Annotated in this window: 92 protein-coding genes, 14 tRNA genes, 12 rRNA genes, 1 other RNA gene, 1 pseudogene and 2 other annotated features (1 of these 122 running past the window's edge); of the genes and pseudogenes, 6 read left to right on the top strand and 114 right to left on the bottom strand. The window is 46.8% G+C overall.

What is annotated here, in order from left to right:
* The 78 genes and pseudogenes from cysS to metG all read right to left on the bottom strand — a co-directional run.
* A protein-coding gene (gene cysS, locus QNH15_RS00600) for a cysteine--tRNA ligase (RefSeq protein WP_283891859.1) crosses the window boundary here: on the bottom strand, nt 1–751 show its 5' portion. 650 nt of this gene lie to the left of the window's left edge; 751 of the gene's 1,401 nt are visible here — the first part of the coding sequence; it begins with the start codon at nt 749–751; the stop codon falls past the left edge of the window.
* Nucleotides 748–1,398 (bottom strand): serine O-acetyltransferase EpsC, encoded by a 651-nt coding sequence (gene epsC, locus QNH15_RS00595; protein ID WP_061975634.1) that lies wholly within the window; start codon nt 1,396–1,398, stop codon nt 748–750. The genes cysS and epsC overlap by 4 nt, the downstream gene beginning before the upstream one ends.
* A 574-nt stretch (nt 1,399–1,972) precedes the next feature.
* Nucleotides 1,973–2,217, bottom strand: a binding site (T-box leader).
* A 65-nt stretch (nt 2,218–2,282) separates the two neighbouring features.
* Entirely contained in the window at nt 2,283–3,749 is a 1,467-nt protein-coding gene (gltX, locus tag QNH15_RS00590; protein ID WP_283891857.1) for a glutamate--tRNA ligase, read from the bottom strand.
* A 51-nt stretch (nt 3,750–3,800) separates the two neighbouring features.
* A complete protein-coding gene (ispF, locus tag QNH15_RS00585) occupies nt 3,801–4,277 on the bottom strand; it encodes a 2-C-methyl-D-erythritol 2,4-cyclodiphosphate synthase (RefSeq protein WP_283891855.1) in 477 nt (158 codons plus the stop codon).
* Nucleotides 4,252–4,965: a 2-C-methyl-D-erythritol 4-phosphate cytidylyltransferase gene (gene ispD / locus QNH15_RS00580; RefSeq protein WP_283891853.1), complete on the bottom strand. Its 714-nt coding sequence runs from the start codon at nt 4,963–4,965 to the stop codon at nt 4,252–4,254. Before ispD ends, ispF begins: the two co-directional genes overlap by 26 nt.
* A 60-nt stretch (nt 4,966–5,025) precedes the next feature.
* On the bottom strand, nt 5,026–6,117 hold the full coding sequence (locus QNH15_RS00575; RefSeq protein ID WP_283891851.1) for a PIN/TRAM domain-containing protein: 1,092 nt from the start codon (nt 6,115–6,117) through the stop codon (nt 5,026–5,028).
* An 84-nt stretch (nt 6,118–6,201) separates the two neighbouring features.
* On the bottom strand, nt 6,202–7,275 hold the full coding sequence (gene disA, locus QNH15_RS00570) for a DNA integrity scanning diadenylate cyclase DisA (RefSeq protein WP_061975624.1): 1,074 nt from the start codon (nt 7,273–7,275) through the stop codon (nt 6,202–6,204).
* A 3-nt stretch (nt 7,276–7,278) separates the two neighbouring features.
* Nucleotides 7,279–8,655, bottom strand: a complete 1,377-nt coding sequence (radA, locus tag QNH15_RS00565) for a DNA repair protein RadA (protein WP_283891849.1) — start codon at nt 8,653–8,655, stop codon at nt 7,279–7,281.
* Between the two features lie 195 nt (nt 8,656–8,850).
* On the bottom strand, nt 8,851–11,283 hold the full coding sequence (clpC, locus tag QNH15_RS00560) for an ATP-dependent protease ATP-binding subunit ClpC (protein WP_283891848.1): 2,433 nt from the start codon (nt 11,281–11,283) through the stop codon (nt 8,851–8,853).
* Between the two features lie 25 nt (nt 11,284–11,308).
* Nucleotides 11,309–12,376: a protein-arginine kinase McsB gene (gene mcsB / locus QNH15_RS00555; protein ID WP_283891847.1), complete on the bottom strand. Its 1,068-nt coding sequence runs from the start codon at nt 12,374–12,376 to the stop codon at nt 11,309–11,311.
* Nucleotides 12,377–12,379: 3 nt separating this feature from the next.
* Nucleotides 12,380–12,916 (bottom strand): protein-arginine kinase activator protein McsA, encoded by a 537-nt coding sequence (gene mcsA / locus QNH15_RS00550; protein WP_283891846.1) that lies wholly within the window; start codon nt 12,914–12,916, stop codon nt 12,380–12,382.
* A 37-nt stretch (nt 12,917–12,953) separates the two neighbouring features.
* The gene (locus QNH15_RS00545; protein ID WP_061975615.1) at nt 12,954–13,424 is read right to left on the bottom strand and encodes a CtsR family transcriptional regulator; all 471 of its coding nucleotides are present in this window, start codon (nt 13,422–13,424) and stop codon (nt 12,954–12,956) included.
* 208 nt (nt 13,425–13,632) lie between these two features.
* Nucleotides 13,633–14,498, bottom strand: a pseudogene (locus QNH15_RS00540) (ABC transporter substrate-binding protein).
* 264 nt (nt 14,499–14,762) lie between these two features.
* Nucleotides 14,763–14,878, bottom strand: a 5S ribosomal RNA gene (gene rrf / locus QNH15_RS00535).
* A 311-nt stretch (nt 14,879–15,189) separates the two neighbouring features.
* Nucleotides 15,190–18,128, bottom strand: a 23S ribosomal RNA gene (locus tag QNH15_RS00530).
* A gap of 189 nt (nt 18,129–18,317) precedes the next feature.
* Nucleotides 18,318–18,393 (bottom strand) — tRNA-Ala (locus QNH15_RS00525).
* Nucleotides 18,394–18,417: 24 nt separating this feature from the next.
* Nucleotides 18,418–18,494 (bottom strand) — tRNA-Ile (locus tag QNH15_RS00520).
* A gap of 90 nt (nt 18,495–18,584) precedes the next feature.
* A 16S ribosomal RNA gene (locus tag QNH15_RS00515) occupies nt 18,585–20,132 on the bottom strand.
* Nucleotides 20,133–20,302: 170 nt separating this feature from the next.
* Nucleotides 20,303–20,378, bottom strand: a tRNA-Ala gene (locus tag QNH15_RS00510).
* Between the two features lie 10 nt (nt 20,379–20,388).
* Nucleotides 20,389–20,465: transfer RNA gene (locus tag QNH15_RS00505), tRNA-Pro, on the bottom strand.
* A gap of 3 nt (nt 20,466–20,468) precedes the next feature.
* Nucleotides 20,469–20,545 (bottom strand) — tRNA-Arg (locus QNH15_RS00500).
* A gap of 17 nt (nt 20,546–20,562) precedes the next feature.
* Nucleotides 20,563–20,651: transfer RNA gene (locus tag QNH15_RS00495), tRNA-Leu, on the bottom strand.
* A gap of 13 nt (nt 20,652–20,664) precedes the next feature.
* Nucleotides 20,665–20,739 (bottom strand) — tRNA-Gly (locus QNH15_RS00490).
* Between the two features lie 7 nt (nt 20,740–20,746).
* Nucleotides 20,747–20,831: transfer RNA gene (locus QNH15_RS00485), tRNA-Leu, on the bottom strand.
* A gap of 18 nt (nt 20,832–20,849) precedes the next feature.
* A tRNA-Lys gene (locus QNH15_RS00480) sits at nt 20,850–20,925 on the bottom strand.
* 8 nt (nt 20,926–20,933) lie between these two features.
* Nucleotides 20,934–21,009, bottom strand: a tRNA-Thr gene (locus QNH15_RS00475).
* 7 nt (nt 21,010–21,016) lie between these two features.
* Nucleotides 21,017–21,092, bottom strand: a tRNA-Val gene (locus QNH15_RS00470).
* Between the two features lie 9 nt (nt 21,093–21,101).
* Nucleotides 21,102–21,217: ribosomal RNA gene (gene rrf, locus QNH15_RS00465) — 5S ribosomal RNA — on the bottom strand.
* A 311-nt stretch (nt 21,218–21,528) separates the two neighbouring features.
* Nucleotides 21,529–24,467, bottom strand: a 23S ribosomal RNA gene (locus QNH15_RS00460).
* Nucleotides 24,468–24,685: 218 nt separating this feature from the next.
* A 16S ribosomal RNA gene (locus tag QNH15_RS00455) occupies nt 24,686–26,233 on the bottom strand.
* The 16S, 23S and 5S rRNA genes sit together here with 11 tRNA genes alongside, the layout of an rRNA operon.
* 372 nt (nt 26,234–26,605) lie before the next feature.
* Nucleotides 26,606–28,099: a lysine--tRNA ligase gene (gene lysS, locus QNH15_RS00450; RefSeq protein WP_283891844.1), complete on the bottom strand. Its 1,494-nt coding sequence runs from the start codon at nt 28,097–28,099 to the stop codon at nt 26,606–26,608.
* A gap of 9 nt (nt 28,100–28,108) precedes the next feature.
* On the bottom strand, nt 28,109–28,531 hold the full coding sequence (locus QNH15_RS00445) for a GreA/GreB family elongation factor (protein WP_061975902.1): 423 nt from the start codon (nt 28,529–28,531) through the stop codon (nt 28,109–28,111).
* A 130-nt stretch (nt 28,532–28,661) separates the two neighbouring features.
* Nucleotides 28,662–29,657 (bottom strand): tRNA dihydrouridine synthase DusB, encoded by a 996-nt coding sequence (gene dusB / locus QNH15_RS00440; RefSeq protein WP_283891842.1) that lies wholly within the window; start codon nt 29,655–29,657, stop codon nt 28,662–28,664.
* A 15-nt stretch (nt 29,658–29,672) separates the two neighbouring features.
* The gene (locus QNH15_RS00435) at nt 29,673–29,888 is read right to left on the bottom strand and encodes a helix-turn-helix domain-containing protein (protein ID WP_283891840.1); all 216 of its coding nucleotides are present in this window, start codon (nt 29,886–29,888) and stop codon (nt 29,673–29,675) included.
* The gene (folK, locus tag QNH15_RS00430; protein ID WP_129478551.1) at nt 29,840–30,370 is read right to left on the bottom strand and encodes a 2-amino-4-hydroxy-6-hydroxymethyldihydropteridine diphosphokinase; all 531 of its coding nucleotides are present in this window, start codon (nt 30,368–30,370) and stop codon (nt 29,840–29,842) included. The genes QNH15_RS00435 and folK overlap by 49 nt, the downstream gene beginning before the upstream one ends.
* Nucleotides 30,367–30,729: a dihydroneopterin aldolase gene (folB, locus tag QNH15_RS00425; RefSeq protein WP_283891837.1), complete on the bottom strand. Its 363-nt coding sequence runs from the start codon at nt 30,727–30,729 to the stop codon at nt 30,367–30,369. Before folB ends, folK begins: the two co-directional genes overlap by 4 nt.
* A complete protein-coding gene (gene folP / locus QNH15_RS00420) occupies nt 30,722–31,585 on the bottom strand; it encodes a dihydropteroate synthase (protein ID WP_283891835.1) in 864 nt (287 codons plus the stop codon). The genes folB and folP overlap by 8 nt, the downstream gene beginning before the upstream one ends.
* Nucleotides 31,586–31,599: 14 nt before the next feature.
* On the bottom strand, nt 31,600–32,460 hold the full coding sequence (gene pabC / locus QNH15_RS00415) for an aminodeoxychorismate lyase (protein ID WP_283891833.1): 861 nt from the start codon (nt 32,458–32,460) through the stop codon (nt 31,600–31,602).
* Nucleotides 32,448–33,044, bottom strand: a complete 597-nt coding sequence (pabA, locus tag QNH15_RS00410) for an aminodeoxychorismate/anthranilate synthase component II (protein ID WP_061975916.1) — start codon at nt 33,042–33,044, stop codon at nt 32,448–32,450. Before pabA ends, pabC begins: the two co-directional genes overlap by 13 nt.
* Before the next feature lie 26 nt (nt 33,045–33,070).
* The gene (pabB, locus tag QNH15_RS00405) at nt 33,071–34,528 is read right to left on the bottom strand and encodes an aminodeoxychorismate synthase, component I (protein ID WP_430667114.1); all 1,458 of its coding nucleotides are present in this window, start codon (nt 34,526–34,528) and stop codon (nt 33,071–33,073) included.
* Nucleotides 34,529–34,652: 124 nt separating this feature from the next.
* The gene (gene cysK, locus QNH15_RS00400; protein ID WP_283891831.1) at nt 34,653–35,585 is read right to left on the bottom strand and encodes a cysteine synthase A; all 933 of its coding nucleotides are present in this window, start codon (nt 35,583–35,585) and stop codon (nt 34,653–34,655) included.
* Nucleotides 35,586–35,694: 109 nt separating this feature from the next.
* Nucleotides 35,695–36,576, bottom strand: coding sequence for an Hsp33 family molecular chaperone HslO (gene hslO / locus QNH15_RS00395; RefSeq protein ID WP_283891829.1), 882 nt, complete (start codon nt 36,574–36,576; stop codon nt 35,695–35,697).
* A gap of 42 nt (nt 36,577–36,618) precedes the next feature.
* On the bottom strand, nt 36,619–37,389 hold the full coding sequence (locus QNH15_RS00390) for a type III pantothenate kinase (RefSeq protein WP_283891827.1): 771 nt from the start codon (nt 37,387–37,389) through the stop codon (nt 36,619–36,621).
* A gap of 63 nt (nt 37,390–37,452) precedes the next feature.
* Nucleotides 37,453–39,360 carry an ATP-dependent zinc metalloprotease FtsH gene (gene ftsH, locus QNH15_RS00385; protein WP_283891825.1) on the bottom strand — a complete coding sequence of 636 codons (1,908 nt, stop codon included), beginning with the start codon at nt 39,358–39,360 and terminating at the stop codon, nt 37,453–37,455.
* A gap of 69 nt (nt 39,361–39,429) precedes the next feature.
* Entirely contained in the window at nt 39,430–39,969 is a 540-nt protein-coding gene (hpt, locus tag QNH15_RS00380) for a hypoxanthine phosphoribosyltransferase (RefSeq protein ID WP_061975927.1), read from the bottom strand.
* A gap of 14 nt (nt 39,970–39,983) precedes the next feature.
* A complete protein-coding gene (tilS, locus tag QNH15_RS00375) occupies nt 39,984–41,384 on the bottom strand; it encodes a tRNA lysidine(34) synthetase TilS (RefSeq protein ID WP_283891823.1) in 1,401 nt (466 codons plus the stop codon).
* Between the two features lie 113 nt (nt 41,385–41,497).
* A complete protein-coding gene (locus QNH15_RS00370) occupies nt 41,498–42,475 on the bottom strand; it encodes a serine/threonine protein kinase (RefSeq protein ID WP_283895382.1) in 978 nt (325 codons plus the stop codon).
* On the bottom strand, nt 42,441–43,187 hold the full coding sequence (locus tag QNH15_RS00365; protein ID WP_283895380.1) for a vWA domain-containing protein: 747 nt from the start codon (nt 43,185–43,187) through the stop codon (nt 42,441–42,443). The genes QNH15_RS00370 and QNH15_RS00365 overlap by 35 nt, the downstream gene beginning before the upstream one ends.
* 83 nt (nt 43,188–43,270) lie before the next feature.
* On the bottom strand, nt 43,271–45,766 hold the full coding sequence (spoIIE, locus tag QNH15_RS00360) for a stage II sporulation protein E (protein WP_283891821.1): 2,496 nt from the start codon (nt 45,764–45,766) through the stop codon (nt 43,271–43,273).
* Between the two features lie 284 nt (nt 45,767–46,050).
* Nucleotides 46,051–46,125: transfer RNA gene (locus QNH15_RS00355), tRNA-Glu, on the bottom strand.
* A 25-nt stretch (nt 46,126–46,150) separates the two neighbouring features.
* A tRNA-Met gene (locus QNH15_RS00350) sits at nt 46,151–46,227 on the bottom strand.
* A 341-nt stretch (nt 46,228–46,568) separates the two neighbouring features.
* Nucleotides 46,569–47,060: a S1 domain-containing RNA-binding protein gene (locus QNH15_RS00345; protein WP_061975935.1), complete on the bottom strand. Its 492-nt coding sequence runs from the start codon at nt 47,058–47,060 to the stop codon at nt 46,569–46,571.
* 73 nt (nt 47,061–47,133) lie between these two features.
* Entirely contained in the window at nt 47,134–47,514 is a 381-nt protein-coding gene (locus QNH15_RS00340) for an FtsB family cell division protein (protein ID WP_283891820.1), read from the bottom strand.
* A gap of 10 nt (nt 47,515–47,524) precedes the next feature.
* The gene (gene yabQ / locus QNH15_RS00335) at nt 47,525–48,127 is read right to left on the bottom strand and encodes a spore cortex biosynthesis protein YabQ (RefSeq protein WP_283891818.1); all 603 of its coding nucleotides are present in this window, start codon (nt 48,125–48,127) and stop codon (nt 47,525–47,527) included.
* Nucleotides 48,124–48,429, bottom strand: coding sequence for a sporulation protein YabP (gene yabP / locus QNH15_RS00330; protein ID WP_061975941.1), 306 nt, complete (start codon nt 48,427–48,429; stop codon nt 48,124–48,126). The genes yabQ and yabP overlap by 4 nt, the downstream gene beginning before the upstream one ends.
* A gap of 100 nt (nt 48,430–48,529) precedes the next feature.
* The gene (locus tag QNH15_RS00325) at nt 48,530–48,811 is read right to left on the bottom strand and encodes an RNA-binding S4 domain-containing protein (RefSeq protein WP_061975943.1); all 282 of its coding nucleotides are present in this window, start codon (nt 48,809–48,811) and stop codon (nt 48,530–48,532) included.
* Complete coding sequence (locus QNH15_RS00320) at nt 48,812–49,084, bottom strand: HU family DNA-binding protein (RefSeq protein WP_061975945.1); 273 nt, start codon at nt 49,082–49,084, stop codon at nt 48,812–48,814.
* 113 nt (nt 49,085–49,197) lie between these two features.
* Entirely contained in the window at nt 49,198–50,649 is a 1,452-nt protein-coding gene (gene yabN, locus QNH15_RS00315) for a bifunctional methyltransferase/pyrophosphohydrolase YabN (protein WP_283891814.1), read from the bottom strand.
* 2 nt (nt 50,650–50,651) lie between these two features.
* Entirely contained in the window at nt 50,652–52,241 is a 1,590-nt protein-coding gene (locus QNH15_RS00310; protein ID WP_283891812.1) for a putative polysaccharide biosynthesis protein, read from the bottom strand.
* A 184-nt stretch (nt 52,242–52,425) separates the two neighbouring features.
* The gene (gene spoVT / locus QNH15_RS00305; protein ID WP_283891810.1) at nt 52,426–52,962 is read right to left on the bottom strand and encodes a stage V sporulation protein T; all 537 of its coding nucleotides are present in this window, start codon (nt 52,960–52,962) and stop codon (nt 52,426–52,428) included.
* Between the two features lie 155 nt (nt 52,963–53,117).
* Nucleotides 53,118–56,651, bottom strand: coding sequence for a transcription-repair coupling factor (gene mfd, locus QNH15_RS00300; RefSeq protein WP_283891808.1), 3,534 nt, complete (start codon nt 56,649–56,651; stop codon nt 53,118–53,120).
* A gap of 163 nt (nt 56,652–56,814) precedes the next feature.
* Complete coding sequence (gene fin / locus QNH15_RS00295) at nt 56,815–57,045, bottom strand: anti-sigma-F factor Fin (protein WP_283891806.1); 231 nt, start codon at nt 57,043–57,045, stop codon at nt 56,815–56,817.
* A gap of 77 nt (nt 57,046–57,122) precedes the next feature.
* Nucleotides 57,123–57,683 (bottom strand): aminoacyl-tRNA hydrolase, encoded by a 561-nt coding sequence (gene pth, locus QNH15_RS00290; RefSeq protein ID WP_283895378.1) that lies wholly within the window; start codon nt 57,681–57,683, stop codon nt 57,123–57,125.
* Between the two features lie 147 nt (nt 57,684–57,830).
* Nucleotides 57,831–58,502, bottom strand: a complete 672-nt coding sequence (locus tag QNH15_RS00285; protein WP_283891804.1) for a 50S ribosomal protein L25/general stress protein Ctc — start codon at nt 58,500–58,502, stop codon at nt 57,831–57,833.
* 102 nt (nt 58,503–58,604) lie between these two features.
* Nucleotides 58,605–59,558 (bottom strand): ribose-phosphate diphosphokinase, encoded by a 954-nt coding sequence (locus QNH15_RS00280; protein ID WP_061975960.1) that lies wholly within the window; start codon nt 59,556–59,558, stop codon nt 58,605–58,607.
* A 51-nt stretch (nt 59,559–59,609) separates the two neighbouring features.
* Complete coding sequence (glmU, locus tag QNH15_RS00275) at nt 59,610–60,989, bottom strand: bifunctional UDP-N-acetylglucosamine diphosphorylase/glucosamine-1-phosphate N-acetyltransferase GlmU (RefSeq protein ID WP_283891802.1); 1,380 nt, start codon at nt 60,987–60,989, stop codon at nt 59,610–59,612.
* Between the two features lie 486 nt (nt 60,990–61,475).
* On the bottom strand, nt 61,476–61,766 hold the full coding sequence (gene spoVG, locus QNH15_RS00270) for a septation regulator SpoVG (RefSeq protein WP_053356264.1): 291 nt from the start codon (nt 61,764–61,766) through the stop codon (nt 61,476–61,478).
* A 166-nt stretch (nt 61,767–61,932) separates the two neighbouring features.
* A complete protein-coding gene (locus tag QNH15_RS00265) occupies nt 61,933–62,310 on the bottom strand; it encodes a RidA family protein (protein WP_061975964.1) in 378 nt (125 codons plus the stop codon).
* Nucleotides 62,307–63,143 (bottom strand): pur operon repressor, encoded by an 837-nt coding sequence (purR, locus tag QNH15_RS00260; RefSeq protein ID WP_283891797.1) that lies wholly within the window; start codon nt 63,141–63,143, stop codon nt 62,307–62,309. Before purR ends, QNH15_RS00265 begins: the two co-directional genes overlap by 4 nt.
* Nucleotides 63,144–63,267: 124 nt before the next feature.
* Nucleotides 63,268–64,167, bottom strand: coding sequence for a 4-(cytidine 5'-diphospho)-2-C-methyl-D-erythritol kinase (ispE, locus tag QNH15_RS00255; protein WP_283891795.1), 900 nt, complete (start codon nt 64,165–64,167; stop codon nt 63,268–63,270).
* Nucleotides 64,168–64,295: 128 nt separating this feature from the next.
* Nucleotides 64,296–64,472 (bottom strand): small, acid-soluble spore protein, alpha/beta type, encoded by a 177-nt coding sequence (locus tag QNH15_RS00250; RefSeq protein WP_283891793.1) that lies wholly within the window; start codon nt 64,470–64,472, stop codon nt 64,296–64,298.
* A 119-nt stretch (nt 64,473–64,591) separates the two neighbouring features.
* On the bottom strand, nt 64,592–64,852 hold the full coding sequence (veg, locus tag QNH15_RS00245; RefSeq protein ID WP_061975971.1) for a biofilm formation stimulator Veg: 261 nt from the start codon (nt 64,850–64,852) through the stop codon (nt 64,592–64,594).
* A 241-nt stretch (nt 64,853–65,093) separates the two neighbouring features.
* Nucleotides 65,094–65,969: a sporulation peptidase YabG gene (gene yabG, locus QNH15_RS00240; RefSeq protein WP_061975973.1), complete on the bottom strand. Its 876-nt coding sequence runs from the start codon at nt 65,967–65,969 to the stop codon at nt 65,094–65,096.
* 86 nt (nt 65,970–66,055) lie between these two features.
* On the bottom strand, nt 66,056–66,931 hold the full coding sequence (gene rsmA, locus QNH15_RS00235) for a 16S rRNA (adenine(1518)-N(6)/adenine(1519)-N(6))-dimethyltransferase RsmA (RefSeq protein ID WP_283895376.1): 876 nt from the start codon (nt 66,929–66,931) through the stop codon (nt 66,056–66,058).
* Entirely contained in the window at nt 66,928–67,485 is a 558-nt protein-coding gene (rnmV, locus tag QNH15_RS00230) for a ribonuclease M5 (protein ID WP_061975977.1), read from the bottom strand. The genes rsmA and rnmV overlap by 4 nt, the downstream gene beginning before the upstream one ends.
* A gap of 140 nt (nt 67,486–67,625) precedes the next feature.
* Nucleotides 67,626–68,858 (bottom strand): G5 and 3D domain-containing protein, encoded by a 1,233-nt coding sequence (locus tag QNH15_RS00225; RefSeq protein WP_129478588.1) that lies wholly within the window; start codon nt 68,856–68,858, stop codon nt 67,626–67,628.
* 198 nt (nt 68,859–69,056) lie between these two features.
* Nucleotides 69,057–69,824 carry a TatD family hydrolase gene (locus QNH15_RS00220; protein ID WP_283891787.1) on the bottom strand — a complete coding sequence of 256 codons (768 nt, stop codon included), beginning with the start codon at nt 69,822–69,824 and terminating at the stop codon, nt 69,057–69,059.
* Between the two features lie 205 nt (nt 69,825–70,029).
* Nucleotides 70,030–71,991 (bottom strand): methionine--tRNA ligase, encoded by a 1,962-nt coding sequence (gene metG / locus QNH15_RS00215; protein WP_283891786.1) that lies wholly within the window; start codon nt 71,989–71,991, stop codon nt 70,030–70,032.
* A 592-nt stretch (nt 71,992–72,583) separates the two neighbouring features.
* Here metG and abrB point away from each other — a divergent pair.
* Complete coding sequence (gene abrB, locus QNH15_RS00210) at nt 72,584–72,868, top strand: transition state genes transcriptional regulator AbrB (RefSeq protein ID WP_061975985.1); 285 nt, start codon at nt 72,584–72,586, stop codon at nt 72,866–72,868.
* Between the two features lie 35 nt (nt 72,869–72,903).
* Here abrB and rsmI read toward each other — a convergent pair whose 3' ends face one another.
* From rsmI to tadA, 20 genes are all read right to left on the bottom strand, one after another.
* Nucleotides 72,904–73,806: a 16S rRNA (cytidine(1402)-2'-O)-methyltransferase gene (gene rsmI, locus QNH15_RS00205; RefSeq protein WP_283891784.1), complete on the bottom strand. Its 903-nt coding sequence runs from the start codon at nt 73,804–73,806 to the stop codon at nt 72,904–72,906.
* Between the two features lie 20 nt (nt 73,807–73,826).
* Nucleotides 73,827–74,570 (bottom strand): tRNA1(Val) (adenine(37)-N6)-methyltransferase, encoded by a 744-nt coding sequence (locus QNH15_RS00200; RefSeq protein ID WP_283891782.1) that lies wholly within the window; start codon nt 74,568–74,570, stop codon nt 73,827–73,829.
* Nucleotides 74,571–74,634: 64 nt separating this feature from the next.
* Nucleotides 74,635–74,988 carry a DNA replication initiation control protein YabA gene (gene yabA, locus QNH15_RS00195; protein ID WP_061975991.1) on the bottom strand — a complete coding sequence of 118 codons (354 nt, stop codon included), beginning with the start codon at nt 74,986–74,988 and terminating at the stop codon, nt 74,635–74,637.
* A 15-nt stretch (nt 74,989–75,003) separates the two neighbouring features.
* On the bottom strand, nt 75,004–75,831 hold the full coding sequence (locus QNH15_RS00190; protein WP_061975993.1) for a PSP1 domain-containing protein: 828 nt from the start codon (nt 75,829–75,831) through the stop codon (nt 75,004–75,006).
* A gap of 6 nt (nt 75,832–75,837) precedes the next feature.
* On the bottom strand, nt 75,838–76,824 hold the full coding sequence (holB, locus tag QNH15_RS00185) for a DNA polymerase III subunit delta' (RefSeq protein WP_283891779.1): 987 nt from the start codon (nt 76,822–76,824) through the stop codon (nt 75,838–75,840).
* Nucleotides 76,825–76,833: 9 nt separating this feature from the next.
* The gene (locus QNH15_RS00180) at nt 76,834–77,274 is read right to left on the bottom strand and encodes a YaaR family protein (RefSeq protein ID WP_283891777.1); all 441 of its coding nucleotides are present in this window, start codon (nt 77,272–77,274) and stop codon (nt 76,834–76,836) included.
* A 17-nt stretch (nt 77,275–77,291) separates the two neighbouring features.
* A complete protein-coding gene (locus QNH15_RS00175) occupies nt 77,292–77,621 on the bottom strand; it encodes a cyclic-di-AMP receptor (RefSeq protein WP_061975998.1) in 330 nt (109 codons plus the stop codon).
* 25 nt (nt 77,622–77,646) lie between these two features.
* Nucleotides 77,647–78,288, bottom strand: coding sequence for a dTMP kinase (tmk, locus tag QNH15_RS00170; protein ID WP_283891775.1), 642 nt, complete (start codon nt 78,286–78,288; stop codon nt 77,647–77,649).
* Nucleotides 78,285–79,727 (bottom strand): aminotransferase class I/II-fold pyridoxal phosphate-dependent enzyme, encoded by a 1,443-nt coding sequence (locus tag QNH15_RS00165; protein ID WP_283891774.1) that lies wholly within the window; start codon nt 79,725–79,727, stop codon nt 78,285–78,287. Before QNH15_RS00165 ends, tmk begins: the two co-directional genes overlap by 4 nt.
* Nucleotides 79,728–79,833: 106 nt before the next feature.
* Nucleotides 79,834–80,031 (bottom strand): sigma factor G inhibitor Gin, encoded by a 198-nt coding sequence (locus tag QNH15_RS00160; RefSeq protein ID WP_283891773.1) that lies wholly within the window; start codon nt 80,029–80,031, stop codon nt 79,834–79,836.
* 546 nt (nt 80,032–80,577) lie between these two features.
* Nucleotides 80,578–80,693, bottom strand: a 5S ribosomal RNA gene (gene rrf, locus QNH15_RS00155).
* A gap of 311 nt (nt 80,694–81,004) precedes the next feature.
* A 23S ribosomal RNA gene (locus QNH15_RS00150) occupies nt 81,005–83,943 on the bottom strand.
* 218 nt (nt 83,944–84,161) lie between these two features.
* Nucleotides 84,162–85,709 (bottom strand): 16S ribosomal RNA (locus tag QNH15_RS00145).
* Nucleotides 85,710–86,024: 315 nt separating this feature from the next.
* Entirely contained in the window at nt 86,025–86,291 is a 267-nt protein-coding gene (locus tag QNH15_RS00140) for a pro-sigmaK processing inhibitor BofA family protein (RefSeq protein ID WP_061976037.1), read from the bottom strand.
* 68 nt (nt 86,292–86,359) lie between these two features.
* Complete coding sequence (locus QNH15_RS00135; RefSeq protein WP_061976035.1) at nt 86,360–86,584, bottom strand: YaaL family protein; 225 nt, start codon at nt 86,582–86,584, stop codon at nt 86,360–86,362.
* A gap of 19 nt (nt 86,585–86,603) precedes the next feature.
* Complete coding sequence (recR, locus tag QNH15_RS00130) at nt 86,604–87,200, bottom strand: recombination mediator RecR (protein ID WP_283891770.1); 597 nt, start codon at nt 87,198–87,200, stop codon at nt 86,604–86,606.
* Nucleotides 87,201–87,211: 11 nt separating this feature from the next.
* Nucleotides 87,212–87,535 carry a YbaB/EbfC family nucleoid-associated protein gene (locus QNH15_RS00125; protein WP_061976031.1) on the bottom strand — a complete coding sequence of 108 codons (324 nt, stop codon included), beginning with the start codon at nt 87,533–87,535 and terminating at the stop codon, nt 87,212–87,214.
* Between the two features lie 20 nt (nt 87,536–87,555).
* Nucleotides 87,556–89,241: a DNA polymerase III subunit gamma/tau gene (gene dnaX / locus QNH15_RS00120; protein WP_283891768.1), complete on the bottom strand. Its 1,686-nt coding sequence runs from the start codon at nt 89,239–89,241 to the stop codon at nt 87,556–87,558.
* A gap of 115 nt (nt 89,242–89,356) precedes the next feature.
* An RNA gene (ffs, locus tag QNH15_RS00115) (signal recognition particle sRNA large type) lies at nt 89,357–89,622 on the bottom strand.
* A gap of 94 nt (nt 89,623–89,716) precedes the next feature.
* Nucleotides 89,717–90,214: a tRNA adenosine(34) deaminase TadA gene (tadA, locus tag QNH15_RS00110; RefSeq protein ID WP_283891766.1), complete on the bottom strand. Its 498-nt coding sequence runs from the start codon at nt 90,212–90,214 to the stop codon at nt 89,717–89,719.
* 115 nt (nt 90,215–90,329) lie between these two features.
* On the opposite strand from tadA, the gene QNH15_RS00105 reads away from it, so the two are divergent.
* The 3 genes from QNH15_RS00105 (at nt 90,330) to QNH15_RS00095 (ending at nt 92,367) form a co-directional block, all read left to right on the top strand.
* On the top strand, nt 90,330–90,932 hold the full coding sequence (locus tag QNH15_RS00105; protein ID WP_283891764.1) for a cysteine hydrolase family protein: 603 nt from the start codon (nt 90,330–90,332) through the stop codon (nt 90,930–90,932).
* A gap of 128 nt (nt 90,933–91,060) precedes the next feature.
* On the top strand, nt 91,061–91,702 hold the full coding sequence (locus tag QNH15_RS00100) for a deoxynucleoside kinase (protein ID WP_283891762.1): 642 nt from the start codon (nt 91,061–91,063) through the stop codon (nt 91,700–91,702).
* A complete protein-coding gene (locus tag QNH15_RS00095) occupies nt 91,699–92,367 on the top strand; it encodes a deoxynucleoside kinase (protein ID WP_061976021.1) in 669 nt (222 codons plus the stop codon). Before QNH15_RS00100 ends, QNH15_RS00095 begins: the two co-directional genes overlap by 4 nt.
* Nucleotides 92,368–92,463: 96 nt before the next feature.
* Here QNH15_RS00095 and QNH15_RS00090 read toward each other — a convergent pair.
* A tRNA-Ser gene (locus tag QNH15_RS00090) sits at nt 92,464–92,556 on the bottom strand.
* A 121-nt stretch (nt 92,557–92,677) separates the two neighbouring features.
* Between QNH15_RS00090 and QNH15_RS00085 the strand changes: the two genes are divergently transcribed.
* On the top strand, nt 92,678–92,977 hold the full coding sequence (locus QNH15_RS00085; protein ID WP_283891760.1) for a hypothetical protein: 300 nt from the start codon (nt 92,678–92,680) through the stop codon (nt 92,975–92,977).
* Nucleotides 92,978–93,003: 26 nt separating this feature from the next.
* Here QNH15_RS00085 and serS read toward each other — a convergent pair whose 3' ends face one another.
* The 5 genes from serS to guaB form a co-directional block, all read right to left on the bottom strand.
* Nucleotides 93,004–94,278, bottom strand: a complete 1,275-nt coding sequence (gene serS, locus QNH15_RS00080; RefSeq protein WP_283891758.1) for a serine--tRNA ligase — start codon at nt 94,276–94,278, stop codon at nt 93,004–93,006.
* Nucleotides 94,279–94,540: 262 nt separating this feature from the next.
* Nucleotides 94,541–94,755 (bottom strand) — a binding site (T-box leader).
* A 39-nt stretch (nt 94,756–94,794) separates the two neighbouring features.
* A complete protein-coding gene (gene pdxT / locus QNH15_RS00075; RefSeq protein WP_283891757.1) occupies nt 94,795–95,379 on the bottom strand; it encodes a pyridoxal 5'-phosphate synthase glutaminase subunit PdxT in 585 nt (194 codons plus the stop codon).
* An 18-nt stretch (nt 95,380–95,397) separates the two neighbouring features.
* Nucleotides 95,398–96,282, bottom strand: a complete 885-nt coding sequence (pdxS, locus tag QNH15_RS00070) for a pyridoxal 5'-phosphate synthase lyase subunit PdxS (RefSeq protein ID WP_061976015.1) — start codon at nt 96,280–96,282, stop codon at nt 95,398–95,400.
* A gap of 145 nt (nt 96,283–96,427) precedes the next feature.
* Nucleotides 96,428–97,720, bottom strand: coding sequence for a serine hydrolase (locus QNH15_RS00065; RefSeq protein ID WP_430667152.1), 1,293 nt, complete (start codon nt 97,718–97,720; stop codon nt 96,428–96,430).
* Nucleotides 97,721–97,879: 159 nt separating this feature from the next.
* Nucleotides 97,880–99,337: an IMP dehydrogenase gene (gene guaB, locus QNH15_RS00060; RefSeq protein WP_283891749.1), complete on the bottom strand. Its 1,458-nt coding sequence runs from the start codon at nt 99,335–99,337 to the stop codon at nt 97,880–97,882.
* Between the two features lie 131 nt (nt 99,338–99,468).
* Between guaB and QNH15_RS00055 the strand changes: the two genes are divergently transcribed.
* Nucleotides 99,469–100,440, top strand: a complete 972-nt coding sequence (locus QNH15_RS00055; protein ID WP_283891747.1) for a YaaC family protein — start codon at nt 99,469–99,471, stop codon at nt 100,438–100,440.
* Nucleotides 100,441–100,770: 330 nt separating this feature from the next.
* On the opposite strand, the gene rrf (QNH15_RS00050) is transcribed toward QNH15_RS00055, so the two are convergent.
* The 10 genes from rrf (QNH15_RS00050) to dnaA form a co-directional block, all read right to left on the bottom strand.
* Nucleotides 100,771–100,886, bottom strand: a 5S ribosomal RNA gene (gene rrf / locus QNH15_RS00050).
* Nucleotides 100,887–101,196: 310 nt separating this feature from the next.
* Nucleotides 101,197–104,135: ribosomal RNA gene (locus QNH15_RS00045) — 23S ribosomal RNA — on the bottom strand.
* Nucleotides 104,136–104,353: 218 nt separating this feature from the next.
* Nucleotides 104,354–105,901 (bottom strand): 16S ribosomal RNA (locus QNH15_RS00040).
* Between the two features lie 356 nt (nt 105,902–106,257).
* On the bottom strand, nt 106,258–108,816 hold the full coding sequence (gene gyrA / locus QNH15_RS00035; RefSeq protein ID WP_283891746.1) for a DNA gyrase subunit A: 2,559 nt from the start codon (nt 108,814–108,816) through the stop codon (nt 106,258–106,260).
* A gap of 103 nt (nt 108,817–108,919) precedes the next feature.
* Nucleotides 108,920–110,842 (bottom strand): DNA topoisomerase (ATP-hydrolyzing) subunit B, encoded by a 1,923-nt coding sequence (gene gyrB, locus QNH15_RS00030; protein ID WP_283891745.1) that lies wholly within the window; start codon nt 110,840–110,842, stop codon nt 108,920–108,922.
* Nucleotides 110,843–110,896: 54 nt separating this feature from the next.
* A complete protein-coding gene (remB, locus tag QNH15_RS00025) occupies nt 110,897–111,172 on the bottom strand; it encodes an extracellular matrix regulator RemB (protein WP_090239904.1) in 276 nt (91 codons plus the stop codon).
* Between the two features lie 8 nt (nt 111,173–111,180).
* Nucleotides 111,181–112,302 carry a DNA replication/repair protein RecF gene (gene recF, locus QNH15_RS00020; RefSeq protein ID WP_283891744.1) on the bottom strand — a complete coding sequence of 374 codons (1,122 nt, stop codon included), beginning with the start codon at nt 112,300–112,302 and terminating at the stop codon, nt 111,181–111,183.
* Between the two features lie 14 nt (nt 112,303–112,316).
* Nucleotides 112,317–112,529, bottom strand: coding sequence for a S4 domain-containing protein YaaA (gene yaaA, locus QNH15_RS00015; protein WP_129478625.1), 213 nt, complete (start codon nt 112,527–112,529; stop codon nt 112,317–112,319).
* A 106-nt stretch (nt 112,530–112,635) separates the two neighbouring features.
* The gene (dnaN, locus tag QNH15_RS00010; protein WP_283891743.1) at nt 112,636–113,778 is read right to left on the bottom strand and encodes a DNA polymerase III subunit beta; all 1,143 of its coding nucleotides are present in this window, start codon (nt 113,776–113,778) and stop codon (nt 112,636–112,638) included.
* Nucleotides 113,779–113,990: 212 nt separating this feature from the next.
* Complete coding sequence (dnaA, locus tag QNH15_RS00005) at nt 113,991–115,343, bottom strand: chromosomal replication initiator protein DnaA (RefSeq protein ID WP_283891741.1); 1,353 nt, start codon at nt 115,341–115,343, stop codon at nt 113,991–113,993.

Raw genomic sequence — 115,343 nt, 5'->3', positions numbered from 1 at the left:
CCATCGGCGCTTCGTTTAGCGCTTCTGACTGGGCGATTTCATTCTCGTGGTGAGGGAAGGTTAAATCCTGGCCTCCTCCATGAATGTCAATGGAATCCCCAAGGTACTTTTTCGCCATGGCCGAGCACTCGATGTGCCAGCCCGGACGCCCTTTCCCCCATGGGCTCTCCCATGAGATTTCTCCCTCTTTGGCTGATTTCCACAGTGCAAAATCTAGAGGGTCCTTCTTGATGTCGCCTACTTCAATCCGTGCCCCGGAACGAAGATCATCAATTGATTGATGTGAAAGCTTGCCATATCCGTCAAAGGCTCGTGTTTTAAAATACACATCGCCTTTTGCTTCATAAGCGTAGCCTTTTTCAACCAGCTTGCTGATAAAATCGATAATTTCCGGCATGGTCTCGGTTACTCTTGGATGATAGTCCGCTTCCTGGACACCAAGCGCGCAAACATCTTCATGATACGAGTTAATAAAACGTTCTGCTACTGTGGGAACATCGGTGCCGAGCTCTTTAGCCGCCCTAATGAGTTTATCGTCCACATCGGTAAAATTGGAAATAAAATTCACGTCATAGCCGCGGTATTCAAGGTAGCGTCTTACCGTATCAAATACGATGGCCGGACGGGCATTTCCGATATGAATGTAGTTGTAAACGGTCGGTCCGCATACATACATTTTTACTTTCCCTTCCTCAAGGGGTTTAAATACCTCTTTTTGACGGGTTAACGTATTATAAATCACTAAGCTCATCGCACTTCACTTCCCTTTCGTAAACGTTCCATATCTTCCTGCAATCTTTCAATCTCCGCCTGCAGTTCGCGGAATTGGGCAGCCACCGGATCCGGAAGATTGCAGTGATCCAGCTCCTGGCCGACCTTCACGCCATCCTGTACAACGACCCGACCGGGAATCCCGACTACTGTCGAGTTCGGTGGCACATCCCGAAGCACAACCGAACCGGCCCCTATCTTAGAATGTTTCCCAATTGTGATGGATCCCAATACTTTAGCTCCCGAAGCAACCAAGGCATGGTCCTCAAGTGTCGGATGGCGTTTTCCTTTTTCCTTACCAGTACCACCAAGTGTTACTCCCTGATACAATGTAACATTATTTCCGATAATACACGTTTCTCCAATAACTACACCCATCCCGTGATCTATAAACAACCGGCGCCCGATCTGCGCACCCGGATGAATTTCAATTCCTGTAAAAAAGCGGCTGATCTGTGAAACCAGACGGGCGAGAAACAAGAAATTGTGCCTAAACAACTTGTGAGCCACCCGGTGGGCCCAGACCGCATGTACGCCCGAATACGTTAAAATGACCTCCAGCTTGCTGCGTGCCGCCGGATCATTATCAAAAACTGCCTGTATATCCTCCCTCATGCGCTTCCACATGGAAATCCCCCCTTAGTTAAGAAAAGCTGAAGCAGGCGTTCAGAGTCGATAGGCGATGGAGCGCTGACACAGCAACACGCTTTTTGTGTTGAAGTGCCAGTGTGAATCGACCGAGACTTTGCCTGCTGAAGCTAGATCCAGAAAAGCTGAAACGGCCGTTAAAAAGCGGCAGGCGTTGGAACTCTTGAACGGCAACACGCCTTTTGTGTTGTGGTGAAAGAGTGAAACGACCGAGCTTTTGGCCGTTGAAGCTGGATCCAGAAAAGCTGAAACGGCCGTTAAAAAGCGGCAGGCGTTGGAACTCTTGAACGGCAACACGCCTTTTGTGTTGTGGTGAAAGAGTGAAACGACCGAGCTTTTGGCCGTTGAAGCTGGATCAAGAAAAGCTGAAACGGCTAACCTTTGCCTTCTAGTTGACCATAATCCTGTTTTGGCGGGTAAATGCGCGATTTCGGCGGATAAATCCTTTGTTATGGCCAGTATTTACTTCATTTCCGCCGGTAAATCTTCCATTTCCGCTTGTAAACCCCGTGGAACCCCGCATGGGCATATAAAAAAGCGCCCTGTGCATATGCACAGAGACGCTTTTGGCGCGGTTCCACTCTGTTTAACAACAAAAATACGAAAAACAACGAGGAAATTCGGTATTTTTGCTCTTCCCTTGTACTCCGTAACGTGGAGGGCCGCTTTTATCTACTATTGGTTCGATAAAAGGCTCCGAGGTGCACTTCAGTTTCCTTTTTCATAAACCACTTTCAGCCAAGGTGGTTCTCTCTAATATGAAAATGAGAAACTTACTCTCCTCATCCTTGCTGTCGCTGTAATTAATTTCTTTTAATATATTACATTGCGAGCAAAATGTTAACTAATTTTGCCTGATAAATTTATGCAAGGTGCGCTGCCGTATGATCCAGGCGTTTCAGGATCTCTTCTTTTCCGAACAGGGAAATGGCCTGCGGAAGGTCCGGTCCGTGCGTTTGACCTGTGGTTGCTACGCGGATTGGCATAAAGAGATTTTTCCCTTTTTGCTTTGTTTCCTTTTGGGTTGCCTTGATCGCAGCCTTTACTTCTTCTGCAGAGAAATCGGTGATCGCTTCAACGTGCCCTTTGAAGGAAGCGACAACTTCAGGAACGGTTTCGCCTTTAAGCACTTCAAGTGCTTCTTCTTCATATTCAATCTTTTTCTTGAAGAACACGTCGGTCTGCTCAACGATTTCAGCGCCGTAGCTGAGTTTTTCTTGATAAAGAGCTACAAGCTTGGCTGCCCACTCACGGTCCTCTGCTGACATGTCCTCTTTTAAGCGTCCGGCTTCCACCAGATGCGGAATCGTAAGCTCAATGACCGTTTCCAGGTCTTGCTTTTTCATGTACTGGTTGTTTACCCAAAGCAGTTTCTGCTTGTCAAAAATAGCCGGAGCTTTGGAAAGGCGGGAAGCATCAAAAATTTCGATGAACTCATCCTTTGTAAAAATTTCTTCCTCTCCAACTGGAGACCAGCCAAGCAGTGCAATGAAGTTAAACAACGCTTCAGGAATATAGCCGAGCTGTTCATACTGTTCAATGAACTGAATGATCGACTCGTCACGCTTGCTGAGCTTTTTACGATTTTCGTTAAAAATCAGCGTCATGTGGCCAAACACCGGTGGTTCCCAGCCGAATGCTTCATAAACCATCAGCTGTTTTGGTGTGTTGGAGATATGATCATCCCCGCGCAGTACATGCGAAATCTTCATCAAATGATCATCGATGGCCACCGCAAAGTTATACGTTGGGATGCCATCTTTTTTCACAATGACATAATCCCCGATCCCATTGGAATCGAATGAAACATCACCTTTTACCATATCGGAAAATGCATAGGTGTGGTCTGCCGGCACAGCAAAACGAATGCTCGGCTTTCGTCCTTCCGCCTCAAGCGCCTTGCGCTGATCCTCAGTAAGATGACGGCACTTTCCGGAATAGTGCGGCGTTTCATTTCGTGCTACCTGCTCGTCGCGTGAAGCTTCAAGCTCCTCTTCTGTACAATAGCATGGATAAGCCAAACCGCGGTCAAGCAAATCCTGATAATGCTCTTTATAGATGTCCAGGCGCTCCATTTGAGTGTATGGACCGTACTCTCCACCGACATCAATGCTTTCATCCCAGTCGATGCCCAGCCATTTTAAATACGTTAACTGGCTTTCCACTCCGCCCTTGATATTTCGCTTTTGGTCTGTGTCTTCAATACGGATGATCATTTTGCCGTTATGATGACGGGCAAACAAATAATTAAACAGCGCCGTTCTTGCATTCCCTATATGTAAATGTCCTGTTGGGCTTGGCGCATACCTTACCCTTACGTCGTTTGACATTTTACGTCCACCTCGTTCATTTTTATGCTTTGTTCATTGTATCACTTTCGTCTACTTTTTTGTAATAAGGATTACTGCGTTGGCAGCAATACCCTCACTGCGGCCCGTAAAGCCCAGCTTCTCGGTTGTCGTCGCCTTTACGTTGATCTGGTCAGTTTCCGCTCCAAATATTCCGGCAATGACACTACGCATTTCCTCGATGTATGGCGCCATTTTTGGCTTTTGAGCAATGATGGTGCAATCCACATTGTTAAGTTCGTATCCCTTTTGCTTCACAATCTCCCATGACTCCTGAAGAAGTTTTTTGGAATCGGCATCTTTAAAGGCTTCATCTGTGTCCGGAAAATGCTTGCCGATGTCCCCTTCTCCTGCAGCACCGAGCAACGCGTCCGTAACGGCATGCAAAAGCACATCCGCATCAGAGTGGCCAAGCAGGCCCTTTTCAGAAGGAATCGTGATTCCCCCGATAATCAGTGGCCGCCCTTCCACCAGCTGGTGCACATCATAGCCTTGTCCCACTCGAATCATATGTTTCTCTCTCCCTTTGTTCCAAAATGGCATTGGCAAAAATAAGATCGTGTACGGTCGTTAATTTAATATTTAAATAATCTCCCTCAACGATGGAAACCGGGTACCCTGTCTGCTCCACCAGGCTGGCATCATCGGTGCCGAGATAGCCCGATTCCGCCGCTTTTTGGTGGGCCTGTAAAACGACAGGCAGACGAAAAGCTTGTGGTGTTTGGACAGCCCACAAGCTCGCACGGTCTACCGTTTCCGTCACGGTTTCGCCCTTTGCTTTTTTCACCGTATCTTTTAACGGAACCGCCAGAATAGCGGCTCCTGTTTCATTTGCTTTAACCACGAGTTCATGGATGTTGTCTTGCTGGACAAAAGGACGGGCACCATCATGAATCAACGCAAGATCCGTTTCCGCCACTGCCTTCAGTCCTTCAAATACACTGTGCTGACGCTCCGCTCCGCCACGAACAATCTTGGTGACCTTTTGAATAGAAAAACGGTCCACCAGCTCATGAAATTGATGCTGCTCCGCCTCGTTCACGACGAGGATAATTTCACGGCACCATGGATCTTCCTCAAAGACGGACAGCGTATGGGCAATCAGCGGCTTTCCCTTCAGCTCGATCCATTGTTTGTTCTTGCCTGCATTCATCCTTTTCCCCTGTCCCGCTGCAGGGATTACCATGCTATACTCCAACAACCTTCTCCACCACTCTAGACTGCATACAGAGAAATCAGCTCTCCTGTAAGCTTGTAGTTATAATGCTTTTTCCAGCAGTTTCGGCTTGGCAAAAATCATCCGTCCGGCAGATGTCTGCAACACACTGGTAACCAAGACATCAATCGTCTTGCCAATGTAATTTCTGCCTTCTTCGACTACGATCATCGTGCCGTCATCCAAATAGCCTACTCCCTGATTATGTTCCTTGCCGTCCTTGATCACCTGCACGATTAATTCTTCACCCGGAAGTACGACAGGTTTTACCGCGTTGGCAAGATCATTTATGTTCAATACTAACACATTTTGAAGCTCACAAACCTTGTTCAGGTTAAAATCATTGGTTACAACGACACCAGACAGCAGCTGGGCAAGCTTCACCAATTTGCTGTCAACCTCGCTGACCTCTTCAAAGTCTCCTTCGTAAATTTCAACCTTGATCGAAAGCTCTTTTTGGATGCGGTTCAGGATATCCAGCCCCCGCCTTCCTCTGTTTCGTTTCAGGACATCAGAGGAATCAGCAATGTGCTGAAGCTCTTCCAGTACAAAACGGGGAATAATCAGCGGACCTTCCAAAAAGCCAGTCTGGCAAATATCGGCTACCCTGCCGTCAATGATGACACTGGTATCCAGAATTTTGTACTTCCCTTTCAGCTTTTCTTCTTCAACATCCTTTTTTCGTTCTTTTCCGGCCCGGTTAATGGAAAAAAGGGCGATGAGTTCGTCCCGCTTTTTAAAGCCCACCTGAAATCCGAGATACCCGAGCAAAAGGGTAAGAAAGATAGGAAGAACAGAACTAAAGACCACGATATTGATGTTGTTAAGCGGAAGCTGCACAAAAAACGCTACTATAAGTCCAAATATAAGTCCGATTGTTCCAAAGAGTACATCCGTGACCGGTGCTTTAACGACGGTTTCTTCCACCCATCGAATCAGCCCAACGATGTAATCTGTTACCCAAAATGTAGATAAAAAGAATATAAGTGCCCCCAAGACCGCTCCCGCATAAGACGACGTTAATTCGCTGGGCAAATCACCCAAATTCAATATACGGATAATGTCAGGGACATAGATAAAACCAAGCATGCCGCCAACAACAACAAAAAATAGCTGTACAAACCTTTTTAGCATGCATTTCACCTCCCTTAACCATTATTTACAGAAAGTCTGTTTTGAAACGTGTTCGTGTGAGAATTTCCATAAAATTTTCGTCATTTAAATATGCCTGTCTACAAAAAGCTGCTCCTGAATCCGTTTCAGCCCTTCCTTAATTTTCTTGGCGCGAATTTCCCCGATGCCTTCCACTTCATCCAGTTCTTTGATGGAAGCCCGGAGAATGCTCGGAAGACTGTCGAACGTGCCGATCAAATTCTCTACAATCAGAGTTGGAAGTCTTGGAATCTTTGAAAGGATACGGTAGCCGCGCGGATGAACCGTTTCCTCCTGCACATTAGCGGAAGGCGAATGCCCCAGCAGTTTAACAATGACATTCTCGTCAAACAGTTCATCACTCGACAGTTTCTTCAGCTGCCGCAGAATATGAGCCGGGTCGTGCTTTCTGTCTTTTACATAATCCTTGATCAGAAGAACAGCCTCATCTTCAATGTTAGCGACAAGTTCTTCCATCTGCATCCGTATTAATCTTCCCTCGACGCCTAACTCATTAACATATTTTATGATTTCATTCTTTATTCTTAGAACCATTTCAATACGATGAATGACCTGGGATACTTCCTGGAACGTCACCAGTTCTTCAAATTCCAGGGCGCCGAGGTTGGTAACACTCTGGTCAAACACAACTTTGTACTTTTCAAGCGTTTGGATCGCCTGATTGGCCTTCGTTAAAATAACACCAATATCTTTCAGCGAGTAGCGGATCACACCCTGATAGAGCGTGATGACATTTCGGCGCTGCGAGATGGAAATGACAAGGTTCCCTGTCTGGCGGGCCACCCGTTCAGCCGTTCGGTGCCGAATTCCCGTTTCCGTGGAAGGAATGGAGGTATCCGGTACAAGCTGTGTATTGGCGTACAGGATGCGTGATGCATCCTCGCTCAGGATGATGGCTCCATCCATTTTGGCCAGCTCATACAGAGATGCAGGAGAATATTTACAGTTGATAGAGAACCCTCCATCAACGAGCTGAGTGACTTTATCATTATAACCGACAACAATGAGGCCGCCGGTGTTGGCACGGAGCACATTGTCTATACCCTCTCTGAGGGGCGTTCCCGGCGCAACAAGCTGCAGCATGTTGCTGATGATTGCTTCTTTTAGAATATGATCCATACGTTATCCTCCCAAAGTATAGTGCAATGTCTCTTCGACAGTAGACACACCGATAACCTCAATTCCCTTAGGGATCGTCCAGCCCCCAAGGTTTTTATCCGGAATGATGGCCCTCTCAAAACCCAGCTTGGCTGCTTCATGGATCCGCTGGTCAATCCTCGATACCCGCCGGACCTCGCCTGTTAATCCCACCTCGCCAATGATCACATCAGTCGGGCGTGTGGGCGCATCCCGAAAGCTCGAAGCGATGCTTACAGCCACCGAAAGGTCAACAGCCGGCTCATCCAGCCTTACTCCTCCAGCAACATTCAGGTAAGCATCCTGGTTTTGAAGCAAAAGGCCGACCCTTTTTTCAAGAACCGCCATCAGAAGCGAGACACGGTTGTGGTCAATGCCGGTAGCCATCCTTCTTGGATTTCCAAAACTTGTAGGAGATACTAATGCCTGTATTTCTACAAGCATGGGCCTGGTTCCTTCTAATGAGGCAACAACAGTTGATCCCGCTACGCCTTTCGAACGTTCCTCCAGGAAAATTTCCGACGGATTGAGCACCTCAGCAAGGCCCAGCTCCTTCATTTCAAATACGCCGATTTCATTAGTTGAGCCGAAGCGGTTTTTAACCGCCCGTAAGATCCGGTACGTATGATGGCGCTCTCCTTCAAAGTAAAGCACAGCATCCACCATGTGCTCAAGCATCCTCGGGCCGGCGATGGCCCCTTCTTTTGTCACATGGCCCACGATAAAAATGGCAATGCCTTTCGTTTTGGCGATCCGCATAAAATGCGAAGTACATTCTCTCACCTGGGAAACACTGCCCGGAGCACTTGTCACTTCCGGCCGGTAAACCGTCTGAATGGAGTCAATGATCACAACCGACGGATTAATTTCGTTCACCGCTTTTTCAATCAGATCCAGGTCCGTCTCTGCCAAAACAAACAGCTCTTTGGCCGCTATATCCAGGCGGTCCGAACGAAGCTTCGTCTGCTTGACGGATTCCTCTCCTGAAATATACAGCACCTTTTGCCCGTGCTCTGCCAATTTAGCAGAAGTTTGCAAAAGAAGGGTAGACTTTCCGATACCGGGATCACCGCCAACCAATACGAGGGATCCCGGTACAATGCCGCCTCCGAGTACACGGTTCAGCTCTGTTGTATGCGTATTGATCCGCGGCTCCTGCTCACTTTTTACAGAAACAATGGATTGGGGCTTTTGCTGTGTGCCGGATGAGGAAGAGGTGGATAACCCCCTGGTTGGGGTATCTTTCTTGATGACTTCTTCCACCATGGTGTTCCATTGGTGGCAGCCCGGGCATTTCCCCATCCATTTAGGTGATTCATAACCACATTCCTGGCACATAAAAACAGATTTGTTCTTGGCCATTACGTTCTCCTCTATGTTCAACTGTCGTCTGACAGCAGACAATTTCTTTCTTTTTATCTCTATGTCTTTATTTTAGCAAACATCATACCCCTCTTTCCATTGGGGGCATTTGGAATTCTGACAAATCGTAAATATCATGAAAAAAACCCGGAAGACATGTATGTCTCCCGGGTTCTGTCAAAACGATCCTGACGATTATGAAGAAGCTCCGACGGTCTCTACAACAAAGTCGTTATTGTCGACATCGATTTTGACCGTGTTGCCTTTGCTGATGTTTCCTCGTAACAGCTCTTCCGATAAGCGGTCTTCGATTTTACGCTGTAATGCACGGCGCAATGGACGTGCTCCATAATCCGGATCATAACCTTCATCCGTAATCTTATCCAATGCAGCCTCGGTAAGCTCGATTTCAATGCCCTGATCTTTAAGACGGTTGACCAAGGATTCTGCCATCAGTGTAACGATCTGCTTGAGATGTGTTTTCTCAAGGGAATGGAACACAATGATCTCATCGATACGGTTCAAGAACTCTGGGCGGAACGCCTTTTTCAGCTCAGCCATCACTTTCGTTTTCATGTCGTTGTACTGTTGATCTTCTGTATGAACAGTGAATCCGAGTGAGCTGTTGCGTTTGAGCGTGCTTGCACCGACATTGGACGTCATGATGACGACCGTGTTTCGGAAGTCCACGGTACGCCCTTTTGAGTCGGTTAAGCGGCCATCTTCAAGCACTTGCAGCAAAATGTTAAATACTTCAGGATGCGCTTTTTCAATCTCATCCAGCAGGATAACAGAGTAAGGCTTGCGGCGAACTTTTTCAGTCAGCTGTCCGCCTTCTTCGTGTCCTACGTATCCTGGAGGTGAACCGACCAATCGGGAAGTCGTGTGTTTTTCCATATACTCGGACATGTCGATGCGAATAATTGCATCTTCGTCACCAAAGAGGGATTCAGCCACGGCACGGGCCAATTCCGTCTTACCAACCCCAGTCGGTCCAAGAAAAATGAAGGAACCGATCGGACGCTTCGGATCTTTTAGGCCGGCGCGTGCACGGCGGATGGCTTTTGAAATGGATTGGACGGCTTCGTGCTGACCAATTACCCGGTTATGAAGGATTTCCTCCAATTTCAAGAGGCGCTCGGTCTCTTCCTCAGCCAGTTTGGAAACCGGTACTCCCGTCCAGCTGGACACCACTTGAGCGATGTCTTCCGGAGTCACTTCGGTGTTTTCCTGACCCTGCTTTTCTTTCCATACGTTCTTGGTTTTCTCCAGTTCTTCACGCAGACGCTGCTCTGTATCCCGGAGTGACGCTGCTTTTTCGAACTCCTGGCTTTGAACCGCGGCGTCTTTTTCCTTGCGCACTTCTTCAAGCTTAAGTTCAAGCTCTTTCAGATTTGGCGGCGCGGTATATGAACGAAGTCTCACTTTGGATGCGGCCTCGTCAATGAGATCGATCGCTTTATCAGGAAGGAAGCGGTCGGAAATGTAACGGTCGGACAAGGTGACCGCTGCTTCGATCGCATCATCCGTAATGGTCACACGGTGATGGGCTTCATAACGGTCGCGCAGACCCTGAAGAATCTGTGTGCTCTCTTCTTTCGTCGGTTCGTTCACCGTAATCGGTTGGAATCGGCGTTCAAGCGCTGCATCCTTCTCAATGTATTTACGGTACTCGTCAAGCGTGGTGGCACCGATACATTGGAGTTCACCGCGTGCAAGCGCAGGTTTTAAGATATTGGAGGCATCAATTGCGCCTTCTGCGCCGCCTGCCCCGATCAAGGTATGAAGTTCATCAATGAAAAGAATGATATTTCCTGCCTGGCGGATTTCATCCATCACCTTCTTCAGACGGTCTTCAAATTCGCCGCGGTATTTTGTTCCCGCAACCACGGTTCCCATATCCAATGTCATTACCCTTTTATCACGAAGGGTTTCAGGTACTTCATTGTTGATGATTTGCTGGGCAAGGCCTTCGGCGATCGCTGTTTTACCTACGCCGGGCTCACCGATCAGAACCGGGTTGTTTTTTGTTCTTCGGCTCAACACCTCAATGACCCTCTGGATTTCCTTGGATCGGCCGATGACCGGATCCAGGCTGCCATCCTTGGCGATTGCGGTCAAGTCTCTCGCAAGACTGTCCAGAGTCGGTGTATTTGCATTGGTGGAAGCCCCTCTGTGGTTGGAGGATGCTTCATTGCTTCCAAGGAGCTGGAGCACCTGCTGGCGGGCCTTGTTCAGGCTGACGCCCAAATTGTTAAGTACACGGGCTGCTACTCCTTCTCCCTCACGAATCAGACCCAAAAGAATATGCTCTGTTCCCACGTAAGAATGTCCGAGCTTTCTCGCTTCATCCATTGACAGTTCAATCACCTTTTTTGCCCTTGGAGTGTAATGGATGGTTTGCACGGATTCCTGACCGCGTCCAATCAGTGTTTCCACTTCTTTTTGGATCTTCTCAGGACCGAGTCCGAGGACATGGAGCGCTTTAGCAGCAATTCCTTCTCCTTCGCGGATTAAGCCAAGCAGAATGTGCTCCGTTCCAACATTATTGTGGCCAAGACGGATGGCTTCTTCCTGTGCCAGCGCAAGTACTTTTTGAGCTCGTTCTGTAAATCGACCAAACATCATAATCATTCACACTCCCATTCGGATTTTAAGCTTCTTCAAGTTCAACTCTTTCCCGGATCAGCGTGGCCCGAAGGATATCACGCTCATCTGGATTTAACATTTCATTGGCATACTGCTGTAAAAAGCCCGGTTGTGTAAGTATCATTAACTCATTTAATATCGATCGGGAAATCCCCTGGATCACTCCCAGATCTATTCCCAGCCTTACATCGGATAGGCATTGCGCCGCTTCCTTCGACTGGATGATCCGGCTGTTGGCCAAGACGCCATATGACCTGAAGATTCGGTCTTCCAGCTGAATTTTCAATCCCTGCTGGAGATTGTTTCGCGCGGCCCTTTCCTGCTGGATCAATTGGAGGACAACGCCACGCAAATCTTCAACGATATCTTCTTCCGATTTCCCAAGCGTAATTTGATTGGAAATTTGGAACACATTTCCCTGAGCTTCTGTTCCCTCTCCATATATTCCTCTCACCACCAGCCCCAGCTGGTTGATGGCCGGAATAATGCGGCTTATTTGTTTGGTAATAACCAAAGCCGGAAGATGCATCATAACAGAAGCTCTAAGCCCCGTTCCAACATTGGTCGGACAGCTTGTTAGGTAGCCTCTTTCTTCGTCGAACGCATAATCCACTTTTTCTTCAAGCCAGTCATCCAGTTCTCCGGCAAGCTTTAACGCTTCTTTCAGCTGGAAGCCTGCAAACAGGCACTGAATTCGCAAATGATCCTCTTCGTTGATCATAATGCTTACCGATTCATCCTCATTCAGCATGACCGCTCCATATTTGGACTGTTCGGCAAGATGAGGGCTGATAAGGTGCTTTTCTACCAATACCCTTTTTGCCAGGGGTTTTAGCTGATCCAGTGAAAGAATTTCAAATTCGCCCCAATTTCCGAACTCCTGGTCCCCATTTGCTTCGTGTAATTTACGAATCACGGTTTCAGATTCTTCTTTGGAAGCAAAATCAGGGAAATTATAATTTTCCAAGTTTCGGGCGAGCCGGATCCTGCTGCTTAGCACAATATCAGAATCAGGTCCTTCTTCCTTCATCCAGGGACTGATGGCTTCACTTATAAAATGTTCAAGTGACACGCTCTATTCCCCCTTTTCCTGATGCTTTTGCTTCTCTAAAAGCCGGATCTTATCACGGGTTTCAGCAGCTTTTTCGAATTCCTCACTCAGGATATACTGTTGCATCGATTTCTTTAAATTCTCCAATTCCCGTTTTTCCTGAAGTCCGCTGCCAATCCGCTTTGGAATTTTCCCCTCATGCTTTGTATTTCCTCCGTGCACCCGCTTTAAAATTGGATCAAGCTTGGAGTCAAATACTTCATAGCAATGGCTGCATCCAAAACGGCCAATTTTGGCAAACTGTTGATATGTCATGCCGCATTTCGGGCACACCAGAACTGATTGCTGAGAAAGTCCCGGAGAAGCTGTTCCCGATATCGCCGGATCTCCGTAAAGAAGTCCGGAAAGCAGCTGATGAATAGAGAATGTATTCGACCCTGGAAGGAATTCTCCTTTTTCTTTTGCACAATGCTCACAAATATGAAATTCTGTTTTCTGTCCGTTTACAATCTTTGTAAAGTGCAAAGTGGCAGGCCGTTCATGGCATTCCTGGCAAAACATTTTATTCTCCTCCCCTATTAATAAATGTGATACAACGTTATCTGGTTCTAAATTTTAGCGTCCGAATCATGCCTTTTAATAATTCGGCTCTCAATTGATCACGCTCAGGAAGGTCTAACACTTGAAGAACAGTGCGGTCAATGACACTCAGCATAATTCTCGCCTCGCGTTCCGATATGATCTGTTCATCCAGCAGCCGCAGCACCACATTTTCGGCATTCCCCTGTGAAATGCGGTCATTGATCAAAAGCAGCAGCTGGTCAATCAGGTGGACGTAATTTTCTGTTTTGACCTTAATAATGCGGATATATCCCCCGCCCCCCCGTTTGCTTTCCACAACAAATCCTTTTTCTACGGTGAATCGTGTATTAATAACATAGTTGATCTGGGAAGGGACACACTGGAATTTTTCAGCAATATCCGTCCGTTTGATTTCAATAAATTTATCATTCGAACCTGCAAGGACCTGCTTCAAATATTCTTCAATAATGTCTGAGATATTTCTCAACCTGCTACCCTCCCCTCTGACTTTGACTATCTTTGACTATATGTATATATTATAGTCCGTTTCCCAGGTTATATGCAACTAATGAATACTTTCTGCCTCATAGGGGAACAAGGTATTTCTCTCACAGTATTACCCGATATTTTTCCTGTTAATCGTTCCTTTTTGAAGGATTAAAAAAAGAAGCCCCTCAAAAATATCGCCGGGACTTCTACTGAAACAATCTATTGCTTGGAAAAGATTTTTTTGCCTGGTCCATCGCCATCTTATTGCCTATCGCCGAATAATCAAGCCACGGCTGATCGGGAATCACATAAACATGTTTGTTTTTTACTGCTTTTAACCCTTTCCAGATCGAAGAGTTTTCCATCTGCTTAAAGGCGGTTTTTGATTGATCGTCCTGATTCACTATGACAAAAATCGCATCTGCATCAAAATCAGGCAGCACCTCCTGGGAGATCACTTGATATGGCTGGCATCCACTTTTTTATCCCCATTTGCGGGAGTAAGCCCTAAATCATCAAATAGAATGCGGCCCACGGGACGAGCGGTGCCAAATACACGCAGCTCTTTGGCGGTTACACGAATCGCCATCGCCCTGCTGTTTTTTCCAAGTTCTTGTTTGATTAAGCCTTTTACTTCTTTTGTTTCCTTCTCGTAATCTTCGACCAATTCATTAGCCTGTTTTTCACGATTAACAAGTTTCCCTATTTTTTTCAAATGGTCTCTCCATGTCCCTTCATCAAGGTTAAAAACATGAACAGGCGCAATTTTTTTGAATTTGTCGAGTTCTTTTCCACCATATTCTTCGTCCATATAAATAGCTGAGGGCTTTAAAGCAAGCAGGGCTTCCATATCAGGATCAGCTGCAGGCCCAAGTTTTTTTGTGTTTTTCAACCCGTCTTTCACGTGAGGAAGAAAATCCCTTAATCCCCCGCCGACCACTGAATCTGCAGGTGTAATGCCCAGCGCCGGGAGATCATTGGTCAAGTGGATGGACAAGGGAGCAATTTTTTGATTTCCGTTTTTTTCATCGCCTGATGGTTTACTGTCATCGGTATTAAAATAAGGACTAATTGAGGGGTTTTTTGTGCGGGCAAAGCTGGAACGCGGGAGGGTTCGAGGATTTGAGGCTCTGCTGATCCCCTGGTGGCTAGGATACTTGCGGTTCGACATGATTTAGTTGCGGGTTGGCCACTCTTACTTGCGATTCGACATGATTTAGTTGCGGTGATCGGGAATTTAGTTGCGGTTCGACACAATTTACTTGCATATCACGTCATTTTCATCTTTCGACAAAACAAAAAAGCACCGCTGATTTCTCAACAGTGCTTCATTTTTGCCCGGCAACGTCCTACTCTTACAGGGGGAAGCCCCCAACTACCATCGGCGCTGAAGAGCTTAACTTCCGTGTTCGGTATGGGAACGGGTGTGACCTCTTCGCTATTGCCACCAGACATATATCGGTTTGTGATCAACGGCGATTTTCTTCGTCAGCTTCACTCCTCCTCTTCCTCATGTACGGTAAAGTACACTCCGGAGAGTCGTCGTTTTGCTTCCTCGAATCTCTTGTCGCTGACAAACCTTTTGTTTTTGAGGCATATTCCCTCAAAACTAGATAACTTCATCCAAACTTACTGATAACGTCCAGCTTCATGAACCATATCCTCGAGGTCGTTTCGTCCCTTCCGACGAACACCAAAACCGTGTTCTTGTCAGGGTCTCCAACGCTTGTCGGATATAAGCGGTTCATTCCGCTTTTGTTTTTAAGGATAAGCCCTCGACCGATTAGTATCTGTCAGCTCCACGTGTCACCACGCTTCCACACCAGACCTATCAACCTCATCATCTCTAAGGGGTCTTACTCACTTGACGTGATGGGAAATCTCATCTTGAGGGGGGCTTCATGCTTAGATGCTTTCAGCACTTATCCCGTCCACACGTAGCTACCCAGCTATGCCCCTGGCGGAACAACTGGTACACCAGCGGTGTGTCCATCCCGGTCCTCTCGTACTAAGGACAGCTCCTCTCAAATTTCCTGCGCCCGCGACGGATAGGGACCGAACTGTCTCACGACGTTCTGAACCCAGCTCGCGTACCGCTTTAATGGGCGAACAGCCCAACCCTTGGGACCTACTTCAGCCCCAGGATGCGATGAGCCGACATCGAGGTGCCAAACCTCCCCGTCGATGTGGACTCTTGGGGGAGATAAGCCTGTTATCCCCAGGGTAGCTTTTATCCGTTGAGCGATGGCCCTTCCATGCGGAACCACCGGATCACTAAGCCCGACTTTCGTCCCTGCTCGACTTGTAGGTCTCGCAGTCAAGCTCCCTTGTGCCTTTACACTCTGCGAATGATTTCCAACCATTCTGAGGGAACCTTTGGGCGCCTCCGTTACGATTTAGGAGGCGACCGCCCCAGTCAAACTGCCCACCTGACACTGTCTCCGAACCGGATCACGGTTCCAGGTTAGAATTTCAATACAGTCAGGGTAGTATCCCACCGACGCCTCCATCGAAGCTGGCGCTCCGACTTCTCAGGCTCCTACCTATCCTGTACAAACTGTACCAAAATCCAATATCAAGCTGCAGTAAAGCTCCATGGGGTCTTTCCGTCCTGTCGCGGGTAACCTGCATCTTCACAGGTACTATAATTTCACCGGGTCTCTCGTTGAGACAGTATCCAAATCGTTACACCTTTCGTGCGGGTCGGAACTTACCCGACAAGGAATTTCGCTACCTTAGGACCGTTATAGTTACGGCCGCCGTTTACTGGGGCTTCAATTCAGAGCTTCTCCCCTAAGGGATAACCCCTCCTCTTAACCTTCCAGCACCGGGCAGGTGTCAGCCCCTATACTTCGCCTTGCGGCTTCGCAGAGACCTGTGTTTTTGCTAAACAGTCGCTTGGATCTATTCACTGCGGCTCTCTCGGGCGATAAACCCTACCAGAGCACCCCTTCTCCCGAAGTTACGGGGTCATTTTGCCGAGTTCCTTAACGAGAGTTCTCCCGATCATCTTAGGATTCTCTCCTCGCCTACCTGTGTCGGTTTGCGGTACGGGCACCTCTTTCCTCACTAGAGGCTTTTCTTGGCAGTGTAGGATCAGGGACTTCGGTACTGTAATTTCCCTCGCCGTCACAGCTCAGCCTTCACGATTGCGGGATTTGCCTCACAATCAGCCTAACTGCTTAGACGCGCATTTCCATTCGCGCGCTCTCCCTACCTTCCTGCGTCCCCCCGTCGTTCAAACGGAAAGGAGGTGGTACAGGAATTTCAACCTGTTGGCCATCGCCTACGCCTTTCGGCCTCGGCTTAGGTCCCGACTAACCCTGAGCGGACGAGCCTTCCTCAGGAAACCTTAGGCTTTCGATGGACAAGATTCTCACTTGTCTTTCGCTACTCATACCGGCATTCTCACTTCAAAGCGCTCCACCAGTCCTTCCGGTCTGACTTCACCGCACTTCGAACGCTCCCCTACCACTGTACCTGACGGTACAATCCATAGCTTCGGTGATACGTTTAGCCCCGGTACATTTTCGGCGCAGAGTCACTCGACCAGTGAGCTATTACGCACTCTTTAAATGGTGGCTGCTTCTAAGCCAACATCCTGGTTGTCTGGGCAACTCCACATCCTTTCCCACTTAACGTATACTTTGGGACCTTAGCTGATGGTCTGGGCTGTTTCCCTCTTGACTACGGATCTTATCACTCGCAGTCTGACTCCCGCGGATAAGTCTCTGGCATTCGGAGTTTGACTGAATTCGGTAACCCTGTGGGGGCCCCTAGTCCAATCAGTGCTCTACCTCCAGGACTCTAGCCGCGAGGCTAGCCCTAAAGCTATTTCGGGGAGAACCAGCTATCTCCGTGTTCGATTGGCATTTCACCCCTACCCACACCTCATCCCCGCACTTTTCAACGTGCGTGGGTTCGGGCCTCCATTCAGTGTTACCTGAACTTCACCCTGGACATGGGTAGATCACACGGTTTCGGGTCTACGACAACGTACTATGGCGCCCTATTCAGACTCGCTTTCGCTGCGGCTCCGCCTTCTCGGCTTAACCTTGCACGTTATCGTAACTCGCCGGTTCATTCTACAAAAGGCACGCTGTCACCCGTTAATGGGCTCCAACTACTTGTAGGCACACGGTTTCAGGATCTCTTTCACTCCCCTTCCGGGGTGCTTTTCACCTTTCCCTCACGGTACTGGTTCACTATCGGTCACTAGGGAGTATTTAGCCTTGGGAGATGGTCCTCCCGGATTCCGACGGGGTTTCACGTGTCCCGCCGTACTCAGGATCCACTCAGGAGGGAACGAAGTTTCAACTACAGGGCTGTTACCTTCTTTGGCCGGCCTTTCCAGACCGCTTCATCTACCCCGTTCCTTTGTAACTCCATGTAGAGTGTCCTACAACCCCAGAGGGCAAGCCCTCTGGTTTGGGCTGTTTCCGTTTCGCTCGCCGCTACTCAGGAAATCGCATTTGCTTTCTCTTCCTCCGGGTACTTAGATGTTTCAGTTCCCCGGGTATGCCTTCTCATATCCTATGTATTCAGATATGGATACCATCCCATTACGGATGGTGGGTTCCCCCATTCGGAAATCCCCGGATCAACGCTTACTTACAGCTCCCCGAGGCATATCGGTGTTCGTCCCGTCCTTCTTCGGCTCCTAGTGCCAAGGCATCCACCGTGCGCCCTTTCTAGCTTAACCTTTAACACGATCGTAAGATCGTTAAAAATAGTACTAAATCAGCGCACAACTAATGAATTAGTTGGCTTGTTTGGATGTTTCGTTATCTAGTTTTCAAGGAACATGACGTGCATTTCATCGGTGTTGCCTTCAAGAGACAACTTTTATATTATACCGACTAAAAAAGAAAATGTCAACAGCATTTTCTAATGGTGGAGCCTAGCGGGATCGAACCGCTGACCTCCTGCGTGCAAGGCAGGCGCTCTCCCAGCTGAGCTAAGGCCCCATCTTGTCTTTATTAGAATGTGTATGGTGGGCCTAAATGGACTCGAACCATCGACCTCACGCTTATCAGGCGTGCGCTCTAACCAGCTGAGCTATAGGCCCATGTACCATATATAGAGAGAAGTTCTCTCAAAACCAAACAAAAGCTCAGAGTAAGATTCATGAGGCACCTGAGTGCTCATGTCTCCATAGAAAGGAGGTGATCCAGCCGCACCTTCCGATACGGCTACCTTGTTACGACTTCACCCCAATCATCTGTCCCACCTTCGGCGGCTGGCTCCAAAAGGTTACCCCACCGACTTCGGGTGTTACAAACTCTCGTGGTGTGACGGGCGGTGTGTACAAGGCCCGGGAACGTATTCACCGCGGCATGCTGATCCGCGATTACTAGCAATTCCGGCTTCATGTAGGCGAGTTGCAGCCTACAATCCGAACTGAGAGTGGCTTTTTGGGATTGGCTCGGCCTCGCGGCTTCGCAACCCTTTGTACCACCCATTGTAGCACGTGTGTAGCCCAGGTCATAAGGGGCATGATGATTTGACGTCATCCCCACCTTCCTCCGGTTTGTCACCGGCAGTCACCTTAGAGTGCCCAACTGAATGCTGGCAACTAAGGTCAAGGGTTGCGCTCGTTGCGGGACTTAACCCAACATCTCACGACACGAGCTGACGACAACCATGCACCACCTGTCACTCTGTCCCCCGAAGGGGAAAGCTTGATCTCTCAAGTGGTCAGAGGATGTCAAGACCTGGTAAGGTTCTTCGCGTTGCTTCGAATTAAACCACATGCTCCACTGCTTGTGCGGGCCCCCGTCAATTCCTTTGAGTTTCAGCCTTGCGGCCGTACTCCCCAGGCGGAGTGCTTAATGTGTTAACGTCAGCACTGAGGGTGGAACCCCCCAACACCTAGCACTCATCGTTTACGGCGTGGACTACCAGGGTATCTAATCCTGTTTGCTCCCCACGCTTTCGCGCCTCAGCGTCAGTTACAGGCCAAAAAGCCGCCTTCGCCACTGGTGTTCCTCCACATCTCTACGCATTTCACCGCTACACGTGGAATTCCACTTTTCTCTCCTGCACTCAAGTCTCCCAGTTTCCAATGACCCTCCACGGTTGAGCCGTGGGCTTTCACATCAGACTTAAAAGACCGCCTGCGCGCGCTTTACGCCCAATAATTCCGGATAACGCTTGCCACCTACGTATTACCGCGGCTGCTGGCACGTAGTTAGCCGTGGCTTTCTGGTCAGGTACCGTCAAGGTACCGGCAGTTACTCCGGTACTTGTTCTTCTCTGACAACAGAGCTTTACGACCCGAAGGCCTTCATCGCTCACGCGGCGTTGCTCGGTCAGACTTTCGTCCATTGCCGAAGATTCCCTACTGCTGCCTCCCGTAGGAGTCTGGGCCGTGTCTCAGTCCCAGTGTGGCCGATCACCCTCTCAGGTCGGCTACGCATCGTCGCCTTGGTGAGCCGTTACCTCACCAACTAGCTAATGCGCCGCGGGCCCATCTGTAAGCGTCAGCCGAAACCGACTTTCAAAAAAGAAGCAGGCGCTTCTCGTTATCATCCGGTATTAGCTCCGGTTTCCCGGAGTTATCCCCGTCTTACAGGCAGGTTACCCACGTGTTACTCACCCGTCCGCCGCTAAATCAGAGGAGCAAGCTCCTCGTCATTCGCTCGACTTGCATGTATTAGGCACGCCGCCAGCGTTCATCCTGAGCCAGGATCAAACTCTCCAATAAAGTGTTTGATATAGCTCTTAATGTTTAAAAATAAGAAATTGATGGGATTGTAAAATCCCTGACTTACTCTGGCTTTTGTTTGGTTTTCAAAGAACATCAATGCTGCTTTAAAAACAGCAACTTTCATATTGTACCCATTAAAAAAGAAAATGTCAATAGCATTTTCTAAATGGTGGAGCCTAGCGGGATCGAACCGCTGACCTCCTGCGTGCAAGGCAGGCGCTCTCCCAGCTGAGCTAAGGCCCCGAAGTGAAGATGGTCGGGAAGACAGGATTTGAACCTGCGACCCCCTGGTCCCAAACCAGGTGCTCTACCAAGCTGAGCCACTTCCCGTTATGGCGCGCCCTGAGAGATTCGAACTCCCGACCTTTTGATTCGTAGTCAAACACTCTATCCAGCTGAGCTAAGGGCGCATAAAAAAACATTCTATTGGTGCCGAGGGCCGGACTCGAACCGGCACGGTAGTCACCTACCGCAGGATTTTAAGTCCTGTGTGTCTGCCAATTCCACCACCCCGGCAGGCAGAAAAAAATGGAGCGGAAGACGGGATTCGAACCCGCGACCCCAACCTTGGCAAGGTTGTATTCTACCACTGAACTACTTCCGCATCCGTATGGTGCGGGTGAAGGGACTCGAACCCCCACGTCATAAGACACTAGATCCTAAGTCTAGCGCGTCTGCCAATTCCGCCACACCCGCAATATACAATTATAAAACTGGTGAGCCATGAAGGACTCGAACCTTCGACCCTCTGATTAAAAGTCAGATGCTCTACCAACTGAGCTAATGGCTCTCTTTAAGTGGTGCCGGCTAGAGGACTTGAACCCCCAACCTACTGATTACAAGTCAGTTGCTCTACCAATTGAGCTAAACCGGCGAAATAATGGTGGAGGATGACGGGTTCGAACCGCCGACCCCCTGCTTGTAAGGCAGGTGCTCTCCCAGCTGAGCTAATCCTCCATTATGTATGCCCGGCAACGTCCTACTCTTACAGGGGGAAGCCCCCAACTACCATCGGCGCTGAAGAGCTTAACTTCCGTGTTCGGTATGGGAACGGGTGTGACCTCTTCGCTATTGCCACCAGACATATATCGGTTTGTGATCAACGGCGATTTTCTTCGTCAGCTTCACTCCTCCTCTTCCTCATGTACGGTAAAGTACACTCCGGAGAGTCGTCGTTTTGCTTCCTCGAATCTCTTGTCGCTGACAAACCTTTTGTTTTTGAGGCATATTCCCTCAAAACTAGATAACTTCATCCAAACTTACTGATAACGTCCAGCTTCATGAACCATATCCTCGAGGTCGTTTCGTCCCTTCCGACGAACACCAAAACCGTGTTCTTGTCAGGGTCTCCAACGCTTGTCGGATATAAGCGGTTCATTCCGCTTTTGTTTTTAAGGATAAGCCCTCGACCGATTAGTATCTGTCAGCTCCACGTGTCACCACGCTTCCACACCAGACCTATCAACCTCATCATCTCTAAGGGGTCTTACTCACTTGACGTGATGGGAAATCTCATCTTGAGGGGGGCTTCATGCTTAGATGCTTTCAGCACTTATCCCGTCCACACGTAGCTACCCAGCTATGCCCCTGGCGGAACAACTGGTACACCAGCGGTGTGTCCATCCCGGTCCTCTCGTACTAAGGACAGCTCCTCTCAAATTTCCTGCGCCCGCGACGGATAGGGACCGAACTGTCTCACGACGTTCTGAACCCAGCTCGCGTACCGCTTTAATGGGCGAACAGCCCAACCCTTGGGACCTACTTCAGCCCCAGGATGCGATGAGCCGACATCGAGGTGCCAAACCTCCCCGTCGATGTGGACTCTTGGGGGAGATAAGCCTGTTATCCCCAGGGTAGCTTTTATCCGTTGAGCGATGGCCCTTCCATGCGGAACCACCGGATCACTAAGCCCGACTTTCGTCCCTGCTCGACTTGTAGGTCTCGCAGTCAAGCTCCCTTGTGCCTTTACACTCTGCGAATGATTTCCAACCATTCTGAGGGAACCTTTGGGCGCCTCCGTTACGATTTAGGAGGCGACCGCCCCAGTCAAACTGCCCACCTGACACTGTCTCCGAACCGGATCACGGTTCCAGGTTAGAATTTCAATACAGTCAGGGTAGTATCCCACCGACGCCTCCATCGAAGCTGGCGCTCCGACTTCTCAGGCTCCTACCTATCCTGTACAAACTGTACCAAAATCCAATATCAAGCTGCAGTAAAGCTCCATGGGGTCTTTCCGTCCTGTCGCGGGTAACCTGCATCTTCACAGGTACTATAATTTCACCGGGTCTCTCGTTGAGACAGTATCCAAATCGTTACACCTTTCGTGCGGGTCGGAACTTACCCGACAAGGAATTTCGCTACCTTAGGACCGTTATAGTTACGGCCGCCGTTTACTGGGGCTTCAATTCAGAGCTTCTCCCCTAAGGGATAACCCCTCCTCTTAACCTTCCAGCACCGGGCAGGTGTCAGCCCCTATACTTCGCCTTGCGGCTTCGCAGAGACCTGTGTTTTTGCTAAACAGTCGCTTGGATCTATTCACTGCGGCTCTCTCGGGCGATAAACCCTACCAGAGCACCCCTTCTCCCGAAGTTACGGGGTCATTTTGCCGAGTTCCTTAACGAGAGTTCTCCCGATCATCTTAGGATTCTCTCCTCGCCTACCTGTGTCGGTTTGCGGTACGGGCACCTCTTTCCTCACTAGAGGCTTTTCTTGGCAGTGTAGGATCAGGGACTTCGGTACTGTAATTTCCCTCGCCGTCACAGCTCAGCCTTCACGATTGCGGGATTTGCCTCACAATCAGCCTAACTGCTTAGACGCGCATTTCCATTCGCGCGCTCTCCCTACCTTCCTGCGTCCCCCCGTCGTTCAAACGGAAAGGAGGTGGTACAGGAATTTCAACCTGTTGGCCATCGCCTACGCCTTTCGGCCTCGGCTTAGGTCCCGACTAACCCTGAGCGGACGAGCCTTCCTCAGGAAACCTTAGGCTTTCGATGGACAAGATTCTCACTTGTCTTTCGCTACTCATACCGGCATTCTCACTTCAAAGCGCTCCACCAGTCCTTCCGGTCTGACTTCACCGCACTTCGAACGCTCCCCTACCACTGTACCTGACGGTACAATCCATAGCTTCGGTGATACGTTTAGCCCCGGTACATTTTCGGCGCAGAGTCACTCGACCAGTGAGCTATTACGCACTCTTTAAATGGTGGCTGCTTCTAAGCCAACATCCTGGTTGTCTGGGCAACTCCACATCCTTTCCCACTTAACGTATACTTTGGGACCTTAGCTGATGGTCTGGGCTGTTTCCCTCTTGACTACGGATCTTATCACTCGCAGTCTGACTCCCGCGGATAAGTCTCTGGCATTCGGAGTTTGACTGAATTCGGTAACCCTGTGGGGGCCCCTAGTCCAATCAGTGCTCTACCTCCAGGACTCTAGCCGCGAGGCTAGCCCTAAAGCTATTTCGGGGAGAACCAGCTATCTCCGTGTTCGATTGGCATTTCACCCCTACCCACACCTCATCCCCGCACTTTTCAACGTGCGTGGGTTCGGGCCTCCATTCAGTGTTACCTGAACTTCACCCTGGACATGGGTAGATCACACGGTTTCGGGTCTACGACAACGTACTATGGCGCCCTATTCAGACTCGCTTTCGCTGCGGCTCCGCCTTCTCGGCTTAACCTTGCACGTTATCGTAACTCGCCGGTTCATTCTACAAAAGGCACGCTGTCACCCGTTAATGGGCTCCAACTACTTGTAGGCACACGGTTTCAGGATCTCTTTCACTCCCCTTCCGGGGTGCTTTTCACCTTTCCCTCACGGTACTGGTTCACTATCGGTCACTAGGGAGTATTTAGCCTTGGGAGATGGTCCTCCCGGATTCCGACGGGGTTTCACGTGTCCCGCCGTACTCAGGATCCACTCAGGAGGGAACGAAGTTTCAACTACAGGGCTGTTACCTTCTTTGGCCGGCCTTTCCAGACCGCTTCATCTACCCCGTTCCTTTGTAACTCCATGTAGAGTGTCCTACAACCCCAGAGGGCAAGCCCTCTGGTTTGGGCTGTTTCCGTTTCGCTCGCCGCTACTCAGGAAATCGCATTTGCTTTCTCTTCCTCCGGGTACTTAGATGTTTCAGTTCCCCGGGTATGCCTTCTCATATCCTATGTATTCAGATATGGATACCATCCCATTACGGATGGTGGGTTCCCCCATTCGGAAATCCCCGGATCAACGCTTACTTACAGCTCCCCGAGGCATATCGGTGTTCGTCCCGTCCTTCTTCGGCTCCTAGTGCCAAGGCATCCACCGTGCGCCCTTTCTAGCTTAACCTTTAACACGATCGTAAGATCGTTAAAAATAGTACTAAATCAGCGCACAACTAATGAATTAGTTGGCTTGTTTGGATGTTTCGTTATCTAGTTTTCAAGGAACATGGCCACAACAAATGTGTAACCTTATTATGAATTGAAAGAAACGATGTTCTTTCAAAACCAAACAAAAGCTCAGAGTAAGATTCATGAGGCACCTGAGTGCTCATGTCTCCATAGAAAGGAGGTGATCCAGCCGCACCTTCCGATACGGCTACCTTGTTACGACTTCACCCCAATCATCTGTCCCACCTTCGGCGGCTGGCTCCAAAAGGTTACCCCACCGACTTCGGGTGTTACAAACTCTCGTGGTGTGACGGGCGGTGTGTACAAGGCCCGGGAACGTATTCACCGCGGCATGCTGATCCGCGATTACTAGCAATTCCGGCTTCATGTAGGCGAGTTGCAGCCTACAATCCGAACTGAGAGTGGCTTTTTGGGATTGGCTCGGCCTCGCGGCTTCGCAACCCTTTGTACCACCCATTGTAGCACGTGTGTAGCCCAGGTCATAAGGGGCATGATGATTTGACGTCATCCCCACCTTCCTCCGGTTTGTCACCGGCAGTCACCTTAGAGTGCCCAACTGAATGCTGGCAACTAAGGTCAAGGGTTGCGCTCGTTGCGGGACTTAACCCAACATCTCACGACACGAGCTGACGACAACCATGCACCACCTGTCACTCTGTCCCCCGAAGGGGAAAGCTTGATCTCTCAAGTGGTCAGAGGATGTCAAGACCTGGTAAGGTTCTTCGCGTTGCTTCGAATTAAACCACATGCTCCACTGCTTGTGCGGGCCCCCGTCAATTCCTTTGAGTTTCAGCCTTGCGGCCGTACTCCCCAGGCGGAGTGCTTAATGTGTTAACGTCAGCACTGAGGGTGGAACCCCCCAACACCTAGCACTCATCGTTTACGGCGTGGACTACCAGGGTATCTAATCCTGTTTGCTCCCCACGCTTTCGCGCCTCAGCGTCAGTTACAGGCCAAAAAGCCGCCTTCGCCACTGGTGTTCCTCCACATCTCTACGCATTTCACCGCTACACGTGGAATTCCACTTTTCTCTCCTGCACTCAAGTCTCCCAGTTTCCAATGACCCTCCACGGTTGAGCCGTGGGCTTTCACATCAGACTTAAAAGACCGCCTGCGCGCGCTTTACGCCCAATAATTCCGGATAACGCTTGCCACCTACGTATTACCGCGGCTGCTGGCACGTAGTTAGCCGTGGCTTTCTGGTCAGGTACCGTCAAGGTACCGGCAGTTACTCCGGTACTTGTTCTTCTCTGACAACAGAGCTTTACGACCCGAAGGCCTTCATCGCTCACGCGGCGTTGCTCGGTCAGACTTTCGTCCATTGCCGAAGATTCCCTACTGCTGCCTCCCGTAGGAGTCTGGGCCGTGTCTCAGTCCCAGTGTGGCCGATCACCCTCTCAGGTCGGCTACGCATCGTCGCCTTGGTGAGCCGTTACCTCACCAACTAGCTAATGCGCCGCGGGCCCATCTGTAAGCGTCAGCCGAAACCGACTTTCAAAAAAGAAGCAGGCGCTTCTCGTTATCATCCGGTATTAGCTCCGGTTTCCCGGAGTTATCCCCGTCTTACAGGCAGGTTACCCACGTGTTACTCACCCGTCCGCCGCTAAATCAGAGGAGCAAGCTCCTCGTCATTCGCTCGACTTGCATGTATTAGGCACGCCGCCAGCGTTCATCCTGAGCCAGGATCAAACTCTCCAATAAAGTGTTTGATATAGCTCTTAATGTTTAAAAATAAGAAATTGATGGGATTGTAAAATCCCTGACTTACTCTGGCTTTTGTTTGGTTTTCAAAGAACATTTTGCCGAACAACTTCGTTGTTAAAGCCGCTCGCCGTCGCTCATTGGCGACTTTATTATCATATCATGTCGTTCTAGGCTTGTCAACAATCTTTTTTAAAAGTTTTTTAAATCATTTTGTTGATGCTTTTTAGTAAAGCGCCTCAGCGACGAATACTAATATACCACCTATTTAATTCACTTGCAATACCTTTTTAGAAAAAAGTTTGATTTTCTTTTTAAATAAAGAAAAACAGCCCGCAAGTCCTTGCAGGCTGTTCTGATCCCGTCGTGTTTTTACTTTTCACTATGGCGCATTTGCGGGAATAACAGTACATCACGGATGGATGGTGAATTGGTCAAAAGCATGATCAGACGGTCGATCCCGATCCCGAGACCCCCGGTAGGAGGCATACCGTACTCAAGTGCTTCTACAAAATCTTCATCCATCATATGGGCTTCGTCATTTCCTGCCGCCCGCTCTTGAAGCTGTGCCTCAAAACGTTCTCTTTGATCGATTGGATCATTCAGCTCAGAGAAGGCATTAGCATGCTCACGGCCAACGATAAACAGTTCAAATCGGTCAGTGAACCGCTCATCCTCAGGGTTTTTCTTGGCAAGCGGCGAGATTTCTACAGGATGTCCGTAGACAAAGGTAGGCTGAATCAACGTTTCTTCAACAAAGTGTTCAAAGAACTCGTTGACAATGTGCCCGTAGGACATATTTTCTGTTACAGGAACCTTGTGCTCTTTTGCAAGAGCAAGAGCTTCTTCCCTGCTCATCTGAGGCCAGAAATCGACGCCTGTCGCTTCTTTAACCGCATCAACCATATGGATTCTTTTCCAGCGTGGTTCAAGGTTTACTTCATGCTCGCCGTATTTTACGGTTGTGCTTCCGTGAACATCCTTTGCAATGTGTGCGATCAGATTTTCTGTAAGCTCCATGATGTCGTGATAATCCGCATACGCTTCATATAGCTCGATCATTGTAAATTCAGGGTTATGGCGTGTAGATACACCCTCGTTGCGGAATACACGGCCAATTTCATAAACCTTTTCCAGGCCACCCACAATGAGCCGCTTCAAGTGAAGCTCAATAGCAATACGCATATAAAGTTCCATATCAAGCGCGTTGTGGTGGGTAATGAACGGACGTGCCGAAGCTCCGCCCGGGATTGAGTGCATGGTTGGAGTTTCCACTTCCAAATAGCCATGGTCATCCAGGTAGCGTCTCATGGAACGAATAATTTTACTTCGCGCAATAAAGGTATCCTTTACTTCAGGATTCATGATCAAGTCAACGTAACGCTGTCGGTATCGCTGCTCGACGTCCTTCAGGCCATGGAATTTGTCAGGAAGCGGACGAAGCGACTTTGTAAGAAGCTGAAAATCTTTTGCTTTTACGGAAAGCTCGCCTACTTTGGTTTTAAAAACAGTACCTGTAATCCCGACAATGTCCCCGATATCAATGGTATTGAACAGTTCATACTGTTCTTCCCCAACCGCATCGGTTCTTACGTAGATTTGGATTTGTCCTGTAAGGTCCTGAACGTGAGCAAAACCTGCTTTTCCTTTTCCGCGCTTGGTCATGATGCGTCCGGCGATTGTCACTTCAATACTTTTCTCATCCAATTCTTCTTTTGAGAGGTCCTGGTACTGCTCGAGTATGTCCTTGGCACTATGCGTACGGACATACTTTGTACCAAATGGATCTTTACCGCTTTCGCGGAGGTTGTTCATTTTTTCTCTGCGTACCCGCAGCAAATCATTTAATTCTATATCCTGGCTCATGGAATTCTCCTATCTTTTGCAGTTTTGTATATTAATGATTTCATATGATATTTGTCCCCCGGGAAGGGAGATATAGATTTTTGAGTTCAGCGGTTTGCCAAGAACAGCCTTGGCTACCGGAGAATCGGAGGCAATCTTGAATTCCCTCGGATCAGCCTCAAAAGGATGTACTATTGTATAGGTCATTTCGTCCTGAAATTCGAGTTCAAGCAATGTAATTGTGGAACCGACTTCAGCAGTATGGCCGGGCTCTTTCTGGTTTGAAAGAATTCGGGCATGAAGAAGCACATGCTCGAGCTGTTTGATTCTCTTATCCAAAAATTGTCCTTTTTCCTCAACTGTGCATGCTTCCTTTTCGTCGATCAAGCTTTTCAGCTCATGTTTAAGCCTCCTGGTGCCTTCATTCGTAAGCAAAACCGTTTCTTGGGTCATTTGCTTCTCCTCCATATCATTAATAAATAATATCTTGTGAAAACACCAGGAAGCAGGATTTAGATAATATAAGTGCAACAAAAGCCAGAAATAGTTCTGGCTGGTGTTATTTCCTATCAGGGTTGAATGATCAGCTTACTTTGTCAGCCGGTTTTGCTTCTACTTCTTCAATATAATCATAAAGAAGCTTGCGCATTTCTTCCCTTGTTGTTTTTGTATTCACTTCGTTACGGACAGAGCCGGTTTTTGGAAGTCCTTTAAGATACCATGCAGTATGCTTGCGCATTTCGCGAACCGCCACATACTCCCCTTTAAGGTCAATCAGGCGGTCCATGTGCAGCATGCAGATGTCGATTTTTTCTCTTGGCGTCGGCTCTTGAGGGATCTCTCCTGTTTCCAGGAACTTGATGGTACGGTACAGCATCCATGGATTACCGAGTGCTCCGCGGCCGATCATCACGCCGTCCACGCCGTACGCTTCAAGCGCATGCTTTGCATCATGCGGTGTAGCAATATCTCCGTTTCCGATGACCGGAATGGAAACATTGTCTTTTACTTGTTTAATGATATCCCAGTTTGCTCTTCCTTCATACATCTGAACACGGGTGCGTCCGTGAACTGCTACTGCGGCACCGCCGGCACGCTCGACCGCCTGGGCATTCTCGACAGCAAAAATGTGGTCCTCATCCCAGCCGACACGCATTTTAACGGTGACCGGTTTTTGTACCGCATCAACAGTGGCCGCCACCATCTCATAGATTTTATCCGGATCCAGCAGCCATCTTGCTCCGGCATCACACTTTGTAATCTTAGGAACAGGGCATCCCATATTGATATCTATAATATCGGCATTTGTGTTCTTGTCTACATACTTTGCCGCAGCAACAAGCGATTCCCGCTCCCCTCCAAAAATCTGAAGGCTTAGCGGTTTTTCCCGCTCATCGACATAGAGCATCTTCAGCGATTTTTCGTTTTCTAGCAGAATTCCTTTGTCGCTGACCATTTCGGCACAAACAAGTCCCGCACCAAAATCCTTTGCGATCAGACGGAAAGCCGGATTGCATACACCTGCCATTGGAGCAAGCACCACCGGGTTTTTCATCTTAATTCCGCCGATTTCTAACACGTATATCACCTCACTTTATCTTCGAACATAGTCTTGCGTTAATTCATCTATAGAAACCTGAAAGATTGTAGCAATCTTTGTGATCAGTTCTTCCTTCGGCTTCCTGTTTCCGCGCTCGATTTCTCCAAGTATGGAAACGGAAATGCCCAATTCCCTCGCAAGGCCCTCCTGTGTAAAGCCTTTTAACTTTCGAAAGGCCCGGATTCTTCTGCCCCACTTTTCTTCTTCCATCTGTGTACACCTTCTTTATTCTGCAGCTGTTTGAAGAGAACCCCGAGTGGTACTTTTTCTGTACCGGGGAATGTGAGATCTGGAGCAATCTCAAGCAACGGAATCAGTACAAAAGCACGTTCCAGCATGCGTGGATGCGGAATGTGCAGTGTGTCTGAATGTATACGTTCACTATTATACAACAAAATGTCAAGGTCTATTGTTCTGGGCCCCCATCTGATTTCCCTGATTCTTTCCAGTCTGTTTTCAATTTTCTGGGTTATGCTCAACAGCTCTTCTGCAGAAAGGCACGTTTGCAGCTGAACCGCCACATTCAGGAAAGGGGGCTGATCGGTATAGCCCACAGGATCTGTCTCATACAAGGACGAAACAACGCTGACTTCGATGTCCGGATGGTTCTCCAGTTCTTGTACCGCCTGACGAATGTATTCCTCCCGGTTGCCAAGATTGGAACCGAGTGAAAGATAGACGGTGTTCTTCATGCTCTGCCCCTCGTTATTTCAATAGCAACCGAATCATAATGGCCTGGAATAGGAGGGTCGGGTTTGACTACTTTTACGGTGCATTGCTGAACGAGCGGATAACTGGAAAGAAGGGTGGTCGCGATGCTTTCAGTCACGGTTTCCACGAGCTTTTTCGGTTCGCCTTCCACGATCTCCTTCACCGTTGCATAAACCTCACCATAGTTGACCGTGTGCTCCAGATCATCGGTTGTTCCGGCAGATTGAAGATCCATCTCCAGGATCAGATCCACCTTGAACCGCTGCCCGAGCTTATTCTCTTCCGGAAAAACACCGTGATACCCATAAAACGAAAGACCGTTCATATATATTTTATCCAAGTGGACTCATTCCTTTTCCAAGCATGGCATCCATCATCTTGGCCATGCGGCTCATTTCTTTAACATCATGAACCCGGACGATGGTACAGCCCCGCTCAATTCCGAGACAGACCGTGGCGCCTGTCCCTTCCATACGCTCATTGACAGGAAGGTCGAGCGCATTGCCGATCATGGACTTTCTCGACGTGGCGAGAAGGACCGGATACCCCATATCCACAATCTGATTCAGATTGCGCATCGTCTCCAGGTTTTGTTCATAGGTTTTGGCAAAACCGATTCCCGGGTCCAAAATGATATTCTCCGGGTTTACGCCTTCTTTCACACAGATAGCAATACTCTTATTTAAGTCAGCGATGATGTCGGGCATCAGCTCATCGTAATCGCGGTCAGGCCGGTTATGCATCAGGATGATCGGAACATTGAGGCGGGCCGCGGTTGCAGCCATCTTGTCATCCGCCTTCGCTCCCCACACATCGTTGATAATGTTGGCCCCCACCAGAATCGCTTTCTCCGCCACCTCCGCTTTATAGGTGTCAATGGATAAAGGAACCTGAACTGAACGGGAGACCGCTTCAATCACGGGAATGACACGGCGCAATTCTTCTTCCGCCCCTATCTTTTCACCGCCAGGTCGGGTTGATTCTCCGCCGATATCAATGATATCTGCCCCTTCAGCCACCATTTGCCGGGCGTGTTGTATGGCTGTTTCGATCGAGTTGAATTTTCCTCCGTCGGAAAATGAATCAGGAGTCACATTCAAAATCCCCATCACATGCGTCTTTTTTGACAGATCAAGTGTATACGGGCCGCAGGAAATGAGATGGTTAAAACTCTTTGTTGTGATAGCTTGTCCCATTATAGGCTCCCCCTTTATGCTAATTCATCAATACTCCATAAATCCTTGCTGCATGAATGGTATAAAAACAATAGCGAATGCAACACCTTTCCCCCTGCACCCGGAAAGTCTTTTCCTTCAAATCTTTTAACCGGCACCATTTCCTGAATGGAGTTGGTGAGAAAAATTTCATCGGCAGCAAGCAAATCCTGTGGTGTGTAGAATCCTTCTTCTGCATCCATATCAAGCTTGGCAGCCGCAGCCATAATAAACTGCCGCGTAATGCCGTTCAATATGCCAGTGCCGAGAGAAGGAGTGTACAACCTTCCATCCTTTACCCAGAATACATTGGAGACCGTTCCCTCACTGGCAAAACCGTCCTCTGTTAAAAAAAGCCCTTCCTGTTCAACAGGCTCCTTCAGTTCCCTTTTTCCAAGAATGCTGTTCAGATAGTGATGGGATTTCAGGCGGATTCTGCCTTCCGGTGTATTTCTACGCGTCTGCAGAACCACCAGCTCTTTTTCGTTAAATGGTCCTTGTTCAGGAAGCGGTTTTCCGTAAATGATAATGGTTGGTTTTGTGTAAGGCTCTGTTTGAAGACCAATTTCGCCGATTCCCGCCGAAATATTAAATCGTATATAGGCATTCTTCCATTTATTGCGCCTCATTAATCGCTTGGTCTCCATCCAGGCAGCCGAGCTGTCCAGCTCATACTTGATGTTAAGCTCGACGAGTGCCTGCCGGAGACGACTCATGTGGTCTTCCCACAGAAACGGATGTCCATTATAGACCCGGACGGTTTCAAAGGCTCCAAGCCCATACATGTATCCGTGGTCAAACGGAGAGATTGATGCTTCATTTTTACTTACAAGTTTTCCATCTATTAAGAGGTACATACCTTGTTCCCTTTATTTTTGTATTGATCGATAAAATTACGGAGCAGCTGCTTGCCCGCTCCTGTCATTATGGATTCGGGATGAAACTGTACGCCTTCCACCGGCAGCGTTTTATGCCTGATGGCCATGATTTCATCGTCAGCCGTCCATGCTGAAATGTCAAAACAGTCAGGAAGCGTTTCTTTTTTTACGGTAAGAGAGTGATACCTTGTTGCTGTAAACCCATTCTCCACACCGCTGAAAATCGTATTGTCATCATGAAGGATCGCAGATGTTTTACCATGCATCAAACGCTCCGAGCGGATCACGTCTCCTCCGAACACCTGTGCAATGGACTGATGGCCAAGACAAACACCGAATATAGGAATTTTTCCTGAAAACCGCTTGATGACATCCATGCTGACACCTGCTTCATTCGGCGAGCAAGGGCCAGGCGAAATCATCAGGTAATCCGGTTTAAGTGCTTCAATCTCTTCAAGTGTAATTTCATCGTTTCTCTTGACGACCAATTCTTCTCCAAGCTCTCCCAAATATTGCACCAAGTTGTACGTGAATGAATCATAATTATCGATCATTAAAATCATTTCTCATCTTCCTCCTCTAAGCTCAGCTAAACTAATTCATAACTTTTTTCTTCGCTTAATTCCTTTGCCCGCCATAGCGCAGCGGCTTTTTTCAAGGACTCTTTATATTCCGCTTTTGGATCGGAGTCAATGACAATGCCGGCTCCAGCCTGGACATGTGCCATACCGTCCTTGCAAACCATCGTCCGGATCGCGATGTTCAATTCTGCATCTCCATCAAACCCAATCCATCCGATAGAGCCAGTATATACCCCTCGCCGCACAGGCTCAAGTTCTTCAATAATTTCCATCGTTCTGATTTTTGGGGCACCGGTAATTGTCCCCCCCGGAAAGGTTGCTGCAATGAGATCAAACGCGTCACATTCCTTGCGCAGTCTCCCTTTTACATTGGAAACAATATGCATGACATGCGAGTACTTTTCAATGGTCATGAACTCATCCACTTCAACACTGCCATATTCGCTTACTTTCCCAAGGTCGTTTCGTTCCAGATCGACGAGCATTACATGTTCCGCGCATTCTTTTTCATTTTCGATCAATGTCATCGCCAGCCTGCGGTCCTCTTCTTCTGTTTTGCCTCTTGAGCGGGTTCCTGCAATTGGGCGGGTGCTGATCTCATCTCCCCTTTTTTTGACCAGCAGTTCCGGTGAACCGCTAACGAGCTGAAAGTCCGGTGTGTGAAGATACCCCATGTAAGGAGAGGGATTGAAACGGCGAAGCTCTTCATAAATTTGAAAAGGCTGCGACATTAACGGCTTGGACTGACGAACAGAAAGATTAACCTGAAACACATCTCCGGCAGCAATATATTCCTTTACCGTTTTTACAGCTTCCACAAAACATTCCTCAGACATTGAGACGGATTCCTGAAGAAACGGAAAATGAACTTTTTCCAACGCTGTTCTTTGCTCTGGCTGGTGCGGCGCACTCCATAGCTGCACATATTGCATCAATTTGCGTTCCGCGCTGCTTCGGTCCTTTTCCGCGAAATGAACCATAATAAAAAGCTGTTCCTTTTCGTGGTCATAAACAAACACATCGTCAAATACGAGAAGCGAAACATCGGGCAGGTTCAGATCATCCTCCGCCTGTTCCGGAAGCTTTTCGATTTCACGCGCAACATCATAACTGAAATATCCGATGGCGCCTCCTTTAAAATCTGGAAGGCCGGGAACAGCTGCAGTATGAAACGAGGATAGCCACTCTTTTATGATAGGGAGCATATTGCCTTTCTTTGTGATAGTTTTCCCTTTATACATAATGCTCACCTTGTTGTTTTTCCCTGAAATAAAAGCCACTGGCGACAGACCCGCGATGCTGTATCTTCCGCTCCGCCCGCTTTCGAGAAACACATGGTGTGGTTCTTCTGCCGAAAGAGCTTTATACCGTTTAAACCACTCATTTTTCGGCATGGCCAGCGTCTCAAAAATAACGTGCCGATCTGACTTGTTTTGGTTAGGCACACCCTTCACTCTCCTGATCATTCTTATGGATACTATTGTAACTGATGATGTCATGAAAGTGGTGATAAAAATCCTGCAATTTTATGGAAACCAAACGGGAAATTGTTCATAAAAAAAGCCGACAACATGTCGGCTTTCAAGTGATTTACTCCGCTTCGTCAAATTGGTACAAAGGTGTGCTCAGATAGCGTTCGCCGTTACTCGGAATAATAGCGAGCACTTTCTTGCCCTTGCCAAGCTTTTCCGCGACTTTAAGTGCGGCTGCAATCGCTGCACCTGAAGAAATACCTCCGAGGATTCCTTCTTCCCGGGCAGCACGGCGTGCATATTCAAACGCTTCATCATTGGTAATTTGGAGAACTTCATCATACACGGATGTATTTAGCGTATCCGGTACAAATCCGGCACCGATGCCCTGAATCTTATGAGGTCCCGGCTTTCCGCCTGAAAGGACAGGTGAATCTGTTGGTTCCACGGCATAAACCTTGATTTCAGGGAAAGATTCTTTTAAGACTTCACCGGCACCCGTAATCGTTCCGCCAGTTCCAATCCCTGAAACGAACCCGTCAAGACCATCCGGGAATTGAGCAACAATCTCTCTACCTGTTGTCTTGCGGTGGATTTCCGGATTCGCCTGGTTTTTAAACTGCTGAGTCAAAAAGTATCCATTTTCCTGGGATAATGCCTCTGCCTTACGGATGGCTCCTCCCATTCCTTCAGCTCCCGGAGTTAAAACAAGCTCAGCTCCAAAAGCGCGAAGAAGGTTTCTGCGTTCCATACTCATTGTATCCGGCATAACAATTACCGATTTATACCCCTTGGCTGCCGCCACCATGGCAAGACCGATTCCCGTATTGCCGCTCGTTGGTTCAATCAATGTATCGCCGGGCTTTAATGCGCCTTCTTCTTCCGCTTTTTCAATCATGGCGAGAGCAATTCGGTCCTTTACACTGCTTCCCGGATTCATGAATTCAAGCTTCAGATAAATGTCTGCAGCATCTTCACCTGCCAAACGGTTCAGTTTGACAACGGGGGTTTCTCCGATTAGTTCTGTAATTGAATTTGCTATTCTTGCCAACTTAATCACGCTCCTAAATAATCCCGAGTATTTTTATTGGATTAAGTTTACCAATAATACGAATCGTCTGTCAATTATTCTGCCCATCTTTAGACCTACAAATTTCAAACTATTTGCTTTCGGTATAGAGCTCCTCAAGATCTTCAGCAGAGAACAAGTACGACTCATTGCAAAATTGGCAGTGAGCTTCTGCCTGGCCGTCTTCTTCAATCATTGCCCTGATTTCCTCTTTACCTAATGATATGAGCGCATTGGCAATGCGGTCACGCGAACAAGTACATTGAAACGACACCGGCATCTTTTCAAGCAGCTTCACATTTTCTTCTCCAAGCAGTTCAAAAAGAATTTCTTCCGGGGTAAGCCCTTTTTCCACCAGCTTTGAGATCGGGGGAATGGCTGATATCCGCTCTTCCAAAAGGTCGATGATCGTATCTGAAGCATTCGGCATCACCTGTATCACAAATCCGCCAGCTGCCAGAATGCTGTTGTCCGGATTAACCAGCACACCCACTCCTACAGAGGAAGGCACCTGTTCGGATGCAACAAAATAGTACGTGAAGTCATCCCCGATTTCACCGGAAACCAGAGGCACCTGCCCTGTAAAGTTATCACGCAGTCCCAAATCCTTAACAACGGAAAGAAAGCCATCTTTCCCTACCGCACGGGCAACATCCAGTTTGCCATGCTGGTTCAAATCAAAGTGGACCTGAGGGTTTGTAACATACCCCCTTGATTGCCCATTTGGATGAGCATCCACAATGATCGCTCCGATGGGGCCTCCCCCTTCTATCTTTACCGTAATTTTGTGCTTGTCGCTCTTCAGCATGGAGGCCATCATAGTGCTTGCCATCATCGTACGGCCAAGTGCCGCAGATGCGGTCGGCCACGTTTGGTGCCTGCGCTGAGCTTCACCGACCATTTCTGTTCCTCTCATTGCGTAGGCACGAATTTGCCCGTCAAAAGCCAGAGCTTTGATTAAATAATCCTGCATTTTTATCACCTGTCCTTATCTTTTCGCTCAGAAGTTTTGCTATTACGTTCTGCGGTTTTTTGTATATATGAGTTGAAGCCCTTTTAATGTCAAATAGGGGTCTACAATATCGATTTGCTGGCATTCCTCGGCAATCAGACCGGCCATTCCTCCGGTAGCCACGACCTTTGGATTGCTTTTTTCCTGAGCTTTTATTCTTTTAACAATACCCTCAACCTGTCCAACATATCCAAATAAAAGTCCCGACTGCATGGCACTGACTGTATTTTTCCCAATAATATTATCCGGCTTGGCGAATTCAATTCTAGGAAGCTTGGCCGCATTTTTATACAAACCCTCTGTAGCAACATTGATGCCCGGGGCAATTGCGCCGCCCATGTATTCCTTTCGCTCATTGATGTAGCAATACGTGGTGGCGGTGCCGAAATCCACGACAACAAGCGGTGACCCGTAATAATGGATCGCCGCCACCGCATTGACAATCCTGTCGGCTCCCACTTCCCTGGGGTTTTCGTATTTAATGTTCAGCCCTGTCTTGATGCCAGGACCGATAACAAGCGGCTTTTTATGAAAAAACTTGATGCACATCCGCTCCAGCGTTGCCATAATATGCGGCACTACCGAAGAAAGAATAATGCCTTCCACTGCTTCCCGTTGAATTTCAGCCTGGTGAAAAAGGCTTAAAATCAGCATGCCGTATTCATCCTCGGTTTTTTCCCGGGAGGTGCTGATCCGCCAATGATGCTTCAATTCATTTCCTTCATACAAGCCCAGCACGATATTCGTATTTCCTACATCAAAACACAAGATCATGGAAAATCCCCGCTAACTTTCAAAAAGGATGCCTCTGCGATGAGAGACATCCTTTTTGTGATTTTAATCTTCTTTGTGTTCTTCTTCATCCTTCTTGTGGATGGTAACTTTCACATCATTTTCTGGAGAAGAGATCACTTTTCGCTCAGGTAGCCTACCGGTTTTCACAAGCTCCTTGATTTGCTCCTCGTCAAGTGTTTCTACGTTGAGTAGCGTTTGAGCAATGATTTCGAGCTTTTCGTTATGCTCTGTAAGAATTTGCTTACAACGCTCATAAGAATCCTTGATAATGTTCTGGATTTCCATATCAATCTCATGGGCGATCGCATCACTGTAGTTTTGCTCGTTGTTAAAGTCGCGGCCAAGGAATACCTGTCCGCCGGAGGTGGAACCAAACTGCATTGGCCCCAATCGGTCACTCATACCGAATTCGGTTACCATGCGGCGGGCAATGCCTGTCGCACGCTGGAAGTCGTTATGTGCACCAGTGCTGACTTCATTAAATGTGATTTCCTCTGCTACACGTCCGCCAAGGAGACCAACAATCTTATCAAGCAGCTCGGGTTTTGTCATAAAGTAGCGGTCCTCTTTCGGAAGCATAACGGTGTATCCGCCAGCCTGGCCGCGAGGAACTACAGTTACTTTATGAACGGTGTCTGCGCCTTCAAGCACAAGGCCGATAACGGTATGTCCCGCTTCGTGGTAGGCCACAATATTCTTTTCTTTTTGAGAAATAACACGGCTTTTCTTTGCAGGGCCTGCGATAACGCGATCAATCGCCTCATCCACATCGTCCATATTGATTTTCTTTTTATTCTGCCTTGCCGCGACAAGTGCCGCTTCATTCAGCAGGTTCTCGAGATCCGCACCGGAAAAACCAGGTGTGCGCATCGCGATGGTTTTCAGGTTCACTTCTTCACTTAGAGGCTTGTTTCGGGCATGTACACCAAGCACCTCTTCGCGTCCTTTTACATCTGGGCGGTTAACCGTAATCTGACGGTCAAAACGTCCCGGACGAAGAAGGGCAGGGTCCAGAATATCCGGACGGTTGGTTGCGGCGATGATAATGATACCTTCATTGGCACCGAATCCATCCATCTCAACAAGCAACTGGTTAAGCGTTTGTTCACGTTCATCATGTCCGCCGCCAAGTCCAGCACCACGCTGGCGTCCTACTGCATCGATCTCATCAATGAAGATGATACAAGGGGCATTCTTTTTGGCGTTTTCAAACAAGTCACGTACACGGGATGCACCGACCCCGACAAACATTTCAACAAAATCAGAACCTGAAATGGAGAAGAAAGGAACGCCCGCTTCCCCTGCAACTGCACGGGCAAGCAATGTTTTACCTGTTCCCGGAGGTCCCACAAGGAGAACCCCTTTAGGAATACGTGCGCCAAGAGCGGCGAATTTGCGCGGATCTTTCAGGAACTCAACTACCTCAACAAGTTCCTGTTTCTCCTCATCCGCTCCGGCAACGTCTTTGAACGTTACCTTTTTCTTTTCTTCATTGTACAGTTTCGCTTTGCTTTTACCGAAGTTCATTACACGGCTGCCGCCGCCCTGAGCCTGGTTGAGCAGGAAGAAAAACAGGATGAAGATGATGACAAACGGGATAATGGATGTGAAGAATGTTACCCACCCGCTTGTTTGTTCTTCTGGTTTGAAATCAATTTTCGCTTTGTTCGTAAGCGCAGTAAGCTGCTTCATGGATTCATCTGAATCCGGGGTATAGGTTTCAAAAACCTCTCCCTGCTTGTAGTTGTCCAGCTTACCTCTGACGACGAAAACGCCGCCTTCAGGCTGGTATTCAATGCTTTCCACACGTCCATCCTGAATGTACTGCGTTAACTGGTCATAACGAATTTTCTTTACTTCATTGTTGGTTCCGTTAAAAAAGCTGACGACACCAACTACAACTAAAAAGATCAACAAATAGAATATGGTGTTCCGGAAGATCCGATTCATTCCTTACCTCCTCAACGACAATGAGACGATCCATTACATTTATTAATGCATGTTAAATAATACACAGAATTACTTTTCATATACTTCAGGTTTTAATACCCCGATATATGGCAGGTTGCGGTAGCGCTCGATGTAATCCAGCCCGTAACCGACTACAAAGGCATCAGGTACGATAAATCCGGTCAGATCCGGCTTAATGTCCACTTTTCTGCCCGTCGGCTTATCCAGCAAGGTCACAATCTTCACCGAATTGGCATTGCGGTGTTTAAAGAGCTGGACAAGATAGCTCAGCGTAAGACCGCTGTCTATAATATCTTCGACAATGATGACATCGCGTCCTTCAAGGGATGTATCAAGGTCCTTAATAATTTTGACCTCACCTGAAGAAACGGTTGATGCCCCATAGCTGGATACTGCCATGAGATCAATTTCAAGATGAATATCCATCCGTTTGATCAGATCGGCCATAAAAGGCAGGGCACCCTTTAACACTCCAACTACAAGCGGAAACCGATCCTGATAATCCTCTGATAACTGCTTTCCGAGATCCTTAATCTTTTCCTGAAGCGCTTCCTCGGAAATTAATACTTCCTTAATTTCATCATGCATGCTGCTTTGGCCTCCTAGACGTCCTGGCAGAAATTTTGAAACTGTAAGACTAACCATTGCTTGGGATCGCCTGATGGTCGAACTTCGCCATGCTTTATACCCGGAATCCAGATAATGTTCCCCTCCCCGTCTTGCAGGATGGGCCACACATCGCGTTTCTCCCTTTCAAGCTTCTGGTCAATAAAAATATCTTTTACCTTCCGAGTCCCACCCTCTCCCGGCAGTGCCATACGGTCACCGGGTTTGCGCGTTCTCGCAATGATTGGCAGACTTACACTTTTTACATCACATACAAAAACATCTTTTCCCCTTTTCTCATTCGGATACTCTTCTTTATACCCAGCGGTAATCACTCCAACAGGAAACTCCAGCTTTCCCGGGATCTTCAATTCCAACTGATAGCCTGCTTGTCTTTCGGACGGGCTAAAAACGAGCCTGCAACGGTCATAGGAACGGATGACGTGTAAATCCTGCGGAAAATGAAGTCGGCCGGAAGGATGGTCACTCCTGAGTAAAGTTAAAAAGCTTTCCTTATGTATGGAGGAAAGAGATGAAGGTGTTTGCTTATATAGATAGTTTAATATTAGTGTAATCGCCCTTTTTTGTAAAGGAATTGGCATGCCCAGAAATTTGCTTACAGAGACCTCGACCAAGGAAGCATCTTTCTCTGAAATAACCGCTTCCAGGCCTTTTTCGGCCTGCTCGGTTAAATACGTTTCATCCTCATAAAAAGTTTCACTTATTTGCTGAAAACGAAGATGAACATTTGGATTTTCTTTTTTAAAAAAGGGAAGAACATGGTGCCTGAATCGATTTCTGACATAATCGTCCGTTTCGTTGCTCGGATCCCTTCTTGGGAAAATCTTATGTACTCTACAATAATGCTCTATTTCGGCCTTTGTTATTCCTAGAAACGGCCGAATAATGCGCGAGTCTCCAAATGGCCGGCTGGCCCGCATTCCGCCAAGGGCGGTTCCTGAACTTCCTCGTGTCATCCGCATGAGAACGGTTTCCGTCTGGTCATCGCCATGGTGAGCAAGTGCAACCGAATCTGCACCAAAGCGCGAAACGACTTCCGCATAGAAGGCATACCTGCATTCTCTTGCGGCTGATTGCGTACTGGTCAGACCATTCTCCTTTTTAAAGGCTGCTACATCCACCCGGGTGCTTTCGAACGGAATGCCGTTCTTTTCGCAATACGTCTGGACGTACAGAAGGTCTTCGTAGGATTCATCGCCTCTCAGCATATGATCCACATGCACAGCAACGATCTTCAGGCTCTCCCCCTTTCCCCTGTTCCATAAATAATGAAGCAGTGCCATAGAATCCGGTCCGCCGGAAACGCCGACAGCTATCGTCTGCCCCTGCTTGATGAGCTGATGTTTTTTAATAAATTGATCGACGGCCTGAAGCATTTCCTTTCTCTCCTTATCCGGCGCATCCTGATATGCTTCGCCCATTTTTTTACTTTAAACCTTCCGTAAGTATAACAAAAGGAGACCGTGGCTTAAAGGATTTGCCATTTGCGTTACATGGATTGGCTGATGAGATAAAACAGATAAACAATAAACAGAAATGAGCCCAAAAGAACGGTTTCAAACATCATCGCTCTTTTTTTCTTCTTTTTTATTTTTTTATGAGCCGACCGCCGGCTTGCGCCAGACGACGTCTGGGAGGGAGCTGACACTTTGCTTCTTCCCTTATTATTCAGGGAAGAAACCAGATCATTTCGCATCTCTTCAGCACTTTGATATTTACCGTACAGCCCTTTGAATAAGATGGATTGATAGTTTGCAAGAAGAGGGTTGCTGCGAATAACTTCCTTCAGCTGCTGCCGCCCGTCTTTCTTTTTTTCAAAGCGGCTTGGAAAAGCCAGGTTGACCATGATCATACAGGCGGAAAATAAATCATAGGAAGGTTCTGCCTTACGTGTGCCCAGGCCCCAATAGCCTCTGTCGAAAAACTCTGTATACTCTTTGATCGACCGTCCGATCTGCGTGGTTCCCCCAACGTCGATCCAACGAATGCGTGACGGTGGGCCAACCACCAAAAGATTATCCGGTTTAAGGTCACCAAACACCCATCCCGCGCGGTGAAGCATACTCAAATCAGTCAGAAGCTGCACGAGGAGAATTCCCGCCCATTCTTCACTGTGGTTTTTCATAAATTGAAAGAGAGAGTCTCCCTTAAGGTATTCCATAACATAAAAGGGAACCTGCCTGCCGTTCATCACATAATCATCCACATCGATTAAAGAAGGCCCAAGGATTTTGCCCTGGACCCTCGAAAAATGCTTTAACACGTTCACTTCTGAGATGATTGCCATGCTGTCATGGCCGGTTTTGACCGCTACTTTTCCGCCCTTACCTGAAGCAAGATACACTGTGCCTGTGGCGCCCGAACCAAGTTCTCTGATGATGGAATACTCGTTGCGGTGCCATTTCCCGGAAATAATGTCTCCGGAATTAAGTTTAGAAACCTGACCCTTCGGAGTATTCTTCTTCATCACCTGTGATCAATCTCCTTTTTGAACGTCTGTTCGTAAATTCATTGATCGCAGCCTTAATGGCCGGACCAGTCGGTGTAATGCCGCCTGACGAAATTTTGGTGAAGGCCTGGGTCAGTGAATTCAGCTTGGGCGTCCAATCTATCAAAAGCTCGGTTTCGTCTCTTTTACCCGGGAACGCAAACAGCGCAAATTGATTGTAGCCGATCCTCGAGTTCAGCGAGATGGAAAGATCAATAAGTGATTCCTGAACCGTGGCAAGCTTCTTTTCCATGCTGCCTGATGCATCCACGAGAATAATCAGCTCCAGGTCCATGGTTTCACCAAGATCATCCACCACTTCCATTACCTCTCCCCGCTTTTCAGGAGGCAGGTCTTCGATGGTCGATTCTTTGCCCAGTATCTGCTGAAGCTCACTGTTGATGACACCGTGAATGGTCTGAGTCATTCCCTTTTTGGTTACCATCTGCACGGTCTGCGACAGCTGGGTCGTATACACAATTTGGCTGACGCCGCCTCCGGACAAAGCAATCTCCTCTACTTCCCGAAGCCCTTTCTGATGGTATTCAGGGCTGTTTTCTTCCAAGATTCCAATTACATTTATCGTAATGCCATGCTCACGCGCGAGCGCCGCCATGGCGATGGGGTCCTCTCCGTGATTGGAGCAGCCATCGGTAATCAGCAACACTTGACGCAGGGTACCTTTTTTCATTTCCATTTAAAAAACTCCTCTCATCGAATGCTGTTATCATCCTTGTCATTGATCAGAGGAAATATACTTTTGATCTTTGAAATTTATTGCGCTTTTGGCCGTTTGATGTTGATTTTCGGGAAATGGGGGATGGAGGCCCATTTCGGAATGTTCCGGTTGATTTTGGTGACGACAACGGTCATATCGTCTTCTATGGTGTTGGACCCGGTGCGTATGACTTCCTCCATCAGCAGGTCTGCAACCACCTGGGGATCATCGGTGCCAATCTCCTTGATTTTACGCTTCATCCAAGCGTTGATGTTTTCAACATGCTTCGGACCTTCATAAATGCCGTCACTCATCATGATGAGCAGATCCCCGGCTTTTAACTGATCGCTCACAACATCCACATCAAACTCCTCAATAATGCCGATCGGAAGGTTGCTTGCCTCGATGATCCTCACCTGGTCTCCCCGTTTCACAAAGCTTGGCGAAGAGCCGATCTTTAAAAATTTCAGCGAGGCATCCTGCAGATCGATCATGGCGAGATCCAGTGTTGAAAAAATCTCATCGGTTGTACGGAGTGAAAGCACCGAATTAACTGACTTAATTGCCACCTCCTCATCAATACCCGATTTGAGAATCTTTTGCAGAAGCTCCAGTGTCTCATTACTTTCCCTGAAAGCCCGTTCGCCATTGCCCATTCCATCAGAGATCGCCACCGCATATTTTCCGCCGCCTAGCTCCATGGTTGAATGGCTGTCTCCTGAAAGCCATGCTCCTCCCTTTGCCGCAGACGCAATACCGGTTTCGATGACAAATTCGCGCGCCGAACCAAACGCCACATGGCAGTAGCCATTCGGATAAAAATTACAATCCTCTTTTTTCACCACAATGGTTTCCTGCAAAATATCAGACAGAAGAGGAGCAATTATTTTTTCGCACTCTCCGCTGCCGTTGCAACTGGGGAGACTCATCTCAATATCTACATTCGAAGCTTCCAGACTGTAGACATCAATATGTCCCAGCTCAATTCCCGCACTCTGAATCGCCTCTTTGATCTGCTCTTCCTGCACCTGGTGATTGATATGTTCCCGCTGGATTTCCTTGGCGAAGTCCCCCATTACCTGTGACACGCCGAGCAACTGGTTGGCCACCAGCTTCCGGCTTTCCTGAACCTGCTGCTTCAGCTTCTGGCTTGCCTGGTATTGTGAAAGCTCTTTGGAGATGGCTTCTGTAATTTTTTGCGGTTTTACACAGTGCTTCTCCCAATCCAGCTTCAGCCTTCGGTCTTTAATTTCCTGATATTGTTCCTGCTCAGTCATAATCTGGGTCATCATTTCATAGGTTTTAGTAAAATTCACAGCCCAGCACTGTTCTTTTTTAAAACACGTCTGGCAGGTTTTTTCGGTCACATTGCTTAAAAACAAATCCACCTCATGATCTTGATATTCATCAAAGGCACTTTCATTGTACGAAGCAAAGGAGTGGGAAAGAGCCTGAAACATGCTCGAGAACTGCTCCACCCGGTTAGCTGTGACATCCCTGATTTTTTTTACATATTGCTGCTGTTCATTGGAATGCTCCCTTGTACCCGGAACATAGCGGGCAATGCTGTGTATTACCGCATGGGGCGTCAGCAAAAAGAGCCCAATTGCAATCGCAGATTCAATCAGCGTTTTGGCTATGGCAACATTCCCTTCCCCATAGAGGCCGATCAGCAGCGTTCCGATTAACAGCCCGATGCCCACACCGAACCGCTTTCCTTCCTTCAGCAAACCGCCCAGCAATCCTGAAAAGGCCAGGAGGCTCATCTGATAGAGGCTGCCTACATTTGCCAGACTTAGAATCAAGCCTGTTACCACACCAACAGTTGAACCAATGGCAGCTCCGCCCACAAACGCGAACATCAGTACCAAATATCTAGAAACAATATGTTCCACAGAATAATGATGGATTTCCCACCCGATGGTCCCGGTCATGACAGAAGCCAGCAAAATCATAAAACAGATAATTTCCTCGTTCTTTAAGGATTGAGGGATCCTTTTTAAATTCAATAAAGGAATGCTTTGTAAAAAGATCAAGGTCAGCACAAGGGAAAGACCCGCCTCTACTGCACCCATCATATATTCACTGATCTGGGGAGGCCCAGAAGTAAAGAAGACGGTTCCGATCCTGGCCGTAAAACTGCTCAGGAATACAACAGCGGGCGCCCATCTCATGCGGTTCTTTGTAAACATGTCGGCCGTTTTCTGATAGACTGCATACACCACAACACCCGCCAATATGTAAAATGCATTCATGGGGACATGAGACAATGCGCCGGCTACGAGCGCCAATATAGCAAATCCAGTTCGCTCCTTGCGCAAAACAAATACAGAAGCGATCAATGGCAGAGCAAAAGGAGTGATTTCTGATAATATCATGGCTCGTCCAAGTAAGAAGCCGATCGCAAACAACAACAGTCTCCAATTCAACAGTACGCCTTCCAGCTTGCTCATGAAGCGCTTGCTAATACCGTTTGACACACTTTGTGTTTTCTCCAGCCAAACCATCGCCCGCATGGGTTCCATTACATTCCTGTCCGCCTTTTGATACATCCTCCACACCACCCGTTTAGTTTTGTGTGTCCCATTATAACCACAGGGTATTCACATTTTTTGTCAAACGGTTAGAGCATCCCCCAAAAACTTCTCGACGAACAAATACAAAAATCATGTATTTGCATTGAACAAATACAAAAAACCATATTTGCTTTCTACAAATACAAAAAACCCTGCATTTTCAGAGAAGTGCTTCTTCTCAAAATGCAGGGTGTATCATTCTATGTATTAGTTCTTTTTCTTTGAAAAAGAATTTGGTATTTTTATTACATAAAAAAACTTGGTGACCCGTACGGGATTCGAACCCGTGTTACCGCCGTGAAAGGGCGGTGTCTTAACCGCTTGACCAACGGGCCAGCTTGTGCTTTTTGGTAGAAAAAATGGTAGCGGCGGAGGGGATCGAACCCCCGACCTCACGGGTATGAACCGTACGCTCTAGCCAGCTGAGCTACACCGCCATGTTAAAGACACAAGTAGTATATTACAAGAAGGAGCCCCCCTTGTCAACGCTTTTAAAAAAGAATTAAATAAAAAGTTGAAACGGCACAGTTTTTGGCACAGGATTTCTTCAAGGTTTTTAAAAGGTTCTCTAATGGTGAGGCTTTAAAATCATCGTTGACCCGTTGACTGTAATGCAAGGTGCGAGAGATGCGGGTAAAAGCGAGCATCCTGAAACGGAAATCAACAACTCACAATGCTACAAAGGTTAGCGCAAAAAGAAAAGGCCTCTCTTTTTCAAGAGAAGCCTTGGATATATAATATAAGGTCGTGAAGCTTGAGCATTCAAATCAGCAGCTTGCTATCCTCGGCGCGCTCCGCGTCCGCCGCGTTTTGACTCAGTTTGGCGTTTTAATGTTGCCAGACGGTCTTCACTGTCTTTTAAGAATTTACTCATTTTATCTTCAAATGTTACAGCCGTGTTAAAACCACCATTGCCGCGAGGTGAACCTTTGCGCTGTTTATTGAATCCGCCTTTTGACGGTCCAAACCCACCGCTTTTCGGTGCGCCATAGTTTCCTTTGTTCGCTCCGTAGTTGCTTCTCGTCGGTGCCGGGTTATCCTTTGCTTTTTTAATGGATAAGCCGATTTTGCCATCTTTTTCGATATTCATGACTTTAACTTCGACTTCATCTCCGACTTTTAAGTGGTCATTGATGTCTTTAACATAATTGTCTGCAACTTCACTAATGTGCACAAGTCCGGTAGTTCCTCCTGGCAGCTCGACAAAAGCTCCAAAATGAGTAATCCCTGTAACCTTACCTTGCAACTTGCTGCCTACTTCAATTGACATGAAGAAAATGCTCCTCCTTAGGTATTCATAAGTTTACTTTATTATACATTATACATGTGTAAAATTCGGGATGTCAATCCGACGAAGATCCGTGTGTTTTAAACACGATCTCCCCCTTCTTGGACATGAATAAATCACGCCGCGCGATTTCCCCGATATAATCAACGTCTTTTAGTTTATGCGCTTCCTCTTTCAGTTGTGCCTTCTTTTCCTTAGTTTGCGCTAACTTGGACTTCATCTGCTTTTCCTGCTTCCCTTTCTCGGAAAGGGTAGACATTTGTGATGTGATGGTTGAAAGCATGGCAAACGCAAGAACTGAAAAAATGACCAGGAAAGCCGCCAGCCTGCGGTATAAACCACGTTTCCTCTTTGCGTCAATCTTTTGCTGGAGATGATGTTCCTTCACGTAGCCCGTATTTAATTCAGTGATGTTCTCTTTACTAAACTGGACCATGTACAACCTCCTATTTCTCCTTCTTGCGGAACCAATTTTTGACTGTATTCTTCAGAGAAATAAGAATCCCTGCTTTTTTTAGCCATTTACCTTTTAAATTATACCATGTTTGCTTGGGAATGAAACGTAAAATCAGGCTAAATAACCATTTTACCGGTAAAAAAATGATTTTAAGAACAACCCGGACGAGGGCCCAGACCCACCGTACAGCCAATAGAACCAGCGCAAAAATGATCGAGATGACCCATTTTACGGGATGAACGATAAGAGCAAAGAGCAGCCGCACAATAAAACGATACAAATTGCTTATTAACGTGATCAGCACTTCCAGTGCCTTTTTGTAGCTTGTCTGAAAAAGGGCCTTGTACATACTAAAACCGCACAGAAGGGCAATAAAAATATACAAACGGAGATTGGCATGGTTTACATGAAGCAGCACATAAAAAACGATCAGGGCCTGCAGCAGCCAAAAGATGGTGTCATTGATGAAATGCAGCCAGTACCATTTCCTGCGTTCATGGACGAAGCGGCCATAGGTATCAATGGCCATTCCGATCCAAATTCCCGCGGCTGCCATGGCCAGCATGGTTTGAAACTGTACAGAAAGAGTCATTTGAAGAGCTTGCCAAAGAATCCTTTAGTTTTTTCTCCGCTCTGCTGGTCCAGGTAAACCAGATCGAACACTTTTCCTTCAATGGACACCATGCCGGACTCCACATCCAGGTTTTTCATTTTCAAGTTTGTACCCCGAATAGCCAGAAACCCCATTGTTGTCTCGAGAAGAAATTCTTCGTTATCAAAGCTCTCCACCTGTTTCACACCGGTGATCTCCAGCTTTTTCCGTCCTACCATCTTCACATCATGATCCGGGTTCGTGTTTTTATTTAATGAGCCATAATCATAGTGTTGGTCCATTTTAATCCCCCTCTTTCGCTATATGTTTATGAAAAGGGGGACAACTTTAGAACAGACCACATTTTATGAATCAAAAACCTGCCCAATAAAAAAGAAGAGCCTAAAATTTAGGCCCTTCTTCCGTTGATTGAAGTGATTCTTCATTGATGATGGTATACATCCCGGCAGCATCCTCTTTTTTCGTGAACTCTTTCAGCTCATCCACACGGACTGTGACAAGCTTCTGGCCAAAGCGGATCTTGAGTTCATCCCCGGCCTTCAGAACCGAAGAGGACTTTGCCTGTTTGCCGTTAACGGCAATTCGCCCTTGATCAGAAATTTCTTTTGCCACCGTCCTGCGTTTAATCAGTCGGGAGACTTTAAGAAATTTATCCAGACGCATTTACTTTACAGCTTCCTTCAGTTTATTTCCCGGACGGAAAGCAGGAACCGTTGACGCAGGGATGCTGATCTCTTCCCCGGTCTGAGGATTGCGTCCTGTACGGCTTGAACGCTCTCTCGTTTCGAACGTTCCGAATCCAACAAATTGTACTTTATCTCCGCTCTTAAGCGCTTCTGTAATCTCATCAACAAGTCCACTTACAACCACTTCAACGTCTTTCTTTGTTAAACCTGATTTTTCAGCAATATTGGTAACCAGTTCATTTCTGTTCATTTTAATAGCCTCCTTAGCATTCTTTCAAAAGATTCGGATAAAGTCCAGAAAACTTAAGGGTTCCGCTTGCTCTGAACAATATTCTCTAAGAAAAAAGGGATTCCTTCCGGGTTTTATAAATTTTCTTTCGCTTGATCCCAGAGTTTATCCATCTTTTCCAGCGTTGTGTCCTGAGGGGTTAGCCCTTCCTTCGCAAGCTCCGTTTCAATGTACCGGAACCGCTGGTAGAATTTTTGATTTGTTAAGGACAGGGCCTCTTCTGGATGAATGCCATAAAAACGGCCAAGATTGACCATGGTAAACAGCATGTCCCCAAATTCTTTTTTGCGTTCCTCATCGGACTGGGCAGTTTTCCATTCGTCAAATTCTTCCCTTAGCTTGTCTATGACCGGTGTAATCTCATCCCAGTCAAAGCCCGCTTTCGCTGCCTTTTTTTGATAATCATAGGCTTTATGAAGGGCAGGTAGTCCTTTGGCCACGCCATCCAAAAGAGAGGTCCGGTGGGCGTTGCCTTTTTCGGCCGACTTGATTTCCTCCCAATTTTTCAGCACTTGATCCTCTGTCTCTGCTTCAACATCCCCAAAAACATGGGGATGACGCCGGATCATTTTCTCAGCCAGGACGGAAATCACATCATCAATGGAAAAATAGCCCTCATCTTCTCCGATTTGGGCGTGCAGCAGCACCTGAAGCAGCACATCTCCCAACTCTTCCACCAGATGCTCATCGTCTTCTTCGTCGATGGCTTCAATGACTTCGTACGCTTCTTCTATTAAATAGCGTTTAAGGGATTCATGTGTCTGCTTTTTATCCCATGGGCAGCCGTCGGGCCCACGCAATGTGGCAATAACGCCCCGCAAATGTTCAAAATCCTTGAACAGCATGATGTCATCCCGAACAGGCGGAACATAAACCGCTGTCAGATTATTGAGTTCCACCGAACGGTCCAATTCGTGCAGCGGAACATAGTGAACGGACTCGCTGGTACTTCCCGCAGCCGTTACGACCACAACTTCAAAATCGTCTGGGTACTTATCCATCAGCGTAAGTTTTACATCGGACGCAATAAACCCGTCATACACCTGAACAATAATAAGATGGTTGCGAACCTGGATCTGCTCTTTCTTCAAACTAGTTCCATCGAGTATTTGGCACCCTTCGATTGGATCGATTTTCAGAGCCGTGTACATTTCATCCAGAAAGCTTTTTCCTCCGGCGACTTTCACCTGGATTTCCTTGCCCTCTGCTTCTTTTAGCAGGATTTGAACGGTCTGCTCGGCAACAAGCGGGTGCCCCGGCACTGCATAGACGATGTCGTCTTCAAGTGCTTTTTCAAAAAGGACAGAGGTAATCTCCCGGTAAACCGCTTCAAAACCATCATGCTTTTCATAGATATCATCAAAAAACGTCATGTGGATTTCTTCTTTTTGAAGCTCCTCTACTGCCGGATGATCTTTTGTGCGGACATACAAATGATCCGTCTTCTGCAGCAGACGGTACACTCCCAGGGTGAGCTGATCAAGATCCCCTGCTCCTAAACCAACGATCGTAATCGTACGAGACACGTTTAACTCCTTCTTTCTTTCCAGCGGCTCAATATATGCCGGATTTTTTGTAATTTTGGAATACGCATAAGGTCATCGGCTCTAAACACCTTGGCCAGCAGCAATGCGGCCAACAGCACGATTCCCCCGCCTGCACTGGCACCCAGGGAAATCACGGCGCTCGCTGTACGGGTCTCGGGCAGCGCTGCAGCTAGTCCTGATTTGATAAGCCAGGCGGACAATGCCATAAGGGCGACTGCACTTCCAATGCGCATGCCGTAAAACTTTTCCGCTGCGGCAAACCCGGTCCTTTTTTCAAGAAAAACAAGATTTATGCCTGCTGCTAAAAAGGAAGCAAGAACGGTAGCTGCACTTGCTCCTAGCTCGTGAAAAGATGACATTAGAACCGCGTTTCCCGCAATTTTAAGTAGAAACGCCAACAAGACACTGATGACAGGGTATATGGTCGATCCAAGCCCCTGGAGCAAACCGGTTGAGGTCAAGAACAGGGAAACCGGCAAAATCGATAGGCCGAGCACGGCGATTTCCAGAGATCCTTCTTTATTTTCAAACAGCATCGTATTGACCGGCTCAATAATCACGGCAAGGCCGGCAGCAGCAGCCAGTCCAATAATAAAAACAACCTTGATCGACAGGCCGCAGATTTTGCGTACACTCGGAGCATCTCCACGCCTTTTTGCTGCCGCCACCGCCGGAACAGCGGCGAGGGAAAGCGACGTTGCGATCACCGTTCCAAGCTGAAGAAGCGGCTGTGCTCTGTCAAATATCCCTTTGATTTTCCGCGCACTCTCTAAAGCGATACCGCTTTTACTGAGGAAATTGACAAAGGTAAACGCATCTGCGAGCTGAAACAGCAGCAGAATCATGGAGCAAAGGGACAGCAGCAATCCTGCAGACAGCAGTTGAACACTGCCTTTTCCTGGCGTGATGAAGCGAGGGCGCATCCATCTTCGTTCCTTTTGCTCTCTACTGAAAAAGAGGAATAAGACGAGCAGTCCCGCCAGTGCCCCCACAACCGAGCCTGAGGTCGCAGCCGCACCTGCTGTATAAACACTGTATCCCTGTGACATGAAGTAATAGGAAAACCCAATAATGCACAAAACACGGATCGACTGCTCAACCACCTGGGAGTAGGCAGTCGGCTTCATCTGTTCCGCTCCCTGAAAAATCCCTCTGAACACGGCGACAAAAGGCACAAGCAAGTAAATAAAGGATGCAGCTTGAATCGGCAGCTGCAAACGGGCATCACCCATCCAGCTGGCAATGTGAGCCGAACCGAAGAAAAGCAAAACAAACAAAAGGATGCCCGCAGCGAAAAACGCAGTAAACGCCTCCTGAACCCTCTTTTTTCGATGGGTAGCCATCTCTCCCGATTCAGACAATATACGGGAAAGCGCGACCGGGAAACCGGCCAATGCAAAGGTTGAAGCTATTCCGTAAAAAGGGTACACCTGCTGAAACACATAAAACCCGGTATCCCCCGTTATATTCTGATAAGGAATGCGATAAACCACACTCAATATTTTTACAATAACCATGGCAAGCGCCAGCACAACCGCACCCTGCCATATCCGTTTCGATTGATCGTCCATACCTTCTCCTAACAAAAAACAACATAACGTACAACGTATTATAGCATGGAAAAGCTGAGGCCGCTGTTCAGAGACGACAGGCATTGGAGGACTTCTGCATAAAACGCTTTTTGTTTTCTGCAGGAGGCCGAAATGATCGAGTCCAACAGGGACGAAAAAAAGAAGGAGCCGAGGCACCCTTCTTTTAATGTTCCATTTGCCGGGCAAGAAAGCCGGCTGCTGTTTCTGCAAGCTTTTGCTCTAGCTCTGTCATTTTTTTGCCTTCTTTGGAGAGAAGGGTGACGACACCAATAGGGTCGCCGCTGGCTACGATGGGAGCAATAACATAAGATGAAGACTCTGTATTTCCATCAACCATTTCCACGGTCGTGCTGTTTGCCTCAAGCACCGACTTACGGTCGTTCATGGAAGCCTCTACGACTTTTCCGATTCCTTTGTTCAAGTAATCTTTCTTGGATCCTCCTGCCACAGCAATATAAGAGTCGCGATCGGCGATAAGAACGATATGTCCGGAGCTTTCAGCCAGGGATTCTGCATATTCTTTCGCAAAATCGCCAAGCTCATTAATCGGCGAATACTTCTTCAGTATAACTTCCCCATCCCGGTCCACAAAAATCTCAAGAGGATCGCCTTCTCTGATACGAAGCGTGCGGCGAATCTCTTTTGGAATAACAACCCGGCCAAGGTCATCAATACGGCGTACAATGCCTGTTGCTTTCATTGAATAGTGCCCTCGCTTTCATGAGATGTAATCACTGGATGTATTGCATAAATGAAACCTTCTTTTGAAGATTGTTCCATTCTCTGCTGTTATTATTTGTTACCTTGCGAGTTCTATTCATGAAATGCACTTTAGTTTTTTAGCCGGGGTCTCGTTTATGATCTTGCCTTCGCTTTATCTTTTTTTGCGCTTTTTAATTTTTTCAATACTTTCTCCATTGCCTGAAGCAGTTCCTTGTCGGAAATACGTTTTTTGTTAAATACGATCTTGAGCTTTTCTTTTTCCACACCCAGGTTAATGAAGCGGCCGATTTTATTGACGATTTCAAACAGCTTGGCTCCATCTACTTTTTCTGTTGCTTCCTCTGAAAGGAGAATCGTTACCGTATCGCCCTTTTGTTCGATGCTTTCCGCTTTCTCGCGCTTGGCGAGCTCTTTGATGCGTGCAATGAAAAGCAGGCATTCCACTTCTACCGGATAATCGCCAAAACGGTCGATCAGGCTGTCATGCAGCTCATCTACATCCTGCAGGGAGCTGGCCGCTTTAAATTGCTTATACATATCAATCTTTTGCTTGCTGTCTTCAATATAGGAAGCAGGAATGTAAGCGTCCACTTCCACATTAATATCAATAACGGGCGCCGCTGCCTTCGGTGTACCGCCTTTTCGTTCTTCAATGGCTTCCTGCAGCATTTGGGAATAAAGATCGAATCCGACAGAATCAATAAATCCGTGCTGCTGTGCTCCAAGCAGGTTACCTGCTCCGCGGATGGTTAAATCCCTCATGGCGATTTTGAATCCGGAACCGAGTTCGGTAAATTCCTTAATTGCCTGAAGTCTTTTTTCTGCTACCTCGGTCAGCACTTTATCCCGCTGATACGTGAAATAGGAGTAAGCGACACGATTGGAACGGCCGACACGTCCTCTTAACTGGTACAGCTGGGAAAGTCCCATTTTATCCGCATCATAAACAATCAATGTGTTCACGTTTGGAATGTCCACACCGGTTTCAATGATGGTCGTTGACACCAGAACATCTGTGTTACCTTCAAGGAAATCAAGCATAACGGATTCCAGTTCGTTTTCCGACATTTGGCCATGGGCGACACCGACTTTAACATCCGGTATGAGAGACGAAATCTGCTCGGCCATCCGGTCAATGGAATCGACACGATTATATAAAAAGTAAACCTGTCCTCCGCGCCCAAGCTCACGTTCAATCGCCTCTCTGACAAGCGACGCATTATATTCCACCACATACGTCTGAACCGGGAAACGGTTTTCCGGCGGAGTTTCAATAACCGACAGATCTCTGACGCCCAGCATCGACATGTGGAGGGTTCTCGGGATTGGCGTCGCCGTTAACGTTAATACGTCAACATTGGCTTTTAGCCGTTTAATTTTTTCCTTGTGGGTCACACCAAACCGCTGCTCTTCATCAATGATAAGAAGACCAAGGTCATGGTATTGGACATCCTTGGAAAGAAGGCGGTGTGTACCGATGACAATATCGACCGTCCCGTTCTTCAATCCTTTTGTCACTTCCGTTTGTTCTTTTTTTGAGCGGAACCGGCTGAGTGATCCGATCGTTATTGGGAATTCGGCAAACCGCTCGCGGAAGGTTTCATAGTGCTGCTGCGCCAGGATGGTCGTCGGTACCAAAAAGGCCACCTGTTTGCCGTCCATAACCGCTTTAAATGCAGCACGGATTGCAACCTCAGTTTTTCCATAGCCCACGTCTCCGCACAGTAGGCGGTCCATCGGCCGGGTCCGTTCCATATCCGTTTTGATTTCGTTGATGGCCCGGATCTGGTCGTCTGTTTCCTGGTACGGGAATGAGGACTCAAATTCCTGCTGTTCGGCCCCGTCTTTTCCGAAGGCATAGCCGACACTTGCTTCCCGTTCCGCATAAAGCTTGATCAAGTCATCGGCAATATCCTGCACCGAGGACTTAACTTTGTTCTTAACCTTCTTCCAATCGCTGCCGCCCAGTGCGTAAATTTTCGGTTCCTTCGCTTCGGAACCGACAAATTTCTGTACCTGGTCGATTTGCTCAACCGGCACGTAAAGTTTATCGTTGCCCGCGTACCGGATATGCAGGTAATCTTTGTGAACACCTTTGATCTCCAGGGTTTCAATCCCCAGATATTTTCCGATCCCGTGGTTCACGTGGACAACATAATCTCCGACCTTAAGCTCGGAATAGCTCTTGATCCGCTCGGCATTGGACATTTTCTGAGAGCGGACGGGACGCCTGGCTTTCTTTGTGAAAACTTCCTCTTCCGTAATCACCGCTAGCTTTTGCTTTGGTGATTCGAAGCCGCTGGAGAGGTCTCCAATCAGAATTTGGTTCACTTTTGGCTTCAATGCTTTGTCGCTTGAAATCAGACTTGCATCCATATCGTAATCCGCAAGCACCCGTTCCAGACGCTTTGCCCGTTCTTCACTCGCCGCAAGAAAGACAATCGTATAGTTCGTTTTTTTCCATCGTTCCAGCTCACCCTTCAGTACATTAAGCTGTCCATGGAAATTTTGCATGCTTTTACTTTCCACATTCAAGATGTTTTGCGGATTCGTATGTGGAACATGGCGCAGGAAAAGAGAAAGGTAGATTTTTTGATAAGGCGTATGCTGAAGAATTTCGCGGTCTTGAGACAGGTAGATATCTGTAAGAATCTCACCTTGCATCAGCATGGAAGTATGCCATTCGGCTTCTTCTTTTTCAAGCTGGTTGGACATTTCCTCCACACGGCTCACTTCATCCATGACAATGATGCTGTCATCCGGTACATAATCCAACAGACAGGCCGGCTCATCATAAAACAGGGAAATATATTTATACATCCCCTGAAACCGCTGCCTTTCCTTGAATTGTCCCATTTCGTAGTTCATGTGCTCGACAAGGGATTCTTTCACCTGCTTGTCTTTTACCTTTTTCAGCGTGGATGCGAGGCCCGCTTCCATCTTGTTAACGACCCCATCAAATTGTTCATCATAAAGCAGGATTTCCTGTGCTGGCCCGATGATGATTTTTTCTGCTTTTTCATCCGATCGCTGTGTATCTGCTTCGAAATAGCGGATGGAATCGATCTCTGTATCAAAGAGCTCAATCCGGATTGGCATCCTTTCGGTTAATGAATAAATATCGAGAATGCCGCCCCGCATGCTGAATTCTCCCGGGGCCGATACCATGCTTACCCGCTCATAGCCGATGGCTACCAATGTATTTAAAACGTGTTCAACGTCTATGTCCATTCCTGTTTCAAAATGCAGCTGGGACGCTTTCCAAACCTCTTTTGGCGGCAAAAAACGCCGTACTCCGGCGATCGGGGCAACCACCACGCCCTTGTCACGGGAGGTTAAAAAGTTCAATACTTCCAGGCGCTGTGCCTTTAATTCCGGACTCGCAATGGCTATTTCCGAAGAAATAAGGTCATTGACGGGATATAGAAGAACCTCTTCTTCAGGAAGAAGACTGCAAAGGTCCTCATACAGCTTTTGAGCCTGGTACAAATTGTGGGTAATCACAAATTGAGTTTTGCCGGTCTCTTCATACAAAGAGGCAATCAGCAGTGTTCTTGCTGATCCGGACAGTCCCGCCACAAGCTGTTCCTTCAAATTCTCGTTCAGGCCGGTCAATACCGCCTGAAAATCATCGCCCTGGCGATAATGCTGCTTCAATCCTAACATGTAAACCTCCCCCCTGACGAAATACTATTCTCCGTATTCCTCAGTACTATGTTGTATATGCTTCTTCTTCGTATTTCTTGCTTTTTTCCCCGTTTACACGCCAAGTATTCTCATACGCCCTGTAAATAGAAAAAGGCCTTGGCTTGCTGCCAAAGCGTCTTTCTTATTGAATTAAAGAATGGAGCGCATAATAATCCGGGTTTCTTTCGAGCGCTTCATGACAATCCTCGCAAATGGTTTTGACGTGAATTTCACCTTGCTTGTCATACTCGATCATCGTCTGCCTTTCTTCCGCGGACAGCTCATGAAAACCAAGCATCTCAGACGTCAGACCGTTTTGATCCAAACGCCCGACGTGCTTTCCGCAATGGCGGCACTGATAATGAATAGCCACTTTTTTCCATCCCCCTTATCCGGTTCACTAGCATAGGATATGTTACTACCATTATGAACGGAACAAGGGGTTTCTATTCAGCCGTTGTACTTATTCATGACACGTGTAAATGGCATGGAAAGAAAGGCTTCGCAGGCGTCAGCAGAACGTTCCACTGTCTTCTCGACAAAAGGAACATCTTCCTTCGAAAAAGGGCTCAGTACATAGTCGGGAACAGGCTGGGCGTTTTTCGGACGGCCGATGCCGAACCTGACTCTGTTATACTCCTGTGTACCAATATGGGCGATGATGGATTTCATTCCGTTATGCCCTCCGGCGCTTCCTTTTTCCCTTAACCTTAGTTTCCCTGCCGGAGTATCCAGATCGTCGTAAATCACAACCATGTCTTCGACCGACAGTTTAAAATAATCCATAAAGGGACGAACGCATTCACCCGATAAATTCATATATGTTAAAGGCTTCAACAAATAAACCTTTTCTCCGTTTATAACGCCCGTTCCATAAATACCTCTAAATTTTGATTGGTTTAACGGAATATTGAAACGCCGTGACAGTTCGTCAATTACCCAAAACCCGACATTGTGGCGGGTTTTTTCATATTCTCGGCCCGGGTTGCCGAGACCTACAAACCATTTCACCATGAAATCCTCACTTTCTGAAAGAAAAGCCCTTTTTGCTACTTTTATTATACACGAAACTCTCTCACTCATTAATTAAGACGCCTGTTATCATAAACAAACGGTGCAGCCTGTAAGCTGCACCGTTCGAGTAGATTTGAGGCTATCTTATTTCTTTGTTTCGCCGCCGTTGTCTTTGTCCTCTTCATCGACGGCTTTGCCTTCTGCATCTCCGCCTGCATCCGCTTCAGCTTCTTCCGCATCTTCTGCGTCTTCATCTTCGGTCTCAGCAACGGTCGGAGGTGTTACGGTAAGAACCACTTCTTCCACATCATCTATAATTTCGTAGGCGGATGAGGCTGGAAGATCTTTCACGAGGAAGGAATCCCCGATGTTAAGATTTTCAGCATTGACTTCGATGTGATCCGGGAAGTCATTCGGCTTGGCTTTAACCGTTACCGTATGAAGGATACGCTGAAGAACGCCGCCTTCTTTTACTCCCGGTGATTCACCTGTAACCGTAAGAGGCACATCGGATTCGATTTCCTTCTTAAGGTCAACCACGATGAAGTCAACGTGTGTCACTTCATTTTTCAAATGGTCCCGCTGAATCTCCTGAACCATAACGGACTGTTTTTTACCATCGGTATTAAGGGAGATTACTCCGTTCAGTCCCTGGTCTTTTAACACTTTTATAAACTCGGTCTCAGTAACCGCTACTGACTGAGGTTCTGTGCCGCTTCCATACACTACTGCAGGCACATTTCCTTTTTGCCTTAGTTGAGTGATATAAGAACGCTTTGTGGTATTTCGTTGATTGGCTTTGAGTTCTGTTGCCATATTATTTCACCCTTCCTAAATATAAGTCTCTATAAGAATTACCCTATTTATCGAAGTTTAAAACAAGCAAGCAAAAAACCTTGACCTAAAGATTACCTGGCCTTAATCAAACAATTTGGAAACGGAAAGCTGCTCATGCACACGGATAATTGCTTCACCAAGCAATGGCGCCACAGAAAGCTGTGTCACTTTGTCTGTGCGTTTTTCTTCCGGCAATACGATCGTGTTGGTAACTACAAGCTCTTTGATGCGTGAGTTTTGAATACGCTCAATGGCCGGACCAGAGAGCACCGGGTGGGTACAGCAGGCATATACTTCCTTCGCCCCATTTTCCACAAGTGCATTTGCTGCAAGCGTGATCGTTCCGGCGGTATCAATAATGTCATCAATCAAAATGGCTGTTTTGCCTTCAATATTACCAACAATATTCATGACCTCTACCACATTCGGGCGCGGACGGCGCTTATCAATAATGGCGATCGGAGCTTTCAGGCGGTCTGCCATTTTACGGGCACGTGTCACACCACCGTGGTCCGGTGAAACGACAACAATATCTTCAAGTTTTTTATCTTCAAAATAATTGGCAAGAATCGGAACACCAAGAAGCTGGTCCACCGGGATATCGAAAAAGCCTTGAATTTGGGTAGCATGAAGATCGATCGTAATCAATCTTGTTGCGCCAGCGGTTTCAAGAAGGTTTGCTACTAGTTTTGCTGTAATGGGTTCACGGGCGCGCGCTTTACGATCCTGACGTGCATATCCGTAGTACGGAATAACCACATTGATCGTTTTCGCTGAAGCACGCTTGAGTGCATCAATCATGATAAGAAGTTCCATCAGATGCTCGTTCACCGGGTCGCTTGTCGATTGAATAATATAAACCTCACTGCCACGGATGCTTTCTTCAATATTAATTTGAACTTCGCCATCACTGAAGGTAGTGACGGAGCTTTTTCCAAGATCAATACCGATATGCTTTGCAATTTCCTGGGCGAGTTCGATATTGGAATTTAACGTAAAAACCTTTAACGTAGAATCAACATAACTAGTAGCCATTAACACCTATTCCTTCCGTTTTTAACTGCTTGCTCAATTATTTTGAAAGCATTACGCTTTATTGTTGTTTCTGGATTTGGAAACATAATTTTCTTTGTTCGTCTGACGGCTTCTGGCAATTGAAAGTGCCTCCGCGGGAACATCTTCCGTAATGGTAGATCCAGCGGCTACATACGCATTTTTCCCCACTGTCACAGGAGCAATCAAATTGGAATTGCAGCCAATGAATGCGCCGTCTTCCACTTTGGTGAGGTGTTTGTTTACCCCATCATAGTTTACCATAATTGTGCCGCAGCCGAGGTTAACATCTCTGCCAATTTCTGCATCTCCCACATAGGTAAGGTGGGATGCCTTGCTGCCTTGAGCCATTACTGATTTTTTCACTTCCACAAAGTTCCCGATTTTCACTTGATCTTCAATGGAAGATGCCGGACGCACATGGGCAAATGGCCCGATATTGACTTCATTCCCCACTTCACTGTCATGGACCACTGATTGCTTGATGGTGTTGCCATTTCCAATCGTGCTGTCCTTGATCTCGCTGTTTGGGCCAATGATGTTGTTATCGCCAATTCGCGAGGTTCCGGTAATCATGGTGCCTGGATAAATAACGGTATCCCTGCCAATGACAGCATCTGCAGAAATATAGGTCTGATCCGGGTCCACGAGTGTGACACCATTTCTCATGTGGTTTTCATTAATTCGTTTTTTCATCGTTTTCTCTGCTTGCGAAAGTGCGACACGGTCATTAACACCAAGCGTTTCATCAAACGAAGGTGTTTGGTAAGCCGCTACGGTTTCACCCTGCTTCTGAATGATTTCAATGACATCCGGAAGGTAGTATTCGCCTTGGGAATTATCATTGTTGACAGAAGAAAGAGCCTCAAATAAGGACTTGTTATCGAAGCAGTAGGTTCCAGTATTGATTTCTTGCACCAATTTCTCTTCGTCTGTTGCGTCTTTGTGCTCAACGATCCGCTCAACCGTCCCGCTTGCATTGCGAAGCACCCGGCCGTAGCCTGCAGGATCTTCCGCTTTTGCAGTCAAAATGCTGACTTTTGCTCCGGCAGCCTGGTGTTCATCAATCAGTTTTTGCATGGTCTGTGCAGTAATCAGAGGCGTGTCTCCGCATACCACGAGCGTAATGCCTTCCTCGTTGGACAACGTTTCTTCCGCTTGCATTACAGCATGTGCCGTTCCAAGCTGCTCTTCCTGAAGAACATACGCTGAAGCGTCTCCTAGCTGGTCTTTTACTTTTTCAGCTCCGTGGCCTACCACTGTTACGATCTTCTTCATGTCTAGCTGAGAGATCTGATCGACCACATGTTGTACCATCGGTTTGCCACAGACAGGATGTAGTACTTTATATAGACTGGATTTCATTCTTGTTCCTTGACCTGCAGCTAACACTACTGCATAGCGATTACTCATAAATGACCTCCACTAGTATTTACTATTATTCTGGTAATATTCCATTACGAATATATCTTATAATCAAAGCCATTTCAAGGAATGTGAAGAAGTTGTCAAGGGATTGTTAAAAAGCGGAAGCGCCTTGCTCAAAAGCGACAGACGTTGGAGTTTTCGAACACAATACGTTCTTCTGTATTTTGTGAGAAAGCGAAACGGCAGAGCTTTTAGGCGCCGGAGCTGGATTCGTTAAAAAGCGGACAGCGGCCGTTTAAAGCCGATAGACGTTGGAGGACTCACACATCAACACGTTCTTTGTGTTGTGTTGGGAGTGCGAAACGGCAGAGGCTTTGGTCGCTGGAGCTGGATTCGTTAAAAAGCGGAAGCGCCTTGCTCAAAAACGGAAGGCAGCTGGCACAGTCTGGAAGGCAGACGGCAAAAAGGGCGTAAAGAACACTAAAAAAAAGAACCCCCATTTTGGTAAGGAGTTCTTTTAATCATTAATTATCAGGATGCTCCTGCTTCTTCAAAAGCAGATTCCATTTCACCCATTCTGTGATACTCCGTCAATACCGCGTTTTGAATCTTCTCGCGTGTACTCGACGTGATTGGGTGAGCAATATCTCTAAATTCCCCATCCGGGGTTCTTTTGCTAGGCATAGCAACAAACATTCCGTTGTTTCCATCAATCACACGTATATCATGAATAACAAACTCATGATCGATTGTAATTGAAGCAATCGCTTTCATTCGGCCCTCAGTGTTCACCCTTCTTAGTCGTACATCAGTCACTTCCATTCCAAACACCACCTTTTTCCATAAATAAGAACGTATAACAACATTTCTTCATTTCCTTGCAAAATCCTTCTATTAATATGAAAATTTTTAAAAAATTTTGTGAAATAAAAAACAGCACCTTTTCAAATGAAAAGGTGCTATTTTCCTATCTTCTAGATCATCTTTTTTAGGACCTGACGAGTGCAATGACTTCGATTTCAATTTGAACGTCCTTTGGCAGGCGTGCCACTTCCACGCAAGAGCGGGCAGGTTTATGGTCCGAGAAATATTCTCCGTAGATTTCGTTGATTTTACCGAAGTCATCCATATTTTTAATAAAGACGGTCGTTTTCACAACCTGGTCAAAGGAAGAGCCTGCTGCATCCAGCACAGCAGCCAAATTTTTGAATACCTGGTGAGTTTGGACTTCAATACCTCCCTCAACGATTTCCCCCTCTGCGGTCAATGGAATTTGTCCCGAACTGTAGAAAAGATTGTTCACAACCATTCCCTGTACATATGGACCAATGGCTGCTGGTGCTTTTTCAGTCTGTACCTTATTCATTGTTCGTTCGTCTCCTTTTGGTTGAAATAGTTCCCTTCTTCGACCTCTATTCGCTGTTCTTTTTCATTAACACTTGCCAGTCTGGTGAGTGACACATAATCGTCCACCAGTCGTTCTGCCCCATCCTGTGCTTCCACAAGCACGCCAATTCCCGCGACTTCAGCCTGAAACTCTTTGATCAGACTAATCATGCCACGAATCGTTCCGCCGGCTTTCATAAAATCATCAATGATCAGGACATTGGCGCCTTTTTGGATGCTTCTTCTCGCCAGTGCCATCGTCTGGATGCGCTTTGTGGAACCTGAAACATAATTGATGCTTACCGTGGAGCCCTCTGTAACCCTGCTGTTGCTTCTTACGATCACTACAGGAACATTAAGCTGCGAAGCCACTGCATAGGCGAGTGGAATTCCCTTGGTTGCCACGGTCATGACTGCATCAATCTTTTGGTGGGAAAAGACAGAGGAAAACAGGCGCCCCACTTGATTGACCAGGTTGGGATTACCAATGATATCTGTTAAATATAAATATCCTCCTGGCAACAGCCGTTCCGGATCCTCAAGCATATCAATGATTTCATGGATGATGCCTGACGCTTCTTCCTTTGAAATCGACGGAATGTATTTAACACCGCCTGCCGCACCGGCAACGGTAATGATTGAGCCGATTCCCTGGTATTCAAAGTTTTCCTTGATAATGGCCAGATCCTCACTGATGGATGATTTGGCAGATTGATACCGTTCTACAAAATAAGACAGTGGAATTAACTGATGCGGATGCTGCAATAAATAGGTGGTGAGATCAACCATTCTTCCGCTTCTTTTTAATTTCATCCTTTTCCTCCAAAAACCGAATATTTGAAGTTAATATACCATTTTCATACGGTTTTTATCAACAAAGAAATGGAAATCCTTAAAATTAAGCGGGAATTTGAATTTAAATGGTTGTTCTGATTCACTATTTTTCCCGAATGGAGTCCTTAAAGTCTTCCTGTCCTTCACCCAATAGACGTACAGCATATACTTCCGTACAAAATCCTCTCAGTCCGTTATAGACACGGTTCACACGGGATTCATGCTGAAACAGCCCAAATACGGTAGGGCCGCTGCCGCTCATCAGCACTCCGTCTGCGCCGAGCCGGTGCATCTGATCCTTAATTTGCTTTACTTCCGGATACAGTGGAAGAGTGACCGTTTCAAGAACATTCCCGAGCTCCTTGCAGATGGCCTCGTAATCATAGCCTTCGATCGCCTGAACCATTGCATCAATGTCGGGATGCTCGATATTTTGAACATTGAGCTTGCGGTAGACCTCAGCTGTGGAAACCCCGATTGGGGGCTTGGCGAGGAGCACCCAGCAAGGCGGCGGCGGTTTAATATGCTGAATATGCTCTCCTCTTCCGGTTGCAATGGCTGTGCCTCCATACACGCAAAAAGAAACATCAGAACCGATTTTCGCGCCGAGAACAGCCACTTCGTCAATCGTCAGTCCCAGATCCCAGAGTTCATTCAGGCCCTTCAGTGTTGCGGCGGCATCACTGCTTCCCCCTGCCAGTCCTGCGGCCACCGGAATATTTTTGGAAATATGTATTCCGACACCTTTCTTTACCCCAAACGTCTCTTTCAGCAGCATTGCCGCCTGATATGCTAAATTCCGCTGGTCAAGAGGCACAAATCCGCCTGTGGATTCGATCGTAATTTTATTTTCCTCAAGGAGGGTCAGTTCCACACGGTCCGCCAGATCCACTGTAGTCATAATCATCTTAACTTCATGGTACCCATCTTCCCGCTTACCGAGAACATCAAGAGACAAATTGATTTTTGCCGGAGCTTTGATGGATATCTTTTTATCATTCATAAAGATTCCCCTATATTATTAATATATAATTTGATACTATCACAAATCCGGAGCAGCCTCTATATGGAAAAGAGACTGCGGCAAAGGGTCTACAAAAAAACCGGAGCATGGCTCCGGCACTCGCGTATTTATTGCTGTCGGGACAGGTTCTGCTGTGCGATCTCAATTGCACGCTTCACCATATTGCCTGCATCCTTGGCCTTGATGCCGCCCCAGCCTTCCTGCTGGACCGTATCATAAAACCCAAGGTCTTTGGCAAGCTCCATCTTGAATTGCTCAGACATCATTCCACGTCTTCTGCTCATGATGCAAACCCCTCTCATATAAAAAATAAGCGATATGGATTAGTATTTTACGATTGGGGTATGGTTATGTATGAATAGGTGGCTGGAAAAAAAGCATAAAAAAAAAGCAGTAAGAATTCTTACTGCCCGCTAACCACCTGGGATTCTTCTAAGAAAGTAAGTTCAACGGTTTCCGTTAATACGTCAGCGTAGCTGTAAGAAACACGTTCAAAAGCGTTGGTGTCCTGATCCAGTTTAATAATAAATACGGCAGGGTATGTTTCTTCCAAGGTACCAAGTCGTTCAATCGTTTTGCGACGACCTCCGTTAGCTCTCAGAGAAAGTCTTTTACCCACGTTAGACTCCAAAATTCGTCTAATGTCCACTATTGTTTTACCCATATCGGCTCCACCTCACTTAGACAAATTGTAACATAAATCGCTACTTTTTGTCAAATTAAAACTAAAATTATAGCAATTTTGAAGTTCGGATGTCAATGAAAAATTATCCTTTTTTTCACTTTTATTATGTGGCCAAATGTAAAAATTATGTATGAGCACCAAAAAACTTTTAAAAAACACAAAAAAGCCTCCAGCGAGGAGCAGCATAAGTCAGGCCGCTCTTTGCAGGCTGGAAGCCTTTTTATTGCATATAGGTCTGTGATTTGATCGGCATGCCAGTCCGCAAGAAGCCTTTCGTTTCGACCCCGCCCAGACCTTCCCTTCCCGTAAGGGTGTTTCTCAGGACGTCCATCACATTCACATGATCCATAAATGACGTAAGACTGATCTTTGAAACAATATAGACCGGGTCCAGAGCATGAATATTAATTCGTGCGGGTGAACTTGCAAAATTGCTGCCGGCTTTGATCAACGATTCAAAATGGGACTGACAGGCACCGGCAAATATCATGAGATGGTCGAGTTGCGGGTATTTCCGGCGGATTTCCCTAACCGTCCGAACAAAGAACTTAGTATGGCGGTAGGCCTGCATATCCTCAATGGAGCCTTTGCTTTTCATATACGCATCATGTCCGGTAATGACAAGAATATCAGGACGGACCTCATCCACAAGGGCCGGAACTTTCTCCGGCATCTCCGTCTCTTTGATATGAATTCCGTACACCGGCACACCCAGCCGTTTATATAATTCCAGGCATTTGCTGAGGTAAAGAGGATCACCATCCACATGCAGCACTCGTCCGGGCAGTTCAAAATAAGATTGATCATATTCGTAACCGTTCGTCGAGAGATACTCCCTTTTTTGCCGGAGCAGATAATAATCCTGCCGGAACAGCTTGTAAGAAGACTCTTCCTTTGCCTGGCCCTCCTGACGCCTCTCATGCTGCTGCTGCTGCGACATGGTCACGAGATCAGCGACAGGAGCATCGGCCAAGAGACGCATTTCCTCTCCTGCCAGGTCAGCTACTGTTTTATCTTCATTAAAACCTACGATGCGGAACAACAAATCACAATTATAAGATGTTCTGCCAACCACTGCACCAATCTCAAGTTTCATCAAACTCCCCCTGTTTGGGAAAAAGTACAAATCCCAGTTACCATATTCTTATTAAAGATATGTAACCGGGATTCGAAACATGAGTCTCATTTTAAAAGAGGAGCCAACGCATCTGCGAGCTTGGCAAACTCCTGAATGGTCAGGGTCTCGCCCCTTCGTTTAGGGTCAATCTCAATGTGTCCGAACACCTTTTCGAGCTCTTCACGCTTCTCTTTTAGTGGAAGGTTATTGAGCAGATTGTTCCAAAGAGTTTTTCGTCGCTGTGCAAAGGAAGAACGAATGACTTCAAAGAGGAAATCTTCATCCTGCACCTGAACCGGAGGCTCCTTACGCAGCGTCAGACGGATCACAGCCGAGTCCACATTCGGTGCAGGCACAAAAACCGTTTTCGGCACCTTCAGGACGGTCTCAGCTTCCGCATAATACTGGACGGCGATGGACAGGGAGTTGTACTCTTTTGTCCCCGGTTTCGCCGCAAGCCTGTCCGCCACCTCCTTTTGAATCATGCAGACAATACCCCTGATGGGCAGCTTTTCGGTAAGCAATTTCATGATGATGGGCGTAGTCACATAATAAGGAAGGTTCGCCACCACCATAATATCCTCAATGCCGGAAAACTCTTCCTGAATCACTTTATTCACGTCAGCTTCCAGAATATCCGAATGAATGACTTTAACGTGAGGATAAGGTGCGAGTGTTTCTCTTAAAATAGGCAACAGCCGCTGGTCAATTTCAAACGCTACGACCTTTTGTGATTGACGGGCAATATGCTCGGTGAGCGAACCAATTCCAGGTCCGATTTCAATCGCTCCGGAATGTTCCGTCAGGTTTGCCTGAGCAACGATGTTATTCAATATATTGCGATCGATCAAGAAATTTTGACCGAGACTTTTTTTAAATGTAAAGCCATGCTTCTTCAAAATGGCTTTCATGCTTTGCGGATTCGAGATATCCTTCATTATTCCCGCTCCTCCTGTTGTATTTCAAGTATGGCATCAGCAAACTGCTCTTCCGTGATCTGAAACATCATCAATCGCTTGTGAAGCTGCTTGCCATTCATATAGCCAATCCTTAATCGCCTTCCCAGTTTTTCTCTTCTGGCCTTTGCCTTTGGTCCGCCGATCAGGCCGGCCGAAACAAGATCATTCCAGGTGATCCGTTCCACTTCTTCAATATATTCTTCCTTTACATTATCGAGCGCTTCCCTGATGGATTCCTTGGATGCATGCTCCACACCGAGCCCTCTTTTATTCTTTGCGATGGCCTCTTGTTTCGGAAGAAAGGCATGCTTGCAACCTGGTACGTTGTTTGAGATGATTTTTCGAATGCGTTCACCGGGGTAATCGGGATCGGTAAAAATGATCACTCCCCGCTTTTCCTGGGCAAGCCGGATTTGCTCAATCGTCTCCTCGCTGATTTCAGAGCCATTTGTTTCAAGGGTATCCGCATTGACTGCATTCTGTATCACAGTGGTATCACTTTTTCCTTCTACCACGATTACTTCTTTAATTTTCATAATTTCCTCCCAGATGATGCAAAAAACTACTTTCTAGTATACCCTTACTTTCCTTTTAGGAAAATAAAAAGCAGAGGATTGCCGCCCGTGCCCGCCGATCCGGGTTGGACGCCTCTCCCCTGCTTCCTTTTGTTTATTATCTATTTAATAACTTTTACTTTTACTGATTTTCTTCCCCATTGTTCGGCTTGAGACTGAGAGGAGAAGAATACATCGATTCGGTTTCCGTTGATTGCTCCGCCTGTATCAGCGGCAACCGCGTAACCGTAGCCTTCTACATATACTTTACTGCCAAGCGGAATCACGCTCGGGTCGACCGCAATTACTTTCGCATTCGGGTTCGCATGCAGGTTCACGCCTGTTGCGGTCTTACCGGTGCACCCTGCACAGTTTGCCGTATATGCTGTGCTTGTTACATACAGCTCCTTATCTCCAGAGGAAGACGGGCTGCTCTTTCCGCGGGATACGACAACCGGTTTTGCTTTCGGCTTCGGTTGTGGTTTTGGTGCGATCTTTGTTCCCACAGCGATCACTTTGTCTTTACTATCTTTCAGGGTTTTTTTGCTTTTTAGTTTGCGGGATACTTCCTTCCCGTTTTCAAGTACGACCTCATACTTTTTGGAAAGCCGGCCCTTTGAGCCCTCTTTCACTACTTTTTCCTTGCCCTTTGCCAACTTTCCGTCTTGGTGTTTAACTGTGGCAAACGGTGTATCTTCCTCCACTACATCGGTGACCTTTTTCACCCGGGTTACGTTAATCTTCAATCCGTCTTTAAGTTCGGTCTTTTTCGCAGGTTTCACGCGATCAAGATCTCCCAATTTTACTTTATCTTGCTTTAAAAGGTCAGCGACCGTAGTCGAGGTGGTCCAAACTTGCTTTTTCTTGCCTCCCACAACAAGGTCCACAGAGACAGCTTGCTGCAGGTTGATTTCCTGCTTGTCTTCAATTGGTGTATTTAATGCAGGTTGTAATTTATCGTGCTGGTTTACGCTGATTTCTCGTTCACCAAAAAATTCTTTTACTGTATCGGCTGTTGACCACACGGACTGCTTTTCCCCGTCAACTGTAAAGTTCACCCGGTGTGCAGGCGTGTATTCAATCTGCATGCCGTCTTTGAGCGGCTCATTTAATCCTGGCGTGACCGCATCATGGCGGTTTAGTTTAATTCCATAATCAGAAAGTGCATCCCTAACATTTTCAGCGTGCGAACTAAACGATTTCTTCTTTCCGTCAACCATGATGGAAACATCTGTTTTCGAAGTTTCATAGCTTACGAAACCTGTTGTCACAGCCAGAACGATGATAGCGGCAGCAGCCAATACGAGCTTTTTCGTCAAAAATTCATAAAAAAGCTTTCCTTTGCTCCTGTTCATGTCACCTATTCCCCCTTCACAAAGATTGAAGTATAATCGCAGATTTTTCCGTTGTCAAATCCCTCCTCATATTCAATTGATTGGCAAACATCCACTAATCGATTGAATCAGGGCGGGAAGAGCGGGGAAACCTCCCTATCGTTTCCTTCACTCATCCCTTGCTATTGCTGGATTTTCAACGTTGATGTGACCGAGCACTCAGTCGCTGATCTGATACAGGCGCTTCGCATTTTCGGTCGTTTTTTTAACTAAATCTTCCAAAGGTATTTCTCTTAATTCTGCTATGGCCTCCGCCACATACTTTACATAGGATGGTTCGTTTCGTTTTCCCCTGAGCGGGTGAGGACTTAAGTAAGGGCAATCCGTTTCAATCAAAAGCCTGTCAATCGGAATCTCCTTGGCTACTTCCTTTGGCTTCTTCGCGTTTTTAAAGGTCACGGGACCGCCAAACGAAATATAAAAGTTCATCTCCATGCATTCCTTTGCCACTTCAAGACTGCCGCTGTAGCAATGCATGATTCCGCCGACTTCTTCGGCTCCTTCTTCTCTCAGAATATCAACCACGTCCTGTGTCGCCTCGCGGTTATGAATGATAATCGGTAGCTTCACTTTTTTCGCCAGTTGAATCTGCTGCCGGAACACGCGCTTCTGCACGTCCTTCGGCGATTTGTCCCAATGATAGTCCAGCCCCATTTCGCCAATGGCTACGACCTTCGGATGGTCCGCAAGCTCTTCGATCCATTGCAGATCCTCCGGTGTCATATCCACCGCATCAACAGGGTGCCATCCTACAGCTGCATAGATAAAATCATATGTATCAGCCAATTTTAGAGCGCCTTTGATTGTCGGCTGATCGAACCCGACAACCACGATATGTGAAATTCCTTCATCCAAAGCTCTTTGAATCACGTCTTCAAGATCTTCTTCAAACTGAATTGCATTTAAATGTGCGTGTGTATCAAACATGAAGATAACCCTCCCATAACACTTTCACAGTTTATCATACCTTTGTCCTATAACACCAAGTCGTACGTATAACAATTGCATTACAGAATGATTACATACTGGAAATTCAGCGGTAAATATAGGGATTAATCTGCCCTATCCCTTCTTTTTCTTCGTTTTTATACAAAAAAAGGAAGCCCTTTTAGGCTTCCCATTCGACGCTGTTCTATTTTACTTTTGCACCGTTCGGCAAGTTTTGATCAACGGTTGCCAATGTAAGCTGGTCACCGGCCGAACCGGCAAGAATCATGCCCTCTGACAATTCCCCGCGCAATTTAACCGGTTTAAGATTTGTCACACAGATGACTTTTTGTCCAACAAGGTCTTCGGGACGGTAGAATTTTGCGATTCCTGATACAACCTGTCTTTTTTCATAGCCCAAGTCAAGCTGAAGCTTTAAAAGCTTGTCCGCCTTCTTTACCGGTTCTGCTTCAATGACCTGTGCCACCCGAAGATCGACTTTCATGAAATCATCAATCGAAATCTCAGCGGATTCTTCTTTTTCAACTACAGGAACCTCTGCTTTTTCTTCCTCTTTCGCTGCAGGAGCACCACCCATTGATTGTTTAATATAACTGACCTCTTCTTCTGTTTCCAGCCGAGGGAAGATCGGGTTTCCTTTTTGGACAGTTGTTCCTCCAGGAAGCTTACCAAACTCAAACACTGTATTCCATTCTGTCAGCTCTCCTTCCTGGATGCCAAGCTGGTTCCAGATCTTTGCAGGCGCATTCGTCAGGAATGGCTGAATAAGGATGGAGACGATACGGATGGATTCCGCCAGGTGGTACATTACTGAACCCAAGGCTTGCCTGTTTTCTTCGTTCTTGGCCAAAATCCAAGGCTGTGTTTCATCAATATATTTATTCGTACGGCTGACTAGCTGCCAAATACTGCTTAACGCTACTGAGAATTCCATGTTTTCAAGAGATTCTTCCGTTTTCCTGACGGCTTCCTCAGCAAAATCAACAAGGCTCTGATCAAAATCCGTTACATTGCCCTGATAGGCAGGAAGTGCTCCGTCAAAATACTTATTGATCATGGCAACCGTTCGATTGAGAAGGTTACCAAGGTCATTGGCAAGGTCGTGGTTGACTCGGTCTACGAAGCTTTCCGGTGTGAATACCCCATCGGAACCAAACGGAACTTCGCGAAGCAGATAGTAGCGGAGCGCATCCAAGCCATAGCGGTTGATCAGCGTAACCGGATCCACCACGTTCCCTTTGGACTTGGACATTTTTCCGTCCTTCATTAATAGCCATCCGTGCGCAAACACTTTTTTCGGAAGCGGCAGATCGAGTGCCATCAGCATGATCGGCCAGTAGATGGTATGGAAACGCACAATCTCTTTACCCACCAGATGGACATTCGCCGGCCAGAATTTCTTATACTTCTCGTCATTTTCAGAGCCGTACCCAAGAGCTGTAATATAGTTGGACAATGCATCAATCCACACATAGATCACATGCTTCGGATTGCCCGGAACCTTCACGCCCCAATCAAATGACGTACGGGAAACCGCCAAATCCTCCAGACCCGGCTTGATAAAGTTATTAATCATTTCATTTTTTCGGGATTCCGGCTGGATAAATTCAGGGTTCTCTTCATAAAACTGAAGGAGCCGGTCGGCATATTTGCTCATTTTAAAGAAATAGCTTTCTTCTTTTACACGTTTAACTTCTCGCCCGCAATCCGGGCATTTTCCGTCAACAAGCTGAGTCTCCGTAAAAAAGGACTCACACGGCGTACAGTACCAGCCTTCATACTCGCCAAGGTAAATATCTCCCTGATCAAGCAGCTGTTTGAAGATTTTTTCGACACTTTCCTTATGTCGGACTTCCGTGGTGCGAATGAAATCATCGTAGGAAATATCAAGCTTTTCCCACAGCTCCTTGATTCCTGTAACAATCTCATCCACATACTGCTGCGGACTTACATTGTTTTCTTCTGCCTTTTGCTGAATCTTCTGGCCGTGTTCATCGGTTCCTGTCAAATACATGACATCGTAGCCTTTTAAGCGCTTGTACCGCGCAAGAGCATCACCCGCAACGGTTGTATATGCATGCCCGATATGGAGTTTTCCGCTAGGGTAATATATAGGCGTTGTAATATAAAATGTTTTTTCTCCCATAATAAATTCCTCCGGTATAAAAATTTAATAAACTATGAAAAAAGCCCCTGCATAAGGAGGGACATGTTATTTACAGGAAAAGTGAGGATAAAGCGCACCTATTCGATTGGGTAAATAAGAAAAAGTGTAAAAAAATGTTTCTTCTGGGACATAAAATACAAAGCCGGTGCGAAATCACTTTATGTAAATACTTTCATTATGCTCTTTTCTTCACTCAAAATATACCTAATACCACAAAGTGATGTCAAGGTAAACAGGATGAGCAGGGAAGAACAGGCTAAGAGGGTATTTTTTAAAAGTCAGTTTTGTCGAAAATTGACGAATTTATCAAGCGTAATTTCCAGTAAGAATTTTGAAAATAAAACATAAAATTCTAAGCCTTTTTTTACCTTTTTTCTTCAACATTCTGATATGATTGAATCTATGGAAAACAAGGTAAATAGATAGAGAAATTTTTATTTGCAAAATAGTTGACCTAATCTGGAAATATTGTTATGATGAATCCGTAAGATTTTGTCGAATTCTGACGATTATATAAATATAGATAAAAATTAGGTTTAGATATTCTACTATTCGGGAGGAGATTACTAAAATGAAATCTACAGGTATTGTTCGTAAAGTTGATGAGCTAGGACGTGTGGTAATTCCAATCGAATTACGCCGTACTCTTGGAATTGCTGAAAAAGACGCATTGGAAATTTATGTTGATGATGACCGCATCATCCTCAAAAAATACAAGCCTAACATGACATGTGCTGTTACAGGTGAAGTTTCTGATGATAACTACTCACTAGCTGGCGGGAAAATCATTCTTAGCCCAGAAGGTGCAAAAGAAATCATGAACGAACTTCAAAAACAACTTCAAACTTCAAAATAATAAACAATGGCCTCCTGTCGATCAGGAGGCTTTTTTTATATCCCGTTATTTTGTTCTTGTTCGACGTGATAAGCCTGATAGACTTCTCTCTTGGATACGTTCCTGTCTGCTGCGGCCCGTTTGATCGCATCTTTGTTTTTTAGCTGTTCCTGTTCGATGTAATGCTCGACATGCTCAACCATAGTGAGCGGTTCCCACCATTCGGTCTCCCCATTCTCTTCACCCGGTCCATTTTCCGAGCCTTCTACAATGAGGCAAAATTCCCCTCGGATCTCTGTGTTTTTCGCCCATTCCAGAACTTCCGTCAAAGTACCTCTGATAAACTCTTCATATTTCTTCGTTAATTCTCTGGCCATCGAAAGCTGGCGATCTCCGAGCACTTCATGCAAAACTGAGAGCGTTTCTTTTAATCGATGAGGAGATTCATAAAAGATTATGGTAAACGGGTAGAACTTCAACCGCTCCAGTTGTTCCCGTTTCTCTTTTTTTCCGCGTGGAAGAAATCCATAGAAGTAAAAGTCCTTTGTATCCAGCCCCGACGCAATCAAAGAGGACAGAGCCGCATTGGCTCCAGGCAAAGGAATCACAGGAATGTTCTCCTTTAAGGCGCTGACCACCAGCTCATAGCCTGGATCCGAAATGGCGGGCGTTCCCGCATCGGATACGATCGCGATGGTCTTCCCTTCCTTTAACCGGTCGATCATCTTCACGCCGCTTGCTTCTTTATTATGCTCATGATAGCTGAGAAGCGGTGTCTGTATCTCGAAATAATTGCAAAGCTTTTTGGTCTGCCGTGTGTCTTCCGCCCCTATGTAATCGGCTTCCTTCAAGATCCGAATGGCACGGCATGTTATATCCTCCAGATTGCCGATCGGTGTAGGAACCAGGTAGAGTACGCCTGTTTCATGTTGTTCCTGATAGCTCTTTTGCTGCCACATGACTCATTCCTCCTTCCTTCTTATTTTCCGTAAAAGACAGTTTTCAATTCTTCTGTGTACTGGCCGTCTTCTCCATAAACAGTAAGCGGCGAATGAATGTGAAGATCCGGTCTGCCATCCTTCATGCCTTCAATCAGCAGCATATTGGCTTCACTGCCTTTTTTCGGATGGATAAATTGCAGTCTCTTTGGCTCCAGCCGGTACGCCCTCATGGTGCTTAAAATATCCATTAAACGCTGCGGCCGGTGTACAAAGGTGACCTTCCCGCCCTGTTTCACGAGTTTACTGCTGACCGAAACGACATCTTCCAGCGTACAGTAAATTTCATGCCTGGCAACAGCTAGGTGTTCATTTTCATTATGGTCTTTTCGATTAGCTGATGGAAAATAGGGAGGATTGCATACGACAGCATCAAACCGGCCGTGGCCCAATTTTTCCGGGAGATTGACAATGTTGTCCGTCACCATGCTGACCTGATCCTCAAGGCCGTTCAGCACAATACTCCTTTTTGCCATATCGCTCAGCCGCTCCTGGATTTCCACGCCTGTAATTTGGGCTTTGGAACGCTGGGTTAAAAGCAGTGCCACGGCTCCATTCCCGCTGCAAAGGTCAATAATTCTTCCTTTTTGGATGGGAATATAGGCAAACCTGCTCAGCAATACAGCATCCAGGGAAAAAGAAAAAACGCTGGGGCTTTGAATAATTTTAAGGGACTCATCCACCAGATAATCCAGACGTTCGTCTCCTTGTAACCGGCTCTCCATTTCATCACTCTTTTCGTAGTTTTACCCTTATAACAGAAAAGAGTCTTCCCCATTGGAAAGACTCTTATTTTTTATTAAGGAAGGAAAGACAGAAAAGGCAGTCGCCCTCTGTTCGTACACTTCCGTAATGCAGATTGCAAATATGAAATCCTTCTTGATACAGCCTGGCCAAGTTGTCATAGCCTTCCCCGATATCTGCCGATTCTTGTGACAGTGACCGCTTTTTAACAGAGGATTTGGATCCCTTTTTTTCCTGTGGTTTCAGAGCACTTCGCAAATTGTAATTTTCCATTTGCAGGTTGTGATTCTGTTCCAATAAGGCGACAAGGTCTGCTTTTAAGTCTCCAATTTGCTCCGTTAAAGCTGCCAATTGCTGCTCCATATGGGTCACCCGGGAAAAAATTTGATCTTTCTCCACGTGCTTTCCACCTCATTATTCTGTAGCTTGCGTAAATAATTCCTTTTCTTTCATGAGCTCATCAATTGTGTATTCTGTTACTTTTTCAAGTTCAGGCAGATCGACCTGCACAAGTTTCTCGAGCATATTCAATCCTACCACTCGACCTCTTCCATCAGGAGTAGCAATGTACTCGCCAACATCCGGAAGTTCTTTTTTGACTTCTTCATAATAGTCGTTTTCATACTTCAAACAGCACATTAAACGGCCGCAAAGCCCAGAAATTTTCGCGGGATTCAGCGAGAGATTCTGATCTTTGGCCATCTTGATTGAGACGGGTTCAAAGTCACCAAGAAAAGTTGAACAGCAGAGCATTCTTCCGCATGGACCGATTCCGCCAAGCATTTTTGCTTCATCGCGAACACCGATTTGACGAAGTTCAATCCGTGTTCTGAAAATGGAAGCAAGATCCTTAACCAGTTCACGGAAATCGATGCGTCCATCCGCTGTGAAATAAAAAATAACCTTATTTCGGTCAAACGTATACTCAACATCCACCAATTTCATATCCAGCTTATGCTCGGTGATTTTCTCAGTGCAAAGATGAAAGGCTTGTTGGGCAGCTTTTTTGTTTTCTTCCACCGCAAGAGTATCTTTTTCGTTTGCATTTCTTACGACTCTTTTCAAAGGAAGTACAACATCATTCTCCCCAACTTGCTTCTTGTCTATAACGACTTTCCCGTACTCAATACCGCGTGCTGTTTCGACAATTACGAATGAATCCTTTAAGATTTCAAGGTCGCCAGGATCGAAATAGTATATTTTTCCCGCTTTTTTAAAACGGACACCAACTACTTCATACACAGGCTTTTATCCCTCCCGTAATCGTAAAACCAGCTGCTCCATGAGGAGCTGTGGGTTTACGTTTGCACCTAGACGTTGCTTGGCTGTTAATACCGCCAGCATGTTCTCACTGATTCGTTTCTGTGAGGTATGTAGAGCTTGTTGCTCCAACGCCTGCCGCTGATCGACAAATACCAGGTGCTCCGGCTCCGAAAGCTGTATAAATAAAAGATCTTTGTACCAGATCAATAAAAGGCTTAATGCGTTGTCGAGTTGATCTTTTTCCTTAAAAAACGACAACCAGTTTTCCTGTAATGAAACAAGAGCCTGGTTGGGACGACTCCTCAACTCTTCAGTTAATTGTATCACTTTGTCTCGTGCTTGTGCAAACCACTCTTCCCTACAAATTTCGAGCGCTTCTGACGTATCATTCGTCAGAGCCGCTGCCATGGATGCCATCGGCAGGGAAATTCCCTCGTTCTGAAGAACCGCGATCAGCTGATCGGAGGGAAGCGGTGAAAAAGAAAGCACCTGTGAGCGTGACATAATCGTTTCAAGCAACCGGTGCACCTGTTCAGTCAGCAAAATGGCGATAGTGGAAGACGTAGGCTCTTCCAGAAATTTCAGCAGACTGTTGGCTGCCTGAACCGTCATTCGGTCGGCATGCTCGACAATATAAACCTTCTTTTCCGATTCCATGCCATGATAGGCAAATTCCTTTTGCAGACCGCGTATTTGATCGATCTTAATGGATTGCCCGTCCGGCTGAACCACATGAACGTCGGGATGATTGCCTGATTCGATCCGTCTGCAATCCCTGCATTCTCCGCAAGGTTCAACATCTGTTTTCTCCCTGCATAAAAATGTCTTTGCAAGCTGCAGGGCCACGTCCATCTTGCCGGTGCCATGGCCCCCCTCAAACACATAAGCATGAGCAAGACGGTCTTTCCTGACAGTGTTTGTTAACGTTTTAACAACCCTTGGCTGACGCTTACTTAATTGTTCCCAGCTCATTTTTTCCACCTACATATATAAATTAATCAATAGCCCTTTCATTTCGCCAACCTGATCAAGGAGGCTGATTGATTTTTCTTCTTTCTTTATCATCGTATCGGTCATTTCGAGCAGTTTCGTGTCAATCTCCTGAACCAGCCGTGATGTCTGCAATCTTCCCTGGCTGTTCCACCCTTTGTGTTGTTTAAGATTCATGCCAATACTTACGGCTTCTTTGACAAATCGCAGAACAAGCTGCTTGTATTGCGTGAAATCTTTCAATGTCTGGCTCCGAATGAGCCGCTCACCCTGTTTTTCCACATCTTTAAAAAGCGTTCCCAATTGCTCGCTTTGAAGCTTTTTCTGTTGAGTCGCTACGGCTTCCCCAAACGAAAGACCGTTTTTCCCGTTTCCTCTGGTTTCTGCAATCCTGGTCTCAACCACCGTACGGGAATCCTGGCCGATTTTCATTTCCATTCCTCCATTGTTTAAAACTGCTGAAAACTTTCGATCGGAAGAACAAACACCGTTGCGCCTCCAACTTCAACTTCAACAGGATAAGGGACATACGCATCAGCATTGCCGCCCATAGGAGATACAGGGGCAACCAGCTGATTGCGGCTCTTGCAGTTTTCTTTGATAATTTCCATGACGCGATCTACCTGCTGATCTTCCACACCAATCATAAACGTCGTGTTGCCTGCTTTCAGGAACCCTCCTGTGGTCGCAAGCTTGGTCGCACGAAATTCATGTTTGACAAGGGCATCTGCCAACCGGTTGCTGTCTTTGTCCTGTACAACTGCAATGATCATCTTCATCCTTTGTATCCCTCCTGCTTTTGTATTATTTATATCGGTTCGCTAGAAGCAATTTAATATCCTTTATGATTTCATCAAAAACTTCGTCTACAGTCTGATTTCCATCGACAAGCAGGAAACGCTCCCTGTTTTCTTCATAAATCTTTTGAAAACCGGATCGGACCCGTTCATGGTAATCAAGCTCTTTCTGCTCAATACGGTCAAGCCCTTCCCCTGAGTAACGGCTTACCATGCGCTGTCTCCCGATCTCGGGTGCGACATCAATAAGATAGCTGCGGTCCGGCTTTAATCCCCCTGTTGCAAATCGGTTGATGCGGGTCACATCCTCTACAGGAATACCGAGGCCATACGCCTGATAAGCGACGGAAGCGTCCACAAACCGGTCGCACAGAACCAATTTTCCTTCCTGAAGTGCGGGGACGATTTTTTCCTTTACATGCTGTGCACGCGATGCGGCGTACAGCAGTACCTCCGTTTCATCAGCCATCTCCGGATGGGCCGGATCCAGGATTAATGACCGGATTCTATCGCTTACCGCGGTTCCCCCCGGTTCCCGGGTTAAAATAAAGGGAATGGAATTTCCCTGTAAAAACTCCGCCAACTTTTTGATTTGAGTGGATTTGCCTGAGCCATCAGGTCCTTCAATGGTTATAAATAATCCGTTCACAAGCACTCTTCCTTCTGTTCTGCAAATACGTATATTTTATGTTCCTGTCCTCCATGAAACCTTGCACCCTGGCTGGACAAGTACTGATATTCTTTAATCATAGCTTCTGTGATCCGTTCCCCTTTGGCAATCAAAGGAATGCCTGGCGGGTACGGAATAATCGCTTCTGCCGCAATAAAACCTGCTGCCTCTTCAAGAAACACAAACTTGGTCTCCATTTGCGCCAATTCCTTGTAACTCTTTTCAAGAGCACTAATCTCAGCCGACCGGACGGTTACCGGAGTTTGTCGAAATTGTTCCTTGTGAAACATTTCTTCCGAAAGAGCATCCTGTATCGTTTGAATGATTGTCGTTGAATCCTGAAGCTCTTTCAATGGTAGAACAAACAATACATTGAAGGGATCAGCAAGTTCAGTGTAAATTCCCTTTCTCTCAAATATATGCTGTAGTTCATATCCCGATAATCCCATCGTACTCTGTACCGTAACTTTCAATGGATCCACTCTGCATCCTGGTGAAGCTTCCAGCACATGAAGTCCAGAAAGCTCAGTTAAGGAGCGGCGAAAATGATCTGCATTCTGCCTGATTTTTTTAAAATCACCAGTAGAAAGATTTGCGGTATACGCTCTGGCCAGATCAAGAGAGGCCATAATGGGATAGGAAGGTGAACTTGACTGAAGGGCTTGTAAGTAATGTTTTACCCTTTTTTCGTCGATTCGAAAACTGTTGGAGTGCAGGTACGCGCCCATTGTCATCGCCGGCAGGGTCTTATGAGCCGAATGCACAACCATATCCGCTCCAGCGCTTATCGAACCATCCGGAAAGTATTCACTGTGCCCCAAATGAGCACCATGCGCCTCATCCACCAGCACAACCAGATCTTTATGATGCATATACTCAACGATTTCAGTCAGATCAGGAATCATACCATAGTAGTTTGGAGAAGTGAGAAGGATTCCTTTGGCATCTGGATACTTGTCCAGTGCCTTTTTTATGCCTGCAAAGGAAATACCTGTCGCAAATTGCCCCGCCGGGTCTACTTCAGGAGATAAAAAAACAGGCTTCAATCCAGCCAGCTCAAGCCCGTTTAACACGGACTTATGGCAATTCCGCTGAATGAAGACAACATCCCCTTCCTTAAAAACCGAAAACAGCATGACTAGATTTCCTGCGGTACTCCCACCAACAAGGAAGTAACTGTGCTTCACGCTGTAAAAAGAAGCGGTCAGCTGCTGTGCCTCATGGATCGCTTCTGTCGGTTCATGAAGATCATCCAGTCCCGACAGTTCTGTCACATCAAAGGGAAGCACAGATGAAAACGCCTCGGTCAGCTGAAATCCTACAGTCCCGTTCTTGTGGCCTGGTACGTGAAAAGACCATTTTGTATGTTCACGATGCCGCACAAGGGCATCGTACAATGGTGTTTGTTGTTGTCGCATCCTGTTTATTCCTTTGGTCATTAAATGTTTTGCTTAGCTTTATTTTAGCATAACTTCATATCCTCTGCTTTACGTCCAAAGAGAAAACAGGCCGTTGGCGGCCTGTTTAGACAGAGGATTTTACCAGTTTCAGTTTTCGTAATTGATTCAGATAGTGTTTATAATACTCGTCATTGGTCTCGGCAGAAACTATTTTTTCTTCGCAATCCATACAAATGTACTGATGTAAAATGTGAATGCCTGTTTGCTTCCTTTCTTCGCAAACTAAGCACAGTTCCCCTGCTTGCTCTTTTGATGATTCCATTGTTTATCCACCTCCGTTACTCCCATTCTTCCCAGGGCGAAGCTTCTCTATACTCTCGTACCTTACTAAACTCGTTTTTTCTTCTTGGGCTCTAGTTCAATGTATGTAACCCGGAATTTGTTCGTGTCTGTCTCCGAAAATTAAAGCCTTTTTCAGGTTTTATGCTGATTCTTTTTTCTGATGGTGGGTGTGGATTTGAGGTTTTGGATAAGGAAAGGTTTGGACAAGTCAGGGCTCTCTGAGATAAGTTTTTGGTTTTTTTGAAAAGGAAAGGACTAATTAGGGGTTTTTTGGTGAGGGCGAAGCCAGGATTCGGGTTGATCCAGGACTTTGGAGACTGGTTTTGTTCCCCTCTAGGCGGCGTTACTTGCGGTTCGACATGATTTAGTTGCGGGTTGGCCTCTCTTACTTGCGATTCGACATGATTTAGTTGCGGTGATCGGGAATTTAGTTGCGGTTCGACACGATTTACTTGCATATCACGCCATTTTCATCTTTCGACAAAACAAAAAAGCACCGCTGATTTCTCAACAGTGCTTCATTTTTGCCCGGCAACGTCCTACTCTTACAGGGGGAAGCCCCCAACTACCATCGGCGCTGAAGAGCTTAACTTCCGTGTTCGGTATGGGAACGGGTGTGACCTCTTCGCTATTGCCACCAGACATATATCGGTTTGTGATCAACGGCGATTTTCTTCGTCAGCTTCACTCCTCCTCTTCCTCATGTACGGTAAAGTACACTCCGGAGAGTCGTCGTTTTGCTTCCTCGAATCTCTTGTCGCTGACAAACCTTTTGTTTTTGAGGCATATTCCCTCAAAACTAGATAACTTCATCCAAACTTACTGATAACGTCCAGCTTCATGAACCATATCCTCGAGGTCGTTTCGTCCCTTCCGACGAACACCAAAACCGTGTTCTTGTCAGGGTCTCCAACGCTTGTCGGATATAAGCGGTTCATTCCGCTTTTGTTTTTAAGGATAAGCCCTCGACCGATTAGTATCTGTCAGCTCCACGTGTCACCACGCTTCCACACCAGACCTATCAACCTCATCATCTCTAAGGGGTCTTACTCACTTGACGTGATGGGAAATCTCATCTTGAGGGGGGCTTCATGCTTAGATGCTTTCAGCACTTATCCCGTCCACACGTAGCTACCCAGCTATGCCCCTGGCGGAACAACTGGTACACCAGCGGTGTGTCCATCCCGGTCCTCTCGTACTAAGGACAGCTCCTCTCAAATTTCCTGCGCCCGCGACGGATAGGGACCGAACTGTCTCACGACGTTCTGAACCCAGCTCGCGTACCGCTTTAATGGGCGAACAGCCCAACCCTTGGGACCTACTTCAGCCCCAGGATGCGATGAGCCGACATCGAGGTGCCAAACCTCCCCGTCGATGTGGACTCTTGGGGGAGATAAGCCTGTTATCCCCAGGGTAGCTTTTATCCGTTGAGCGATGGCCCTTCCATGCGGAACCACCGGATCACTAAGCCCGACTTTCGTCCCTGCTCGACTTGTAGGTCTCGCAGTCAAGCTCCCTTGTGCCTTTACACTCTGCGAATGATTTCCAACCATTCTGAGGGAACCTTTGGGCGCCTCCGTTACGATTTAGGAGGCGACCGCCCCAGTCAAACTGCCCACCTGACACTGTCTCCGAACCGGATCACGGTTCCAGGTTAGAATTTCAATACAGTCAGGGTAGTATCCCACCGACGCCTCCATCGAAGCTGGCGCTCCGACTTCTCAGGCTCCTACCTATCCTGTACAAACTGTACCAAAATCCAATATCAAGCTGCAGTAAAGCTCCATGGGGTCTTTCCGTCCTGTCGCGGGTAACCTGCATCTTCACAGGTACTATAATTTCACCGGGTCTCTCGTTGAGACAGTATCCAAATCGTTACACCTTTCGTGCGGGTCGGAACTTACCCGACAAGGAATTTCGCTACCTTAGGACCGTTATAGTTACGGCCGCCGTTTACTGGGGCTTCAATTCAGAGCTTCTCCCCTAAGGGATAACCCCTCCTCTTAACCTTCCAGCACCGGGCAGGTGTCAGCCCCTATACTTCGCCTTGCGGCTTCGCAGAGACCTGTGTTTTTGCTAAACAGTCGCTTGGATCTATTCACTGCGGCTCTCTCGGGCGATAAACCCTACCAGAGCACCCCTTCTCCCGAAGTTACGGGGTCATTTTGCCGAGTTCCTTAACGAGAGTTCTCCCGATCATCTTAGGATTCTCTCCTCGCCTACCTGTGTCGGTTTGCGGTACGGGCACCTCTTTCCTCACTAGAGGCTTTTCTTGGCAGTGTAGGATCAGGGACTTCGGTACTGTAATTTCCCTCGCCGTCACAGCTCAGCCTTCACGATTGCGGGATTTGCCTCACAATCAGCCTAACTGCTTAGACGCGCATTTCCATTCGCGCGCTCTCCCTACCTTCCTGCGTCCCCCCGTCGTTCAAACGGAAAGGAGGTGGTACAGGAATTTCAACCTGTTGGCCATCGCCTACGCCTTTCGGCCTCGGCTTAGGTCCCGACTAACCCTGAGCGGACGAGCCTTCCTCAGGAAACCTTAGGCTTTCGATGGACAAGATTCTCACTTGTCTTTCGCTACTCATACCGGCATTCTCACTTCAAAGCGCTCCACCAGTCCTTCCGGTCTGACTTCACCGCACTTCGAACGCTCCCCTACCACTGTACCTGACGGTACAATCCATAGCTTCGGTGATACGTTTAGCCCCGGTACATTTTCGGCGCAGAGTCACTCGACCAGTGAGCTATTACGCACTCTTTAAATGGTGGCTGCTTCTAAGCCAACATCCTGGTTGTCTGGGCAACTCCACATCCTTTCCCACTTAACGTATACTTTGGGACCTTAGCTGATGGTCTGGGCTGTTTCCCTCTTGACTACGGATCTTATCACTCGCAGTCTGACTCCCGCGGATAAGTCTCTGGCATTCGGAGTTTGACTGAATTCGGTAACCCTGTGGGGGCCCCTAGTCCAATCAGTGCTCTACCTCCAGGACTCTAGCCGCGAGGCTAGCCCTAAAGCTATTTCGGGGAGAACCAGCTATCTCCGTGTTCGATTGGCATTTCACCCCTACCCACACCTCATCCCCGCACTTTTCAACGTGCGTGGGTTCGGGCCTCCATTCAGTGTTACCTGAACTTCACCCTGGACATGGGTAGATCACACGGTTTCGGGTCTACGACAACGTACTATGGCGCCCTATTCAGACTCGCTTTCGCTGCGGCTCCGCCTTCTCGGCTTAACCTTGCACGTTATCGTAACTCGCCGGTTCATTCTACAAAAGGCACGCTGTCACCCGTTAATGGGCTCCAACTACTTGTAGGCACACGGTTTCAGGATCTCTTTCACTCCCCTTCCGGGGTGCTTTTCACCTTTCCCTCACGGTACTGGTTCACTATCGGTCACTAGGGAGTATTTAGCCTTGGGAGATGGTCCTCCCGGATTCCGACGGGGTTTCACGTGTCCCGCCGTACTCAGGATCCACTCAGGAGGGAACGAAGTTTCAACTACAGGGCTGTTACCTTCTTTGGCCGGCCTTTCCAGACCGCTTCATCTACCCCGTTCCTTTGTAACTCCATGTAGAGTGTCCTACAACCCCAGAGGGCAAGCCCTCTGGTTTGGGCTGTTTCCGTTTCGCTCGCCGCTACTCAGGAAATCGCATTTGCTTTCTCTTCCTCCGGGTACTTAGATGTTTCAGTTCCCCGGGTCTGCCTTCTCATATCCTATGTATTCAGATATGGATACCATCCCATTACGGATGGTGGGTTCCCCCATTCGGAAATCCCCGGATCAATGCTTACTTACAGCTCCCCGAGGCATATCGGTGTTCGTCCCGTCCTTCTTCGGCTCCTAGTGCCAAGGCATCCACCGTGCGCCCTTTCTAGCTTAACCTTTAACACGATCGTAAGATCGTTAAAAATAGTACTAAATCAGCGCACAACTAATGAATTAGTTGGCTTGTTTGGATGTTTCGTTATCTAGTTTTCAAGGAACATGGCCACAACAAATGTGTAACCTTATTATGAATTGAAAGAAACGATGTTCTTTCAAAACCAAACAAAAGCTCAGAGTAAGATTCATGAGGCACCTGAGTGCTCATGTCTCCATAGAAAGGAGGTGATCCAGCCGCACCTTCCGATACGGCTACCTTGTTACGACTTCACCCCAATCATCTGTCCCACCTTCGGCGGCTGGCTCCAAAAGGTTACCCCACCGACTTCGGGTGTTACAAACTCTCGTGGTGTGACGGGCGGTGTGTACAAGGCCCGGGAACGTATTCACCGCGGCATGCTGATCCGCGATTACTAGCAATTCCGGCTTCATGTAGGCGAGTTGCAGCCTACAATCCGAACTGAGAGTGGCTTTTTGGGATTGGCTCGGCCTCGCGGCTTCGCAACCCTTTGTACCACCCATTGTAGCACGTGTGTAGCCCAGGTCATAAGGGGCATGATGATTTGACGTCATCCCCACCTTCCTCCGGTTTGTCACCGGCAGTCACCTTAGAGTGCCCAACTGAATGCTGGCAACTAAGGTCAAGGGTTGCGCTCGTTGCGGGACTTAACCCAACATCTCACGACACGAGCTGACGACAACCATGCACCACCTGTCACTCTGTCCCCCGAAGGGGAAAGCTTGATCTCTCAAGTGGTCAGAGGATGTCAAGACCTGGTAAGGTTCTTCGCGTTGCTTCGAATTAAACCACATGCTCCACTGCTTGTGCGGGCCCCCGTCAATTCCTTTGAGTTTCAGCCTTGCGGCCGTACTCCCCAGGCGGAGTGCTTAATGTGTTAACGTCAGCACTGAGGGTGGAACCCCCCAACACCTAGCACTCATCGTTTACGGCGTGGACTACCAGGGTATCTAATCCTGTTTGCTCCCCACGCTTTCGCGCCTCAGCGTCAGTTACAGGCCAAAAAGCCGCCTTCGCCACTGGTGTTCCTCCACATCTCTACGCATTTCACCGCTACACGTGGAATTCCACTTTTCTCTCCTGCACTCAAGTCTCCCAGTTTCCAATGACCCTCCACGGTTGAGCCGTGGGCTTTCACATCAGACTTAAAAGACCGCCTGCGCGCGCTTTACGCCCAATAATTCCGGATAACGCTTGCCACCTACGTATTACCGCGGCTGCTGGCACGTAGTTAGCCGTGGCTTTCTGGTCAGGTACCGTCAAGGTACCGGCAGTTACTCCGGTACTTGTTCTTCTCTGACAACAGAGCTTTACGACCCGAAGGCCTTCATCGCTCACGCGGCGTTGCTCGGTCAGACTTTCGTCCATTGCCGAAGATTCCCTACTGCTGCCTCCCGTAGGAGTCTGGGCCGTGTCTCAGTCCCAGTGTGGCCGATCACCCTCTCAGGTCGGCTACGCATCGTCGCCTTGGTGAGCCGTTACCTCACCAACTAGCTAATGCGCCGCGGGCCCATCTGTAAGCGTCAGCCGAAACCGACTTTCAAAAAAGAAGCAGGCGCTTCTCGTTATCATCCGGTATTAGCTCCGGTTTCCCGGAGTTATCCCCGTCTTACAGGCAGGTTACCCACGTGTTACTCACCCGTCCGCCGCTAAATCAGAGGAGCAAGCTCCTCGTCATTCGCTCGACTTGCATGTATTAGGCACGCCGCCAGCGTTCATCCTGAGCCAGGATCAAACTCTCCAATAAAGTGTTTGATATAGCTCTTAAAGTTTAAAAATAAGAAATTGATGGGATTGTAAAATCCCTGACTTACTCTGGCTTTTGTTTGGTTTTCAAAGAACATTTGTTTGCGTCGCTTGTTTTGGCGACTTTATTATTATATCACTTAGCTGCCCATCAAGTCAACACTTTTTTTAAAAAGTTTTTCTTGGCTACTTGCCAAATCAGCAAGCAAAGAAGCAGCTCAATTAATATACCACGGTAGCTAATGGTTGGCAAGAGTTTTTATCAAAATAAAAAAAGAATCCTCTTTTGCCGAACAAAAGCTCAGCAGGAAGAGGATCAGCCCACAATAAAATACTGTATAGCTGCCAGTGAAGCAAGCCCGGGCAGACCGAGCAAACCGGAAATAAAGACAGTGGCCGCATTGATCGGTACGTGGATATCGTAGGAGGCCCCTGCGGTGTTCAAAAAGAACAGCAGCAAAGCTCCAATCGACAGGCGTATCAGCAGCTGTCCTGTCCACCTTAGCGGCTTTAACGGAGCTCCGATCAATAGTAACAGCAAGATTGCACTTCCTATAATGGAAATGACCATAACAGGTTGCATACTCATCCTCCCTACCCTTCATATATAGCTAATGTATGGAGGATGTCCCAAAAAAAGAACAGGAAGGCCTATTTCAGCCTCCCTGTTGTGACTTTTCTAATTTTCGCTTCCTTTAGCAGGAACAAATATTTGGCTTCTGCCAGCTTCAATTCACACAAAACCTGATCCGAAGGCTCGACGCTTCGTTCCACCATGGCTTTCTGATTGGCCCAGACAGTCTTGATTTGCTGAAGGGATTCTAAAAGACGTTGATCTCCTTCTTTTCGCAAACGCCCTTTTCGGGAGAAGAACATACGGTATGTCTCCTTTTAATTATATTTCACGTCTGCCTTCCATGGCTTTGGAAAGTGTCACTTCATCGGCATATTCCAAATCCCCGCCTACAGGGAGTCCATGAGCAATCCGCGTAACCTTAATGCCGGTCGGCTTTAACAGCCGGGCAATATACATAGCTGTAGCTTCACCTTCAATATTGGGATCCGTCGCCAAGATGATTTCCTGAATATTGTCATCGGCCAGCCGTTTTAAAAGTTCCGCAATTTTGATGTCTTCCGGTCCAATCCCTTCAATTGGGGAAATGGAACCGTGCAGCACATGGTAGAGGCCCCGGAAGTCCTTCATTTTTTCCATGGCGATAACATCCTTGGAATCATGCACCACACAGATGGTGGTATGATCCCTGCTGGAATCGTCACAGATCATGCACGGATCACGGTCTGTAATATGAAAGCAATTGGAACAATACATTAAGTTCCTTTTGGCGTTCACAAGGGCCCGGCCAAAATCGAGCACATCATCTTCACGCATGTCTAATACGAAAAATGCCAGACGGACCGCTGTTTTGGGTCCGATTCCTGGCAATTTCATAAAGCTGTCTATCAGCTTTGATATCGGCTCTGGGTAATGCATATGTTAGCCCCCTAGAATAATCCCGGTATGTTCAGCCCTTTAGTGAATTTGCCCATATCTTGTGATACAAGCTCATCTACTTTTTTAAGTGCTTCGTTGGTAGCAGCAAGCACAAGGTCTTGAAGCATTTCAATATCTTCAGGATCTACGACTTCCTCTTTAATGTTAACTTCCAGAATTTCTTTATGTCCGTTAGCAATCACGGTAACCATACCGCCGCCAGCAGTGCCTTCCGCTTTTTTATCCTTAAGGTCCTCCTGGGCTTTTGCCATTTCCTTTTGCATCTTCTGCATTTGTTTCATCATATTGTTCATGTTTCCGCCGCCACGCATCATAAATATCTTCCTCCTAAGGTTTATTCTTTTATTTCAATTAATTCTTCTCCAAAGAGCTTTTTGGCTTCTGCAATTAGTGGATCTTCCGCTTCCGCCTCGCCCTGTCCTCCATCGCTCCGATGCTGCTGCTGAATGAACTCTTTTTTCACGGTCTCCCATTCAGGCTGGAGGATGGTTAGCATGGTTAGGGACTTCCCTATTGTACTATATATTACGTTTTCCACACAGCTGCGAATGTTGTCGGACGACGCCATTTGGCTGTGAATTTCATGTTGGAAGGAGAGAAGCACATCTTTGTCTGAGCATGCAACCGGTTCTGCACCAGATAAAAGAGCAAAGACGCTTACTTTTTCCGCCTTGATCTTCTCCATGATGGTTCCCCAGTTGTTTTTCACCTGGACCAAATTCGGCTTGGCCGCTTTTTTCAGCATCTCTTTCACTCGGCCGGTATTTGTTCCGCTTCCTTTTCCCGATGTCCTGAATGTTTTCTTTTCCTGGACAGGCGGGGCATCAGATGAGGAAGGTGCAAGTGCCACACCTTTTTCCTTCAGTATTCGGACTTCATGCTCGAGGTCTTCTATTTTCTTAAACAAGTCCTGGCTCGCTCCTGCTGTTTCCTGCCGTTCTTCCTGGCAGATTTTGATCAGGGAAAGCTCCAGAAAAATCTTAGGATGATTGGTCCACTTCATTTCCTGCTGTGACTGATTCAACAGCTCGATTACTTTGTAAATCCACGTACGGTCCGTTTCCTCTGCAAGTTCTTTGAATTCATCATCCACTTTTACCCGGTCCAGTATTTCTTCAAGATTCGGAGCCGTCTGGTATAAAAGCATGTCACGGTAGTAATAAATGAGATCGGTAAGGAAGCGTACAGGATCCTTCCCCTCCGACATAAGCCGGCCTGCCACATTCAAAGCTTTCGCTACGTCCTTCTCCTTAAAGGCTTTGGCCACCTGTGATAAAAAGCCTTGCGAAACGGCTCCGGTGACCGCGAGCACATCCTCGACTTTCACTTCATCCTCGCTGTAGGAAATCGCCTGATCGAGCAGACTTAACGCATCCCGCATTCCCCCTTCAGCAGCCCTGGCAAGAAGGTGGAGGGCATCATCATCCGGTATGATGCTGTTGGAATCCAGTATGGTCTTCATTCGGTTAACGATGGAATCACTGGAGATCCGCTTGAAGTCAAACCGCTGGCAACGCGAAATAATAGTAAGTGGAATTTTATGTGGTTCTGTTGTAGCAAGAATAAAAATAACATGGGGTGGAGGCTCTTCCAATGTTTTAAGCAGGGCGTTGAACGCTCCAGTTGAAAGCATATGAACCTCATCTATAATATAGACCTTATAACGGACAACCGATGGTGCAAATTTCACTTTATCCCGTATATCCCGTATGTCGTCGACTCCTGTATTGGAAGCCGCATCGATTTCCAGTACATCGGAAATGGACCCGTTTGTAATTCCCATACAGTGATCGCATTCATTGCAAGGTTCTGCTGTTGGTGCATGAACACAGTTTACAGCCTTAGCAATAATCTTCGCCGCACTTGTTTTCCCCGTTCCCCGTGGCCCTGAAAACAGATAGGCATGGGAAAGCTTGTCCTGGACAAGTGCGTTCTGGATTGTCTTGGTGATATGTTCCTGTCCGACCACATCATGAAAGGACTGAGGCCGCCAGACACGGTAAAGCGCTTGATAGCTCATCCCATGCCCTCCTTCATTCATGTTTAAAAATAAGTTCTCTATCCTCTATTATACTGAAAATCAGCAAAAAACTCACCCCATAAGGAGTGAGTTATTGTTTTAAGTATATAAAATGCCGCGCACCTCTCTTTGGAATAGCCAACCTACGCGTTACCCAGGCAGTTAGCTCGATCCAGGCTGCCCCGCGGCACACGAAGATGACCACTTACTGCTGCTTCCTTCCGGACCTGACAGGGTTCATGGGTCCCCGTTGCGCAGGACCCGAATGTCAACACCACTTACGTGGGTCAGGCCGTACGTTGGACTAACCGAGGAGAGGAATTCAGCCTCGCTACAGCGGATTGCGAGTACAGGGCACCGCTACCTCCCCGCCTAGCGCGACAAAGTGTATAACATTGTTAGGCACATATCAAATGTGCAAGATTAAGTATACAACGGCAGCGTTAAAAAATCAACCCGGACCAGATATTTACAATTATTGGCGGTCCTGCAACTTCTTCTGTTCTTTGTTCCGTTTTCTGAGCCCCCGAAAGAAAGCGGAAAGCATCTCGCTGCATTCCTCACCACGAACCCCTGCCGCAACCTCGCATTGATGATTAAACCGTTCTTCCTCCAGAAGGTTCATCAATGTGCCGGCACAGCCGCCTTTGGGGTCTGATGCACCATAGACCACCCGGTCGACTCTTGAGAGGACAAGCGCTCCCGCACACATGGCGCACGGCTCAAGGGTAACGTAAAGCGTACTGCCCGAAAGTCTCCAGGCCTCAAGCTTGCGGCACGCCTGATCGATCGCCAGCAGTTCTGCATGAGCAACGGCACGGTGTTCAGTCTCGCGGCGGTTAAAGGCTGCAGCAATCACCTCATCATCCTTCACCAGAACGGCACCGATTGGCACTTCACCTATTTCTTCAGCCTTCTTGGCTTCTTTAAGGGCCAGTGACATATAATACTCGTCTTTTTCTTGTTGAAGCATTGTTTTCAGACTCCATCTTTGTATTTGATGTGATTATACAAAAGGTTTTGCTAATAATAAAGAAAGGAATAGATATGAGTACCTGAGAGTGACTTTAAAAAGGAGTGAGTTTTCTTTGTCCTCATCACCATCTTATCCCCCTGTAGCTCTGTTAATCATAGATGTGATCAATGATTTTGATTTCCCTGAGGGAGAGATGCTCATTGAGCAATCCCTTCCTATCGCCCCTCATATCGCCAACTTGAAAAAAAGGGCTAAGGAAAAAGGAATTCCCGTGATTTATGTTAATGATAATTTCGGTAAATGGCAATCCGATAAACATAAACTTGTGGATTATTGCCTCGGAGAAAGAGGGAAAGAATTTGTGGAGCAGCTTACACCGGAAGAAGATGATTTTTTCATTATCAAACCAATGCACTCCGCTTTCTTTTCAACTCCTTTATCCACCCTTTTGCATGACATGAAAATCACAAGCTTGATCATGACAGGCGTCGCCGGAAATATTTGCGTGCTCTTCTCTGCCAATGATGCCTTCATGCGCGATTTTACTCTTTATATACCGGAAGATTGTTCCGCATCCAATATTGCCGAAGATAATGAACGTGCTATTTTGCTTATGAAAAACACACTTAGCGCCGATATAACCAAGGAGAATGAATTGGACCTGGAAAAGATCATAAAAGAAGCGGAAGAAAACAAAAAACGAACGATGTTTTGATAACCTGCCCCAGGATGTTTTGACAAACATCCTCATAAATGATTTAGTTCTATTCCCTCCGCTCTTCATATGCTACAATATCTTCTGTCTGTTATTTTTTTGTAAGTGAAGTTAGGGAGGAACGCAGCATGAATTCTACCCCTTTTATTGCAGTTGAAGGGCCGATTGGTGTTGGAAAGACATCATTAGCAAAAGCCATCTCAGAACACTACAGGTTTAAGCTGTTAAAAGAGATTGTAGAAGAGAACCCGTTTTTGGGAAAGTTTTATGAAAACATTGATGAGTGGAGCTTCCAGACAGAAATGTTTTTTCTCTGCAACCGCTACAAGCAGCTTGAGGATATACAGAAACTTTATCTAAACCAAAACATCCCGGTTGTGGCTGATTACCATATTTTTAAGAACCGAATTTTTGCCGAACGGACGCTTACAGGCAGAAATTACGAAAAATACATGCAAATATTTGATATCTTAACCGAAGACATGCCGGTTCCGAACATGATCATCTACTTGAATGCTGGACTGGAAACGTTGCTTGAACGCATTGAGCTTCGCGGCCGAAATATTGAAAAGCAAATGGATCCCGCTTATCTCATGCAGCTGGTTTCCGACTATGAACTGTTCATGACTGCTTTTCAAAAGGAACATCCTGAGATCCCTGTCCTCACCTTTAACGGAGATGATCTGGATTTTATTGCAAACAGCAGTGACAAAGAGCGCATCTTTGCCGAAATAGAAACCACCCTGCATAAAGGAGAATTAAGCAGATGAATTTAGCACAGAAATACAACATTCCTTTAGATGCTGTGATTACGGTGGCAGGTACAGTGGGCGCCGGTAAATCCACACTGACTTCTGCACTGGCTGAAGCTTTAAACTTCAGAACATCGATGGAGAAGGTAGACAACAATCCGTACCTCGACAAATTTTACAAGGACTTTGAACGATGGAGCTTCCATCTTCAGATTTTCTTTTTGGCCGAGCGTTTCAAGGAACAAAAACGAATGTTTGAATATGGCGGCGGTTTTGTACAGGACCGCTCGATTTATGAAGATACCGGTATTTTTGCAAAAATGCACGCTGACAAGGGAACCATGTCAAAAATGGACTATGATACGTATACACGGTTGTTCGAGGCCATGGTAATGACTCCATACTTCCCTCATCCGGATGTGCTGATCCATCTGGAAGGGCCGCTGGAAGATATCCTCGAGCGGATCAAACACCGCGGACGCCAAATGGAACAGGATACCCCGGTCGACTACTGGATTGAAATGTATGAGCGATATGAACAATGGATATCCAACTTTAATATCTGTCCTGTTCTTCGTGTGAACATCAATGATTATGATCTTATTCAGGACCCGTCATCCATTGAGCAAATTGTCGCCAAGATTGCACAGAAGATCGAAACCAAACGAGAAGTACGTCTATAATAAAATCCTCCCCAGGATGCTTGGGGAGGATTTTTTCTTTCTTATAAATGAAAGCAATAAAAAACACCTGCGCGAGGCAGGTGTGTTCATTATGTATGGAGGAGGTAGAGGGATTCGAACCCCCGCGAGCTGTTACACCCCTGTCGGTTTTCAAGACCGGTCCCTTCAGCCAGACTTGGGTATACCTCCGTGTTCAATTCTACTGACAAAAAATATATTACCATGTGACTACCTATAAAGTCAACCGCTTTTTACAAAAATATTCCCTTATTCATTCTATGCATTCCATCGGCAAAAAAGACACGGTATATTGAATAAAAAGGGGGATGAAGACATAAAGAAACTTCGGATTGCTGTTTTATTACTGCTGATTAGTCTTGCCTACCTGCTGTACCGCCTCGGGCAGGAAACACTATACCTGTCCCGCTTTTCAGTGCATGCTGATAATCCTGTGTCTCTGCACTGGAACAGAATCAGCCTGGATACTCAATTGGTAAAAGGTGACCCCGGCTCCATCTATGAAATCTGGATGACTCCTGTATATGGGTTGATTCTTATTGTCCTTATCCTCACCATCTTGTCCTTTAAAAAAGAGAAAAAGGGAGATTGAGTTCTCCCTTCCTCTGTTCAAGCTTATTATTGGATGATTTCCTTGTTCCCCATGTAAGGACGCAACACTTCCGGAATCACAATGCTTCCGTCTTCCTGCTGATAATTTTCCAAAATTGCAGCAACGGTTCGGCCGATCGCAAGTCCGGATCCATTTAACGTATGAACGTATTCCGGTTTTCCTTTGGCTTCACGACGGAAGCGGATTTGTGCTCTTCTCGCCTGGAAGGCTTCAAAATTGGAACAAGAAGAAATTTCACGGTACGTTCCATAGCTCGGAATCCATACTTCAATGTCGTACTTCTTCGCTGCCGTGAATCCTAAGTCAGCCGTACACATGCTGAGCACCCGGTAAGGAAGCTTCAGGAGCTGAAGAATTTTTTCAGCATGACCTGTAAGCTTTTCGAGTTCTTCATAAGAATCCTCCGGTTTAACAAAGCGTACAAGCTCAACCTTATTAAACTGATGCTGGCGGATCAGGCCGCGTGTGTCTCTTCCTGCAGAACCTGCTTCAGAACGAAAGCACGCGCTGTAGGCCACATAACCTTTTGGCAATTCCTCAGCTGTTAAAATCTCGTTGCGGTGCAAGTTTGTTACAGGGACTTCCGCTGTAGGAATTAAAAAGTAATCTTCTTCACGAATTTTAAACGCATCTTCTTCAAACTTAGGAAGCTGCCCGGTACCTGTCATGCTTTCCCGGTTTACCATATATGGCGGTAAAATCTCCGTATAACCATGGTGGTCTTCATGATAATCCATCATCATGTTGATCAAAGCACGTTCCAGGCGCGCCCCCGCTCCCTTATAAAAAGCAAAACGGCTGCCGGTTACTTTGGCTGCTCTTTCAAAGTCTACAATATCAAGGTCCGTTGCCAAGTCCCAATGTGCCTTAGGTTCAAAGGAAAATTCTTTAATATCTCCCCAATGGCGGACCGGCACGTTATCATCCTCTGTTTCACCAACAGGTACGCTCTCATGTGGAAGATTTGGCAAAGTCAGCATGATGTGATTCAAATCTTCTTCAGTCGTGCGGAGCTCCTCATCAATTGCTTTGATCCTGTCGCCCACTTCACGCATCTCTTTAATCAGATGATCCGCATCCTTCTTTTCACGCTTAAATTCCGCTACCTGTTTGGATACTTCATTCCGCTTGGACTTCAGCGTCTCCGTTTCACCAATCAACTGACGGCGGCGTTCATCCAACTCGAGAAAACGGTCAAGACCGGATAAATCTTCTCCACGTTTGCTTAGTTTTTCTTTTACTTCATCAAAATTCGCTCGTACAAATTTCAAATCCAGCATGTTTTTATCCTCCTTTATTTCACCTTTACACAACAACCAATGTTCCATCCAAAAGTACAATCCACTATATACCGAAAACCAAAGCCGTTATTCCCCCATAGCCGAACAAGAAGCAAGGAGTTCGAGGCGCCGCTGATTCCGAGGACCGGAGTTTAGTTACCCCTAAATGAGGATCCGAGGAATCAAGGCAACGAAGAAATCCGATGCTTATTGTTCGGCGTACAAAATTAAAAAACTCCCGTCCCTACACTACAATAAAGTAGAAAGGGACGAGAGTTAACCCGCGTTGCCACCCTGGTTGCAGGCGATCGCCTGCCGCTCGGCATTGATAACGGACAATGTGGACCGTGAAAGCCTACGTAACATTTCAGCTTTCCACTCAAGGATGGATTCGCAACTGATTTTGATCGGTTTTCACCAGCCACCGACTCTCTGGTCAAAAATCATGTTGCTACTGATTCCTGTCTTCGATTTAACAAATAATGTTTGTATAGTAATGTACAACAATTTCTTTTTTTATGCAATGACTTTTTTCGTTTCATCCACCATCTGCACAAAAAATTGATGCAGGCGATAGTCATCCGTTAGCTCCGGATGAAAGGCTGCACAAAGGAAATGTCCCTGTCTGGCACCTACAATGCGGTCATTGTGAACGGAAAGAACTTCAACGTCTTCACCAACATTCACAATGTAAGGAGCACGGATAAATACTCCATTTACGTCCTCACCCACACCTTTGATTTCAAGCTCTGCTTCAAAGCTTTCTTTTTGGCGGCCGAATGCATTGCGTTCAACCGTCATATCAATCAGCTCGAGGTGGGCGGTATCTTGTCCCTGAATGGTTTTCGCCATCAGGATGAGACCTGCACATGTGCCAAAAACCGGTTTTTCCTTTGCAAATGCTTTGAGTGGTTCAAGAAATTCATATTTATCGATTAAACGCCTCATGGCCGTGCTTTCTCCACCCGGGATAATCAGGCCATCAAGGTCGTTCAGCTCATCAATTCGCTTTACACTTACTGCTTCTGCGCCGCTTTCCTGTAAAGCTTTAATATGTTCCCTTACAGCGCCTTGCAGAGCAAGTACACCTATCTTAGTCATTTATGCAGCGTTCCCTTCTTACCAGCCTCGCTCCTGCATACGGTCTCCAGGAAGAAGCGTGGAGATGTCAATTCCTTTCATTGCTGTTCCAAGTCCTTTGGACAATTCTGCAATCAGCTCATAATCTCTGTAATGAGTAGTTGCTTCTACAATCGCACGGGCAAACTTTTCGGGGTTTGCTGATTTGAAGATTCCTGATCCAACAAACACACCGTCAGCTCCAAGCTCCATCATTAATGCGGCATCCGCTGGTGTAGCTACACCGCCGGCTGCAAAGTTAACGACTGGAAGACGGCCGTCTTTTTTGATTTGAAGAAGAATTTCATAAGGTGCTCCAAGGTTTTTCGCCTCTGTCATCAATTCATCTTCACTCATTGCAGATACTTTGCGGATCTGGCCTTGAATCATGCGCATGTGGCGAACCGCTTCAACAATGTTGCCTGTTCCTGGCTCACCTTTCGTACGAAGCATGGATGCTCCTTCACCAATACGGCGGGATGCTTCTCCAAGGTCACGTGCCCCACATACAAATGGAACGGTAAAATCACGTTTGTTTAAGTGGAACACTTCGTCGGCAGGAGTCAGTACTTCACTTTCATCCAGGTAGTCTACTCCCATGGATTCAAGAACACGAGCTTCGACAATGTGGCCGATTCTTGCTTTCGCCATAACGGGGATACTTACTGCATTGAGTACTTCCTCTACGATGGTAGGGTCAGCCATGCGAGCCACTCCGCCTGCTGCGCGAATATCAGCCGGCACACGCTCAAGCGCCATAACGGCTACTGCACCGGAAGCTTCAGCAATTTTGGCTTGCTCTGCATTGATGACATCCATGATGACTCCGCCTTTTTGCATTTCAGCCATTCCGCGTTTTACACGATCTGTACCTGTTTTCAACATGCTACATATCCCCCTATTTATTAACTCAAATCTGAGTTTTTGTAATAATCAAATTCACACTTATTTTAACGTAAAACCGATAAAATTCATAGGGTTTAAAAAAATACTCTCCAAAAGCAATGCTTTCGAAGAGTATGATATGACATTAGAACCAGCCTTTTACCGTATCCATTGCAGAATTCCAGACACCGCCAAAGAAATGACCCGTGCTTCTCATGGACAGTACAAACCAATTGGCTTTTTCGACGGCTTTGGTTGTTACCACACTGGCTTGTCCTTTGCCGGATCCATCATTGAGCAAATAGCCCTGATCCTTTTCTTTACCTGTATACTTCAGCTCGATGTGTCCGATCGCTTCACCTTTCTTAAGAGGGGCTTTCAATTTCCCGTCTTTATCGAGATGTTTTTTGTCGATCACAAGTACAGGCTTGTAGTTTTCTTTTTCACCGTTTTTCACCAGCATGGTTACCGGTTCTTTTGTTTTAATTCCTACTTCTTTACCCTTGCCTTGAATAACAGGAAGGGTTTTTTTGTTTTTGAGCTCGTAGCCCTTAGGCAATAATGTTTCTTTAGAATAATTTTCAAATCCATAACTCAGCAGCTTTTTCGTTTCGTCAAAACGGCCTTTGTAGCTGTCTGATTTCATTAAAACAGAGATAAGTCTTGTTCCATCGCGTTTAGCAGTAGCAGCAAAGGCATAACCGGCGCTGTCAGTGGTACCTGTCTTAAGACCATCTACACCTTTATATCCGTAAACAAGTTCCGGAAGCATCCAGTTCCAGTTTTTCATAAGGATTTTGTCATCGGTATTTGGACGGAACCATTTAGTAGGAATACTTGCGATATCCAGAACTTCCGGATAATCATTGATCAGCTTGTACGCAAGAATACCAACGGATTTTGCGGACATTTTATTCTCATCTGTTTTGCTTCCAACAGAATCAAATCCTTGCAGGTCATTGTTATTCAAACCTGTACAGTTAACAAAACGGGCATCCTTGATTCCCATTTCCTTGGCTTTGTCATTCATCATTTTAACAAACTTTTCTTCAGACCCGCCGACTAACTCTGCAAGCGCAATGGATGCACCGTTGGCAGAATAGATCGCCATCGCTTCGTAAAGTTCTTTTACCGAATATTTATAGTCACTGCGTAATGGGACATTTGATAGTGAACGGTTTTGAGAAATTTTATGGGCATATGTACTGATGGCAGTTTTTTGATCCCACTTAATTTTACCTTTTTTAATTGCTTCATTTACCAGGTATTCTGTCATCATTTTTGACATACTGGCAGGCGGCAATACTTGCTCGGCTTTCTTTTGATATAAAACCTTTCCTGTATCTCCATCAACTAAAATCGCGGTCTCTGAACTGGATTTAAGCACAGGAGCAGCACTTGCTTTATCTGAATATCCAAACATACTGGCTGATAACATCGAAACCAAAACAGCAGAAAACGTAATACCTTTAATTTTGTTGCCGAACAACACTGACACCTCCATACAATTTACACACAAACGTAATTGTACCATAGCAATATACAAAAAAATAGACAGAGGAATAACCTCTGTCCACTTTTTTTCAAAAATCTATCTTTAGACCGAATAATTTGGTGCTTCTTTGGTAATCTGCACCTGGTGAGGATGACTCTCACGAAGCCCGGCACCTGTAATTCGAACGAATTTGGAATTGTTTTGAAGTTCTTCGATGGTTGGTGTTCCGCAATATCCCATACCGGAACGAATACCGCCGATTAGCTGGAACAATGTATCAGCCAGCGGTCCTTTGTAAGGTACGCGTCCTTCAATGCCTTCCGGAACAAGTTTTTGGTTATTTTCCTGGAAATATCGGTCACGGCTTCCTTGTTCCATGGCGCCGATAGACCCCATTCCCCGGTATACCTTAAACTGACGTCCCTGATAAATCTCACGCTCTCCCGGGCTTTCTGATACACCGGCAAGCATGCTGCCCAGCATAACGGCATGTCCTCCAGTAGCCAAAGCTTTTACGATGTCACCGGAATATTTAATGCCGCCGTCCGCAATGACAGGTATCCCGTGCTTGCGGGCTTCTGTCGCACAATCATAAACAGCTGTAATCTGTGGAACGCCAACTCCTGCCACAACGCGTGTAGTACAGATGGACCCAGGACCAATACCTACTTTAACCACACTTGCGCCTGCTTCAATAAGATCCCTTGTCGCTTCGGCAGTAGCCACATTACCGGCAATAATCGTAAGGTCCGGGTATTTGGCACGAACTTCCCGGACTTTAGTCAGTACGCCTTCAGAATGGCCATGAGCGGTATCAATAACGATAGCATCCACGCCAGCTTCCACAAGCTTGTCGATACGAACCATCGCATCCTTCGTCACACCTACTGCTGCACCAGCCAGCAAACGTCCCTGGCTGTCTTTTGCAGAGTTCGGAAACTCAATCACTTTCTCAATATCTTTTATGGTAATTAATCCTTGAAGAGTTCCTTCATCATCAACCAATGGAAGCTTTTCAATCTTATGCTTTTGAAGCAATTGTTCCGCTTCTTTAAGCGTTGTTCCAACAGGTGCGGTAACAAGGTTCTCTTTTGTCATGACATCTGAAATCTGGATGGAGTAATCTTCAATAAAGCGAAGATCACGGTTAGTGAGAATGCCGACTAATTTTTTGTCGCCGTCGACAATGGGTACACCGCTAATTCTGTATTTCCCCATAAGGTGCTCAGCATCAAATACTTGATGGTCAGGAGTCAGGTAAAAAGGATCTGTGATAACCCCACTCTCAGAACGCTTGACCCTGTCCACTTGTTCCGCTTGCTGTTCAATTGACATGTTTTTATGGATAATACCCAACCCGCCCTGGCGTGCCATGGCAATTGCCAATTCAGCTTCTGTTACGGTATCCATTCCTGCACTAATAATCGGTACATTTAGTTGTACAGAGTCAGAAAGACGTGTTTTTAAAGAGACATCCTTTGGCAGTACTGAGGACTTTGACGGAACCAACAGTACATCATCAAACGTTAATCCTTCTTTCTCAAACTTGCTCTCCCACATGTATACTCCACCCTTCTCATCAATTTTCTTCCTGTAAAATATTATTTGTAGATTAACAACTGGATAAACTACTGTCAAGGAAGGAACAATAAGTCTAACTTTTCAAAAAATAACAGGAGAGGTGCACACTCATGTCAACTCATAATATTTGGTCTATGTACAGCAGCTTCCTCTCTTCAAGCAGGGCTCAAAAATATCTTTATTCTTGTTACTTCAGCAAAGGGATTGAGCAGGCAGAAAGCAAAAGTTACCAGAACTGTTACCCCTTTATCTATTTTCTCGAACACGGAAAAAAATATTATGATCTCGCGGGCACAGCTCCTACAGAGCTGCAGCCTGTTCTTTTGTTCTATGGTATGATCCAGCTGCTTAAAGCCTGCATCCTGACGGTCGATCCCGGCTATCCGGAAAATAGCTCCGTGCTTGCCCATGGGGTGACGACAAGGAAACGGAAAAAGAAGTATTATGAATTCCTTCACGATGAAGTAAGAATCCAAAGAAGCGGCCTTTTTAATCACTTTTCTACTGAATTGTTTCATGTGAAACATGCTGAAGGAGAAAAGCTGAAAATGAACGATATTATGCCTCTTATTCCTGAATTAAGAGATCTGTTTTGGCATGTGCAAAATGAATCGGTAAATGTAGCCGTCTGCAGAAAGGACCAGGAACTGATGATTCCAGTTGAGGTCCTTGACGGTCTGTACATGAATACGGAAAGGTTCCTCCTTTTCCTGAATGAAAATCCAGCCATTACGTATCAGTTATTAAAAGAAACAAAGGAACACATCATTGTACACTCATCCAAGGAGCTGCATCCTCTTGAGTGCGAGCCATTCAGTTACCATAGTAACGGCCAATATTACTTGTATGGCAGCAGGCGGGAAATGAAGGAAATGAATGAATGTATGATTCATTACGCGGTACTCTACAACCTGAGTATGTTGTGCCGCTATGAAACCGAATGGTGGAGTGACATCTTCCACTCCTACACGACCAATGATCTCCCTTTTATTAAAGAGTTTCTCGCCGTTACACAGTACAAAGTGCCTTATCTGCTGGGTGAGTATTTGCGCAGGAAGGATTTACAGGGAGAGGGCTATTGATTTTTAGAAAACCAATTAGAGGCTTTTGATTCAGTACGTAGTCTTTTGAAAGGGAAAAGGACTAATAAGGGGTTTTTTGATGCGGATGAAGATGAAACGGGAATTGATTCAGGATTTTGGAGACTGGTTTTGTTCCCTCGCTGTCGCGTTAGTTGCGGTTCGACATGATTTAGTTGCGGTAAGGGCTCCATTACTTGCGGTTCGACAGAGAATACTCGCGGTACGGCTCCCATTACTTGCGGTTCGACAAGAAATACTTGCGTATCCCGTCATTTTCATCTTTCGACAAAACAAAAAAGCACCGCTGAATGTTCAGCAGTGCTTTCATTTGCCCGGCAACGTCCTACTCTTACAGGGGGAAGCCCCCAACTACCATCGGCGCTGAAGAGCTTAACTTCCGTGTTCGGTATGGGAACGGGTGTGACCTCTTCGCTATTGCCACCAGACATATATCGGTTTGTGATCAACGGCGATTTTCTTCGTCAGCTTCACTCCTCCTCTTCCTCATGTACGGTAAGTACACTCCGGAGAGTCGTCGTTTTGCTTCCTCGAATCTCTTGTCGCTGACAAACCTTTTGTTTTTGAGGCATATTCCCTCAAAACTAGATAACTTCATCCAAACTTACTGATAACGTCCAGCTTCATGAACCATATCCTCGAGGTCGTTTCGTCCCTTCCGACGAACACCAAAACCGTGTTCTTGTCAGGGTCTCCAACGCTTGTCGGATATAAGCGGTTCATTCCGCTTTTGTTTTTAAGGATAAGCCCTCGACCGATTAGTATCTGTCAGCTCCACGTGTCACCACGCTTCCACACCAGACCTATCAACCTCATCATCTCTAAGGGGTCTTACTCACTTGACGTGATGGGAAATCTCATCTTGAGGGGGGCTTCATGCTTAGATGCTTTCAGCACTTATCCCGTCCACACGTAGCTACCCAGCTATGCCCCTGGCGGAACAACTGGTACACCAGCGGTGTGTCCATCCCGGTCCTCTCGTACTAAGGACAGCTCCTCTCAAATTTCCTGCGCCCGCGACGGATAGGGACCGAACTGTCTCACGACGTTCTGAACCCAGCTCGCGTACCGCTTTAATGGGCGAACAGCCCAACCCTTGGGACCTACTTCAGCCCCAGGATGCGATGAGCCGACATCGAGGTGCCAAACCTCCCCGTCGATGTGGACTCTTGGGGGAGATAAGCCTGTTATCCCCAGGGTAGCTTTTATCCGTTGAGCGATGGCCCTTCCATGCGGAACCACCGGATCACTAAGCCCGACTTTCGTCCCTGCTCGACTTGTAGGTCTCGCAGTCAAGCTCCCTTGTGCCTTTACACTCTGCGAATGATTTCCAACCATTCTGAGGGAACCTTTGGGCGCCTCCGTTACGATTTAGGAGGCGACCGCCCCAGTCAAACTGCCCACCTGACACTGTCTCCGAACCGGATCACGGTTCCAGGTTAGAATTTCAATACAGTCAGGGTAGTATCCCACCGACGCCTCCATCGAAGCTGGCGCTCCGACTTCTCAGGCTCCTACCTATCCTGTACAAACTGTACCAAAATCCAATATCAAGCTGCAGTAAAGCTCCATGGGGTCTTTCCGTCCTGTCGCGGGTAACCTGCATCTTCACAGGTACTATAATTTCACCGGGTCTCTCGTTGAGACAGTATCCAAATCGTTACACCTTTCGTGCGGGTCGGAACTTACCCGACAAGGAATTTCGCTACCTTAGGACCGTTATAGTTACGGCCGCCGTTTACTGGGGCTTCAATTCAGAGCTTCTCCCCTAAGGGATAACCCCTCCTCTTAACCTTCCAGCACCGGGCAGGTGTCAGCCCCTATACTTCGCCTTGCGGCTTCGCAGAGACCTGTGTTTTTGCTAAACAGTCGCTTGGATCTATTCACTGCGGCTCTCTCGGGCGATAAACCCTACCAGAGCACCCCTTCTCCCGAAGTTACGGGGTCATTTTGCCGAGTTCCTTAACGAGAGTTCTCCCGATCATCTTAGGATTCTCTCCTCGCCTACCTGTGTCGGTTTGCGGTACGGGCACCTCTTTCCTCACTAGAGGCTTTTCTTGGCAGTGTAGGATCAGGGACTTCGGTACTGTAATTTCCCTCGCCGTCACAGCTCAGCCTTCACGATTGCGGGATTTGCCTCACAATCAGCCTAACTGCTTAGACGCGCATTTCCATTCGCGCGCTCTCCCTACCTTCCTGCGTCCCCCCGTCGTTCAAACGGAAAGGAGGTGGTACAGGAATTTCAACCTGTTGGCCATCGCCTACGCCTTTCGGCCTCGGCTTAGGTCCCGACTAACCCTGAGCGGACGAGCCTTCCTCAGGAAACCTTAGGCTTTCGATGGACAAGATTCTCACTTGTCTTTCGCTACTCATACCGGCATTCTCACTTCAAAGCGCTCCACCAGTCCTTCCGGTCTGACTTCACCGCACTTCGAACGCTCCCCTACCACTGTACCTGACGGTACAATCCATAGCTTCGGTGATACGTTTAGCCCCGGTACATTTTCGGCGCAGAGTCACTCGACCAGTGAGCTATTACGCACTCTTTAAATGGTGGCTGCTTCTAAGCCAACATCCTGGTTGTCTGGGCAACTCCACATCCTTTCCCACTTAACGTATACTTTGGGACCTTAGCTGATGGTCTGGGCTGTTTCCCTCTTGACTACGGATCTTATCACTCGCAGTCTGACTCCCGCGGATAAGTCTCTGGCATTCGGAGTTTGACTGAATTCGGTAACCCTGTGGGGGCCCCTAGTCCAATCAGTGCTCTACCTCCAGGACTCTAGCCGCGAGGCTAGCCCTAAAGCTATTTCGGGGAGAACCAGCTATCTCCGTGTTCGATTGGCATTTCACCCCTACCCACACCTCATCCCCGCACTTTTCAACGTGCGTGGGTTCGGGCCTCCATTCAGTGTTACCTGAACTTCACCCTGGACATGGGTAGATCACACGGTTTCGGGTCTACGACAACGTACTATGGCGCCCTATTCAGACTCGCTTTCGCTGCGGCTCCGCCTTCTCGGCTTAACCTTGCACGTTATCGTAACTCGCCGGTTCATTCTACAAAAGGCACGCTGTCACCCGTTAATGGGCTCCAACTACTTGTAGGCACACGGTTTCAGGATCTCTTTCACTCCCCTTCCGGGGTGCTTTTCACCTTTCCCTCACGGTACTGGTTCACTATCGGTCACTAGGGAGTATTTAGCCTTGGGAGATGGTCCTCCCGGATTCCGACGGGGTTTCACGTGTCCCGCCGTACTCAGGATCCACTCAGGAGGGAACGAAGTTTCAACTACAGGGCTGTTACCTTCTTTGGCCGGCCTTTCCAGACCGCTTCATCTACCCCGTTCCTTTGTAACTCCATGTAGAGTGTCCTACAACCCCAGAGGGCAAGCCCTCTGGTTTGGGCTGTTTCCGTTTCGCTCGCCGCTACTCAGGAAATCGCATTTGCTTTCTCTTCCTCCGGGTACTTAGATGTTTCAGTTCCCCGGGTCTGCCTTCTCATATCCTATGTATTCAGATATGGATACCATCCCATTACGGATGGTGGGTTCCCCCATTCGGAAATCCCCGGATCAATGCTTACTTACAGCTCCCCGAGGCATATCGGTGTTCGTCCCGTCCTTCTTCGGCTCCTAGTGCCAAGGCATCCACCGTGCGCCCTTTCTAGCTTAACCTTTAACACGATCGTAAGATCGTTAAAAATAGTACTAAATCAGCGCACAACTAATGAATTAGTTGGCTTGTTTGGATGTTTCGTTATCTAGTTTTCAAGGAACATGGCCACAACAAATGTGTAACCTTATTATGAATTGAAAGAAACGATGTTCTTTCAAAACCAAACAAAAGCTCAGAGTAAGATTCATGAGGCACCTGAGTGCTCATGTCTCCATAGAAAGGAGGTGATCCAGCCGCACCTTCCGATACGGCTACCTTGTTACGACTTCACCCCAATCATCTGTCCCACCTTCGGCGGCTGGCTCCAAAAGGTTACCCCACCGACTTCGGGTGTTACAAACTCTCGTGGTGTGACGGGCGGTGTGTACAAGGCCCGGGAACGTATTCACCGCGGCATGCTGATCCGCGATTACTAGCAATTCCGGCTTCATGTAGGCGAGTTGCAGCCTACAATCCGAACTGAGAGTGGCTTTTTGGGATTGGCTCGGCCTCGCGGCTTCGCAACCCTTTGTACCACCCATTGTAGCACGTGTGTAGCCCAGGTCATAAGGGGCATGATGATTTGACGTCATCCCCACCTTCCTCCGGTTTGTCACCGGCAGTCACCTTAGAGTGCCCAACTGAATGCTGGCAACTAAGGTCAAGGGTTGCGCTCGTTGCGGGACTTAACCCAACATCTCACGACACGAGCTGACGACAACCATGCACCACCTGTCACTCTGTCCCCCGAAGGGGAAAGCTTGATCTCTCAAGTGGTCAGAGGATGTCAAGACCTGGTAAGGTTCTTCGCGTTGCTTCGAATTAAACCACATGCTCCACTGCTTGTGCGGGCCCCCGTCAATTCCTTTGAGTTTCAGCCTTGCGGCCGTACTCCCCAGGCGGAGTGCTTAATGTGTTAACGTCAGCACTGAGGGTGGAACCCCCCAACACCTAGCACTCATCGTTTACGGCGTGGACTACCAGGGTATCTAATCCTGTTTGCTCCCCACGCTTTCGCGCCTCAGCGTCAGTTACAGGCCAAAAAGCCGCCTTCGCCACTGGTGTTCCTCCACATCTCTACGCATTTCACCGCTACACGTGGAATTCCACTTTTCTCTCCTGCACTCAAGTCTCCCAGTTTCCAATGACCCTCCACGGTTGAGCCGTGGGCTTTCACATCAGACTTAAAAGACCGCCTGCGCGCGCTTTACGCCCAATAATTCCGGATAACGCTTGCCACCTACGTATTACCGCGGCTGCTGGCACGTAGTTAGCCGTGGCTTTCTGGTCAGGTACCGTCAAGGTACCGGCAGTTACTCCGGTACTTGTTCTTCTCTGACAACAGAGCTTTACGACCCGAAGGCCTTCATCGCTCACGCGGCGTTGCTCGGTCAGACTTTCGTCCATTGCCGAAGATTCCCTACTGCTGCCTCCCGTAGGAGTCTGGGCCGTGTCTCAGTCCCAGTGTGGCCGATCACCCTCTCAGGTCGGCTACGCATCGTCGCCTTGGTGAGCCGTTACCTCACCAACTAGCTAATGCGCCGCGGGCCCATCTGTAAGCGTCAGCCGAAACCGACTTTCAAAAAAGAAGCAGGCGCTTCTCGTTATCATCCGGTATTAGCTCCGGTTTCCCGGAGTTATCCCCGTCTTACAGGCAGGTTACCCACGTGTTACTCACCCGTCCGCCGCTAAATCAGAGGAGCAAGCTCCTCGTCATTCGCTCGACTTGCATGTATTAGGCACGCCGCCAGCGTTCATCCTGAGCCAGGATCAAACTCTCCAATAAAGTGTTTGATATAGCTCTTAATGTTTAAAAATAAGAAATTGATGGGATTGTAAAATCCCTGACTTACTCTGGCTTTTGTTTGGTTTTCAAAGAACATTTTGTTTGCGCCGCTCGTTTTGGCGACTTTATTAGAATACCATATTAGCATCTATCAAGTCAACCATTTTCTCTAAAAAGTTTTTTCAGAGATTTGCCTGCCGAACAGGCTTAACAAGAAGCTAAATAAATATACCATCTTATTATATACATTGCAAGTGTTTTTTATAAAAAATGTATTTCTACTGAAAAGAAATGAATCAAAGAAAAAAAGGCTGTTAGAAGTGGATTCACTTTTAACAGCCTTTTTACTGTATTGCTTATTCTTCAGGATCGGTATCGCTGTCTTCGTCATGTACTTCAGTTTCATTTGTTTCCACTTTTACTTCTTGTTCATCAGCGCCGGGTTCCATTGTTTCTTCGATGGCCTCATCAATGGCTTCATCCATTTCTTCTTCTTTTTCAACGACTGCTACCGTGGCCACGTGATTGCCTTCCTGCATGGAGATCAGCTTCACACCTTGTGTGTTTCGGCCCATTGAGGAGATGCCTTCCACATTCATACGGATAAGAATGCCGTCTGCCGTAATGATCATCAGATCCTGATCGCTTGTAACGGTTTTAAGGGCAGTGATATCGCCATTTCTTTCGGTAATATTGCATGTTTTAATCCCTTTACCGCCACGGGACTGCAGTCGGTATTCTTCCATCGGCGTACGTTTGCCGAAGCCATTTTCCGTAACAATCAGGACCTCATGCCCTTCATCAAGTACTTCCATACCGACAACATAATCGTCTTTGCCAAGAGTGACGGCTTTTACACCTGCAGCTGTACGGCCCATGGACCGCACATCATCCTCTTTATAACGGATCGCCATACCTTTGCTTGTTCCGACAATGATTTCTTTGTTGCCATCGGTCAGTTTGACGCCCATCAATTCATCCTCGTCACGCAAGGTAATGGCAAACAAACCGCCTTTGCGGATATTGGCAAATTGAGAAAGCGGTGAACGCTTGGTAATCCCGTGTCGTGTCATGAAGTTGAGATACCAGGTATCTTCAAATTCTTCCACCGGAATAACAGCAGAAATCGTTTCTCCGCGTTCAACCTGAAGCATATTGATAATTGGAATTCCTTTTGCAGTTCTGCTCATCTCAGGGATTTCGTATCCTTTTAGACGATATACCTTCCCTTTGTTGGTAAAGAACAAGATCGTGTTATGGGAATTCGTGGTGAACAGGTGTTCCACGAAATCTTCATCCCCTGTGCCCATACCCTGGATGCCTCTTCCTCCCCGCCGCTGTGAGCGGTACGTGGAGATCGGAAGTCGTTTGATATAGCCATTGTTGGTCAGGGTAATAACTACGTTTGTTCTTGGAATTAAATCTTCATCCTCGATCATATCAAAGCCAACCGTAATATTGGTTCGGCGCTCATCCGCAAAACGCTCTTTAACTTCGGTGAGTTCTTCACGGATGATTTCAAGGATTTTTTCCTCGTCCGCCAGAATCGCGCGGAGTTCGGTAATTAAAGCAACAAGCTCTTTATATTCATTTTCAATTTTATCGCGTTCCAGACCGGTCAGACGCTGCAAGCGCATTTCCAGGATTGCCTGGGCCTGTTCAAGGCTTAGACCAAACCTTTCCATCAAACCGTCACGTGCAATGTCTGTTGTTCTTGATCCGCGAATCAACGCAATGACTTCATCCAGATGATCAAGCGCAATGCGCAAACCTTCGAGGATGTGTGCCCTGGCTTCAGCCTTGCGAAGCTCAAATTCGGTTCTTCTGCGAATAATAACCTGCTGATGTTTCAAATAATAATGCAGACATTCCTTTAAATTAAGGACCTTCGGCTGCCCATCGACAAGGGCAAGCATGTTAATTCCGAAGCTTGTTTGCAGTGCCGTATGCTTGTACAGGTTATTCAACAGCACATTGGCATTGGCGTCGCGGCGGACTTCAATAACAATTCTCATCCCGTTACGGTCGGATTCGTCACGAAGATCAGTAATGCCATCGACTTTTTTGTCTCTTACCAATTCAGCAATTTTTTCTACCAATCGGGCTTTGTTGACCTGATAAGGAAGTTCGCTGACAATAATGAAGTTTTTGCCATTGGATTGTTCTTCAATTTCCGCTTTGGCACGGATAATGATGGAACCCCTTCCTGTCTGGTAGGCCTTTCTGATTCCTTCACGACCAAGGATCTCACCTGCTGTCGGGAAATCCGGACCAGGAATAAATTCCATAAGCTCAGGAATTGAGATGTCAGGATTTTGGCTAAGTTCAAGCACACCGTCAATGACTTCTCCAAGGTGATGAGGAGGAATGTTCGTTGCCATACCCACCGCGATTCCCGATGTACCGTTAACAAGCAGGTTCGGAAAACGGGAAGGCATAACAACGGGTTCTCTTTCCGAGCCGTCATAGTTATCTTTGTAATCAATGGTGTCTTTATTGATGTCACGGACAATTTCCATGGCAATCTTGGACATTCTGGCTTCGGTATAACGCATGGCCGCTGCGGCATCACCGTCAACGGATCCAAAGTTACCATGTCCATCAACAAGCATGTGGCGGTAGTTGAAATCCTGTGCCATACGGACCATGGTTTCATACACGGCAGAGTCGCCGTGCGGGTGATACTTACCGATTACTTCTCCGACGATACGCGCTGACTTCTTGTATGCTTTATCTGCGGTCATGCCCAAGTCGTTCATGGCATAAAGAATACGCCGGTGAACAGGCTTCAGGCCATCCCGGACATCCGGAAGAGCACGGCTGACAATAACACTCATCGCATAATCCATAAAAGAAGTACGCATTTCCGAGCTGATATTTATTTCCTTCACCCGGGATTGATCTGCTTCAGACATTGATTCTAACCTCCATTTACTGCATGTTCCATTTACTTTTTACTTAAATAAAGATCTATAAAAACGGTAAGAGAAACAGGGATGTCCCCTGTTTCCACTGATGTTAAATATCCAAGTTTTTTACATAATGGGCGTTTTCCTGAATGAAATCGCGGCGGGGTTCAACCTTATCTCCCATCAGAATATCAAAGGTTTGATCCGCTTCAATTGCATCTTTCAGTTCAACCTGCAGCAATGTCCGCGTAGTCGGATCCATTGTGGTTTCCCATAACTGTGTAGGGTTCATTTCTCCAAGACCTTTATAACGTTGAACGCCAGGTTTCGGATTCTGAGGAAGCTCACCCATAATTCTTTCCATTTCTTTATCATTATAAGCATATTCAATCCGTTTTCCCTGCTGCACTTTGTATAATGGCGGCTGGGCAATATAGACATAGCCGTTTTCAACGATCGGCCGCATGTAACGATAGAAGAACGTCAGAAGCAGTGTACGAATGTGCGCGCCGTCGACATCGGCATCCGTCATGATGATGACTTTATGATAGCGGGCTTTGGTAATGTCAAAGTCCTCTCCAATCCCGGTGCCAAGTGCTGTAATGATGGCACGGATCTCGTTGTTTGAGAGAATTTTATCAAGACGCGCTTTTTCCACGTTAATGATTTTACCGCGCAATGGCAAAATGGCCTGGAAGTGACGGTCACGCCCCTGTTTGGCCGATCCGCCCGCTGAGTCACCCTCAACGATGTACAGCTCGGAGATGCTGGCATCCTTGGATGAGCAATCGGCAAGCTTTCCTGGAAGAGAAGAAACCTCCAGTGCGCTTTTTCTTCGGGTTAACTCACGCGCTTTTTTCGCAGCCACGCGGGCACGGAGCGCCATCATCCCTTTTTCCACTACTTTTCGTGCCACATCAGGGTTCTCAAGCATAAAGGTGGAAAACTGTTCGGAAAACAGTGATTCGGTGATCGTTCTTGCTTCAGAGTTGCCAAGCTTTGTTTTCGTTTGTCCTTCAAACTGCGGATCCGGATGCTTGATGGAGATGATCGCCGTCAAGCCTTCACGTACATCATCACCGGAAAGGTTCGTATCACTGTCTTTAAAAATATTATTACGTCGGCCATAATCGTTAATTACACGGGTCAGGGCCGTTTTAAATCCGGATTCATGCGTACCGCCCTCATGTGTATTAATATTGTTGGCAAACGAGTAAATATTGCTTGTATAGCTGTCGTTATACTGCAAGGCAATTTCAAGAGAAATGCCTTCTTTTTCACCTTCAATAAAAATCGGCTCATGAATCGCTTCACGCGAGCGGTTGATATGTTCAACGTAGGATTTAATTCCGCCTTCATAGTGATATTCCTGTACCACAGGTTCTTCTTCACGTTTGTCGATGGCGACAATTTTAATGCCACGGTTGAGATAGGCCAATTCTCTGATCCGCTGGGACAGAGTCTCAAAATCATATTCAATGGTTTCTGTGAAAATTTCTGTATCCGGCACAAAATGAGTTCTTGTACCCCTGTCTTCCGTTTCGCCGATCACTTTAAGGTCAGCAGTAGGAATTCCCCTGTGATATTTCTGATAGTGAATCTTTCCGTCACGGTAAATGGTAACTTCCATTTCACTGGACAGCGCGTTAACAACCGATGCACCTACCCCGTGCAGACCACCGGATACTTTATAGCCTCCGCCGCCGAATTTACCGCCGGCATGAAGAACCGTCATGATGACCTCCACAGCCGGACGTCCCATTTTTTCATGGATTCCGACCGGGATTCCGCGTCCGTTATCGGTTACGGTGATGCTGTTGTCTTTTTCGATCGTTACTGTAATCTCATCACAGTATCCGGCAAGCGCTTCATCAATGGAGTTGTCGACAATTTCCCATACGAGATGGTGCAGTCCTCTCACATTGGTGGAGCCAATATACATACCCGGGCGTTTGCGGACAGCTTCCAGTCCTTCTAATACCTGAATATCACTTTCATCATAATGCTGTTCTAATTCTTGATCAGTACTCATTTTTTTCTTCACCTACATTTCGGTTTCGGGAACAATTTTAAACGATTGCCTGTCTTACTTGACGTACCAGCTATGGGCAAAATCAATCCGTTCTCCTGCCCGCTTTTTTAACGTGATTGAGGATAGAGGGGAGATATAGACATGTTCTTTTGTAATGATGACAGATTTGGGATGATGATTGGTATGGCATAAGTTCACCATGCTTTTCTTTTCTTTATGCTGTCTTAAAAAGGCACTCATTAATTCCGAGCTTTCAAGCGCACGGTAATCCAGAATCGCCACAATTTCCTTTTGCTGAATAACCGCTTCTTCGCCAATATGCAATAACATAGTCCACCTCACCTTATCCGTTCAATCGCACCTTGTTCAACATGGTACGTTGCTGCCTTATCAAGCGTTTCATGGTGTATGCCTTCCACGCTTGTTGTGGTAACAAAGGTCTGTACTTTGCCTTGTATGGTATTCAGCAAATGAGATTGCCGGTAGTCATCAAGTTCTGACAACACATCATCCAGCAGGAGCAGCGGGTACTCTCCGACTTCTGAATGAATAAGATCAATCTCTGCTAATTTGATCGACAGCGCCGTGGTCCTCTGCTGGCCCTGTGAACCGAACGTCTGTACATCTTTCCCATTCACATGAAAAAGCAGATCATCGCGGTGCGGGCCGAACAAAGAGGTGCCGCGTTCTATTTCTCTGTCTTTTATTTTAACAAACTTTTCTTCATATGCTTCTATCATTTTCGACAATTCTTGCTCTTCACATACCTCTACAGTCGGTTTATATATCACTTCAAGGCGTTCCAGCCCTCTGGAGATGCCGTGGTGTATGGGGTCGGCCCAGCTTTGGAGGAGTTTCATGTAACTCACTCGCTTTTCCGTTACCCGTGCCGCCGCCTGTATCATTTGTTCTGTCAAAATATCAAGCATGACCGTATTTTCTTTGGAACGGCTGCGCTGCATGTCCCGCAAAAGAGAATTGCGCTGGGCAAGAACCTTTTGATATTGCGATAAATAATGAAGATAGACCGGATTAACCTGCCCGATCTCCATATCAATAAAACGACGTCGCACCTGGGGACTCCCTTTGACAAGATTCAAATCCTCAGGTGCAAACATGACGACATTTAACGCCCCTATATAGTCAGTCAATCTCCGCTGTTCCAGTCCATTGACTTTTGCTTTCTTGCCTTTTTGTGAAACAACCAGGCTTAAACTGAATGGTCCGGTCCTTTTTTGAACCCGTCCTTCTATTTTAGCATATTCTTCGTCCCAATAGATTAATTCTTTATCGCGGGGAGTTCTATGGGACTTTGCCATGGCCAGAACGTAGATGGCTTCCATCACATTTGTTTTCCCCTGAGCATTCTCACCCAAAAACACATTGACCTTGTTTTCGAAATCAAGATGCTGGGATGAATAGTTTCTGTAATTTCTTATGTCCAATTGTTCAATATACAACGGGATACCCCCATTTATCTGGAAACAGTGATCTCGCCCAATTCGGGAACAGAAACTTTATCTCCCTCGTAAAGCTTTCTTCCCCGGCGGTTTTCCCGCTCACCATTAACCAGCACTTCATTTTCTTCTAAATACCATTTTACCATTCCCCCGCTTGAGATGGCATCTACATGTTTGAGCAGCTGCTGCAGAGTAATGTATTCAGTCGTTATTTGCACGTTCTCCATCATAACACTCCTTTTCAGACTAGTATTCTCTATTTTCAACCCTTTATGAAAGGCATAAAAGCTGCCGGAGAACCAGCAGCTTTTTTATCGTTGTCTTACTTAAATTTTAATATGTTCGGACAGGCAGGATCAGTTGTTTGACGATTTCGTTGTCCACCGGGGTAATGAGGAAAGGCCTCATGGCTCCTGTGAACAGAACCTGAATCTCTGAACAGTCCATCGCTTTTAATGCATCAATCATATATTTCGCATTGAAGGAAATTTTTAGCTCTTCACCCTCCATGGATTCCGTGACGACATGTTCGTACACTTTACCGATTTCCGGAGAATTGGATGAAATTTCAACGGTCTGGTTATCGATCGTGGCAAGTTTCACCACATTGTTTCGTCCTTCACGGGCTAGCAGAGACGCCCGGTCAATTGCCTGAAGAAAATCTTTTGTCGATAAACCTAACGTCGTTTTGCTTTCACTTGGAAGCAATTTGCTTGTATCCGGATAATTTCCGTCAAGCAGTCTTGAAAAGAATAACGTATTTTTTGTTTTAAATAAAACCTGATTGTCTGTAACAACGATTTGCACGAGCTCTGCAGATTCCTCAACAATTTTGGACAATTCATTTAAGCTTTTTCCTGGAATCACTACGTTTTGGAACGAAAGCCCTTCTGTATTGCTTTCAATTCTTGCGGTCCTCTGTGCAAGTCGGTGGCTGTCTGTCGCTACACAGCTGAGAACATTGTCTTCAAGATTAATGTTCACACCGGTTAATATAGGACGTGTTTCTGACGTGGACACCGCAAAGACAGTTTGTCTGATAATTTGGCGAAGCAGATCTCCCTGGATACTGAACACGTTTTGTTCTTCAATCTGCGGAAGGCGGGGATATTCTTCTGGATCCAGACCAACAAGGCTGAATTCGGAAGCTCCGGAGCGGAGTTTTGTTTCAAAACGCTCTCCCACTTCAACTTCCACGGTATCATTCGGCATTTTTTTTACGATTTCGGAAAAATACCTTGCCTGAAGAACAATGCTTCCTGGTTTTTGGACCTCAAGATTGACTTCCCCATTCTCTTCCATTGGAATCAGGCGTTCGATGGAAATATCGGAGTCACTTCCGGTCAGTGTCATCCCTTCACTGTGAACCACCATTTTTATACCCGTCAAAATCGGTATCGTCGTTCTTGAAGATACAGCCTTCATTACATCCTGTACACCTTCAATTAGCTGGCTTCGGTTAATCTGAAATTTCATGATCATCCCCCTGAACAATTTTCTTATTGGAATTCGGTTATATTATTAATTTTTTTAAATAAAAAACAGTCGTAGTAATAGTAGGGCCTGTGAATCTGTGGATAAGTATGTGAAATGCAAGGAAAGACAGCCTATCCACATGTGGACAGGCTGTGCATAAGAGTGAACAAGTTATTCACAAAATCCCCAGCAAAAAGACATATGGACCAGTATTACGATTTTAACTGATCGTGGATTTCTTTAATACTTTTTTGCAGCTGCTGGTCAGAAACCATTAGTTTCGAAATTTTTTCATGAGCATGAAGCACGGTCGTATGGTCTCTTCCTCCAAATTCTTCTCCAATTTTGGGCAAAGAATTGTCGGTTAGTTCCCTTGCAAGATACATGGCAATCTGGCGGGGAAAAGCAACCGATTTTGTTCTCTTTTTCGCCGTAAAATCTTCAAGCTTGATGTTATAATGCCGCCCGACAATCTCTTGGATGTGGTGAATGGTAATCATGCGCGGCTTGGAGGAGGGAATAATATCCTTAAGTGCCTCGGCTGCAAGATCTGCATTCATATCCTGGTTGATGAGTGAAGAGTAGGCAACTACACGAATCAAAGCCCCCTCCAGCTCACGAATATTGGTATCAATTTGATTGGCGATGTACAGCATCACTTCATTCGGTATATCCAGACCTTCCGCTTTCGCCTTCTTGCGCAGTATGGCGATCCTTGTTTCAAGATCAGGCGGAGTGATGTCCGTGATCAATCCCCATTCGAAGCGGGAACGAAGCCTGTCCTCAAGCGTCGGGATCTCCTTGGGAGGGCGGTCACTTGAAATGACGATTTGCTTGCTTTCTTCGTGAAGCGCGTTAAACGTATGGAAAAATTCTTCTTGAGTTTGTTCTTTTCCGGCAAGGAATTGAATATCATCGATAAGAAGAATGTCGACACTTCTGAATTTATTTCTAAATTCGACTGTTTTATTGTCACGAATCGAGTTAATGAATTCATTAGTGAACTTTTCAGATGACAGATAAGCCACCTTTGCATTCGGCTTATGGTCAACCACATAATGGCCGATCGCATGCATCAAGTGGGTCTTTCCCAGGCCGACTCCTCCGTAAATAAAGAGCGGATTGTATGCTTTGGCCGGTGCTTCTGCTACAGCCAGAGATGCCGCATGGGCAAACCGGTTGCCCGATCCGATAACGAACCGGTCAAAGGTATACTTTGGGTTCATCATGCTCTGGGCAACTTCCTCCTGCTGCTCCACGTTCACTTTTTGCGTTTTTTTCAATACTTTTTCAAAGTCAACTTCTTCTTCCATCTGATTTTGAGGAATAATGAATTTGACATCCAGCGCAGCCCCTGTCACATCATGAAGAGTTTCGGAAATCAAGGTGGAATAACGGGATTCCAGCCAGTCACGGGCAAACTCGTTCGGTGCTGTAATGATGAGCGTATCATTTTGCAGTGCGTGCGCCGCTGTGGACTTTAACCATGTCTCAAAGCTGGGTTTGCTGACCTTTTTTTCCATGGCAGCCAATGCTTTGTTCCATAGGTCATTAATATTTTCCAC

This window comes from Fictibacillus enclensis (assembly GCF_030123385.1).
GTDB lineage: Bacteria > Bacillota > Bacilli > Bacillales > Fictibacillaceae > Fictibacillus_C > Fictibacillus_C enclensis.
Note: the sequence above shows the minus strand (reverse complement) of the source record. Positions and strands in the feature narration are given on the sequence as shown.

Excerpts from the sequence above, each read along its gene's own strand:
- epsC (WP_061975634.1), bottom strand. The coding sequence starts at position 1,398 with ATGTGGAAGCGCATGAGGGAGGATATACAGGCAGTTTTTGATAATGAT.
- gltX (WP_283891857.1), bottom strand. The coding sequence starts at position 3,749 with ATGTCAAACGACGTAAGGGTAAGGTATGCGCCAAGCCCAACAGGACAT.
- ispF (WP_283891855.1), bottom strand. The coding sequence starts at position 4,277 with ATGATTCGAGTGGGACAAGGCTATGATGTGCACCAGCTGGTGGAAGGG.
- QNH15_RS00575 (WP_283891851.1), bottom strand. The coding sequence starts at position 6,117 with ATGCTAAAAAGGTTTGTACAGCTATTTTTTGTTGTTGTTGGCGGCATG.
- disA (WP_061975624.1), bottom strand. The coding sequence starts at position 7,275 with ATGGATCATATTCTAAAAGAAGCAATCATCAGCAACATGCTGCAGCTT.
- radA (WP_283891849.1), bottom strand. The coding sequence starts at position 8,655 with ATGGCCAAGAACAAATCTGTTTTTATGTGCCAGGAATGTGGTTATGAA.
- clpC (WP_283891848.1), bottom strand. The coding sequence starts at position 11,283 with ATGATGTTTGGTCGATTTACAGAACGAGCTCAAAAAGTACTTGCGCTG.
- mcsA (WP_283891846.1), bottom strand. The coding sequence starts at position 12,916 with ATGTTTTGCCAGGAATGCCATGAACGGCCTGCCACTTTGCACTTTACA.
- lysS (WP_283891844.1), bottom strand. The coding sequence starts at position 28,099 with ATGAGCCAGGATATAGAATTAAATGATTTGCTGCGGGTACGCAGAGAA.
- QNH15_RS00445 (WP_061975902.1), bottom strand. The coding sequence starts at position 28,531 with ATGACCCAAGAAACGGTTTTGCTTACGAATGAAGGCACCAGGAGGCTT.
- QNH15_RS00435 (WP_283891840.1), bottom strand. The coding sequence starts at position 29,888 with ATGGAAGAAGAAAAGTGGGGCAGAAGAATCCGGGCCTTTCGAAAGTTA.
- folK (WP_129478551.1), bottom strand. The coding sequence starts at position 30,370 with ATGAAGAACACCGTCTATCTTTCACTCGGTTCCAATCTTGGCAACCGG.
- folP (WP_283891835.1), bottom strand. The coding sequence starts at position 31,585 with ATGGGACAAGCTATCACAACAAAGAGTTTTAACCATCTCATTTCCTGC.
- pabC (WP_283891833.1), bottom strand. The coding sequence starts at position 32,460 with ATGTACCTCTTAATAGATGGAAAACTTGTAAGTAAAAATGAAGCATCA.
- pabA (WP_061975916.1), bottom strand. The coding sequence starts at position 33,044 with ATGATTTTAATGATCGATAATTATGATTCATTCACGTACAACTTGGTG.
- pabB (WP_430667114.1), bottom strand. The coding sequence starts at position 34,528 with ATGATCAGGAGAGTGAAGGGTGTGCCTAACCAAAACAAGTCAGATCGG.
- hslO (WP_283891829.1), bottom strand. The coding sequence starts at position 36,576 with ATGCAGGATTATTTAATCAAAGCTCTGGCTTTTGACGGGCAAATTCGT.
- QNH15_RS00390 (WP_283891827.1), bottom strand. The coding sequence starts at position 37,389 with ATGATCTTGTGTTTTGATGTAGGAAATACGAATATCGTGCTGGGCTTG.
- ftsH (WP_283891825.1), bottom strand. The coding sequence starts at position 39,360 with ATGAATCGGATCTTCCGGAACACCATATTCTATTTGTTGATCTTTTTA.
- hpt (WP_061975927.1), bottom strand. The coding sequence starts at position 39,969 with ATGCATGATGAAATTAAGGAAGTATTAATTTCCGAGGAAGCGCTTCAG.
- tilS (WP_283891823.1), bottom strand. The coding sequence starts at position 41,384 with ATGCTTCAGGCCGTCGATCAATTTATTAAAAAACATCAGCTCATCAAG.
- QNH15_RS00370 (WP_283895382.1), bottom strand. The coding sequence starts at position 42,475 with ATGAAGAAGAATACTCCGAAGGGTCAGGTTTCTAAACTTAATTCCGGA.
- QNH15_RS00365 (WP_283895380.1), bottom strand. The coding sequence starts at position 43,187 with ATGAAAAAAGGTACCCTGCGTCAAGTGTTGCTGATTACCGATGGCTGC.
- spoIIE (WP_283891821.1), bottom strand. The coding sequence starts at position 45,766 with ATGTATCAAAAGGCGGACAGGAATGTAATGGAACCCATGCGGGCGATG.
- QNH15_RS00345 (WP_061975935.1), bottom strand. The coding sequence starts at position 47,060 with ATGTCAATTGAAGTAGGCAGCAAGTTGCAAGGTAAGGTTACAGGGATT.
- QNH15_RS00340 (WP_283891820.1), bottom strand. The coding sequence starts at position 47,514 with ATGGTCCAGTTTAGTAAAGAGAACATCACTGAATTAAATACGGGCTAC.
- yabQ (WP_283891818.1), bottom strand. The coding sequence starts at position 48,127 with ATGACTCTTTCTGTACAGTTTCAAACCATGCTGGCCATGGCAGCCGCG.
- yabP (WP_061975941.1), bottom strand. The coding sequence starts at position 48,429 with ATGGACCAACACTATGATTATGGCTCATTAAATAAAAACACGAACCCG.
- QNH15_RS00325 (WP_061975943.1), bottom strand. The coding sequence starts at position 48,811 with ATGCGTCTGGATAAATTTCTTAAAGTCTCCCGACTGATTAAACGCAGG.
- QNH15_RS00320 (WP_061975945.1), bottom strand. The coding sequence starts at position 49,084 with ATGAACAGAAATGAACTGGTTACCAATATTGCTGAAAAATCAGGTTTA.
- QNH15_RS00310 (WP_283891812.1), bottom strand. The coding sequence starts at position 52,241 with ATGGACGATCAATCGAAACGGATATGGCAGGGTGCGGTTGTGCTGGCG.
- spoVT (WP_283891810.1), bottom strand. The coding sequence starts at position 52,962 with ATGAAAGCAACAGGCATTGTACGCCGTATTGATGACCTTGGCCGGGTT.
- mfd (WP_283891808.1), bottom strand. The coding sequence starts at position 56,651 with ATGTTAGGATTGAAGCAGCATTATCGCCAGGGCGATGATTTTCAGGCG.
- QNH15_RS00285 (WP_283891804.1), bottom strand. The coding sequence starts at position 58,502 with ATGGCAACAGAACTCAAAGCCAATCAACGAAATACCACAAAGCGTTCT.
- QNH15_RS00280 (WP_061975960.1), bottom strand. The coding sequence starts at position 59,558 with ATGGCTACTAGTTATGTTGATTCTACGTTAAAGGTTTTTACGTTAAAT.
- glmU (WP_283891802.1), bottom strand. The coding sequence starts at position 60,989 with ATGAGTAATCGCTATGCAGTAGTGTTAGCTGCAGGTCAAGGAACAAGA.
- spoVG (WP_053356264.1), bottom strand. The coding sequence starts at position 61,766 with ATGGAAGTGACTGATGTACGACTAAGAAGGGTGAACACTGAGGGCCGA.
- QNH15_RS00265 (WP_061975964.1), bottom strand. The coding sequence starts at position 62,310 with ATGAATAAGGTACAGACTGAAAAAGCACCAGCAGCCATTGGTCCATAT.
- purR (WP_283891797.1), bottom strand. The coding sequence starts at position 63,143 with ATGAAATTAAAAAGAAGCGGAAGAATGGTTGATCTCACCACCTATTTA.
- ispE (WP_283891795.1), bottom strand. The coding sequence starts at position 64,167 with ATGAATGATAAAAAGATATCCATCAAAGCTCCGGCAAAAATCAATTTG.
- QNH15_RS00250 (WP_283891793.1), bottom strand. The coding sequence starts at position 64,472 with ATGAGCAGAAGACGTGGAATGATGTCTGAGCAATTCAAGATGGAGCTT.
- veg (WP_061975971.1), bottom strand. The coding sequence starts at position 64,852 with ATGGGTAAAACAATAGTGGACATTAGACGAATTTTGGAGTCTAACGTG.
- yabG (WP_061975973.1), bottom strand. The coding sequence starts at position 65,969 with ATGAAACTTGAGATTGGTGCAGTGGTTGGCAGAACATCTTATAATTGT.
- rnmV (WP_061975977.1), bottom strand. The coding sequence starts at position 67,485 with ATGAAAATTAAAGAAGTAATCGTGGTAGAAGGAAAAAGTGATACCACT.
- QNH15_RS00225 (WP_129478588.1), bottom strand. The coding sequence starts at position 68,858 with ATGAACAGGAGCAAAGGAAAGCTTTTTTATGAATTTTTGACGAAAAAG.
- QNH15_RS00220 (WP_283891787.1), bottom strand. The coding sequence starts at position 69,824 with ATGTTTGATACACACGCACATTTAAATGCAATTCAGTTTGAAGAAGAT.
- metG (WP_283891786.1), bottom strand. The coding sequence starts at position 71,991 with ATGGGAGAAAAAACATTTTATATTACAACGCCTATATATTACCCTAGC.
- abrB (WP_061975985.1), top strand. The coding sequence starts at position 72,584 with ATGAAATCTACAGGTATTGTTCGTAAAGTTGATGAGCTAGGACGTGTG.
- rsmI (WP_283891784.1), bottom strand. The coding sequence starts at position 73,806 with ATGTGGCAGCAAAAGAGCTATCAGGAACAACATGAAACAGGCGTACTC.
- QNH15_RS00200 (WP_283891782.1), bottom strand. The coding sequence starts at position 74,570 with ATGGAGAGCCGGTTACAAGGAGACGAACGTCTGGATTATCTGGTGGAT.
- holB (WP_283891779.1), bottom strand. The coding sequence starts at position 76,824 with ATGAGCTGGGAACAATTAAGTAAGCGTCAGCCAAGGGTTGTTAAAACG.
- QNH15_RS00180 (WP_283891777.1), bottom strand. The coding sequence starts at position 77,274 with ATGAAAATCGGCCAGGATTCCCGTACGGTGGTTGAGACCAGGATTGCA.
- QNH15_RS00175 (WP_061975998.1), bottom strand. The coding sequence starts at position 77,621 with ATGAAGATGATCATTGCAGTTGTACAGGACAAAGACAGCAACCGGTTG.
- QNH15_RS00165 (WP_283891774.1), bottom strand. The coding sequence starts at position 79,727 with ATGCGACAACAACAAACACCATTGTACGATGCCCTTGTGCGGCATCGT.
- QNH15_RS00160 (WP_283891773.1), bottom strand. The coding sequence starts at position 80,031 with ATGGAATCATCAAAAGAGCAAGCAGGGGAACTGTGCTTAGTTTGCGAA.
- QNH15_RS00140 (WP_061976037.1), bottom strand. The coding sequence starts at position 86,291 with ATGCAACCTGTTATGGTCATTTCCATTATAGGAAGTGCAATCTTGCTG.
- QNH15_RS00135 (WP_061976035.1), bottom strand. The coding sequence starts at position 86,584 with ATGTTCTTCTCCCGAAAAGGGCGTTTGCGAAAAGAAGGAGATCAACGT.
- recR (WP_283891770.1), bottom strand. The coding sequence starts at position 87,200 with ATGCATTACCCAGAGCCGATATCAAAGCTGATAGACAGCTTTATGAAA.
- QNH15_RS00125 (WP_061976031.1), bottom strand. The coding sequence starts at position 87,535 with ATGATGCGTGGCGGCGGAAACATGAACAATATGATGAAACAAATGCAG.
- dnaX (WP_283891768.1), bottom strand. The coding sequence starts at position 89,241 with ATGAGCTATCAAGCGCTTTACCGTGTCTGGCGGCCTCAGTCCTTTCAT.
- tadA (WP_283891766.1), bottom strand. The coding sequence starts at position 90,214 with ATGCTTCAACAAGAAAAAGACGAGTATTATATGTCACTGGCCCTTAAA.
- QNH15_RS00100 (WP_283891762.1), top strand. The coding sequence starts at position 91,061 with ATGAATTCTACCCCTTTTATTGCAGTTGAAGGGCCGATTGGTGTTGGA.
- QNH15_RS00095 (WP_061976021.1), top strand. The coding sequence starts at position 91,699 with ATGAATTTAGCACAGAAATACAACATTCCTTTAGATGCTGTGATTACG.
- serS (WP_283891758.1), bottom strand. The coding sequence starts at position 94,278 with ATGCTGGATTTGAAATTTGTACGAGCGAATTTTGATGAAGTAAAAGAA.
- pdxT (WP_283891757.1), bottom strand. The coding sequence starts at position 95,379 with ATGACTAAGATAGGTGTACTTGCTCTGCAAGGCGCTGTAAGGGAACAT.
- pdxS (WP_061976015.1), bottom strand. The coding sequence starts at position 96,282 with ATGTTGAAAACAGGTACAGATCGTGTAAAACGCGGAATGGCTGAAATG.
- QNH15_RS00065 (WP_430667152.1), bottom strand. The coding sequence starts at position 97,720 with ATGTTATCAGCCAGTATGTTTGGATATTCAGATAAAGCAAGTGCTGCT.
- guaB (WP_283891749.1), bottom strand. The coding sequence starts at position 99,337 with ATGTGGGAGAGCAAGTTTGAGAAAGAAGGATTAACGTTTGATGATGTA.
- QNH15_RS00055 (WP_283891747.1), top strand. The coding sequence starts at position 99,469 with ATGTCAACTCATAATATTTGGTCTATGTACAGCAGCTTCCTCTCTTCA.
- gyrA (WP_283891746.1), bottom strand. The coding sequence starts at position 108,816 with ATGTCTGAAGCAGATCAATCCCGGGTGAAGGAAATAAATATCAGCTCG.
- gyrB (WP_283891745.1), bottom strand. The coding sequence starts at position 110,842 with ATGAGTACTGATCAAGAATTAGAACAGCATTATGATGAAAGTGATATT.
- remB (WP_090239904.1), bottom strand. The coding sequence starts at position 111,172 with ATGTTATTGCATATTGGCGAAGAAGCGGTTATTCAGCAAAAGGAAATT.
- yaaA (WP_129478625.1), bottom strand. The coding sequence starts at position 112,529 with ATGGAGAACGTGCAAATAACGACTGAATACATTACTCTGCAGCAGCTG.
- dnaN (WP_283891743.1), bottom strand. The coding sequence starts at position 113,778 with ATGAAATTTCAGATTAACCGAAGCCAGCTAATTGAAGGTGTACAGGAT.